Raw genomic sequence first — 115343 nt, 5'->3', positions numbered from 1 at the left:
CCCCCTTCTACCGCATCAAGCTGCAGGGCAAGATCGACAAGGGGCAACTGCAGATTGAACAGGCTGGCGCCTCCACCATCACCCATCTGCTGGCGCTGCAAGGGGGGATCGATCTGGTCAACGAGCAGTGGCAGCTCGATCTGGGGATCCTCAACGGCAACCGCTGCGCCGAGCTGCTCGGCCAGTGGCGCGGGCCGCTGACGGCCCCCACGCTGGCATGGAGCTTCCCGCAGCAGCAGGATGCCTGCGGCTGGGAGGTGGGAGTACGCTATCCGCCGCAAGGCAACAGCGCCCCGCTCTGGCGACCGGCTCCCGCGCCGAAAGCCCAGACCCAAGCCCAAGCCCAAGCCCAAGTCCAGACCCAAACCGGGCAGGCAAGCAACAGCCCGCAAGGGTAAAAACAGACAAGGCCTCATGATGAGGCCTTGTTGTTTGATGGGGAAACGGGGCGGTTACTGGCCCGAGCGGCGGGGTGGCTGCACCACGTAGTGGCCGCAGAACTCAGCTGCCAACTTGCTGCCGCTGAACAGCTGGATCTTGAGGCTGAAGGAAACCGGCTCGCCCCGCTTGAGCGGCTGCAGTACGGCGGGCATCCCCTCGCGGGCAACCCGTGCCTCCGGCTCTTCATCGACCGGGCCATGATATTTGATGGTGCTCTCGGCCAGCACCGGCTCACCTACCAGCCCCTCCTCTTTAAGTTGCAGCCAGATCAGCCCCCACCCCGCCAGCACGCACTGGCTGTAGACACTGCCGGCAAACATGCTGCCATGCACGTTGAAGTTGGCCGCCAGATTGGCCTTGAGGTGGAAGGTCTGGCCGTCGTAGTGGCTGATGTGCATCCCCATCTTCTCGCTGATGGGCACCCCGCGCGACCAGCGGGTGGTGAGATCCTGACACCACTCCGGGCGGTACTGGATGGTCTGCAACGGGCTCAGGGATTTGATCATCTGGCGATGGGGAATGCGACCAAAGGAGACGGGGCCGCCCCCCACTTCGAGAAAGCCACACTTGCGATAGAACTCCACCGCCTCCTGACGGGCGTTCATCACCAGCCGTTTCACCTTCTCGCTGCGGGCCAGCTGCTCAAGATCCTCCACCATCAGGGCCCCCAGCCCCTGGCCGCGATATTCGGGACGCAGCGCCATAAAGCGGATCTGCGCCTCGTCGCCGCCGATAAAGAGGCGGCCCACCGCTATGGGGGTACCATCGGGTGCCAGCATCAGCCGGTGAATGGCGACGGTGTCGTATTCGTCCCGCTCGGAACCGACTGGCAGATTGAAGGGCTTACGCAGAAGTTCCCAGCGCAACTGGTAGTAGGCATCCAGCTCTGCTGCAGTCTGAGGGGTGACTACCCGATACATAGTTTCATCCTTGAGTTTGCGCCGACTGACAGATTGAAGGGCTTACGCAGAAGTTCCCAGCGTAACTGGTAGTAGGCATCCAACTCGGCCGCTGTCTGAGGGGTGACTACCCGATACATAGTTTCATCCTTGAGTTTGCGCCGACTGGTAGATTGAAGGGCTTACGCAGAGATTCCCAGCGTAGCCTGCAATAAGTACCCAGCTCGGCCGCTGTCTGTGGGGTGACTACCCGATACATAGTTTCATCCTTGAGTTTGCGCCGACTGGCAGATGGAAGGGCTTACGCAGAGGTTCCCAGCGCAGCCTGCAGTAAGTACCCAGCTCCGCTGCCGTTTGGGGCGTGACTACCCGGTACATAGTTTCATCCTTGAGTTACACTGGCCGGAAACCATCTTGCCGTGCAAATTCATGGACTTCAATCTGCAAGCGTACCAAGCCGATCACTTGTTGCACCTCAGCGTCAAACCCCAGCGCCGCCTCACGGTACAGGAAAATAGCCACCACCGCTGGCTGGAGATAGACGGCGTGGTGCAATCCGCCATGTCGCTCGCCGACCCCACCGCCCTCTGCCTGCCCCATCAGCGGGTCATCGCCTGCCTGCTGCCGGAGCAGGCCACACAGATCCTCGAACTGGGGCTGGGGGGCGGCGATCTCACCCGCCATCTGCACCAGCGCTGGCCCAATGCCCGCCACGAGTGCGTTGACCTCGACGAAGAGGTGCTGACCGTTTATCAGCAGTTTTTCCAGCATCAGGAGCTCGATGAGCAAGCCGCTCCGGCACTCCATCAAGCCGATGCTCTCGCCTTTCTCGAGCAGAGCGAGCAGCAGTACGACCTCATCCTGCTCGATCTCTTCAGTCAGGATGGCAACCCGCTGCTGCTGTTTCAGGAGCGGCTCTACCGGGCGCTGGCCCCCCGCCTCTGCGGCACCCTGGTCATCAACCTGCTGCCACGCACCGAGCTTGAGCTAACCCATGCCCTGACACTGATCGAACAGTGGATTGGCCCGGCCACACCTTATCCGGTCGCGGGGCTCATCAACGTGATCGTCCACGTCATACCGCGGGATCAGGCATCCTCAGACCTGTAGCCAGAAGGTAACCGGGCCGTCGTTGACCAGCGCCACCTTCATGTCGGCGGCAAAGCGGCCAGTTGCGGTCGGGATGCCGCTGGCAGCAGCCTTGGCCACGAAATAGTCATAGAGCCGCTCGGCCTCGCTCGGGTGAGCACCGCAGGAGAAGCCGGGGCGCATCCCGCTCTTGGTGTCGGCCGCCAGGGTAAACTGGGAAACTACCAGCAGGCTGCCGCCCACCTGGCTGACATTGAGGTTCATCTTGCCATTCTCGTCACTGAACACCCGGTAGCCGCTCACCTTGTGCAGCAACTTGTCGGCTTTGGCCTCGTCATCCCCCTGCTCTACCCCGAGCAGTACCAGCAGCCCCTGACCGATGGCACCGGTCACTTCGCCCTCGACGGTCACGCTGGCCTCGCTGACCCGCTGAATCAATGCAATCACATCCCTCTCCTCTGAAAACAGAACGACCGCCCCCTCACAGGGGCGGTCGTCGATGCTACCAATAAACCGGTGACCAAGGCGATGGCTTAGCCCAGCTCTTCGCTGGCCGGTTTCTCGTATTCGCCGAGGCAGGCGGTCGTTTCTGCGCCGAACAACACCACCAGCCAGCTGAGGTAAACCCAGACAAACAGGATCGGGATGGTCGCCAACGCGCCTCAAAATTGGGAGCTCAACAGCAAAAACCAATTCACTTTGGCATGGGAGGCTAACGTGGTCAAATCGCGATTATGTGATCTAAGGTGTCATTTGGATTTGTTTTTTTGTGTACTATACCAAGTAGTGTTTGTATGGATATATTTTCTGCTAGGTGGTTGACACATATGGGTTTTTTTAATTTATCGAAAGCATTTGATGATGTTAAGGATGCTTTTGGAGCCAAAGAAACGGCGATAGCCGGAGCTAAGTTATTAGGTAAGGGAGTTGTTAACGTCGCCCAGTTTGCGGCGACAACGGGTCTTGACACCGTACTTAAATCTTCGAGTGAGAAGATTCTAAATAAAGCTGATGCTACCGAAGAACAGCGAATGAATGCCATGGAAGTCCATGAGAGGGCTTGTAATCGCATTGCCGCTCGTAAAGAAAAAGAGCGTCTCGAGCGCGAATCAGAAGGCTAATAGATTAGTCTACGTATAAATAATCAACTAGAGGTGTAGTAAATAATGACAGTTGTATATCGAGCTAAGTGTTCAGATTGTAAGTATGAGTGGACTAGCAGAGCGGGGTTCGGCACACCAGATTACTGCCCTAAATGCAGAAGTAAACATATCAGCTCATCGCCAATAAAGCAGTAACTTAGGTGCTGCTATCAGGGGGCGTTTCAGAATTCTGAATTTAAAGTACGGTAAGCGGTTGACTCGGTGGGCGCGCTCACAAACGATCGTTTGTGAGCAGTGTCAGTGAGAATCCGACCTACGCCAGTGCTGGCATGGGTCGTTACTTTATCAAAAACCACTCTCGTATCACACGACTGAAACAGCCGAGTTTCGAGAACCACGAAAATGCGGTTTCTAGGGGGCGTTATTTGCGCAAAGCAGCGCCGTTGCGGGGCCTAGAATTACTTAACGTACTTTAAATTCAGAATTCTGAGGCGAGCCAAATAAGTTCGACTGGGTAATTATTAGGAGAGATAAAATGGGCTTTTGGGATACAGCAGGCAAGCTTGCAAAGGGTGCTGCAAACGCATTAGAAGAAAAATCTAATGAGCTTCACGCCATAAAAATGCGCTTAGAAAGCAAGCGCAGTGAAGAGCTAAAACGCCTAATAAAAGACGATGGTATTTTCTCTGCGAGCAGCTCAGAAAAAAGCATTGCGATGAAAATCCTCAGGGAACGCGGAGACATTTAAGAAAGGTTAAACAATAGGCGCGATGACGTTTACTCATACGCCGTTAGTCCGCTATGCGCTTAAGGGGGCGTTACGTTAAATCGGACGCACTTTTTCTGACACTGCCATCGAGCAAGATGGCGCGGTCCTCTGAAAACAGAACGACCGCCCCCTCACAGGGGCGGTCGTCGATGCTACCAATAAACCGGTGGCCAAGGCGATGGCTTAGCCCAGCTCTTCGCTGGCCGGTTTCTCGTATTCGCCGAGGCAGGCGGTCGCTTCTGCGCCAAACAACACCACCAGCCAGCTGAGATAAACCCAGACAAACAGGATTGGAATAGTCGCCAGCGCGCCATAGATGGCCTGATAGGAGGGGAAGTTGGTGATGTAGATGGCAAAACCACGCTTGGCCAGCTCGAACAGGGTGGCCGCCAGCAACGCGCCGATAAAGGCGTGGATCAGCCGCACCTTGCAATTGGGCACCACGGTATAGACCAGCAGGAAGGTGAGTACCGAGAAGAGGAACGGCAAGCCGCGCAGCAGCAGATAACCGATGCCGAACAGGCTCTCGGCGCCAAACAGCCGCAGGGAGAAGATGTAGGAGGAGATGGCGATGCTGGCGCCAATCAATACCGGCCCCAGGGTCAGGATCATCCAGTACATGGCGAAGGCCTGCGCCAGCGGGCGACTCTGGGTCGAGCGCCAGATGTAGTTGAGGTTCTTGTCGATGGCGGAGATCAGCATCAGCGCCACCACCACCAGCGCCCCGATCCCCACCGCCGTGGTATTGGTGGCATTGGCGACGAAGCCGTCGATGTACTCCTTGAGCATGTCCCCGGCAGTCGGCACGAAGTTGTGGTAGACGAACTGCTCCATCTCCTGTTTGAGGCTCTGGAACACCGGAAAGGCGGACATCATGCCAAACACCACGGCGATCATCGGCACCAGCGAGAGCAGGGTGACATAGGCCAGATAACCGGCGGTGACCGTCAATCTGTCCTGTTGGAAACGGCCCCAGACAAACTGGGCGAAGTGGCGACCATCATGGCGCACAAAGGAGAGGGCGTGGGCCAAACGGCCGCTGATTTGCTGCTGCATCTTGATTCTCGTAAGCATCGTCATGCAGACATTGTGTCAGAGGGGAGCGCTGTTTGACCACCTTTGAACCGGGATTGCCGCCATATCCGCCCATTTGCTGCACAGGCTGCGCCTTGGGTTGTCACGGGACGCAGCAACAAAAACGGCCCCGATAAAGGGGCCGTTCGCAACGCAGATTACAGCATGTAGTCCGCTGGCAGCTCGGTGCGAGCAACGCCGGAAGCCACCGCCGCCAGCGCCACGGCACGGGCAACCCGTGGCAGCAGACGGGCATCCATCGGCTTGGGAATGACGTAATCCTTGCCGAAGGTGAGCGCACTCACCCCGGCGGCGGTCAGCACCTCGGCTGGCACCGGCTCCTTCGCCAAACCGCGGATCGCCTCGACCGCAGCGATCTTCATGGCATCATTGATGCGGCTGGCGCGGGCATCAAGGGCGCCACGGAAGATGAAGGGGAAGCAGAGCACGTTGTTGATCTGGTTCGGGTAGTCGGAGCGGCCGGTCCCCATAATGAGGTCGCTGCGTACAGCGTGGGCCAGCGCCGGTTTGATCTCCGGGTCCGGGTTGGAGCAGGCGAAGATCACCGGGTTCGGCGCCATCAGGGCCACCGCTTCGGCGGGCAGCACATCCGGGCCGGAGACGCCGACAAACACGTCCGCCCCTTCGATGACATCCATCAGGGTGCGCAGCGGGGTCTCGTTGGCGAAACGCTGCTTGTACTTGTTGAGATCGCTGCGACCGGTGTGGATAACACCCTGACGGTCCAGCATGAAGATGTTGTGCGCTCTGGCACCGCACTTGATCAGCAGATCCATGCAGGCGGTGGCAGCAGCCCCCGCTCCCATGCAGACGATGCGGCTGTCACTGATGAGCTTGCCCTGTACCTCCAGCGCGTTGAGCAGACCGGCGGCGGTGACGATGGCGGTGCCGTGCTGGTCATCGTGGAACACCGGAATGTCGCAGCGCGCGATCAGCGCCTCTTCAATCTCGAAACACTCCGGCGCCTTGATATCTTCCAGATTGATGCCACCGAAGGTATCGGCGATGGCCGCCACCGTGTCGATGAACTGCTGGCTGGTCTCGTGCTTCACCTCAATGTCGATAGCGTCGATACCGGCGAAGCGCTTGAACAACAGCGCTTTGCCTTCCATCACCGGCTTGGAGGCCAGCGGCCCCAGATTGCCCAGCCCCAGAATGGCGGTGCCGTTGGAGATGACGGCCACCAGATTGCCCTTGCCGGTATAGCGGTAGGCATCAGCCGGGTTGGCGGCGATCTCGCGCACCGGCTCGGCGACACCTGGGCTGTAGGCCAGCGCCAGATCGTGGGCGGTCTCGGCCGGTTTGGTCAGGGCGATGGCAATTTTGCCGGGTACCGGCTGGGCGTGGTAATCGAGAGCTTGTTGACGCAGATCGGACATGGGGGACCCCGATGTGGTTGGTGCAAATGAGGTGCCGACAGGGGGCACGCAGAAGGGCGGGGATCATAAAAGAAAGCGGTGGGCATGCCCAGCAGATCATGCTGCTACCAGCCAGATCAGACCAGTTATTTTAGTACCTTACCCCACCCACACCTACCACTTTAGTTATAGATGCTGCTATGCGGGGCAAAAAATGGGACAAAAAAGGGCGGCAAGTAGGCCTTGCTGCCCTTCGCTGTCAGTGCTGTAGACCTGACTCAGTTGCCCAGATAGACCGGCAGCAAGTTCGCCATCGACAGGAAGTGGAACAACGCGGTCGCCAACCCGAACAGGATCAGCAGCCATGCCATCAGCTTTCCGCCGGGGGTGACGAAGTGGGGGGTCACTTCACCCCGCTCGGCCCGCGCCCGGGTACGCAACACCAGCAGCGCCGGGATGATGCAGGTCCAGATGGTCGCGGCGGCACCGGCATAGCCGATGGCCAGCAGGAAACCGAACGGGAAGAGCAGCGAAAGCACCAGCGGCGGCAGGAAGGTGACCGCCCAGGTCTTGCTGCGACCGGCGCGGCTGCTGTCGAACTTGAACAGATCCGCCAGATAGTCGAACACCCCGAGCCCCACCCCGATAAAGGAGGAGAGAATGGCCGCCATGGAGAAGCCGTTGATGGCGCTGGCCACCTTCTCCGATTCAATCACACCGGAGAGCGCGGAAAGCAGCACGCTCACGTCACCCCCTTGGGCAATCACGGGGGCAAAATCCTGACGGGGCAGATTGCCGAAGATCCCCAGCAGCCAGAGCACGTAGAGCACCAGCGCGATCAGGGTTCCCCCCAGAATGGCCCATCGGGCCTGCTGCTCGTTCTGGTAGTAGGCGCGCAGGGAGGCAACCGAGTGGTGATAGCCAAACGAGGTGAGCGCCACCGGCAGCATCGCCATGGCATAGGGGGCGTAACCGCTCTCACTGCCTGCCAGATCGAGCAGGGTCGGCAGCTTGATATTACCGAGCAACCCGGCCACACCGAGGGCGAAGCTGAGGATCATGAAGGCGATCAGCACCACAGAGATGCGGTCAACGGCGCGGGTCGAGTGCCACACCACCAGCGAGAAGATCGCCACGAACAGCACTGAAGCGAGCTTGCTGTCGATCCCCAGAATCCCCTGCAAGATGGCACCGGAGGAGGTGATGTAGGCGTAAATCAGAATGCCGCCAACAAAGTAGACCGAGAGGTTGTTGAGGAGATTGAGCTTCTCCCCCAGCAGCTCGCGGGTCACGGTATTGAAGGAAACCCGCATATCGTAGTGCTGGAACGACTCCAGCAGCATCCAGCCAGACAGCGTCATCATCACCATGGTGACGGTCAGTGCCAGCACCGACCAGAGAGTCCAGGCCCCCGCCCCCGAACTCGGCAGACCGAGCATGCCGGCTCCCACGCAGACGCTGGCAATGATGCAGGCGCCCCCCAGAATTGACGGTTTTTTCTTCATAATTCCTTCTTTATTAATTAGTTACACACCTGAATTGCATAAATACCGGGGCATGATGCCAGTCTTTGTCGAAAGACGCACATCTATATCGGGCTGCAAAGCAGCAGGAGCGAGTCTTCTAGGCCGCAATGGCAATATCAAAGAGGCATAAGAGAAGGAGCCGAAAGGCGTTTCAGCCCCGGCTCCTGTCTAGCATGGGTAAGGTTCGGCGATAGGACGAGGGCGCAGTCCGCCCTCAATCCATCACAGGAATGCCGGCTTTCGCCTCCGCCTGTCTGGCGATGGCCTCAGTCATCCCCTGAAAGATGAAGAGGTGGAACGGCAGCATGGCCAGCCAGTAAGCCAGCCCCCAGGCCCCTTGCGGATGCCAGTGGGCCGTCACCTTGAGCCGGGTCAGGCCAGACTCCTCCGGCACAATAATGAACTCCAGCCGACCCACGCCGGGGGCTTTCATGTTGAACAGCAGATCGAGCCTGCGCCCCTCATCCACCCCAAGGATCTGCCAGGAGTCGAGCATATCCCCTTTGACAAACTGATCCGGGTTGCTGCGGCCACGGGTGCGGGCCGGACCACCGATCAGGTGATCCATCCACTCGCGCACCACCCACAGCTCATTCATGTAGAAGTAACGCTGCTCACCCCCCAGTTGCTGCAACACCTCCCACACTACCTTGGGCGAGGCGAGACAGATGGCATCGCCACTGGCGGTACGGTCGTAGAACCCATATTCGGGATGGCGCCAGCGCAGGCCGAGGGGCGTCTGCTGGCCTTGTTGTTCGGCACCGAGTCGTTGCTCCAGCGCCAGACTCTCCGCCAGCGCCTCGTCGAAGCTGAGCAGGGTTTGCGGCAGCAGGGCTCGCAGCGGGCCATCATCAGCCGGGATGTCGTGCTTGAGACCCCCCACCAGCGCCTTGGCCACCGGCTGTGGCACCGAGGTGACAAACTGCAGCCACCAGGCGGAGAGACGCGGGCTCAGAAACGGAATGGGAATGATGGGGCAACGCTTGCCGATATGGGCGGCGAACTTCTGCAACTGCTGCTGATAGCTGAGCAGCTCCGGGCCGACTGCGTTGAAGATGTGGCCATCCACCTCGTCGGCCTCCACCAGCCCGCCCAGATAGTGCAGCAGGTTGGACAGCGCAATCGGCGGCGTGCGCGAGCGCACCCACTTCGGTGTCACCATCAGCGGGAGGTTGAACACCAGATCCCGCATCACCTCGAACGCCGCCGAGCCGGGCCCGATGATGATGCCAGAGCGCAGCTCAACCGTCGGCACGCCGGATTCACGAAACAGCTCGCCACAGTGGCGACGGGAGTTGAGATGACGGCTGTTGCACTGCTCGGGCTGGATCGCCCCCAGATAGATGATGCGACGCACCCCGGCGGCACGGGCAGCGGCGGCAAAATTCTTCACTCCCTGCTGCTCCAGCCGGTGAAAATCGGCCCCCGCCCCCATGGCATGCACCAGATAGAAGACGGTATCGATGCCCGCCAGCGCAGGCAGCAGGGTGATGGGCTTGAGGCTGTCGGCGAGGCGAAACTCCACCCCCTCCGGCAGGCGGCAGGGACGGCGTGCCCCGGCAATCACCCTGTAGCCCAGGGTTTGCAGGTGGGGCACCAGATAGGAACCGATATATCCTGCCGCCCCCATCACCAGACAGTTACGCATTCACGCGCTCCTCATATTCGTTGCTTATCACCAACGCGCCATCACCGATGCCGCATGTCAGCCAGAGTACGCAGCGCAACACCCTTGAAGATGTTCAACAACAGCGCCACCATCCAGCCTCTTGCCATCCTGCCACGCCGCCACCTTGCGACATAGTACTAACCACTTCCGTGATTAGTCCGATTTAGTGTTAAGCCTTGCTCATTGACTGGTCGATAACTGACCAGATGTATAGCGCCGAGGGCGAATGTATGCGCATCGATCACTACGACCTCCAGGGGGAGGTGCAATACCGGCAACAACAGGCCCAGAGCCGCAAGGTGCGCAACCTCGGGCCCGTGCCCCCCACTATCAACCCGCCAGATAACCGCACACGCGCCACCTCATCTGACGAGCCGCGAACCAATCTCACCCTGATGCAGGCCAGCGCCCTGACGCTGCAAGCCACCAACCGCGCCGCCACCAGCCAGCAGGCTGGCGCGATGCCAGCCCCGCCCCCGCCGACCGATGTCAAACAGGATGATAACGGCATGCCCGATGACGGACTGGATAACCGCCAGCGGCTGATCAAGCTGATGATCGAAGCGATGTTGGGCCACGAAATCGAGCTGCCCAAGCCGATCAAACCCGCCGAAGAGGGGGGCGAAGGGGTAACGCAAGGAGCAGCCGCCGCTCAGGCCGCCGAGCCGGATCAACTTGTGGAGGTGACTGACACCCTGCTGCAACAGGAGCAGCTCAAGGTGGTAGCGTCAGCCAGCGTAGCGACTCAGGATGGTAAGACCCTGCAGCTCGATCTCGGCTTTGTGCTCGACTGGCGTCAGCTGGAAGTGAGCCAGCGGCGTACCACCCTCAATGCTCTCAAGGATCCGCTGGTGCTCAGTCTGGATGGCAAGATTGCCGACCTGACCGAAGCACGGGTCACTTTCGATATCGATCAGGATGGCAAGGAGGACAGCCTGCCGGGCCTGCGTGAAGGGAGCGGCTTCGTGGCGCTGGATCGCAACGGCAACGGCACCATAGACGATGGCGGCGAGCTTTTTGGCGCCCGCTCCGGCAATGGCTTCGGCGAGCTGGCCACCCTGGATGAGGATGGCAACGGGGTGCTGGATGAGGGGGATAGCCAGTTTTCAGCTCTGCAGTTCTGGCATCCCGAGCACGCCCCCATCGCGCTGGTCGAGCTGGGGATCGGCGCCATTCTGCTGCGCCCCCTCGACACCCCCTTCACCCATCTGGGGGAGAGCGGCAATCAGGGAGTGCTGCGCCAATCCGGCCTCTACCTCACCGAACAGGGCAAGGGGGGCTGGGTGCAGCAGATCGATCTGCGGGTCTGAACCTTGTAACCGAATAATCCGCTCGGTCGCCGGCGAGAACTGCCCGTGACCGGCTCCGGCACCATCAACTCAGCTCGGTGGGATCGATATCCAGACTCCAGCGCACCTTTTTGGTCTCCGGCCAGCCCTCCAGCTCCTTCACCGCCCAATCCAGCAACTGGGCCAGCGGTGCCCGGTTCGGCCCCTGCACCAGCAACTGCATGCGGAACTTGCCCGCCTTGCGCTCCATAAAGCCACTGATGGGTCCCAGCACCTGCAGATGGGGATAGCGGGCGCTGCGCAGGGTATCGGCGAGGCGGGTAAGGAACAACTGCACCTCGTCGCGACCCGTAGCCTCAGCCCGGAACAAACTTTGATAGCTAAATGGCGGCAGCCCCAGCAGACGACGCTCTTTCAGCGCCGTATCGGCAAAGTGGCCGTAACCGTTCTGGGTCAGATCCTGCAGCAGGGCATGCTCCGGATGGTGGCTCTGCAGCACCACCAACCCGGGTTTGCTGGCGCGACCGGCACGGCCCGCCACCTGGGTGTAGAGCTGGGCCAGCTTCTCGGCGGCACGAAAATCGGCGCTGAACAGGGCGCCATCCACATCCAGCAGCCCCACCAAGGTCACATCAGGAAAGTGGTGGCCCTTGGCCAGCATCTGGGTGCCGATCAGGATCTTGTACTTGCCCGCCTTGATGTCGCCGAGATGGGTCTCCAGCTCTCCCTTGCGGCGGGTGTTGTCCCGATCGATACGCACCACCGGGTATTGCGGGAAAACCGTGGTGAGCAGTTGCTCCAGCTGCTCGGTGCCCACTCCCGAGCCAATCAGCTCGTTGCTGCCGCACTCGGGGCAGCTGTGGGGCAGCGGGCGCACGCTGTCGCAGTGATGGCAGTGCAGCCGTCGCCCAGCCTGATGCCAGGTGTACCAGGCATCACAGCGCTCGCAGGCAGCGCTCCAGCCACACTGGTGGCAGATAAGCGACGGGGCATAGCCACGGCGATTGAGGAACAGCATCACCTGATTGCCCGCCGCCAGATGCGACCCCATCAACTGCTCCAGCTGGGGGGATAGCCCGGCCTGCAGCCGCACGTTCTTGATATCCAGAATCACCTGACGGGCGGTCTGGGCATTGCCGGCGCGCCGGGTCAGGCTGAGGTGGTGGTACTTGCCGGTTTTGGCATTGTGCAGAGTCTCCAGCGAGGGGGTGGCCGAGCCGAGCAGGATCGGGATGCCAGCGCGATGGGCCCGCATCACCGCCAGATCTCGGGCGTGGTAGCGAAAGCCGTCCTGCTGCTTGAAAGAGCCGTCATGTTCCTCGTCGATGATGATAATGCCGAGGTTGTGAAACGGGGTGAACACCGCAGAACGGGTGCCGATCAGGATGGCGGCGCCGCCATCGCGGCAGGCGAGCCAGGCGTCGAGCCGCTCCCGATCGTTCATGGCGGAGTTCATCGCCACCACCGGCACCTTGAAGCGGCGGCGGAAGCGGTTGATGGTCTGCGGGGTGAGGCCGATCTCCGGCACCATCACCAGCGCCTGCTTGCCAGCCCGAAGCAGCGGCTCAAGGATGCTTAAGTAGACCTCGGTTTTGCCGGAGCCGGTGATGCCATCGAGCAAGAAGGCGCCGAACTGGTCGCTCTGGCTGGTGACAGTCGCCACCGCCAACGCCTGTTCGCTGTTGAGGCGCAGCCCCTCTCCCGCGTCAAAACGGGTTGCCCAGTCACTATCGTGGCTGGGCTCCAGGCTGCGCTTCTCCAGCAACCCCTTTTTCTCCAGCGCAGTGAGGGCGGCACTCTGGATCTCCTCCTGCTTGAGTGCGGATGGCGTCTGTGGCCCCTTGCGCAGCAGGGCGAGGGCCTGCTGCTGTTTGGCCGCCCGCTTGAGCTCGTTAAGGTCGATCGTCATCCCCGCCTCGGTGGCAAACCAGAACTCCAGCTCCCGATAGGCGGCGGGCTCCCCCTTGCGTACCAGCACTGGCAGGGCATGAGGCAGCACTTCTCCCAGCGGATGCTGGTAGTAGTTGGCGCTCCAGTTCATCAGCGCGAGGATGTCGGCCCCCAACACAGGGGTCGTGTCGAGCACCCGTTTCAAGGGTTTTAATTTGGTGCGGGGCACCTGACTCTCGGTTGGGTGATCCACCACCAAACCCACAAGAGTCTGCGGACCGAAGGGGATCTCGACCCGACAACCGGGCGCCGGTAATGGCAGGGGGGAGAGATAGTCGAAGTGACGGCGTAACGGTACCGGGACAGCGACACGAACCAGATCCAGCATTTGGGAACAATTCACCAGGGGTTGCCTATTTTTTCTGCGAAGCCACTTGCCTGATCTCAGGCATTTCCTATATTATTCGCAGCCTTTGAAACTGTGTTCAACAATCGTGTGGTGTCCGACAAGAGATCGGATGGCGACACGGCCTATTAATTGAGGTTGTCCATGAAAGCTAATATTCATCCTGAGTACGTCGCCATCACCTGCAAATGCTCCTGCGGTAATGTCATCAACACTTTCTCTACCCTGGGTAAAGATCTGAACCTGGACGTGTGCTCTGCATGCCACCCGTTCTACACCGGTAAGCAGAAAGAAGTTTCTAGCGGCGGCCGCGTAGACAAGTTCAACAAGCGTTTTGGTGGCCTGACTGCCAAGAAGTAATCTTACTTCTGAAAAATTCTGAAAAAGGCGCCTATCGGCGCCTTTTTTATGCCCGCAATTTTCGTATCCCAGCCGATGGGATACCCGGTGCTAATGTCCGCGTTCGCTGCTTTTGCGTAAATAGACATAGCCTTCCCCCGGACTGCCCCAGCGAGACCCGCCCTGATTGTCATAGGCGCGATCCAGCAGTCGAATGCTATTCGGCCCAATCCAGATATGCTGCACTAGCGTGCTGGCACCGCCAAAGTCGGTAGCACAGTGCCCCACCCGGGTATGACCAGCGTATTCACCGGATGCCGTCCGGCTCAGCCAAATCTCGCAACCGTGACGCAGTGAGAGTTGTTGCGGAGTCAAACTGTCGAGCAAAGCGGGTTGACGCCAGGCACCAGCAAAGTCGATAGCCCTGGGCATGGTCAGTTCGGCCATCAGGATCCGCCCGTCAGGGGCGGGTGAGAAGCGGTAGATGCGCTGGCGGAAGGGACGGATGGAACGCAGGGTCAGGTACTGCTCGGCATAGACCCAGCGATACCCCTGATAGCCGGGCCAGATCTCCCTCAGCCGCAGTTCGGCGCTGGTAAAGCGGCTATCATAGCCAGCCTGCTCCTTGCTCGAAAAGTCACCGCTTAACCAACTGAGCAGAGGCTCCATGCCGGGCTTGAGTGGAGTAGCCTGGGGCGCCGAACCTGCCAACACCAGACAAGAACAGAGCAGCCCGAATGCAGCCACCAGCAACTTTGCCATCGAATCCTTCCGAATCATCATAATGGCGGCGATTATATGAGCGAATGCCCCCAATAACAGCCATCAGGATCAAATCATTGCCACTCAGGGACAAAAACCTCGCAAGGATACCTGTCCGATCACTAAACCCGGTATTTCGCCACTGCCTTGTTCAATAGCTGAGCTTGCTCGTTAAGGCCCTGGCTGGATCTGGCGTTCTCCTCCGCCATGGTGCTCGACTCCTGGGCTATGTCGCGGATGTTGTTGACGTTACGGTTCACCTCGTTGGCCACCAGGCTCTGCTGTTCGATGGCTGCCGCTATCTGGGTGCTCATGTCCATGATCAGGGTGACATCCTGAGTGATCTGCCCCAGCAGCGCCCCTGCGGTGCTGGCCTGCTCCGCGCTGCGGCTGCCCTGCTCACGACAAGTCGCCATTACCTCGACGATACTGCCGGTCTGTTTTTGCAAGGAGCTGATGATACCGGCAATCTCCTGAGTCGATTTCTGGGTGCGAATCGCCAGGCTGCGCACCTCGTCCGCCACCACCGCGAAACCACGCCCCTGATCCCCCGCCCGTGCGGCCTCGATGGCGGCATTGAGCGCCAGCAAGTTGGTCTGCTCGGCAATACCGCGGATCACGTCAAGCACAGAGCCGATGGTCTCGCTCTCTTTTTGTAGCTGTCCCACCTCTCGGGACGAGATCTCCAGATTGCCCGCCAGCGAGCGGATCTGACTGACTGTGCTCTCAACCGCGGTGCGTCCCTCCTGCGCCTTGTTATTGGTGGCCTGGGCATTGTTGGCCGCCTGTTCGGTGTTGCGGGCGATCTCCTCGATGGTGGATCCCATCTCGGTGGAAGCGGTTGCCACCATGTCGGTCTCCTGCAACTGGCGCGCCGCCCCCTCGCTGGTGCGTTTGACGTTGGCCGAGAGGTGGTCCGCCGCTTCGGTCAGGGTGTGCACGCTCTGTTTCACATCGCCGATCAGGTTGCGGAACCCACCCAGCATCACGTCAAGATTGCCCGCCAGTTGCGCCATCTCGTCGGTTCCCTGCAGCTCGATCTTGAGACACAAATCATTATCCTGGCGGATGCGGTTAACCGTATCGTTCACCCGGGTAATGGGGCGGTCGATGCTGCGACCCAGCAATACGCTCATGGTGCCGATCAGCACTATGATGATGCCGCCGCAGACCAGCATCAGCAGATTCAGACGCGCGGTCTGTTGCTCCAGCTGGTCGGCGATATGCCGGTCGACCGCAACAAATCCCTGTTCGGTCTGATGTACCAGTTCGCGCATCTGGTTGCGCAGCCCTTCATCGTCTTTCAGACCCAACACCTGCATCCCCTGCACCAGGGCAACAAAATCCTGCCGGTACTGCTTGCTGGCCTGCTCCAGCTTGCCGCGATCCGCCTCCGGTAGGGCTGTAAGGCTATCCTGAAAGCCCTTGTGCAACGTCTCGAAGCGATCCAGATACTGGATGTCGGAGCGCAACATGAAGTCTTTCTCCGCCCGTCTCAGCTGCAGCATGGTGATGAGCAGCCCCTGCTGATCCAGTTGCTTGAGCCCATTTTCTACCTCGTGCACTGCTGCCCGCAGCTTGCCATAGAGGCCATCTTCCGGCCCCAGCCCAATCTTTTGCTGCTGTGCCACCAAGTCGTTGAAGGCCTTGCCATAAGCCGTCATCTGCTGATCCAGCCGAACCAGCTCCACCTGCGCAGCTGCAAGGTTGTCATCGCTGCTCATGTTCTGATCCAGCTGATGAAAATCGGCCAGCCCCTGATTGAAACGTTCGGCAAAAGCTATCTCCTTGCGGATCAGGAAATCCTTCTCGGCTCGCCGCAAATTGAGCATGGCGATCTCCAACTGGTCCACATGGCGCTGGGCATCGGTCAGATGGCGACTAACCTGACTGGAGTAAAGAAACAGGCCACTCAGCACCATCATGGCGACAGCAACCAGCACGGTATTCAGGATCAACTTATGACGGATCAGCACGGTGGACCTCACACAGACAAAGGATGAACTGCATTGAGCTTAAGCAGAAAAGCAGGGGCGGGTTGCCTGTACAAGGAATATTCATTGAAATGCCCCCCCCACTCCTTATACTGGTTGCACCTGTTTCCAGCCGTGGATTTGACACTATGGAATACAATACTTCTGAACTGTGCGACATCTATCAGGACATGGTGGATGTGCTTGAACCCATGCTCTGCTCCTTCGGTGGCCGCTCCTCTTTCGGCGGCGTCATAACCACCGTCAAATGCTTCGAATCAAATGGCCTGATCCGTGAACTCGTTAAAGAGAACGGGGTCGGTCGCATATTACTGATCGACGGCGGTGGCTCCATGCGCCGCGCCCTGATCGACAGCGACATCGCCACGACGGCGGCCGAGAACGATTGGGAAGGGATCGTCTGCTACGGCTGCGTCCGCGAAGTCGATATTCTGGAAGATCTGGATATCGGCATTCAGGCACTGGCAGCCATTCCGGTCGGGGCCGACAGCAAGGATGTGGGGGAGACCGATCTGCCGGTCAACTTCGGTGGCGTGACCTTCCTGCCCGATGACCACCTCTATGCCGATACCACAGGGGTGATCCTCTCCCCCGAGGCACTCGATATCGAGTAAGCCACAGACAGAGTGACGACGGGAGCCTTGGCTCCCGTTTTTTATGCCTGCAACTTGCTGAAAAATGACAAAAAAAGAGGGCCAGATAAACTGGCCCTTAACTGGAAGCAATGTGAGCAATGTCGTGCCTTCACAAGAAGTCCATCACGTTGGAACGAATGAAGTCTTTCCCGGAAAACAAGTTAACAATAATCATTCTCATTTAAATGAGCAAGCGCTATTTGTAGAATAGTGCAAAAAAATTGACCACCGTGAAGGGTGGTCAATCTCATCAGGCTTGTCGGGTGGCCGTTTGCAGGCTGGATAATCCGGCCTCGCCCACCAATTTCCGGCTGAGGTAACGCAGCAAGACGCCGTAGAGCGGCACGAACAAACCAAGGCTGATCAGCAACTTGAATACGTAATCGACGGTTGCGATCTCGACCCAGTGCTCTGCCATGAAAGGATCTGTGGTGCGCCAGAAGGCCACGCTGAAGAAGGCGATGGTATCGACCAGATTACCGAACAGGGTGGAAGCAGCCGGGGCAACCCACCAGGCTTTCATCAGTCGCAGCCGGTTGAACACCACCACGTCCATAAACTGGCCCACCAGATAGGCCATAAAGCTGGCCAGCGCGATACGCGCCACAAACAGATTGAACTCGGCCAGATTGCCCATGCCCTGATAACTGCCCTCGAAGAACAGCACAGAGAGTCCATAGGAGACCACCAGCGCAGGCAGCATCACGGTCTGGATAATCTTGCGCGCCAGACCGGCACCGAAGATCCGCACCGTCAGGTCCGTGGCCAGGAAGATAAACGGGAAGCTGAATGCACCCCAGGTGGTATGGAAGCCAAACACGGTGATCGGCAGCTGCACCAGATAGTTGCTGCTGGCAATGATCAGGATGTGGAACAACGACAGGCGAACAAGCGCCGTTTGGTACTGCGCAGGGGTCAGATTCATCTTGTGACCTTTTTGGTTAATGGGGTTAGGGAACCCATACCGCCACCATTGGCGATAATCGAGGGGCGAGATTATACGCCCCAAAACCGATAGTTCAATCTTTATGCGATTGCGCTCGCCCGGATTGGCCAGTAGCAGAGCAGGCCTTGCGGGCGATTGTTAGCCCTTGTGTTGACTGGCGAGCCAGAGCAGCACCTCCCGATCCGCCGGGCGCACCGCCTCCAGCCAGCAACCGCTATAGTGTTCATACTCCAGCCTGAACTGACTCCCTTCAAACTCCAGCAGCCAGCTGTGGCGGTCGGCGCCCGCATCCTGTTCGAGCGGCTGTAGCTCCCACTCTCGCAGCAAGGCCTGCGCCAACACCGGAAACGTGTCCCAGTCGAGCGCCGGGCAATCCAGCGTCACCACGCCAGCTTCGCTATCTATCTGTTTGATCTGCCAACTCATTCCCTTGTCTCTCAGCTGCTGCAGGAGAGCTCACCACCGCAATACCATGCCGGAGTCGGGGTGGCGAGATCCTCATATTCGGGTTGTTCATCATAGGGACGCTGCAGGGCGGTGAACAGCCGCTCGAACGGCAGCATATCCCCTGCGTCGGCGGCGTCGATCACCTGCTGAGCCAACGCATTGCGCAGCACATACTTGGGATTGATGGCATCCATCTGCACCTTGCGCACGGCATCCTCGCTTCCTTCGCGCGCCAGCCGCGCCCGATAGCATTCCAGCCACTCCTGCCAAACGCGCGGATCAGGCAACAGGGCCAGCAGAGACGCGGGCCAGGCCCCCTCTCCCGTCACCTCGCCGAGACGGCGCAGAAACAGGTGGTAATCCACCTTGTGAGCCGCCAGCAGCCGGAACAGCTCGCGAAACAGCGCCGGGTCATCCTCCTCCCACACCGCCAACCCGAGTTTGGCGCGCATCAGTTCGGAGTAGTGCAGCATCAGTTGCTGCTCGTACTGGGCCAGCGCCGCAGCCAGCGCATCACCATCTACATGGCCAGCCAGTGCCTGCGCCAGCTTTTGCAGATTCCAGTAACCGACCGCAGGCTGCTGATCCAGCGCGTAGCGCCCCGCAGGATCCGAGTGATTGCAGACAAAATCGGGCATGTAGGCATCGATAAAGCCGTAGGGGCCGTAATCCAACGTCAGGCCGAGCAGCGACATGTTGTCGGTGTTCATCACCCCGTGACAGAAGCCCGCCGCCTGCCATTTGGCAATCAGCCGCGCGGTGCGGCGCACCACCTCGGCAAACAGCTCGGCGCCATTCTCCAGCTCGGGGAAGTGGTGGCGCAGCAGATAATCGATGAGCGGCGGGATCTTCTCCCCCTGCCCGCTCCAGGCGAAATACTCAATATGGCCGAAGCGCAGATGGCTGGGGGCGGTACGCAGCACGGTCGCCCCCATCTCGACCTGTTCGCGGTAAACAGGCTCACGGCTGCCCACCAGCACCAGCGCTCGGGTGGTAGGGATGCCGAGGGCATGGAGCGCTTCGGAGGCGAGATACTCACGAATACTGGAGCGCAATACGGCGCGACCGTCACCAAAACGGGAGAACGGTGTTTTACCCGCCCCCTTCAGATGCAGATCCCAGCGCTGGCCATCCGGCGCCAGCTGCTCCCCCAGCAGCAGTGCCCGACCATCCCCGAGCCGGGGGCTGTAGCCTCCGAACTGATGGCCGGCATAGACCTGCGCCACCGGCTGCATGCCGGGCAGTAATTCTCCCTCGCCACAGCAGGCGATCCAGTCAGCCTCACTGACGCCTCCCAGCCCCAACTCATCCAGCAAAGCCCGGTTGAGATGAAGCAACCGGGGTTGCTGCAGCGGCTGGGGGGCCACGGACTCACAGGCCCAGGGCAACTCGGTCGCAAAAGTGTTGATCAGCTTCATGGTTGTGCCATTCGTCCCTGCGTATCCTCGTGTCACTCTTTATACTGCCGTCAGCCATGCTTGCGCTAACTGGCAACCATCATTTTTCAATTCAAGGAGAAGAAGATGCAAAAATGGGTATATGCCCTGCCCTTGCTGGCACTGGCGTGGGGTCATCAGGCCAAGGCTGCGGATATTGAAGCAGGAAAAGCCAAGGCAGCGGTCTGTGCCGCCTGTCACGGCGTGGAAGGCAAGGCGATGATCCCCAACTATCCCCATCTGGCGGGTCAGAATGCCGCCTATCTGGTGAAACAGTTGAAAGCCTTCAAGGATGGCACCCGCAAAGAGCCCTTGATGGACCCCTTCATGGCGCCGCTCACCGATGCGGATATCGACAATCTGGCGGCCTTCTACGCCAGCCTGAAATAACCTCGCGTCTGACCCTCAGTTCTTCCGAGCCGCGCTTACAGGGGTCGATTAGGCTACCTAATCGACCCTAGCGCCGACAGTAGTCGATGATAAGGTCCATAAAGGCTTCGCCGAAGCGTTCCAGCTTGCGGTGACCGACGCCGTTGATGGCCAGCATCTCGTCTTCGGTCATCGGCATCAGTTGAGCCATCTCCACCAGGGTCGCATCGTTGAATACCACGTAGGGCGGCACCTCTTCATCCTCGGCAATCTGCTTGCGCAGACCGCGCAGCTCCTTGAACAGCCGTTTGTCGTAGTTGGCATTGTCGAGCAGGCCGTTGCGCTTCTCCTTGCGGCTGGAGATAGGCTGCAGGCGGGGCACCGCCAGCTCAAGTTTGGTCTCGCCGCGCAACACAGGACGCGCCGCCTCGGTCAGCTGCAGCACCAGATTGCGGGTGATGTTCTGGGTCAGTAGCCCCTTGTGGATCAACTGGCGGATCACGCTCATCCAGTATTCGTGGCTCTGATCCTTGCCGATGCCGTAAGTCGACAGCTTGTCGTGGCCGTGATCCTTGATGCGCTGGTTGAGGGAACCGCGCAGCACCTCCACCACATAGCCCACCCCGAAATTCTGCCCCACCCGCCAGACGCAGGAGAGCGCCTTCTGGGCATCTTCGGTGCCGTCATAGCTCTTGGGCGGATCGAGACAGATATCGCAGTTGCCGCACGGCTTGTCGTTGTACTCGCCAAAATAGTTGAGCAGCACCTGACGGCGGCAGGTCTGCGCCTCGGCAAAGGCCGCCATCACGTTGAGCTTGTACTGCTCCACCTGCAACTGCTGGGGATTCTCGATGTTGTCGAGCAGGCGGCGTACCCGGCCGATATCGGCGGGATCGTAGAGCAGCAGCGCCTCGGCGGGGGTGCCATCACGACCGGCACGACCGGTCTCCTGATAGTAGGATTCGATATTCTTCGGAATGTCGTAGTGCACCACAAAGCGCACGTTGGGCTTGTCGATGCCCATGCCAAACGCCACCGTCGCCACCACGATCTCGACATCATCCTTGAGGAAGGCATCCTGGGTCTGCTGGCGCTGCTCGAGCGGCAGCCCTGCATGATAGGGCGCCGCCTTGCAGCCGTGACGAGATAGCCGCTCGGCTACCTCCTCCACCCGGTTGCGGCTGGAGCAGTAGACGATGCCGCAGTTGCCCTTCTGGCTCTGCACATAGCGCAACAGCTGCTCGGCCGCCTTGAACTTCTCCACCAGGCTGTAGCGGATGTTGGGTCTGTCGAAGCTGGCGGTGTGGATGAAGGGATCGTTCAGCTCGAGGCGGTGCAGCATGTCGCTGCGGGTCGCCTCGTCGGCAGTCGCGGTGAGCGCCACCACCGGCACCTGCGGGAACCACTGTTTGAGCCGCCCCAGCGCCGCATACTCCGGCCGGAAATCGTGGCCCCACTGGGAGACACAGTGGGCCTCGTCGATGGCGAACAGCCCGAGCGGCAGCTCGGCCAGCCGGTCCATAAACTCGTGCTGCAACAGTCGTTCAGGGGAAACATAGAGCAGCTTGATCTCGCCGCGACGCATGGCGGCGAAGTTCTGGATCATCTCCTCGCGGCTCAGGGCCGAATTGATGTAGACCGCCGCCACACCGTTGGCGCGCAGGCTATCGACCTGATCCTTCATCAGGGAGATCAGCGGAGAGACCACCACCCCGAGCCCGGGCCGCAGCAGTGCCGGGATCTGGAAGCAGAGTGACTTGCCACCACCGGTGGGCTTGAGCACCATGGCATCACGCCCCGCCACTATCTGCTCGATGATCTCCAACTGGCCCGGCCGAAATTGCTGGTAGCCGAATACCGCCTGCAGCAGGGCAAGCGGGCTCTCTGGCTGAGAATCTGGCAGGATTTCGGCAATCGCGGTCATGGGCTCTCCTTTGGGGTCGCCATTCTAAAGCAGCAGCCGCCCACAATAAACCTGCCATTGCGACTGTTAAGGAACTGTTGCAGACTGGCTGGAGTTTTTACTCGGCTTTGATGACAAGGATTGGGATCAGAGAATGAAACAGATGCTCAAGAAGATGGCGCTCAGTGGCATTGCCAATCTGTTCGCAGAACGGATGCCGTTCAACAAGCTGATTGGCATGCAGGTGACCCACTACGACTTCGACAAGGTGGAACTGCGCATCAAGATGGATGACAAACTGATCGGCAACCCTTTCCACAACATCCTGCACGGCGGCGTCACCGCCACGCTGCTGGATGTGGCGGGCGGCATGATAGTCGCCGCCTCCTGCATCGACGAGCTGGAGGAGTTCTCTCCCAGTTATCTCAAGGAGCGATTCGCCCGCCTGGGCACCATAGATCTGCGAGTTGACTACCTGCGCCCGGGGCGTGGCAACGAGTTTATCGCCACCGCCCACATCATCCGGGCTGGCAGCAAGGTCGCCGTCGCCCGGATGGAGCTGCACAACGAAGAGGGCACCCACATCGCCTTTGGTACCGGCACCTATCTGGTGGGTTGATCCAAGTTAGTGCATAAAAACCACGCTGCTAATCCACTTTTAATCATTAGATTCCTTACCCCCTCTGGCCGAACAAGGTCCATACTCATAGTCGGGATTGTGTGCAGAGGGAGGATTGCAGGCGATGAGTGCGAAACTGGCGATCAAACCATCCAGAACCTTGTTGACACAGCTCGAGTACATGCTCAACGAGGTGCAGACACCCGAGTGTCGCCACTGGTTGGAACAGGAGCTTGAGGGGTATTCTCTCTCCTCACCCCTGCCTTGGTATCGCATCGTCCCCTGTCGGCAACGCGGACATTTTTTGGATCTGAAAACGGGAAAATATTTGACCTGTCATATCAACAGTCAAACGCTATGCCAACGCGATATGGCCCAAATTCAATTCATTTATGCCCGTGAACCCGCCGCCCACTATTTACTGCAACGCAATTCCGGCGTTGAACCCTGGCCAGAGCAACTGCTGGAAGATTATCAGGAGCAGTTGATCCCCGGCCATTTATGCCTGCAAGCCTGGCATGAGCCAATGAGTTCATTACGTGCACAACTGATGGAGGGAATAGAACATTTCATTAGTGAGTACCCCAAGCACGCGGCCTTGCTGCCTCAACACAGTTTCAAGGCATTGCGGCATCAGCACTGGCATATTTGAGTAAGCGCCTGGCGCGCAAGGAGGGCACCATAGACAAGACCCATAGCGAGATTGCCACAATCTAGAGTGCCGGAGTCAGGATCAGACTCCACCGATGGGCCACCGAGCGGTGGCCCTTTTAATGTCCGCAGCAGCCCCACTACCGACAACTCCATGCACAATAAGCCCCCTCTGCTTATACCCAACCTTTACCCATCCCTTCGATATCTCACTGGCTTACCGCTTCTCTACCCCGCCCTACCGAGAAAGAGTGGGTTGCCATCGCAATCTGAAACGGATAGCGGATAGCGGATAGCGGATAGCGGATAGCGGATAGCGGATAGCGGATAGCGGATAGCGGATAGCGGATAGGCAAAGTGTGGCGCCCCGCGCCATGAACCCACAACACTAACAGGCAATCATTGCTCGTAGAGTCTTGGGCTATCGGCAGGTCAGCAGGTCAGCAGGTCAGCAGGGGAAACGGTAAAAAGCAGATGCAAAAAGGCCGCTCTATTGAGCGGCCTTTTCAAATTTGGTCGGTGTGAGAGGATTCGAACCTCCGACCCCTTCGTCCCGAACGAAGTGCGCTACCAAGCTGCGCTACACACCGATGTCTGCGGGACGGGAATTTACCGAAAGGACCGTGCTGACACAAGTCTTTTCTGCATTTAGCTCAGAAAAAAGCGACCAGATGCTCACCAATCACGCGCCGGATCAGCCTGTTTACCCTGCTGTATCCTGACGGTGACATACTGGCATCCAGGACTCAACCTAACCGCATCGACTCCGGCCCCAGCAAGCGACGCTGCCAGTCCGCCACAGTGCCATGCTCCAGCCAGTCGGCTGCATGCTGGCGCCAGTTGGGGGATAGGGCTGGATTCTCCAGCAACATCAGCAGGTCGGTCTCGTTGCGCACCTGATTGAACAGGATATCCGCCGTGCGCTTCACCGTCAGTTCGGGATAGGGTCTGTCTAGCAGCTCCATGGCCGTGTCAGGCGCGATCATGCCCTCCTCCAGCACCCGCAGCAACCAGCCACAACGTCCATTTAGCTGCATCACCTGGGACATCTGGCCATAGCCAAAGCGCTGGTTGAGCTTGAAGCAGGGGGATCTCGGCTGGCTGATCTGGATCAGCGCCTCACCGAGTCGATAGACATCGCCAATGCAGGCTTGCACCTCGGTCAGCCCGACGCAGGATAGATTCTCGCCAAAGGCGGCAGGTTGCCAGGGGGTACATGGCGCAGGTAAGCCCAGCGCGGTTTGCCAAGTCTGCCACCAGAGATAGTGATCGGCAGGATAGTAGTGGAGCGCCCGATCCGGACCACCGTGGTGGCGCTGGTCACACTGTTCATCCCCTTCCAGACCGGCAAAGGTACAGCGAACTGGCGCAGAGATCGGTTGCTTGTGAATGGCGCTGGTGAGGCCGGGCACCAGCTCGGTGCCGCGACCGCTAAAAAGGGAGATCCGCATACTCATCCTCCAGGTTGACGAGAGTAGGCGGATCTTATCATGCCGTCAGACCACGGCCTGCATCTGGATAGTCATGGCAATCTCGGCGCGACGACGCTTCTCCGACCTGGCCATCAGATACCAGCTACCAAAGGTAAACAGCGATACCGAAAGCAGGATCAGACTGGCCACCGCGTTGATCTCCGGTTTCACCCCGAGCCGCACCGCCGAGAAAACCTCCATCGGCAGCGTGGTGGAGCCCGGGCCTGAGACGAAGCTCGCCAGCACCAGGTCATCCAGCGACAGGGCGAACGACATCATGCCGCCTGCCGCCAGTGAGGGGGCGATCATCGGGATGGTGATCAGGAAGAACACCTTCCACGGCTTGGCGCCAAGATCCATCGCCGCCTCCTCGATGGAGAGATCCAGCTCCCGCAACCGCGCCGACACCACGATCGCCACATAGGCGGTACAGAAGGTGGTGTGCGCGATCCAGATGGTCAGCATGCCCCGCTCGGCGGGCCAGCCCACCAGCTGGGCCATCGCCACGAACAGCAGCAGCAGCGACAGACCGGTGATCACCTCGGGCATCACCAGCGGCGCCGTCACCATACCGCCGAACAGGGTACGGCCACGGAAATGGGGGATCCGGGTCAGTACGAAGGCGGCCACCGTCCCCAGCGCCACCGCGGCGATCGCGGTGTAGAAGGCGATCTCCAGCGAGCGGAACACCGAGCCAATCAGCTGCTTATTGTCGAGCAGGCCGAAGTACCACTTGAGCGACCAACCGCCCCACACCGTCACCAGCTTGGAGGCGTTGAAGGAGTAGATCACCATGATGACCATGGGCAGGTAGATAAACAGCAGCCCCAGCCAGAGCATCAATTTGGCAAAACCGAAACGTCTCATCATGCCTTGCCCTCCAGCTCTTTGGCCTGATTACGGTTGAACAGGATGATCGGAATGATCAGCACCGCCAGCATCACCACCGCCAGCGCAGACGCCACCGGCCAGTCGCGGTTGTTGAAGAACTCCTGCCACAGCACCTTACCGATCATCAGGGTCTCCGGGCCGCCCAGCATTTCCGGGATAACGAACTCCCCCACTACCGGGATAAACACCAGCATGCAGCCGGCGATGATGCCGTTTTTGGAGAGCGGCACCGTGATCTGCCAGAACCGGGTCAGGTTGCGGGCCCCCAGATCGGAAGCAGCCTCCAGCAGGCTCTGATCGTGTTTGACCAGATTGGCGTAGAGCGGCAGCACCATGAAGGGCAGGTAGGAGTAAACGATGCCGATATAGACCGCCAGGTTGGTGTTGAGGATCTGCAGCGGCTCGTCGATCACCCCGATCCCCAGCAAGAAGCTGTTGAGCAGACCGTTGTTGCTGAGGATCCCCATCCACGCATAAACCCGGATCAGAATGGCGGTCCAGGTCGGCATCATGATCAGCAGCAGCAGCACGGTCTGGGTCTCCTTGTTGGCCCGCGCGATGGAGTAGGCCATCGGATAGCCGATCAGCAGGCAGAGCAGGGTGCTGATAAAGGCCATCTTGAGGGAGCCCAGATAGGCCGCGATGTAGAGATCATCCTCCTGCAGCAACAGATAGTTGCCCATGTTGAGCAGGATGGTGAGCTGATTGTCTGCCCAGCTCACCACGTCGGTGTAAGGGGGGATCGCCACATCCGCTTCGGCGAAACTGATCTTCACCACAATGATGAAGGGCAGCAGGAAGAAGAGGAACAGCCAGAAGAAGGGGATGCCGATCACCAGCCGGCGCCCCCCAACCCGCTTCAGTCGTTGCACGAACGTCATGATTGCAGCACCACGCCGCTGTCATCTTCCCAGTAGAGGAACACCTGGTCATCCCAGGTTGGCCGCTTGCCGTGGCGTTCGGCATTGGCGATGAAAGCCTGAACGATTTTGCCCGAAGGCAACTTGATGTGATAAACCGAGTGACCGCCCAGATAGGCGATGTCATAGACTTCACCCTTGGTCCAGTTGAAGTCCGGGTGCTCAATCTCCTCCGGCTTTTGCAGGCTCATCAGCAATTTTTCCGGCCGCAGGGCGTAGGTCACCTTCTTGTTCTCGGCGCGGGAGCTGATGCCGTGGCCCACATAGATGGGCTGATCCAGATCGGCGCAGGCGATGATGGCATGATCCTGCTCATCTTCGACCAGCAGGCCGTCGAACAGGTTGACGTTACCGATAAACTCGCACACCAGCCGACTGGCCGGAGTCTCGTAGATATCCATCGGGCTGCCGATCTGCTCGATGCAACCGAGGTGCATGATGGCGATCCGCTCCGCCATGGTCATCGCCTCTTCCTGATCGTGGGTCACCATGACGCAGGTCACGCCGACCCGCTCGATGATCTCCACCAGCTCCAGCTGCATCTTGGAGCGCAGCTTCTTGTCGAGTGCTCCCATCGGCTCATCGAGCAGCAGCAACTTGGGACGCTTGGCCAGCGAACGGGCCAACGCCACCCGCTGGCGTTGGCCACCGGAGAGCTGATGCGGCTTGCGACGGGCATATTGGGTCATCTGCACCAGCTTGAGCATCTCCTCCACCCGGGCATCGATCTCGGCTCTGGGCAGACCATCCTGCTTGAGACCAAAGGCGATGTTCTGCGCCACCGTCATATGGGGAAACAGGGCGTAGGACTGAAACATCATGTTGATGGGACGCTCGTAAGGCGGCATGTCGGTGATGTCGACCCCGTCGAGGAACAGCCGCCCCTCGGTCGGGCGCTCGAAACCGGCCAGCATCCGCAGCAGGGTCGACTTACCGGAGCCCGAACCGCCGAGCAGGGCGAAGATCTCCCCCTTGTGGATGTTGAGGGATACGTTATCGACCGCCAGCGTTTCATCGAACTGCTTGCTTACCCGATCAATTTTCACCAGCACTTCTTTGCGCTGCTGACTGCCCTCGAGGGCTTTCTTATAGGCACTGGAGGCTATCGCCATTACCAAACTCTCCAACGTGATACCGACCTCGTGGCCGATCCATAAAAGCGATTTGGCACCCCCGAACGGGCACCAAGGTTAGGTACCGGACTTGATCTTGGTCCAACTCCGGGTGATTAAACGCTGTACCGAGCGAGGATGTGCTTGCTGCACATAGAGACGCTCGAGCACGGCCTGAGGTGGATACACCCCCTCATCGTTGCGCACCGCCTCCGCCATGAACTCGCCCGCCCGGGCATTGGGATTCGCGTAGCCCACATAGTCGCTGACCTTGGCGATCACCTCTGGCTGGAGGACGTAGTTGATGAGGGCGTGCGCCTCTTTGACATTGGTGGCATCGGACGGGATCGCCATCATGTCGAACCACAGATTGCCCCCCTCTTTCGGAATGCTGTAGGCGATCTTGACTCCCTTGCCAGCTTCATCGGCGCGGGCTGCGGCTTGCAGGATGTCACCGGAAAAACCGGCCGCCACGCAGATGTCGCCATTGGCAAGATCGCCGATGTATTTGGAGGAGTGGAAGTAGGCCACATAGGGCCGCACCTTGAGCAGCAGCGCCTCGGCCTGCTTGATATCCCCCGTCGCATGACTGTTGGGATCGAGTCCGAGGTAGTTGAGTGCGGCAGGGATCATCTCGTCGGCAGAGTCGAGAAAGGCGACGCCGCAGCGAGAGAGTTTCGCCATGTTTTCCGGTTCGAAGATAGTGGCCCAGGAGTCAATCTTGTCGACCCCCAGCACCGCCTTGATTTTGTCGACGTTGTAGCCGATGCCGTTGGTCCCCCACAGATAGGGCACCGCGTACTGATGACCCGGATCCACCTTGTCGAGCTGTTTGAGCAGCACGGGATCCAGGTTGGCCATGTTGGGCAGCAGGGATTTATCCAGCTTCTGGAAAGCTCCTGCCTGGATCTGCTTGGCCAGAAAATTGTTGGAGGGCACCACCAAATCGTAACCGGTCCGCCCCGTCAGCAACTTGCCTTCCAGGGTCTCGTTGGAGTCAAACACGTCATAAACGGTCTTGATCCCGGTTGCCTGCTGGAAATCGCTGAGAGTGGTCTCGCCGATATAGTCTGACCAGTTGTAGAAGTGCAACACAGGCTCCGCCTGAGCTGCACTCACCCATCCCATGGTCAGCGCGAGGGTTATCGACTTGGTTGTGTTCACGGGGTCAGTTCTCCTGTTCAGTGGTTAACCGTCTGCGCATCCATTCGCGCGGCCCATCCAGTTGGATGGCATCACTATCCTCCCGGCCGAACCGCAGACCGGGAGGGTCACTCGTTACTTACTTGCCGGACTTGATCTTGGTCCAGCTACGGGTCATCACCCGCTGCACCTTGGCCGGCAGATCCGGGAAGGTGTAGATCTTCTGCAGGGTCGCCGCATCGGGGTAGATACCCGGGTCGGTGCGGATCGCCTCATCCACCAGCGGGGTCGCCGCCTTGTTGCCGTTCGGGAACTGCACCACGTTGGTGATACTGGCGATGACCTCCGGCTTCATCAGGTAGTTGATGAAGGTGTGGGCCGCCTCGGCGTTCTTGGCATCCGCCGGAATGGCGATCATGTCAAAGAAGCTGCCCGCCCCCTCTTTCGGAATGGTGTAGGTCAGCGTCACGCCGTTGTTGGCCTCTGCCGCCCGCGCCTTGGACTGCTGCAAGTCACCGGAGTAACCGACCGCTACGCAGAGGTTGCCGTTGGCCAGATCCGAAATGTACTTGGAGGAGTGGAAATAGGCGGTATAGGGGCGGATGGAGAGGAACAGCGCCTCGGCTTGCTTTAACTCGTCCGGTTTCTGGCTATCTGGCTTGAAACCCAGATATTGCAGGGCAGCCGGCAGCATTTCGGTCGGTGAATCGAGGAAGGAGACGCCGCACTCTTTCAGCTTGGCCATGTTCTCCGGCTTGAACACCAGATCCCAGGAGTTGATCGGGGCATCGGCACCCAGCACGGCCTTCACCTTCTCGGCGTTGTAGGCATAGCCGATGGTACCCCACAGATAGGGGATGGAGTACTGGTTACCCGGATCGCTCGGCTCGAGCGCCTTGAGCAGATTGGGGTCCATATTTTGCCAGTTGGAGAGCTTGGACTTGTCCAGTTTCTGGAACACGCCCGCCTTGATCTGCTTGGCCAGGAAGGGGTTGGACGGCACCACGATATCGTAACCCGAGCTGCCCGCCAGCAACTTGGCTTCCAGCACCTCGTTGCTGTCGAACACGTCATAGACCACCTTGATGCCCGTCTCCTTCTGGAAGTTATCCAGGGTATCCGGCGCGATATAGTCGCTCCAGTTATAGACGTGCAGCACCTTCTCTTCAGCCATTGCTCCGGTACTTGCCATGACCAGAGCCACAGAGGCAGCGATCACTCCTGTTTTGAAAGACATCATCCTTGTCTCCTAAGCAAATTGTATGCGCATGCCAACCTGCCCGACCCACCTCAACCTTTCAGCTTTGCGGCTGTCAGATCCAGACTGCGCCTGGCCAGATCGACCAATTCATCAACCTGTTCCTCGGTGATCACCAAGGGGGGCGATATGATCATGGTATCGCCTACCGCCCTCATCACCAAGCCATTGTTAAAGCAGAACTCCCGGCAAGTCATCCCCGCATTTGCCTGAGCCGGGAAACGCCGGTTGGTCTGCTTGTCCTGCACTATTTCCAGCGCGGCCACCAGCCCGCGGCCACGGGTTTCCCCCACCAGCGGATGATCGGCCAGCTCCGCCCAGCGGCGCTGCAAATAGGGGCCGATGGTATCATGCACTCGCTTAACTATGCTTTCTTTCTGCATAAGCTGGATATTGGCCACCGCCACGGCGCAGGAGACCGGATGGCCCGAGTAGGTGAAGCCGTGATTGAACTCGCCCCCCTCCTCCACCAGCCCCTTGGCAACCCGGTCACTCACCATCACAGCGCCGAGCGGCAGATAACCGGAGGTGATCCCCTTGGCCAGGCACATCAGATCCGGCTTGATGCCAAACCCTTCGCTGGCAAACCAGTGGCCGGTACGGCCAAAACCGCAGATCACCTCGTCGGCGATCAGCAGAATGCCGTACTGATCGCAGATGCGCTGGATCTCCGGCCAGTAGCTGTCAGGCGGAATGATGACGCCGCCCGCTCCCTGGATCGGCTCACCGATAAAGGCGGCCACCTTGTCCACCCCCAGCTCCAGAATTTTCTGCTCCAGCTGACGGGCCCGCTCCAACCCGAACTCGTGGGCACTCATCCCCTGCCCCTCACCGAAGTGATAGGGCTGGTCGATGTGCACTATGCCGGGAATGGGCAGGCCACCCTGGGCATGCATCCCCTTCATGCCACCGAGACTGGCACCGGCCACGGTGGAGCCGTGGTAGGCGTTGTGGCGGCTGATGATCACCTGCTTCTCTGGCTGCCCCTTGCTGGCCCAGTAGTGACGCACCATCCGTAGCACGGTGTCGTTGCACTCGGAGCCGGAGCCGGTAAAGAAAACACGGTTGAGATGAGCTGGGGTCACCTCGGCCAGCAGGGTCGCCAGCTCGATCACTGGCGGGTGAGCGGTCTGGAAGAACAGGTTGTAGTAGGGCAACTGCTGCATCTGACGAGTGGCTGCATCCACCAGCTCTTGTCGGCCATAGCCCATGTTGACGCACCACAGGCCCGCCATGCCATCGAGAATGCGGTGACCGTCGGAATCTTCGAGATAGACGCCGCTGGCTTTGGTGATGATGCGCGAGCCCTTCTTGTTCAGGGCCTGAAAGTCGGTAAAGGGGTGCAGGTGGTGGCTGGCATCCAGCTGTTGCCACTCACGGGTTGTCTGCTGCATGTATTGCTCCTCGGTTCCTTCGATTTAGCAGGATTATTTTGTCAATTCATCAGGAGGGCTGGCATATCCGCAGTCACTGCCACTCACGGGTGTCAGCTGCATTCGTTGCTCCCCTGCGCCTTCGATTTAGCAGGATTCTGGCGTCAAATAGTCAGGCGGGCTGGCACGTTCGCAGCCACTGCCACTCACAGGTGGCATATCGCCACCTGGCTCGTTTCCGGTGTCTTGGATACAGGGACCGGAGAGGCCGACTCTGGCCTCCCCGTTACAGGGGCTGGCCGCCCCCGGGGTCAGACGTTGAGCAGCAGGAACTCCCGCTCCCAGCGACTGATCACCCCGAAGTAGGTTTCATACTCTTTGCGTTTTACCGCAACGAAGGCACGGATAAAGCGCTCACCCAGCATCTCCTTGATGGGCTCGCACTGCTCGAGATGACTGAGCGCCTCCTCCAGCGAACGGGGCAGGCTATAGGGCAGCTCGTAAGCGCTCGACTTCATCTCCGGCAGCGGCTCCAGCTTCTCCATCATGCCGAGGTAGCCACAGGCCAGAGTGGCGGCTAGCGCCAGATAGGGGTTGGCATCGGCACCGGCAAAGCGGTTCTCTACCCGACGGGCGCTCGGATCGGAGAAGGGCACCCGCAGGCCGCAGGTACGGTTCTCTACGCCCCACTGGACGTTGCGCGGCGCGCTCTCACCGAAAGTCAGGCGGCGGTAAGAGTTGACGTTGGGGGCCAGCAGCGCGGTCACCGCCGGCGTGTATTTCTGCAGACCGGCGATAAAGTGCATGAACATCGCCGAATTGCCCCCTTCCTCGGTACCAAACAGGTTGCGACCATTCGCATCTTCCAGGCTCTGGTGGATGTGCATGGCGGAGCCCGGCTCATCGCTCATCGGCTTGGCCATGAAGGTGGCATAGATACCGTGCTTGTGGGCCGCTTCACGCATGGTGCGCTTGAACAGGAATACCTGATCCGCCAGATCGATGGCATCACCATGCAGGAAGTTGATCTCCATCTGGGCAGCACCCGACTCGTGGATCAGGGTGTCAACCTCCAGCTCCTGCGCCTCGCAGTAGTCATACATATCTTCAAAAATCGGGTCGAACTCGTTGACCGCATCGATACTGAACGACTGGCGGGCGGTCTCCGGGCGGCCGTTGCGACCGATCGGTGGCACCAATGGATAATCGGGGTCTTCGTTGCGCTTGACCAGATAGAATTCCAGCTCGGGGGCCACCACCGGCTTCCAGCCCTGCTTCTCGTAAAATGACAGAACCCGACGCAGCACTGAGCGTGGCGCTATGTCGATCAGCTTGCCGTTGATGTCAAAACAGTCGTGGATAACCTGCGCAGTGGGCTCCAGCGCCCAGGGGACAAAACGGATGGTGTTGGGGTCAGGATAGAGCTGCATGTCCCGCTCCAGCGGGTCGATCATGCTGTCATCATCCGGATATTCGCCGGTCACCGTCTGGGTGAAAATCACCTCGGGCAGCCGCATGCCCCCCTCACGCAAAAACTTGTTGGCTGGGATGATCTTGCCCCGGGCATTGCCGGTGAAATCCGGGAACAGGCACTCCACTTCCGTGATGCGATTGCTCTCCATCCAGCCTTTGATACTGTCCATGTTAAACCCCGACTTTACGGTTGCCATTGGCAAGGGTGTCTAATATATGGAACACCCTTGTTATAAAATTGTAATCAACATCACCATAAAAGCCCGCCATCAAGGGCAATGTCAAGCGGGCGTGTTTAAAAAACTATAAATAACGGCGCATATAATGACCAAGTCGGCACCAAATACTAAACACATACTGTCCGACCGAGCAGGTGTTAAACCACCACTCCATTAACTGCAAAGCGGATGCCAACACCCGGGGTGCCGGATGGCAAAACCTGCTCAATTCCCCGCCAGAATGGGCCATTTTTTTGCAAGGGCGCACAATCCTTATGCTATTTGCTTTGCTTGGCTGCATTTTTTTGGTACAAGGCCCGCCCTGATTTGCACTCTCTTGCATTAAACAGGTGCAAATCGGGATACAAGGGCTTGGTCTGTAGGCAGACAGCCCCCATAAACAGGGATTATTGGGTTAGCAAACTGACTGGTAGTTAATCGTATGTGTGATTTCATGACTGAAGACCAACTGGCCTTTTACAAGGGGCAGATCGAGCGACAGATCGTCGAGCTCGAAGAACGCCTCAGCTCTCAGGCTAGCCAGGCCATCGCCACCGACACCAACGAGATGGCTGATGAAATTGACCGTGCCAGTATCGAGGAAGCCCGCCGTCTGGAGCTGAACCGCATCGAGCACGACAAGCTGCACCTGCGCAAGTTACGGGGCGCGTTAAAGCGTATGAACGAAGGGGACTTCGGTTACTGCGAATCTTGCGGTGACGAGATCTCCCTCAAGCGGCTGCATGCCCGTCCGGAATCCCGTTTCTGTGTCGAATGCCAGAGCACCAAGGAATTTAACGATACCCACGTGTTCCGTCGCGTCGCCTGATCCCGCCAGGCACTGTCACTGGTCTCTGGCGAACCCTCGTCAGCAAGATAGTGGCAAGTTCTGTTAGACTCCGGGCACGTCCCGGAATCGACAGGAGAACTGCGCGTGAAATGGCTCATCAAACTGTGTTTGTGTCTGCCGCTGCTGGCACAAGCACAGGTTTTGACGGTGAAAGTCCCCAGCCGTCCCATCAACAATCTCGATCAAGAGTACCAGCTCAAACTGCTGGAACTGGCGCTGACCCGTGCCGGGCAACCCTTTCGCATCCAGCCTGTCGACCTCGATCTCAACCAGTTCACCCTCCAGCAGCAGCTGAGCAAGGGCAAGACCATCAACGTCTTCTGGATGGGTACCTCCAGCGCACTCGAATCCTCCCTGATTGCCGTCCCCATTCCGCTGTTTCGCGGCCTGGAAGGATTGCGGTTGTCGTTCATCCACGCCGATGCGCAAGAGAAGTTCAACCAGATCAATACCCTGGCCGACCTCAAGCAGCTAAAGGCGGGGCAAGGGGTGGGCTGGGCCGATAACAAAATTCTGGAAAATGCCGGCATTCCCACCTACGCCGGCCGTTACAGCAATCTGTTTCGGCTGATCAACGACGGCGACAAGCTCGACTTCTTCCCGCGCTCGCTGGTGGAGATTTACGCCGAGCGCAGCGAACTGGTGGCGCAGTATCCCAACCTCGCCATTGATCAGCACCTGCTGATCCGCTACCCCTTTGCCCAGTTCTTCTTCGTCAGCCCCGAATACCCAAAGCTGGCCAAGGCGATCCAGACCGGGTTGGAGCGGGCCTACGCCGATGGCAGCTTTATGCAGTTCTTCCATGAAAATCCGAAGATCCGCGAAGCACTGGCCAGCGCCAACCTCGACCAACGGGTCACCATAGCACTGCCCAATCCGGACATGACCCCATTGCTAAAAAGCATTCCGGCCCAATATTGGGACTATCCACCTCAGTGATGGCGCAGGATGATGATTATCACGCCCATGCAACTCGTTACTGAGGCCCGCAACCTGCTGGCGAGGAACAACATGAACAGATTACAAGGGTCGCTGCTGCTGGCGAGCTGTTTACTGGCGATGCCCGCCATAGCTGACAAGGCTGACCCCATCGGTGAGGTGAGCACCTCTTTCAAGCTGTTAGGCCCCAACCACAAAATTTTGGTAGAAGCCTTTGATGACCCGCGTATCGACGGGGTCGCCTGCTATCTGGCGCGCCCCAAGACCGGTGGCGTAAAAGGCGGACTGGGGCTGGCGGAAGATCCCTCCCACGCCTCCCTGTCGTGCCACCAGATTGGCCCCATCACCCTGCCCGAGAAGTTGAAAGCGGGGGAAGAGGTGTTCGACGTCAGCACCTCGCTGGTGTTCAAGGAGCAGAAAGTGGTGCGTTTTTACGACAAAAAACGCAATGCACTGGTTTACCTGACTTACAGCACCAAACTGGTGGATGGTTCGTACAAGAGTGCAGTCAGCGCGGTCCCCATCATGCCGTGGGGACAATGACCTGCCGGTTTGTCCGGTGATAGCTGATCCATTTTGTTGTAATTTAACGACACACACGCTGCGGAGCACACACCATGAAGGTCGCCGTATTCAGTACCAAGAGCTATGACAAAGAGCATTTCAATCAGGCCAACAGCCAGTACGGCTTCGATCTGGAGTTTTTCGATGTGCGGCTGGAGGCCAAAACGGCCCGACTGGCTCACGGCTTCCCGGTGGTGTGCCTGTTCGTCAATGACGATGCAGACCGCGAGGTATTGACCGAACTGGCCGCCAACGGCACCAAGGTCATCGCCCTGCGCTGCGCCGGTTACAACAACGTGGATCTGGCCGCCGCCAAGGAGCTGGGGCTGAAAGTGGTGCGGGTGCCCGCCTACTCCCCCGAAGCGGTGGCCGAGCACGCGGTCGGTCTGATGATGACCCTCAACCGCCGCATCCATAAGGCTTATCAACGCACCCGCGATGCCAACTTCTCGCTGGAGGGGCTGGTCGGATTCAACATGTTCGGCCGCACCGCCGGCATTATCGGTACCGGCAAGATCGGCATCGCTACCCTGCGCATTCTCAAGGGCTTTGGCATGCGCCTGCTGGTGAGCGACCCCTACCCCAATCAGGCGGCCATCGAGCTGGGGGCCGAGTATGTGGATCTCGATACCCTGTTCCGTCAATCCGATGTCATCAGCCTGCACTGCCCGCTGTTCAGTGAGAATTACCATCTGCTGAACAAGGAGGCGTTCGCCAAGATGAAGGACGGGGTGATGATCATCAACACCAGCCGTGGCGGCCTGCTCGACTCCAACGCCGCCATCGAGGCACTCAAGACTTCCCGCATCGGCGCGCTGGGGCTGGATGTCTACGAGGAGGAGGAAGATCTGTTCTTCGCCGACAAGTCCAACGAGGTGATCACCGATGACGTGTTCCGCCGTCTGTCGGCCTGCCACAACGTGCTGTTCACCGGTCATCAGGCGTTCCTGACTCGCGAGGCGCTGCACGCCATCGCCGATACCACCCTCGGCAATATCCGCGCCATCGAAAGCCAGGGCCACTCCGACAACGAAGTGGAGTAATCCTCTCGCCCCCGTAGCCATGAACGACAGAGGGAGCCATTCCCTCTGTTTTCCACACCGACATACTCCCCCCCCTGTGTATTTTCCCCTGCTCCCTCAATATCCCGGGTGCCGGGTTGTGAGACCCGGCGCCTTCGGGTAGGCTAGCCCCCCTTTTTTATTCAGGAGTCTGGCGCCCATGTTTATCGGATTTGATTACGGCACCTCCAACTGTGCCGTGGCCGTGATGGAACAAGGTAGCCCCAGGCTGCTCAATCTCGGTGCATCCCGCTACCTCCCCTCCACCCTGCATGCCCCCCACCGGGATGCTATCGCCGGTCTGCTGGCCGAAGGGCTGGCACCCGCTCAGCAGGCGGAGTACCTCAAGCTGCGTGGCCCCGTGGTCACCCGCGCCCAGATGGTTCGTCGCCAGATGCGTGAAGAGGGGCTGATCGACGAGCTCTGCTTTGGTGGCGCTGCGCTGGAGCGCTATCTGGAAGAGCCGGATGACGGCTACTACATCAAATCGCCGAAATCCTTCCTCGGTGCCTATGGCCTCAAGGCCCCCCAGATCGCCCTGTTTGAAGACATCGTCTGCGCCATGATGCTCCACGTCCGCCAGCAGGCGGAGCAGCAGCTGGGTGCCCCGATCCGCCAGGCGGTGATTGGCCGTCCGGTCAACTTCCAGGGTCTGGCAGGGGAAGAGAGCAACAGCCAAGCCATCGCCATCCTGACCGAAGCAGCCCGTCTGGCCGGTTTCGAGCAGGTGGAGTTCCTCTATGAGCCGGTGGCTGCCGGTTTTGAATTCGAGGCGCGCCTCAGCGAAGACGCCGTGGTGCTGGTGGTGGATATCGGCGGCGGTACCACCGACTGCTCCATGCTGCGAATGGGCCCCAGCTACCGCGATCAGCTGGATCGCAGCGGCGACCTGCTCGGCCACAGCGGCCAGCGGATCGGCGGCAACGACTTCGACATCCGCCTGACGGTGGAAGGGATGATGCCGCTGCTCGGCATGCACGAGACCCTCAAGACCGGCAAGCCGCTGCCCCACCCGCTGTTCTGGGACGCCGCCGCCATCAACGATGTCAGCGCCCAGAGCCGTTTCTACAGCCTCGACACCGCTCGCCAGTTGCAGGATCTGCAGCTCGACAGCCAGCCCGGCAGCAAGCTAAAGCGCTTGGCCAACCTGCGGGCCCACAAGCTCAGCCACCAGCTGGTATGGCGCGCCGAGCAGGGCAAGATCGCCCTCTCGGAGCAGCCGCTGAATCGCCAGTCGCTGGCCGAGCTGGAAAAAGGACTGGAAGCGGAGCTGACCCGCGAGCAACTGGCCAACGCCTCTGCCCTGTTGCTGGAGAAAATTGGCGAGCTGATGGATGAAGCCATTGCCAATGCCGGTGTGCAACCGGATCGCATCTTCGTCACCGGCGGTAGCGCCCGCTCGCCGCTGATCGCCAGCTTTATCCGCCAGAAGCTCCCGGCTATCCCGCTCGAGGGTGGTGATGACTTCGGTTCGGTTGCTTCGGGTCTTGCCCGTTATGCCGAGCGGTTGTTCGCCAACTGATCCCTGAGATACCGCAAGCAGCTCCATCACTCCCCGCTCGAGGGGAGTGATGACTTCGGTTCGGTCGCTTCGGGTCCTGCCCGTTATGTCGAGCGGTTGTTCGCCAACTGATCCCTGAGAGACAGCAAGCAGCTCCATCACTCCCCGCTCGAGGGGAGTGATGACTTCGGTTCCATTGCCGCTGGCCTCGCCCGTTGTGCCGAGCGGTTGTTCGCACAATAAGCAAACCGATGGCAACATCCACCCGGGTGTTGCCATTTCGCGACAGTGGTACAGGACAAGGGACGACAGAAGCAGTCGGGCATCCCCTCTCGCCCCCTGCGCCACAGCCAGTAAACAGGGTATTCTGGGCACTCCACCAACCGGAGCCCCCTCATGCCCAGATTGCTATCCCTGCTGCTCTCCCTGCTGCTGCTCGCAGGCTGCAGTTCAACCGCCTTTATCCGGCAGGATCTGCAACATCACCACTGGGTACTGAGCAAGCTGGATGGCGAACCGGTCGCCGCCTTGCGCGACAATCCCCCCGATTTCGAGATAGGTGAACACTTCACCGTCAACGGCATCGCCGGTTGCAATCGCTACTTCGGTCAGGGCCATCTGAAAAATGACCGGCTGTGGGTCACCAGCATGGGCAGCACCGAGATGGCCTGCATGCCGCCGCTGAATACCATAGAGCAGGCAGTGCTGACCACGCTTACCGAGGGCGCCACCGTTAGCGGCTCCAGCCAGACCCTGATCCTGCAGGGCAAACAGCACCGTTTGGAATACACCTTGCGCGACTGGGTGCTCTAGCGCCCACAATCCCCATCACAAAGCCGCATCACAAACAGGAACATGTTGTCCGGCTGTGGCACACTATGAGGCAGAGTTCGCAATGGAGGCTGCCTCAGCCATGTCGATGGATCGCCTGTTTGACAAGATCAAACAACTCCCCACCATTCCCCAGCTACTGCATGAATTGATGCAGAGCTTCAATGATGAAAATGCCCGCATCGACGAGATTGCGGCCAAAATCGCCATGGATCAGGTGATCAGCGTCAAGGTGCTGCGGATGGCCAACTCGGCTGCCCTGCGCCGGGGCAACGAAGTGACCTCCATCGAACAGGCGGTGATCCGGCTTGGCTTCAACCGGTTGCGCTCGGTGGTGGTTGCCTCCGGCATCATCGGCAGCTTCAAAGCCCCTCCCAGCTTCAACAAGAACAAGTTCTGGACCGAGACCTTTCAGGTCGCCACCATTGCCAAGACCCTGGCGCAAGAGACCAAGGCACTGGATCCCGAGACGGCCTTTACCTGCGCTCTGATCCACAACATCGGCGAGCTGCTAATCCAGAGCACCCTGCCGGAAGAGGCAGAACTGATCAATATGTCGATCCAGAACGGCAGTAGCCGGGTGGAGGCCCAGCGGGAGATGCTCGGCTACGACTATTCCCAGCTTGGCGCCGAACTGGCGCGACGCTGGAACCTCTCCGAGGCCTTTGTTGATGCCATTTCCCAGCAGCTTGACCCGCTCTCCCACGATCCGGTCAGCAAGGAGGCGGTGCTGATCCGCCTCGCCGTGTTTATCTCCTTCGCCTGGAATGCCGGGGTGCCTGCCCAGGCCATCATTGCCCGCTTCCCCAAACCGCTCGCCGACCAGTTGGGACTGGATCCCAAGTCACTGGCAGGCCAGCTCGAAACGCTTCACGAACAGGGTAATGCCCTCGCCGATCTTCTGACTCAATAAGCATCATGACCCATCCGTTTCTGTTTCATCCCCAGGTGGCGCCCTGGTTCAAAGAGAGCGCCGACGCACTGCAACTCACCCTCTTTAGCGAACTGGACGCCCCGATCCGCCAGGTGTGGCTACGCCATGAGCCGGACAACGAGGAGTACCTGATCCCGATGACAGCGGTCTCGACCCGCGACCGGCTGCAGGTGTGGCAGGTCGAGCTGCCACTGGCCAAGGGGCAGGATACCCACCTCTACAGCTTCAAGTGCCTCACCGACGAAGGGCAGTGGTGGTTGCACGGCGCCGGCGTCAGCCCCGCCATGCCGCCACGGGAGCAGCATTTTCGCTTCAACAGCCTGCACCAGCCACCGGCCTGGGTGCAGGATCAGGTGTTCTACCAAATCTTCCCCGACCGCTTCTGCAATGGCGACCCGTCGCTGAGCGTCAAGCATCACGAATATGAGTACCGCGGCAAGGCGGTGGTCAGCAAAGGGTGGGGGGAGCCGGTCAGCCGCCACGAAGAGGGGCACGGCGCCTGCGAATTCTATGGTGGCGATCTGGCTGGCATTGATGCCAAGCTGCACTATCTGCAATCCCTCGGGGTGACGGCGCTCTACCTCAACCCCATCTTCGATTCGCCGAGCAACCACAAGTACGACACTCAGGACTACTTCAAGGTCGATACTCACCTCGGCAGCAACGAGCAGTTCGCCGAGCTGACCCGCAACCTGCATCAGCGCGGCATGAAGATCATTCTCGATGCGGTGGTCAACCACACCTCGACCGAGCATCCCTGGTTCTGCCCGCCGCTAGGGGCCAACAGCAACCCGGATTCCCCGTGGCGCAGCTTCTACACCTTTGACAGCGAAGGGGATTACGTCAGCTGGAAGGGTATTCGCAGCCTGCCCAAACTCGACTTTGCCAGCGAACAGGTGCAGGACGCCATCTATCGAGCTGATGACGCCATTCTGCGCTACTGGATGCGGCCGCCCTACCATATCGACGGCTGGCGCTTTGACGTCATCCACATGCTGGGGGAGCGCGGCACCGCCGAGGGCAACCGCAGCCATGTGCGCGCCATTCGCGGTGCGGTGAAGCAGGAGAACCCGGACGCCTACGTGCTCGGCGAACATTTCTTCGAGGCGAGCCAGTGGCTGCAAGGGGATCAGGAGGACGGTGCCATGAACTACTATGGCTTCGCCCACCCGATCCGCGCCTTCCTGGCAGGGCAGGATATCGCCTACCACCCTATCAAGATCAGCGCCGAAGAGCTGGACCGCTGGCTTAAGCTGGCGCGGGCTCACATCCCGTTCAAGAACCAGCTGGCCCAGTTCAACCTGCTGGACAGCCACGACACCGCCCGCTTCCTCCACCTGCTGGGAGAAGACAAACAGCGGATGCGGCTGGCGGCGACGCTGTTGCTCACCTATATCGGTACACCCTCCATCTACTACGGCGACGAAGTGGGGCTCTCCGGCGGCAACGACCCGGACTGCCGCCGCTGCTTCCCGTGGAATACCACAGACTGGGATCATGTGCTGCACGATTACTACCGCCGCCTGATCCAGATCCGCCGCCAGCGCCCCTCCCTGCGCCGTGGCGATATCCAGACCCTCTATGCCGGGCCCCACAGCTATGTGTTTGCCCGCACCCTGCAAAGCGATCAGGTGGTGGTTGCCTGCAACCGTCACCCCAGCGAGCCACGCACCATCAGCCTGCCCCTGTGGCAAACCGCCAGCCCGGCCAGCCGCTTCACCGACGCCTTCAACGGCGACAAGTTCGAAGTGGTGCAGGGCGAGGTGCAGCTCACCATCCCGGCCAACTCGGCCAGGGTGTTGATCTCCAGCTGAGTGGGTGACTGACGCGCTGAAAAACAAAACCGGAGCCCAAGGCTCCGGTTTTTTATTCCGCTCAATCCACGATGGCCTCTGGCCCCTTGCCTGCCGCAATCAGTAGTTGATGCTGACGTAGGGCACTTCCGGCACCTGCCAGCGCTGCTTGAGGTAGACGGTGAGCACGAAGAAGAAGTTGGCCAGCAGGTTGGCGAAGCGATAGAGAATGGGATCGAAGGCCACCTCGCTCTCTTCCAGCCTAACCAGCAGCCGCACCACCTTCTTGCTGCCGCAGCGGCACAGATGGAGGGTGGGAATGGGCTGGGGCCCCTGTGGCAGCACGAAACCGGTGACGCTCCCCCGACTTGCCTCGTTGTAATGGTCGTAACGAGCCTTGAGCCACTCAAGGTCTGCGTCGAAGATCCCCAACTTACCGCGCACCGAGCCGTTGAGGTTGTAGATAAGCCGCTGCAACACCGCGAGATCCGCCAGCATGGGCTCGGTGTCAGCATCCGGTGCAAGGTGTGACAGCACAGCCCCGACCTGACAGCAGAGTTCGTCGGTGGCGATTTCAAAATCACATTTGAGCGAGGTTTCGAAGATAAAGGGGTAGCAAAGCTCGCGCTTGTCTCTTGGCTTCTTGGGGTTCATGGGGCAACCGGATTGGAGAAAAGGCCAGTTTGCCAGCCCCAGGAAGGGCTGGCAAACGGCAGGTCATTACTTGCGTTACGCGCTGTGGCTCAGGCGTTCTTACTGGCGGGCTCTGTTGATGGCTGGAACTGGCTGATCATCCGCAGCGCCTCCAGCATCCGCTGGTTGAAGCTGGTGAAGCGATCGACCTGCAGCGGGTCCTCTTCCCCTCTCGCAGCCAGCACGGCCGGGGTCAGCGCCTGTTGCTGGGATGCTGGCAGCAGGGTATCCGCCTGTTTCTGCACCTGATCCAGCTTGGGCAGGTAGTCGGCAAACGGCTTGATCAGATCCTGCAGGGAGTGCGCCCCCTGATAGGTCTGGCTCAGCTTGACGCTCTGCTTGAGCTTGAGGGAATAAGAAGCCAGCTGGCTGTCATCCAGTTTCAGCTCGCTCGCCTTATCCAGCAGATCCTCGAAGTTGCCGGAGAAGAAATTCCCCGCCAGCTCGTCGATCCCCTTGACCAGCTTGCCGATGGACTCCATCTCATCGCTGCTGAGATCCCCCTCCAGCGAGAAGCTGAAGCTTTGGCTCGACTTGAGGCTGAACTGGCTGCCACTCTCACTGCTCTGGGACTTGCTCTGCCAGCTGTCGTTGAAGCGCAGCACCACCTTGTCCCCATCCTTGGTCTGGATCTCCAGATAGCCCTGCTGGCGGCTGGCCATCTCGGCCGCCCCCATGTCGGTGGGGGAGACCTTGCCGAAGAACTCCTTCTCGAACTCGTCGAGCCCCTTCTGGATCAGCTTGTAGCTCTGATCGATACCAGTCTTGATATCCTCATTGTCGGTTGCCCAGTCGCCGAGCTGCTTGCGGGCATCACCGAACCCCTTGTCCACCCCTTTGCGCGCCTGCTCCATCATGCCGGTCAGATCCTCATCGGATTTGCCATCGGCTCGCGCAGCGCCAAGTCGGCCAGTGACAAACTGCAGCACGTTGTCCGCCACCGACTGGAAGTCGAACAGGGTCTCCGGCGTGATCACCTCCGGCTCCTGTACCTTGGGCGCTTTATAACCCTGGCCATTGATCTCCAGCGAGAACTGCAGCGCCTGCTGGATAAGCACCTGCGCCCATTTTGGCGGCTTGTGTAAAGAGACCTCCTCCTCGCTCTTGACCTGTTTCGACTCCGCCTGTTGCGGCGATTTGGGAGAGACACCCACTCCCTTGGGTTGGGCTGCGCCCATGCCTTCGATCTGCATAATGTGTCCTCCCACCATGCTTGTAGATCTACTATCGGCCTGACTGAACACTTCTTGACCACAAAATACTGGACAATCTACTGCGGCCTTTTAAAATCCACACCCTTTGGGTGGCCTGTTGCCTTCCCCCGATTTCGATCCGGCCTGGCCGGTGTGCACGTGAGGTATATCATGACCCAATCCCAACGGGCTGACGCAGATTCTGTGGCGCCAAGAACCCCTGCCGACTATCAGGCCCAGCTCGACGAAAAGAGCGCTCGCCTCACCGATCTGTTTGCCGGATTCACCCTCCCGGCGCTGGAGGTTCATGCCTCACCGGCAGAGTACTACCGGATGCGGGCCGAATTTCGCATCTGGCATGAGGGGGATGATCTCTTCCACTGCATGTATGCCCCGGCAACCAAAGAGATTATTCGGGTTGAGCACTTCCCGACCGCCAGCCGCCTGATCAATCAGCTGATGCCGGTACTGCTGGAGGGGCTGCGCCCCCATCCGGTGCTGCGCCGCAAGCTGTTCCAGATCGACTACCTGTCGACCCAATCCGGCCAGCTCATCGTCAGCCTGCTCTATCACCGCAAGCTGGAGGCCGAGTGGCAGCAGGTCGCCGACACCCTGCAAGCCGACCTGCGCGCCCAAGGGTTTGATCTGCGGCTGATTGGCCGGGCTCACAAACAGAAAATCGCTCTGGGCGATGACTTTGTCATCGAGCAGCTCAACGTGGCGGGTCGCCAGCTCACCTACAAGCAGGTGGAGAACAGCTTCACCCAGCCCAACGCCGTCATCAATGAGCAGATGCTGGCCTGGGCGCTGGCTGTGACCAAGGGGAGCGAAGGGGACCTGCTGGAGCTCTATTGCGGCAACGGCAACTTCTCCATCGCGCTGGCGCAGAACTTCCGCAAAGTATTGGCCACCGAGATCGCCAAGCCGAGCGTCGACTCCGCCCAGTTCAACATCGCCGCCAATGGCATCGACAACCTGATTATCCTGCGCATGTCAGCCGAGGAGTTCACCATGGCGATGCGTGGCGAGCGGGAGTTCAACCGCCTCAAGGGGGTCGATCTCCAAAGCTACCAGTGCAACACCATCTTCGTTGACCCGCCCCGCGCCGGTCTCGACGATGCCACCGTCAAGCTGGTGCAGGAGTACGACAATATCCTCTACATCTCCTGCAACCCCGAGACCCTGCAGGCCAACATGGCGGTATTGGGTGAAACCCACGAGATCGCCCGTTTCGCCCTGTTCGATCAGTTCCCCTGGACCCACCACATGGAAGCCGGAGTCTATCTGCGCCGCAAAGCCGGTTGATTCAAGCTGACGGAAAACAAAAACAGGGCCGCATGGCCCTGTTTTGCTATCTGGTCGCTCGCCGCCAAAAAGGGGCGCCCGCTTTGTTGTTATCTGGATGGTGCAGCTTGCAACACCCGTTGCCGAATGATCTGGGTAACCCCTTGTTCATCATTACCGGGCGCGATAAAACGAGCTAATTTTTTAATTTCAGGGTGGGCATTGGCCATGGCATAACTGTGATAGGTCTCTTTTAGCATTTCGACATCATTAAAAAAATCACCAAAGCTCATGCTCTGCTCGTAGTTGAAATCAAAAACAGTTTGCAGCTTTTTAATGGCCGCCCCTTTCGAGGCATCTTTGTGCATAAAATCGAGCCAAATTTCGCCGCTCACCACCACCTGATGGCTCTCGCCAAAATGCGGGAATACCACCGGGTAAACATGCTGTTCGGCGCCATTGAAATTAAGCACGGCGACCTTGATAAATTCATCGTCAATTGCCAATAAATCATCCACTTGCACCAGCGAGTGATAATAGTTGTTTATTTCATCAAGGGCAGTCTGACAGGTTGTTTCGGTATAGGCGGTATGCTTGCCACACAACACCAGATGAGAGCCCGTGATTTGACGCACTGCGGTAATCATCTGATAGGCATCTTGCTGGTCAATCAGGCTGCTATGCAACTCGTTACCCTGATAGACCACATAAGTACCATTTTCAGCAATAAATACCATCTGGTCTTTGATTGGTGAAAAAATATCCAGCAAGCTGTGATATTGCCGACCCGAAGCCGCCGCAAACAGTACCCCCTGCTGTTGCAGCAGGGCGAATACTTCAAAAAAATCCACTGGCAACGCTTTCTGGCTATTTAATAAGGTGCCATCCATATCGACGGCAATAAATTTAATCTGCGTACTCACAAGCGCTCCTGTCGTCATTATTCATAAAAACATCGCAATAAAAATCAACGCCACCACATCCATGACGGCGCCCCTAAATGGCGGCCTCAAGTCTACTGCTGTTAGCTGCCAATGCAGGAGGGGGCAAATCTTGAGTGACCACCGAACCAGTGGCAACCGGCGTAATAGTCACCATCGAGGTGGGTGAAGATAAACTCGGCGGGTATTCTTGTCACTTGAGTCGCGATTTTTATCAATAACGGCGGGGGGCTGGTGAAGTCTTGCGGGGCGTGCCATTGAGACGATTGGTGGGGAAAATGGGTGGCTCACCCTGACGGTGAGCCACGGCCATTATTTCTTCTTGGCGTACTTCATGGAGTCCAGCGCCACCGCCAGAATGATGATGCCGCCCTTGATGATGAACTGCCAGTAAGGGCTAACCCCGATATAGGTCAAACCGTAGTTGATCAGGGTGAAGATAAGCACGCCGGTGATCACACCCGCGACCGTCCCTACCCCGCCGGCAAACGACACGCCACCCACCACGCAGGCCGCGATGGCATCAAGCTCATACATAAAGCCGAGGTTGTTGGTGGCGCTGCCGACCCGCCCCGCTTCCAGCATGCCGCCGAAGGCGTAGAAGACCCCTGCCAGCGCGTAGATCATCACCAGATTGACTGCCACGTTGACGCCGGAGACCTTGGCCGCCTCGGGGTTGCCACCGATGGCGAAGATGTTTTTGCCAAAGCGGGTCTTGTTCCACAGCACCCAGACAAAGACGCTGGCGATGGCCGCATAGAAGGTCAAGTACGAGAGCTTGAATCCTCCTATCCGGATAAACCCTTGGGCAAAGCTGGAGAAGCGGGGGTCAAACCCGGCCACCGGCGAAGCCCCTACCGAGTCAAAGTAGAGGGAGTTGATGCCGTAGACGATGATCATGGTGCCCAGGGTGGTAATGAACGGGGTGACGTTCAGGTAAGCCACGATGAGGCCGTTGACCAGACCGATCAGCGCCCCTACCGCACACACCAGCAGGATCACCACCGGAATGGGCACCTCCCCCAGAGTGGGGAACACCTTGTTGACGTTGGTCAGCGCCTGCAGCATGGTCGCCGCGATGAGCGCCGCCAGACCGACCTGACGACCGGCCGAGAGATCCGTCCCCTGAGTGATGATGATGCCCGCCACCCCCAGCGCTATGATGACCCGCACCGAGGACTGGGTCAGGATGTTGCTGAAGTTGGTGAGGCTCAGGAAGGAGGGCTCCTGGATCACGATGACCATGAGCAGCACCAGCAGCACCAGATAGATGGCGTTTTCCTTGAGCGCCTGCATCAGATTGAAATTTTTAGCCGACTCCATAAATGTCTTCCTGTCTCTAGAGGTACAGAGATGCCAGGCGCAGTATCTCGCTCTGGTCAGTTTCTTTGGTATTGACGATCCCGGCGACCCGGCCATTGCTCATCACCATGATACGGTCAGTGATCCCCAGCAATTCCGGCATCTCTGACGAGATGATGATGATCCCCTTCTCCTTCTTCGCCAGCTCCAGGATCAGCTGATAGATCTCGAACTTGGCCCCCACGTCGATGCCGCGGGTGGGCTCGTCGAGCATCAGGATCTCCGGCTGGGTCAGCAGCCAGCGACCGATGATCACCTTCTGCTGGTTGCCCCCGGAGAGAGAACCGATCTGGGTCTGCTGGGTCGGCGTCTTGACCCGCATGGAGTCGATCACCCACTGGGTATCGCTCTTCATCTTGGTGTCACTGAGCAGCCCCATGGAGCCTTTGTAGCTGTCCATGTTGGCGATCAGGGAGTTGAAGGCGATATCGAGCCGGGAGTAGATACCGGTGGAGCGGCGCTCTTCCGTCACCAGCGCAAAGCCGTTGTGAATCGCTTCGTGGGCGTTGTGGTTGGCCACCTCTTTGCCGTGCAGCTTGATGCTGCCCTGACTGCGATCACGAATACCGAACAGGGTCTCGACGATGTCGGTGCGCTTGGCCCCCACCAGTCCGGCGATGCCGAGGATTTCCCCCTTGTGCAGATTGAAGGTCACATCCTTGATGGAGGGCTGGTTCTTCGCCGTCAGGTGTTCGATCTCGAGGATCACCTCTTGCGGCTGGTTGGTTTTTTCCGGGAAGCGCTGGGTCAGTTCACGGCCGACCATCATGCCGATGATCTGATCCATGGTCATGCCCTTGAGCGGCCGGGTTGCCACCCACTGGCCATCCCGCAATATGGTGATCTCGTCACAGAGCTGGAAGATCTCCTCCATCTTGTGAGAGATGTAGACGATGCCGCACCCCTTATCCTTCAACTTGTTGATGATCTTGAAGAGGTGGTTCACCTCTTTCTCGGTCAGGGAGGAGGTGGGCTCGTCCATGATGACGATCTTGGCATCGTAGGAGAACGCCTTGGCGATCTCGATCATCTGCATCTGGGAGACCGACAGGGTCGCGACCTTCACCTTGGGGTCGATGTCGATGTCGAGCTCGTCGAAGATGCGCTTGGTGTCGTCATACATCTTGCCGTGGTCGATAAACCACCCCTTGGTGGGGTAGCGGCCGAGCCACATGTTGTCCATCACGGTACGCTGCAACACCAGGTTGAGCTCCTGATGCACCATGGAGACGCCATTTTCCAGCGCCTGCTTGGAGGAGCTGAAGTTGATCTCCTGTCCCTTGAAGAAGATCTTGCCCTCATCCTTCTCGTAAATGCCGAACAGGCACTTGAGCAGGGTGGATTTTCCCGCACCATTCTCGCCCATCAACGCATGCACAGAATGAGGACGGACCCGTAAATTGACATTATCGAGTGCCTTGACGCCGGGAAAGCTCTTACTGACGTCAATCATCTCCAACAGCCATTCTGATTGTTGCTGTGTTGTCATATCAGCCATCACATCTGGTTGAAAAAAGGGCAAGGGGATCGCCCTTGCCCTGGAGGGGGGAATTACTCGAATTGGGACAGGTTGTCTTTATCCACACCAACGTAGGCAACGCGCACCACCTTGTTGTCGATCTTCCAGTTGGTGCCTTCACCGGCCGCTTTGCCTTCAGCCAGGTTCTTGGTCAGCTCGAAGGTGGCTTTGGCCTGGTTGGCCGCGTCATTCAGCACGGTCCCCGCCATGGCGCCGCTCTTGACCATGGCCAGCGCTTCCGGCAGCGCATCGACGCCGAACACAGGAATGGCGCTCTTGCCCTGGGCTTTCAGTGACTCGACTGCGCCCATTGCCATACCGTCGTTGTTGGCGATGACCACTTCGATCTTGTTGGCGTTGGGGCCTGAGATCCAGGCATCCATCTTGTCTTTGGCCATGGCGGTATCCCACATACCGGTATCCATGTGCAGTTGCTCCGTCTTGAAGCCGCCATCATTCAGGGTCTTGATGACATAGGAGGTACGGGCTTCTGCATCCGGGTGGCCCGGCTCGCCCTTGAGCAGCACGAACTGGATCACGCCATCCTTGTTCAGATCCCACTCCGGATGGGCTTTCCAGTGCTTGGCAATCAGCTGACCCTGGATGATCCCTGACTCCTTGGAGTCGGTGCCCACGTAGTAGGCCTTGTCATAGCTGGCCAGATCGGTAGCACTCGGCTCCTTGTTGTAGAACACCACCGGGATATCTTCACCGCGGGCTTTCTCGATCACCACAGGGGCCGCAGCCGGGTCAACCAGGTTGATGGCCAGCGCCTTCACCCCTTTGGCCAGTAGCACGTCGATCTGGTCGTTCTGCTTGGACTGGTCGTTCTGGGAGTCGTTCATCAGCAGCTCAACCCCGGGGTTGGCCGCCGCTTCCTTCTCGATCGCCTTGCGCACGACCGCCATGAAGTTGTCATCGTATTTGTAGACAGTTACCCCGATGCGGGTGTCAGCCTGAGCATTGGCACCAGCCATCATGCCCATCAGCAGGGCGGCAACTGTGGTCAGTTTTTTCATTATGTGTGCTCCGATGTGTCTATCTGTGTTGTAGGGTGGCGAGCAATTGAACAATCGCCCATCAATGTAATCAGTTTGTTGTCATTTCTTCTGTGATCGTGACGACAAAATGAAAACGATTACACTCTGTTACACTGCGTCTTTTTATTTATTTTTCAAATGCATACAAACAAAAACAAGAGTTGAGACTCAATCAACCCCTTTTCATAATGGGCCAGTCGTTACCGGCCTGTTGTCAAAACGGTTCAACGAAAGGTGCAAAACCAGCGGTAACAACGTTCAAGCAACTGATACTCAGGCCGCACGCTCTGACTCCAGGAGTCATCTCCGCCCACCCCCATGTGGGCGCCATCGAGGCAGACCCACAACCCCTCTTCAGCCACCAGATCGCTCTGGTGACGGGCGGCCGCCAGCTGCTGTTGGCTGAAGCGGCTGGCACTGAAATGAAACGCCCCGCTCACCGTCATGCTGCCCAATTGCAGCTGGCGGGTATCGCAGCGCAAGCCGTTGTCGCTCGGGAAAACATAAGGAGTGTGCATGGCCTCCAGCGGCAGGCTCCAGCGACCGAAATCGGCGCCAAGCAGGCGATCCGGATAGTTCTCGTGCGGGCCGCGCCCCAGCCATTCGGCCCGCGCCGGCACCTCGGCCAGATGGATCAGCAGACCGATCCGCGGCAGCGAGGGCAACGCCTGCGCCAGCTCGGTCTCGATCTCCAGATTCATGGCGCCGTCGTCGGCAAAGCGGTGATGCCAGTGACTCACCAGCAGCAGTTCATCGTGGTGGAAGTAGCCGTGGCTGACCCGGATATCCCCTCCGGCGGCCGTGATCCCCAAACAGCGGTGCTGCCACTGCTCGAGGCCGCAACCCTGCCAGCGGGCAAGCCAGGAGTTGGGGTCGGCGTGATCCGCTTCGCTGGTGCCGATATCGTTGTCCAGCGGCGCACGGTAGAAGTGATCCATGATCGGTGCCAGCAACTGCTCCTGCCCCGACTTTTGCCAACTGGTGATGCGGCCACTCTGCTTGTCGAGCCACCACTGACTGTTTGCCACGCTGACTAGCCAGCACTCCGGTTGCTCGGTCAGGGTGGCGGCAGCGGCGGGAGCTGGCAGGGAAAGAGGGGTCGGCAGGGTGAACTGCTGACGGGCGACCTTGTGATCCGCCTGCGACCAGAGGGTGGCCTGTGGCTGAGCGATGGCCAGATCGAGCCAGGCCAGTGAGCCTGCCGCAAAGGCGGGCAGCGTCTCGCTCAGGGTCAACTCGAGCCCCCCTTGCGGCATCAGCGTGAGGGAGAGCTCCCCCTGCTGCTGCACATGGCCGTTCTCGCACAGCTGCCAGCAAAGCCGCTCGTTATCGGTTTCCCGGAACAGGTATTCGCTCTCGATCCGCACTCGCAGCGGGGTGTGGCCGAGCAGAGTGAAGCGGAACGGCTGCTGGGCGCGCTTTGCCTCAAACAGCGCGGGATGGGGGGTGCGATCCGGGAACAACAGGCCGTTGCAGCAAAACTGGCGATCGTTTTGCAGATCGCCAAAGTCGCCGCCATAGCCCCAGTAGTGGCGGCCATCGCTTGTGTATTTGTCGAGCCCCTGATCGACCCAATCCCAGACAAACCCGCCTTGCAGGCGTGGATGATCGCGAAACGCCTGCCAGTAGTGGGCGTAGCCCCCGAGGCTGTTGCCCATGGCGTGGGCATATTCGCAGAGGATCAGCGGCCGGCTCTCGCCGGGCAGGCCGATCCACTTGGCCAGCGCCCACTTGGGCACCGCCGGGAAGGGTTGATCCTGATGGGTTCTGGCATACATGGGGCAGATGATGTCGGTGGCCGGGGTATCGGCTCCGCCCCCCTCGTACTGCACCGGACGGCTCGGGTCGCTGCGCTTGATCCAGCCATACATGGCATCGTGAGCTGGGCCGTAACCCGACTCGTTGCCCAGCGACCAGATGATGATGGAGGGGTGGTTGAAATCCCGCGCCACCATGCGGGTGGCCCGCTCCAGAAAGGCATTGCTCCAGGCGGGATCCCGCGCCAGCCGCCCCATCGGGGTCATGCCGTGGGTCTCCAGATTCGCCTCATCCACCACATAGAGGCCGAGCCGATCGCAGAGGCGATAAAAATCGGGGTGGTTGGGATAGTGGGAACAGCGCACCGCATTGAAGTTGTGCCGCTTCATCAGCAGCAGATCCCGCTCCATGGTAGCGCGATCAATGGCATAGCCCCTGGCGGGGTGGTGTTCATGGCGGTTGGCACCGCGAATGAGCAGCGGCTGACCGTTGACCCGCAGCAGGCCGCCACGGATCTCCACCGCCCGAAAGCCCACATCGCACGCCTCGCTCTCGATAGCGTGGCCCTGCTCATCCAACAAGGTCAGGGTCAGGCGATAGAGATGGGGTGTCTCGGCGCTCCACTTCCGCGGCGCAGCCACGTCGAGCCACAGCTCGGCACGATCGTCGTAAGCCCCTTTTTCATCAATGGCTTGGGTACCGATCGGCTGGCGCAGGGTCGCAACCCGCTCGCTGCCGTCATAGAGATTGGCCTCCACAGACAGACCGGCCCCATTGGCCACTTGCAGTGCAATCTTGAGACGGCCATCCCGATAGCAGGCATCCAGCTCAGGCGTCACCCGGATATCCATCAGATGGCGGGTCGGTTTGTGCAGCAGGCTGACGGAGCGGAAGATCCCCGACAGCCACCACATATCCTGATCTTCCAGATAGGAGCCATCGGACCAGCGCAGCACCAGCACTGCCAGCCGGTTGCGACCGACGTGCAGGCAAGGGGTCAAATCGAACTCGGCGGGCAGACGGCTGTCTTGGGAGTAACCGACCCAGCGACCGTTGCAGAAGAGATAGAAGGCACTGCTCACCCCATCGAAAATGATCCGGCTCTGGCCACTGGCCAGCCAGTCGGCAGGCAGCTCAAACTCGCGGGAGTAGCAACCGGTGGGGTTCTCTGTCGGTACCCGAGGCGGATCGCAGGGAAAGGGGTATTTGATATTGGTGTAGATGGGGCCATCGGTGAGCGGCCGCGCAGCCGGATAGGCGGCATCCAGCTGCCAGTTACCCGGCACGGTAATGGGGCTGGCATCCGCCAGATCCTGCTCCAGCCAGCTATCGGGCACCCGCTCGGGGGCAGCAAAGAAGGAGAAGCGCCACTCCCCATCGAGCAAGAGACGGGAGGAAGAAGCCAGATCATCTCTGGCGTCCGCTGCGCTGCGCCAGCTGAACATGGGGGTATGGGCAGCCAGCCGGTTTACCGACGTAATCGCTTGGGTCTGCCAATCCTGACGCGCCACTATCTCCCTCAACATTCACTCTCTCCCCGCAGATTAGAAAACGTATGCAGTCTAGAGAAGTATGGCGCAGGGAACGGCGATCTCGCTCACACGGATGTAAACGATTACACTCATTTTGTTAAGTAAAACGGAGTAAAAATGATTAAAAACCAGTAAAACAATAAACAGGCAGGAAATGGCCCCGAACAGGGCCACAACAGGGGGCTATCCGGCCCGAGCCGGTGCCACCGAGTGACGATTGATCAGGGTCGGGGTATAGATCCGGCTCTGGGTCGCCTCGCTCTCCCCTGCCGCCAGCTGAATAGCCAGCTTGGCCGCCTGGGCCGCCATCAATTCGATGGGGTAACGCATGGTTGAGAGCTTGGGTCGCAGGTATCTGGCATAGATGATGTCATCGAAGCCCACTACCGAGACCTCTTCCGGCACCCGCAGACCATTATCTGCCAACACCGAGATAACACCGGCTGCCATGGCATCGTTATAGGCCACCACGGCGGTCACCTTGAGCCCCTTGGCCAGCAGGTTGAGCATGGCGCGCTCGCCCCCCTCCTCGTTGGGCGTGCCGCTCTCGATAAGCTCCGCATCGGCAGCCAGGCCCGCCGCCATCAGCCCGTCCTGATAGCCTTGCAGGCGCAAGGTGGCATCCTCGATGGCGTGATCCGAGCTGATAAAGGCGATATGGCGGTGGCCCAAGTCAATCAGATGACGGGTCGCCGTGGCCGCCCCCAGCCGGTTATTGAGGGAGATACAGCGCCCCTTGAGGGCCGGAATATCGCGGTTAATCAGCACCATACCCGGCACCCGATTGGCGTAGTCGCAAAGTACCTCGTCACTGAGGGCCTTGCTGTGCACCACCAGCGCCTCGCAGCGCTTGCCGATCAATAGCTCGATCGCTTCGCGCTCCTGACGTGCCTTGTGAAAACCGTTACCCATCAGCAGGTGAAGGTTCTGCTCTACCGCAACCGCAGAGACCCCCTTCACCAGTGCACCAAAGAAGGGATCCGCCACGTCTCCGACCACCACTCCCATGGTGTCGCAAGTCTGGCTCACCAGTGCCCGCGCGTTGGCGTTGGGGGTGTAGCCCAGCTCGGCCATGGCTTTCTGTACCACCTCGCGAGACGCGGCGCTGGCCTTGGGTGAGTTGTTCATCACCCGTGAAACCGTTGCCACTGACACATTGGCCAAACGGGCGACATCCTTGATGGTACTCATGCTGTTTTCACTCATTTCACAGTGCAATAGAGCTGCATTATAACTAGCAAACCCTTTAAAAACAGTGATGAAGAACATATGTGCAGCCATGGCCATTTCGAAACGAGTGTAATCGTTTACACGATTTTGCAAGCAAGTTCACAGTTTGGTCGCTCCCCCCTCGCTAGACTCCTTTCAGACACTTTTCAGTGGAGAGCAAAATGAACGTTCTGGTCACCGGCGGCTGCGGATATATCGGCAGCCACACCTGTCTGGCCCTGCAAGCGGCAGGCATGAACCCCGTGGTGGTCGATAACCTCGGCAACAGCAAGCGCAGTGTACTGACGCGGATCGCCGCCATCAGCGGTCAGGAGCCCGCATTCTATCAGGGGGATATTCGCGATCCCGCCCTGCTGGATCGGATCTTCGCCGAGCAGCAGATCGACGCAGTGATCCACTTTGCCGCCCTGAAAGCGGTCGGCGAGTCGACCCGCATTCCACTGGATTACTACGAGAATAACCTCGGCGGCACCCTCACCCTGCTGCAGGCGATGAAACGGGCCGGGGTGCACAATCTGGTGTTCAGCTCCTCGGCCACCGTCTATGGCGATCCCGCCAGCCTGCCAATCCGCGAGGATTTCCCCCGCAGCGCCACCAACCCCTACGGACGATCCAAGCTGATCATCGAGGAGATCCTCGAAGATCTGCAGCTGGCCGAGCCCCACTGGAGCATGACCCTGCTGCGTTACTTCAATCCGGTCGGCGCCCATGAATCGGGCACCATGGGGGAAGACCCGCAGGGCATCCCCAACAACCTGATGCCTTATATCACTCAGGTGGCCATTGGCCGTCGCGACTGCCTCTCGGTCTTTGGAAACGATTACCCCACCCCGGACGGCACCGGTGTGCGCGACTACATCCACGTAATGGATCTCGCCGAAGGTCACGTCAAGGCACTGCAACACTGCGCCAACAAGGGTGGCGTGCACACCTACAACCTGGGCACAGGTCAGGGCCAGAGCGTGTTGCAGCTGGTCGCCGCCTTCTCCAATGCCTGCGGCAAGCCGCTGCCGTTTCGCATCGAACCGCGCCGCCCGGGCGACATCGCCGCCTGCTGGGCCGATCCGGCCAAGGCAGAGCGCGAGCTGGGCTGGCAGGCGACCCGAGATATCGACGCCATGTGCGCCGACAGCTGGCGCTGGCAATCGGCCAACCCGAATGGTTACGAGGAGTAGGCACTCCTGCTCCCCGTTAATAAACGACTATTTTTTCAATATCTTATTCAGGAGAGATGATGTTCAACCCCGTCGATCATCCCCATCGCCGCTTCAACCCGCTGACCGGTCAGTATGTGCTGGTCTCCCCCCACCGGGCCAAACGCCCCTGGCAGGGACAGGTGGAGAAGGTGAGTCAGGCCCCCAAACAGGCCCACGATCCCGACTGCTTCCTCTGCGCCGGCAACACCCGGGTCACCGGTGACATCAACCCCGACTACAAGGGCACCTTCGTTTTTACCAACGACTTCGCCGCCCTGATGCAGGATACCCCAGCCGCCGACAACGCAGGGGACCCCCTGCTGAAGCTGGAAGCCGCCCGCGGCACCAGCCGGGTCATCTGCTTCTCGCCAAATCACGGCAAGACCCTGCCCGAGCTGCCGCTGCCCGCCATCGAAGGGGTGATCACCACCTGGATCGATCAGGTCACCGAGCTGTCGGCCCAGTGGCAGTGGGTGCAGGTATTTGAAAACAAAGGGGCCGTCATGGGCTGCTCCAACCCGCACCCCCACGGCCAGATCTGGGGCAGCGACTTCCTGCCCAACGAGATCGCCCGTGAAGAGCAGCACCAGCGCGACTGGCTGGTCGAGCATGGCCGCCCCATGCTGCTCGACTATGTGGAGCGGGAGCTGGCGGATCGCTCGCGCATCGTGGTGGAGACCGAACACTGGCTCGCGGTAGTGCCCTTCTGGGCCGCCTGGCCCTTTGAAACTCTGTTGCTGCCCAAGGCGCACGTCCCCTCCATGCTCAACCTGACCAAGGCCCAGCAACAGGATCTGGCAGTGGCGCTCAAGGAGCTCACCAGCCGCTACGACAACCTGTTCGAGTGCAGCTTCCCCTACTCCATGGGCTGGCACTTTGCGCCGCCCAAATCGGATTGCCCCGAGGCGTGGCAGTTGCATGCCCACTTCTATCCGCCCCTGCTACGCTCCGCCACCGTGCGCAAATTTATGGTGGGCTTCGAGATGCTGGCCGAAACCCAGCGCGACCTGACTCCGGAGCAGGCCGCCGAGCGGCTGCGCGCGCTGAGCCCCATTCACTACAACCAGACCCATCAAGCCAATGAGGAGGCCCTATGACCCCCAGCCAACGCGTCAGCACCGTTTTTGCCGAGCAATTTGCCAAAGCGCCCGATCTGCTGGTGCGCGCCCCCGGCCGCGTCAACCTCATCGGTGAACATACCGACTACAACGACGGCTTCGTGCTGCCCTGCGCCATCGACTACGAGACCTGCGTCGCCATCGGTCTGCGAGATGACCGGCAAGTACAGGTGATCGCCGCCGACTACGACAACCAGCGCGACCAGTTCGACCTCGACCAGCCCATCGAGCACCACCCCAGCCAGCGCTGGAGCGACTACATCCGCGGCGTGGTGAAATATCTGCAGGAGCGCGGTTATGCCCTGCGCGGCCTCGATCTGGTGGTTTCCGGCAACGTGCCGCAGGGGGCTGGGCTCTCCTCCTCCGCCTCACTGGAAGTGGCCATCGGTCAGGCCTTCAAGGAGGCGCTGGGGCTCGATATCAGCCAGGCGGAGATCGCCCTCAACGGTCAGCAGGCGGAGAACAAGTTCGTCGGCTGCAACTGCGGCATCATGGATCAGATGATCTCCGCCAGCGGCAAAACGGATCATGCCCTGCTGCTCGACTGCCGCTCGCTGGAGACCCGCCTCATCCCCATGCCAGCGGATCTGGCGGTGCTGATCGTCAACTCCAACGTGCGCCGTGGTCTGGTGGACAGCGAATACAACACCCGTCGCCAGCAGTGCGAAACCGCCGCCCGTCACTACGAGGTCAAGGCACTGCGCGACCTCGATCTGGCCGGTCTGGAAGCGGGCAAAGCCGGGCTGGATGAGGCCTGCTACCGCCGCGCCCGCCATGTTGTCGGCGAAAACGCCCGCACCCTGGCGGCGGCCGATGCGCTGGCGAGCCACGATCTGACCCGCCTCGGCGAGCTGATGGCCGAGTCGCACGCCGCCATGCGCGACGACTTCGAGATCACAGTGCCCGCCATCGACGGTCTGGTGGAGATCATCAAGGCCAACATCGGCACCGATGGCGGCGTACGGATGACCGGCGGCGGCTTCGGCGGCTGCGTGGTCGCCCTGCTGCGCCCGGAGAAAGTGGCCGAGGTGATCGCTGCCGTCGAGGCACACTATCCGGCCATCTCAGGCCGCAAGGCCGACTGCTACGTCTGCCGCGCCAGCGCGGGGGCGGGAACACTATGAGCCCATTTATGATGCAGGCCGACGGCTACGTCTGCCGGATCGGCAACACCGGTGCAGGCAAGTTATGAGCAGCGCCATGACCCCATTCGAGCTGGAAAATGAGGAGGGGCTGCGCCTGCGCGGCCTCGATTTTGGCGCCACCCTCACCTCCCTCACTCTGCCGGTAGCTGGTCAGCGCCGTGAGGTGCTACTGGGTTGTGCCGACGACGCCTATCCCACCCAGCAGGTGTGGCTGGGGGCGGTGGCTGGCCGCTTTGCCAACCGCATTGGCGGCGCCGAGCTGGTGCGCGATGGCGAGCGCTGGCCGCTGGATGCCAATCAGGCACCCAACTGCCTGCATGGCGGGCAGGCAGGCTTTCATCGCCAACGCTGGCAGATCAAGGAGCTGGAGGCGGATCGGGTCAAGCTGATGTTGCTCTCCCGAGCGGGGGATCAGGGCTTTCCCGGCAATCTGCGGGTGACCCTGGAGTACCGGCTGGAGCAGAGCGATCTGGTGGTCGATTTTATGGCCAGCACGGATGCCACAACTCCGGTCAGCCTCACCAGCCACGCTTACTTCAATCTCGATGGGCAAGCCGATGGCGGCGATGTGCGTGACCACCTCATCAGCATCAATGCCGACCATTTCCTGCCCAGCGACCCGAGCGGTTTGCCGATCGCCATCACTCCGGTGGAGGGGCCATTCGATCTGCGCCGCGAGCGCCTTGTCGGGCAGGATTGGTTGAGCCATTCCCAGCAGCAACAGGCCAAGGGGTACGATCACGCGTTTCTACTCAACGGCCCGACATCAGCATGGGCCGCTCGGGTAGTCTCGGGCGACAAGCAGCTGGCGATGGAGGTCTACACCAACCAGCCCTCGCTGCAGTTCTATACCGGCAACTGGCTGACCAATACCCCGAACCGCAGCGGCCAATCGCACCGGGATCACGACGGCTTCTGTCTTGAGGCGCAACTGCTGCCGGACAGCCCCAATCGACCCGAGCTGGGCAACCCCTGGCTGCTGCCGGGCGGGCGTTATCACCACCAGACCCGCTACCGTTTTATCCGCGACTGACTTAAAGGTTTCACGATTTTTACATAGCCTCATCAGTCACAATCGAGCAAGATAAGCCGCCCCGAATTCTCTGTCGGGGCTTTTTTTGCATCAACGTAGCAAGGATTCTGTTCGATGACTGACACTTATAGCCTGCTGGTCGCCTTTATTCTGGGCGTCGTCGAGGGGCTGACCGAGTTTCTCCCCGTCTCCTCCACCGGCCACATGATTATCGTCGGCCATCTGCTGGGCTTTGAAGGCCCCAAGGCTGCCACCTTCGAAGTGGTGATCCAGCTTGGCTCCATTCTCGCCGTGGTCGCTGTCTTCTGGCGCCGCCTGTTCGGCCTGATTGGCATCCACTTTGGCCAGAAGCCGTCCCAGGATCACGCCACCCTGTCGCTGGTGCATATCATCCTCGGCATGCTGCCCGCCATCGTCATCGGCCTCGCCGTACACAGCTGGATCAAAGCCAACCTGTTTGGCCCGGAGACAGTGATGTACGCGCTGGTGGCCGGCGGCATCCTGCTGATCATCGCCGAGAAGTGCCGCCCTGCCGTCACCGCCGAAACCCTGGATGACATCAGCTACAAACAGGCATTCGGTATCGGCCTGTTCCAGTGTCTGGCCCTGTGGCCCGGTTTCTCCCGCTCCGGCGCCACCATCAGTGGTGGCATGCTGATGGGGATCAGCCGTCACGCAGCCGCCGAGTTCTCCTTCCTCATGGCGGTGCCCATGATGGTGGCGGCCAGCGGGCTGGATCTCTACAAGAGCCGCGACTTTCTCTCGATGGCCGACTTCCCGATGTTTGCAGTGGGCTTTATCACTGCCTTCGTGGTGGCGATGTTTGCGATCAAGACCTTCCTGGCCTTGATCCGCCGGATCGACTTTATCCCGTTCGCCATCTACCGCTTTATCGTGGCGTTCGCCGTCTATCTGGTGTTTGTCGCCTGACCGGCAGCCAGCAATGGAATGAAAAAAGGGACCAATTTGGTCCCTTTTTCTATGGCTTCATTGTGATCAGTAGAGGTGCTGGCTGATACCGTTAAGCAGCCGCGACAACCCCTTGGTGAACTGCACCGGCGCATCCTGCACCGTATAGCAGAGGCAGCCGTCCGGCGTGTGCGGACTGTGGGAGTGGCTGGCATCGCGCCAGATGAAATCTCCCGCCTTGTAACGGGTATCCCCATCCTCGATAGTGCCCGCCAGCAGCAGGGTCAGCTCATAACCCTGATGGGTGTGCTCGGGGATGCGACCACCGGCCTCGATATGGAGCAGGCTGGCGCGGGCACCCATCTCGTCCAGCGGCAGGCTCTGCTGACGAATGGCCCCGATATGGCGCCACTTGGGCGAACGGTAGCGGGCCAGCACCCGGGGCAAACGGTAGGCGTGACCGGCCACCTCCAGTTCGGTGGGCTGGGCAAAGGGCAGCTCGATAACGGGTGCGGCAACCGGTTCGGGCTGCGCCAGAATACCCGCCAGCATGGCGTCTAATCCGGCGTCCAGCGCCACTTCATCGCGGGAGGCCAGCTCGGGCTCTGCTGGCGAGGCAAGATATTGCTGCGCCAACTCCTCTTCAAATGTCTTCAATCGGGCTGCGCAATCCGGGCAGAGTTCACAGTGGGCGGAGAGCCCCACCGCCAGCGGCAGAGGAAGCTCGTCGGCGGCAAAGGCGCGCAGCATAGGGTCGGTCGGATGGGCTTTAATCATGGCCTTGCTCCACTTGCTCTTTCAGTTTCTGTAACGCCAGTCTGAGGCGCGACTTGATGGTACCGAGCGGCACGCCGAGTCGCTCCGCCAGCTCCTGCTGGGAGAACTCCTGCAGATAGATGCCGCGCACCACCTGCTGTTGCGGCTCCGGCAAGGTGCCCAGATAGTGGGCCATCTGGCGGGTCAGTACCGCATCCTCACCGCCGCTCAGGTGTTCCTCTTCGGCCTGAAACTCCAGCACCGGCCACAGCTCCTCGGCACAGAGATCCTCCTTGCTGGCGCGACGACGGCGCAGCATGTCGAAGCACTGGTTGCGCATCACGGTGTAGATCCAGGTGGTCGGCGCCCCCTTCTCGGGGTGGTAGAGGCGCGCCTTCTGCCACACCAGCAGCAGGGTCTCTTGTACCAGCTCCATGGCGTTGGCCTCGCTGCCGAGATGGCGCAAGCCGTAGCTGCGAATGCGCGGCGCGAAGTGCTGGAACAGGTGGGCAAAGGCCGCCTTGTCGGCGTGCTCTGCCACCCGGATCAACAGGGCTTTCAGGTCGCCATTAGGGTTATCCATCACGGGTGATGTCCTGCGTATGGTCGAGTGTGGTTGGCCAGTATATGCCATTGCGCCATCCCTTTGATGTGCTGTCGAGCGTGCTGTGGTGATGACTATTACGACCTTGCAGCGCTGGCGGATCAGCGGGTCAGAAAAAATCAGTGGCTGGCCACCAGCACCCCCTTGAGCAGGGCCATGGCCGGTTGATTGTCGGCAGCCACCAGCAACAACTGCTTCTGCTCGGGGGGGATCGGCAGCACCTCCAGCCAGCGCTGCGCCACCCAGTTGCCATCATCCCAGCGCGGCTCGGTATAAAGAGCGGCATAGTCGGGGTAGTCGGCAAACACCTCCTGCAGCGCCTCCACCAGCGGTTGCTGATCGGGATGAAGCCGCTGTGATGGCCACGCCGTCAGCGGCGTCACCTCGCCGATGCGCAGGCCGTCTGGCTCCTGCCACAGATCATCTATCTGCACCCGCTCCATCCCCTGCACCGTGATCCCCAGCATGCCGTCCGGCAGCTGGTCGAAGTCGATGATGGTGACCCGGGTGGCGATGGGCAACATGTTGCGCAGGGCATCGGGTTGGCGAGGGTCCACCATGCAGAGGGCAAAGCCGGACTCCCCCGCCTCGGCGATCATCCGCTGGTATCTCGGTTCGAAGATCCGCAGCGGCATGATGCCGCCGGGCAGCAGGTGGGCAGAAAGGGGAAACAGCGCCAGTCGCATCGCAAACTCCTCGGTTGGTAACCTCTGTTGATACGCCGGGCCAGAGGGAGGAGATCATTCCCGTCATCGGGAAAGGAAAAACCCTTAACAATCAGGGGAAAATAGCCTGGACAAGGCGCTTCGATATGCAGTAGAAATGGATAAGCACCATATTACGGTCAATCTTCCGGATATTGGCGCCAAAAGCAGTGAAATATCCGCCCGACAGCGAGCGGCGGGTCATCCCTATAGTTTTCTCGGGCCGATGCGGGTAAAATTCACGCCCTTATATATCAGTCATTTTTCGACGCGCAACCTTGGTGGTCAGTTATGAAAGAGCATATTCATCATCTACTTGAACAAACGGTAGCCAATCTCAAGTCAGCAGGCATCCTGCCGGCGGACCTGGAAGCCCGCGTGCAAGTAGACCGATGCAAGGAAAAAGCTCACGGCGACCTGGCTACCAACCTGGCCATGCTGCTGGCCAAACCGGCCCGCAAGAACCCGCGTGAGCTGGCCGCTGCCATCATCGAGCATCTGCCTGCCTCCGACCTGATCGCCAAGGTCGAGATCGCCGGCCCCGGCTTTATCAACTTCTTCTTCGACCAGCGCTGGCTGGCCGGTCAGGTCGAGGCCATGGTGACCTCTGCCAACGCCAACGTGAAGTTGCCGACCCCGCAGACCGTGGTGGTGGACTACTCCGCCCCCAACGTGGCCAAAGAGATGGCGGTGCACCACATCCGCTCTACCGTACTCGGTGACGTAGCCGCTCGTGCGCTGGAGTTCCTCGGCCACAAAGTAGTGCGTGCCAACCACATCGGCGACTGGGGTACCCAGTTTGGCATGCTGATCGCCTATCTGGAGAAGATGGCCAACGAGCACGCCAGCGACATGGCGCTCAAGGATCTGGAAGCCTTCTATACCCAGGCCAAGCGTTGCTACGACGAAGACGAAGCCTTCGCCGAGCGTGCCCGTAACTACGTGGTCAAGCTGCAGGGTGGCGATGAGTATTGCCGCACCATGTGGAAGAAGCTGGTCGACATGACCATGGAACAGAACCAGATCAACTACGACCGCCTGAATGTCTCCCTGACCAACAAGGACATCATGGGCGAGTCCATGTACAACGACATGCTGGCGCAAATCGTTGCCGACCTGAAAGCCAAGGGGCTGGCGGTCGAGAGCGAAGGGGCCACCGTGGTCTTCCTGGACGAGTTCAAGAACAAGGATGGCGAGGCCATGGGCGTCATCATCCAGAAGAGCGATGGCGGTTTCCTCTACACCACCACCGATATCGCCTGTGCCAAATACCGTTATGAAACTCTGGGCGCCGACCGTGTCATGTACTTCATCGACTCCCGTCAGCACCAGCACCTGATGCAGGCCTGGACCATCACCCGCAAAGCGGGCTATGTGCCGGAATCCGTACCGCTCGAGCACCACGCCTTCGGCATGATGCTGGGCAAGGATGGTCGTCCCTACAAGACCCGCTCCGGTGGCACCGTCAAGCTGGTTGATCTGCTGAACGAGGCCGAAGAGCGCGCCGCCGCCCTGCTGGAGAGCCGCAACAGCGACCTCTCCGCCGAAGAGAAGGCCAACGTGGTCAACGCCATCGCCATGGGCGCGGTGAAGTATGCGGATCTCTCCAAGAACCGTACCACCGACTACATCTTCGACTGGGACATGATGCTGTCGTTCGAAGGCAACACTGCCCCTTACCTGCAGTATGCCTACACCCGTATCCAGTCCATCTTCCGCAAGGCCAACATCGATGCCAGCACGCTGACCGGCAACGTGACCCTGAACGAGGAGGCCGAAGAGGTGCTGGCCCAGAAGCTGATCCAGTTCTCCGATGCGGTCAACGGCGTGGCAGACAAAGGCATGCCGCACCTGCTCTGTACCTACCTGTACGAGTTGTCCGGCAACTTCATGACCTTCTATGAAGCCTGCCCGATCAACAAGGATGGCGTGGACGAAGCAAGCCGTCAGAGCCGTCTGCTGCTGTGCGCCGCCACCGCCAAAGTGCTCAAGCTGGGCCTCGGTGTACTGGGTATCCATACCCTGGAGCGCATGTAATAGATGGCAACCCGGGATTATGTCGGCAGCCGCCCGCGACGTCGGGCGGGTGGCCGCAATACCAAGAAAGCGGCCCCTCGCCGCTTTCCTGTTATTCCAATCCTGCTGGTCGCAGCACTGCTGGCAGGTTTTGGCGGCTTCCTTTACATGATCAACGGCAAGGGCAACGACGCCCCCACCATTGAAGAGCAGGTAAAGGCCAACAAGCCAAAAACGCAGAATAACGGGCTGCCACAGGAGAAGTGGAGCTATATCGAGCGGCTGGAAAACAAGCAGGTCGATATCATAGAGCCGCCCACCCAGCCGGGTGTGCTGCCACCACCACCGGCAGAGACCCTGACCCTGCAGCCGAGCAAACTGCCGCAACCGGTGCCGACCGACATCCCCCAGCCGGGTACCCCGATTGGCCAACCCAAGCCTTATCTGCCCAATCCGGCGACCACCCCCTCCACCTCGGGTGCACCGGTTGCCAGCGCGCAAGAGCAGGCGATCGACCGCAAAGCCGAACGGGAGCGGATGGAGCGGGAGATCCGCGCCGAGCTGGAACGGGAGCGCGCCGCTGCCGCCAAAGCCCAGCCCGCCAGTGCCCCGGCACAACCGGCCGCGACCGACAATGGCCGCTATATGATGCAGTGCGCCGCCTTGCGCTCGCAGGATTCTGCAGAGTCGCTCAAGGCACGCATCGCCTTTGGCGCTGGTCTTTCCTCCAGCCTGCAGGTGATCAATGGCGCCAACGGCACCGTCTACAAGGTGATGGTAGGCCCCTTCAACGGCAAGGCTGCCGTCGATGCGGCCAACCGCAAGCTGCAGAGCTCCGGCATCAGCGGCTGTATTCCCAAGAAAGGGTAATCCGCTTACCGATGACGCAGGGCCGAGTGGCAACATCCGGCCCTGTTCTTTTGGGGCCGCTCACCACCCCGGCATCCCGTCACAACGTTTATCCCGATAAAAGGCAGGGTTGAAAAGCCGCTTTGCCATCCCCATCTTTCTCGCCATGCACAGTCAGGCCGTCATTCGGCTCAAGCGAGGTAAGTAAAGTGACTACCATAGTTTCAGTTCGCCGCAACGGTCAGGTCGTCATCGGTGGCGATGGCCAAGTCTCTCTTGGCAACACCGTCATGAAGGGCAACGCCCGCAAGGTTCATCGTCTCTATAACGGCAAGGTGCTGGCCGGTTTCGCTGGCGGTACCGCCGACGCCTTCACCCTGCTTGAGCGTTTCGAAGCAAAACTGCAGGCCCATCAGGGTAATCTGGAGCGCGCCGCCGTGGCGCTGGCCAAAGATTGGCGCACCGATCGCGCCCTGCGCCGCCTCGAGGCGCTGTTGGCCGTGGCCGACGAACACAAATCTTTCATCATCACCGGCAACGGTGACGTGGTGCAGCCGGAGCACGATCTTATCGCCATCGGCAGCGGCGGCAACTTCGCCCAATCCGCCGCCATCGCCCTGCTGGAAAACACCGAGCTGGATGCCAGGACCATTGTCGAGAAGTCGCTCAAGATCGCCGGTGATATCTGCGTCTTTACCAATGGCAACCACACCATTGAAGTGCTGGACTACGCGGCCAAATAACGGCGCGAGCCAACGACCACATTCTTCAAGGGGTGGGCGCTGCCCGCCCCGGATACAGGAACCCTATCATGTCCGAGATGACTCCAAGAGAAATCGTCCACGAGCTGGATCGTCACATCATTGGCCAGGCCGATGCCAAGCGTGCCGTCGCCGTTGCCCTGCGTAACCGCTGGCGCCGGATGCAACTCGATGAAGAGATGCGCCATGAAGTGACCCCGAAAAACATCCTGATGATAGGCCCGACCGGGGTCGGCAAGACCGAGATCGCCCGCCGTCTGGCCAAGCTGGCCAACGCCCCCTTCATCAAGGTCGAAGCGACCAAGTTCACCGAAGTGGGCTATGTCGGCAAGGAAGTGGACAGCATCATCCGCGATCTGACCGATGTCGCCATCAAGCTGGTGCGCGAGACCGAGATGGAGAAGATGAAATTCCGTGCCGAGGAAGCCGCCGAAGAGCGCATCCTCGACGCCCTGCTGCCCAACCCGCGCAATACCTGGGGTGAGGAGGAGAAAGCCGACAACTCCAACACTCGCCAGATCTTCCGCAAGAAACTGCGGGAAGGTCAGCTGGCTGACAAAGAGATTGAGCTGGAGCTCTCCGCCAGCCCGATGGGGGTCGAAATCATGACCCCACCGGGGATGGAAGAGATGGCCAATCAGCTGCAGGGGCTGTTCCAGAACCTCGGCCAGAGCCAGAAAAAAAAGCAGAAGATCAAGGTCAAAGAGGCCATGAAGGCGCTGATCGAAGAGGAAGCGGCCAAGCTGGTTAACCCGGAAGAGCTGAAGCAAAAAGCGATCGCCGCCGTCGAGAACAACGGCATCGTGTTCCTCGACGAGATCGACAAGGTCTGCAAGCGTGGCGAAAGTTCAGGCCCTGACGTTTCCCGTGAAGGGGTTCAGCGCGACCTGCTGCCGCTGGTCGAGGGTTGCACCGTCAACACCAAGCACGGCATGGTCAAAACCGACCACATTCTGTTTATCGCCTCCGGCGCCTTCCAGATCGCCAAGCCGTCAGATTTGATCCCCGAACTGCAGGGTCGTCTGCCGATCCGGGTCGAGCTGACCGCGCTCACCACCAATGATTTCGAGCGGATCCTGACCGAGCCGAACGCCTCCCTGACCGCCCAGAGCAAGGCGTTGATGGGCACCGAAGGGGTCAATATCGAGTTCACCAAAGAGGGCATCCGCCGACTGGCTGAAGCCGCCTGGCAGGTCAACGAGCGCACCGAAAACATCGGTGCCCGCCGCCTGCATACCGTGATGGAGCGGCTGATGGAAGACATATCTTATGATGCCTCCGAGCAATCTGGTGCGACCTTCGTCATCGACACCGACTACGTCAACGCCCACCTCGGCGCCTTGATCGAAGACGAAGACCTGAGCCGCTACATCCTGTAAGCCTGCTCAACACCCCGCTGGTCGAACGCCTCCCTGTATGGAGGCGTTTTTTTTCATCTCCCCCCATCCCACTCCCTTCTTTAACTAGCCAGACAACCTGCCAGATCCACTGCACCACTGGTCTACCTACTTAGATATAACTATTAATCTCAAGGGATTACCTCTGACGAGATATATAAATAGACACTTGATTTGCATCAATTGCCCGCCCCGACCGACTGGGTAGCCTAGCCCCAGAATGATGTTTTATTACTCCAAACTAGAGGCAATCATGAGCAAAGTCAGACTGGTCGTTGTGGGCAACGGCATGGTGGGGCACCGCTTCATCGAAGAGCTGATCGAGCGGGCCGACCCGGGCCGCTACGAGATCACCGTCTTCGGTGCAGAACCCCGTCCCGCCTACGATCGCGTCCATCTCTCCTCCTACTTCTCCCATCACACCAGTGAAGATCTCTCCCTCGTCAAACCCGGCTTCTACGACAAGCACGGCATCCGCCTGCTGCTCGGCGAAGCGGTGAAAACAATCGACAGGGCCAACCGCGAAGTGCACTCCAACAAGGGCACTGTGGTCGGTTACGACAAGCTGGTGCTGGCCACCGGCTCCTACCCCTGGGTGCCCTCCATTGCGGGCAGCCAGCACCACGAGTGCTTCGTCTATCGCACCATCGAGGATCTGAAAGCCATCCGCAACGCCGCCAAAAGCGGCAAGAACGGGGTGGTGATCGGTGGCGGCCTGCTTGGCCTCGAAGCCGCCGGTGCCCTCAAGGCATTGGGCCTCGAGACCCACGTGGTGGAGTTTGCTCCGGTGCTGATGGCCGAACAGCTCGACGGTCAAGGCGGCCAGCTGCTGCGCCGCAAGATTGAATCCATGGGCGTGCAGGTACACACCAGCAAGAGCACCAGCGAGATCCTGATGAATGGCGGTGAGCAGGCGAAACACCGCCTCGCCTTTGCCGATGGCAGCCAGCTGGAAGTGGACGTGGTGGTCTTCTCCACCGGCATCCGCCCGCAAGACACCCTGGGCCGCTACGGCGATCTCGCCATCGCCGAGCGCGGCGGCATCGTCATCGACGATCACTGCCTCACCTCCGATCCCGATATCTACGCCATCGGCGAGTGCGCCGCCTGGCAGGGCCGCTTCTTCGGGCTGGTGGCACCGGGCTACAAGATGGCCCAGATCACCGTCGACCATCTGCTCGGCGGCGACAGCCGCTTCGAAGGGGCGGACATGAGCGCCAAGCTCAAGCTGCTCGGCGTCTCCGTCGGCTCCATCGGTGATGCCCATGGCCGCACCCCGGGCAGCCACAGCTATGTGTTTCAGGATGACCAGGCTGGCGTCTACAAGAAGATCGTGGTGAGCGAAGACAACAGCCGCCTGCTCGGCGCCGTGCTGGTGGGGGATGTGGAAGATTACGGCAACCTGCTGCAGATGATGCTCAACGCCCTGCCGCTGCCGAGCCACCCGGACACCCTGATCCTGCCCGCCTACGCCGGTGCCAAACCGACGCTGGGGGTGGATGCCCTGCCGGAGAGCGCCCAGATCTGCTCCTGCTTCGACGTCTCCAAGGGCGACATCGCCAAGGCCGTGGCCGAAGGTCACACCACCCTGGCTGCCATCAAGCAGCACACCAAGGCCGGTACCGGCTGTGGCGGCTGTGTGCCGCTCATCAGCCAGGTGCTCAACGCCGAGCTGGTGAAGCAGGGCATCGAGGTCAACAACCACCTCTGCGCCCACTTCCCCCACTCCCGTCAGGAGCTGTTCCATCTGGTCAAGGTGGAGGGGATCAAGAGCTTCGACGAACTGCTGGCCAAGCACGGTCAGGGCTATGGCTGCGAAGTGTGCAAACCGACCGTCGGCTCCATCCTCGCCTCCTGCTGGAACGAGCATGTGCTGAGCCCGCGCAACACCCCGCTGCAGGACACCAACGACATCTTCCTCGGCAACATGCAGAAGGACGGCAGCTACTCCGTCATCCCGCGCATGGCCGGTGGCGAAGTGACCCCGGAAGGGCTGCTGGCGGTGGCCGAAGTGGCCCGCGACTACCAGCTCTACACCAAGATCACCGGTGCCCAGCGCATCGGCCTGTTCGGGGCCCAGAAGGATGATCTGCCGGCCATCTGGCGCAAACTGCTGGCGGCCGGTTTCGAGACCGGTCAGGCCTACGCCAAGGCGCTGCGCATGGCCAAGACCTGTGTCGGCAGCACCTGGTGCCGCTTCGGCGTGCAGGACAGCGTCGGCCTCGGGGTCTTCCTCGAAAACCGCTACAAGGGCATTCGCACCCCGCACAAGATGAAGTTCGGTGTCTCCGGCTGTACTCGCGAGTGTGCGGAAGCCCAGGGCAAGGACGTCGGCATCATCGCCACCGACGCGGGCTGGAACCTCTATGTGGGCGGCAACGGCGGCATGAAGCCGCGCCACGCCGATCTGCTGGCTTCTGACCTTGACCGCGAGACCCTCATCAAGCTGATCGACCGCTTTATGATGTTCTACGTCACCAGCGCCGACAAACTGCAGCGCACCTCGGTCTGGCTCGGCAATCTGGAAGGGGGCGTCGACTACCTGCGCGAGGTGATCGTCGACGACAAGCTGGGACTGGCCGACACGCTGGAGCGCGATATCCAGACTCTCATCGACAGCTACGAGTGCGAGTGGTCGCGCACCCTCAACGAAGAGGAAGCGCTCAAGCGATTCAGCCACTTCATCAACAGCGACAAGCGCGACCCGGACGTCCAGTTCGTCAGCGAGCGCGACCAGCACCGACCGGCCACCCCGGCCGAACGCATCCCCGTCTACCAGATCGAGGTGGAAACCAAATGATGAAACTTGCCTGCCAACTCAACGACATCCTGCCGGGAACCGGCGTCTGTGCACTCATTGAAGGTCGCCAGATCGCCCTGTTCCGCCCGAGCGCGGCCGCCGAGGTGTTCGCCATCGACAACCGGGATCCCTTCTTCGCCGCCAACGTGCTGTCGCGGGGCCTGATCTGCGAACACGACGGTGAACTCTGGGTCGCCAGCCCGCTCAAGAAGCAGCGCTTTCGCCTGAGCGATGGCCACTGTTTCGACAACCCTGCGATGTCGGTTCAAAGCTACCCCGTTGAAGTACGCGACCAGCAGGTCTGGGTCGCCGTCTAAAGCCGATTTCACTCTCTTTCGGGCTGCCAGAGGGCAGCCCTTTCAAGGACTCACAAGATGTACACGGAAACCATTAACAAGTGCGCCGCCAATGCGGCCCGCATCAACCGCTTCGAGCGCAGCGACAAGCTCGGCTTCTGGCTCAGCTCCACCATGGCGGGGGCCTATGTGGGCCTCGGCATCATCCTCATCTTCACCCTCGGCAATCTGGTTGATCCCGCCATCCGGCCGCTGGTGATGGGGGCCACCTTTGGTATCGCCCTGACCCTGGTGATCATCGCCGGCTCCGAGCTCTACACCGGCCACACCATGTTCCTCACCTTCGGGGTGAAAAGCGGCAAGATAACCATGGCCGACCTGCTGCGCATCCTGCCGCAGACCTGGGCGGGCAACCTGATTGGCTCCATCGTGGTGGCGCTCATCTACTCCTACGGTGGCAGCCTGCTGCCGGACGCGGGCAGCCTGGCCCACAAGGTGGCGCTGGCCAAGACCCAGGCTCCGGCCCTGACCCTGTTTATGAAGGGGATCCTCTGCAACTGGCTGGTCTGCCTCGCCATCTGGATGGCGCTGCGCACCGAAGGGGCCGCCCGTTTCATCGCCATCTGGTGGTGCCTGCTGGCCTTTATCGCCTCCGGCTACGAGCACTCCATCGCCAACATGACCCTGTTTGCCCTCTCCTGGTTTGGTGCCCACTCGGATGCCTACACCCTGGGGGGCATAGGCCACAACCTGCTGTGGGTGACCCTGGGCAACACCGTCTCCGGCGTCCTCTTTATGGGCCTCGGTTACTGGTATGCCACCCCGAAAGCTGAGCGCCCGGTCGCGGTAAGCGAGACCACCAGCACCGCCAACCAGACCCAAACCGCCTGATCCGGAGGCCCCATGGACTACTTGCCCATCTTTTGCCGACTCGACAACAAACCCGTGCTGCTGGTCGGCGGCGGCGAGGTAGCGGAGCGCAAGGCGCGCCTGCTGCTGGATGCCGGTGCCCGCCTCACCGTAGTGGCGCCCGAGCTCGACCCCGAGCTAGCTGAACTGGCTGCCAACGGGAGCATCGAGTGGCTGGCCGGTGAATTCGCGCCGCAGCAACTGGCGGGCAAGTGGCTGGTGGTGGCCGCCACCGATCGGCGCGAGGTGAACGCGCTGGTTTACCAGAGCGCCAATCAGGCGCGGATCTTTGCCAACGTGGTGGATGACCCGAAACGCTCCAGCTTCATCATGCCGTCGATCATCGACCGCTCGCCGCTAATGGTGGCCATCTCCTCCGGCGGTAAGGCGCCGGTGCTGGCACGGCTGCTGCGGGAGAAACTCGAAGCCCTACTGCCGCAACATCTGGGGGCCGTGGCGACCTTTGCTGGCAGCCTGCGGGATCGGGTCAAGGCCCGCTTTGTCACCATGGGCGAGCGGCGCCGCTTCTGGGAGCGGCTGCTCGGGGCCGACCGGCTCGGGCAGGCGCTGGCACGGGGGGATCACGCCTCGGCCAATCAGCTGGCCGACAGCCTGTTTGCCGACGAGAGCCACACCGGTGGCGAAGTGGTGCTGGTGGGAGCGGGCCCCGGCGATCCGGGTCTGCTCACCCTGCACGCCCTGCGCCAGATGCAGCAGGCGGACGTGGTGGTCTATGACCGGTTAGTCTCCGATGAGGTGATGGCGCTGGTGCGCCGCGACGCCAAACGCATCTTCGTCGGCAAGCAGGCGGGCAACCACTGCGTGCCGCAGGAGGGGATCAACCAGCTCTTGCTGGAGGAGGCGAAGAAGGGACAGCGGGTGGTACGGCTGAAGGGGGGCGACCCCTTTATCTTCGGCCGTGGCGGCGAGGAGCTGGAGACGCTGGTTGGTACTGGCATCGGCTTTCAGGTGGTGCCGGGGATCACCGCGGCCAGCGGCTGCGCCGCCTACGCCGGTATTCCGCTGACCCACCGCGACCACGCCCAGAGCGTGCGCTTCGTCACCGCCCACGGCAAGGGGGGCGCCCGGGATCTCGACTGGCCGCTGCTGGCCAAGGACAAGCAGACGCTGGTGTTCTATATGGGGCTCTCATCCTGCGCCACCATCCGCGAGCAGCTGCTGGCCCACGGCAAGGCAGGCAATACCCCGGTGGCGCTGATCGAGCGTGGTACCCAACCCTGTCAGCGGGTCATTCGCGGCACCCTCGATGAGCTGCCCGCGCTAGCGGTGGGGGTCGAAAGCCCCGCGCTGATCATGGTGGGCTCGGTGGTCACTTTGGCCGACCAGCTCGCCTGGTTTGGCGAGGCGCCACAGCTTCAGCGAGCCCTCGCCTGAGGGATTCTCGGCAAACGATCATGAGGCCACCAGCAGGTGGCCTCAATTTTACCTCCCTCTTCTCCTATCACGGTCATAACCTGCTGTTTTAAGTCTGGTATCCTATGGGCATTGCGCCCTTGGCCACTCTTTCAGGAATTCATCCATGTCTCTTCCCATCAAGAACAGCGCCCGGCAGCGCGCGGAAGACAGATCCCGCATCCTTAGCCTGCTACTGACTGACGACGCCCTCACCGATAGCTTGCTCGACCCGCAGGTCGAACAAGATGCCGAGCAGCGGGACCAGACCAGCGAATTGAGCGGGCTGGCCAACAACTTGCCGGCAGCCGACGTCGCCGATGCGCTGGAGTCACTGCCGCCCGATGAGCGCCATGCTCTGTGGGCACTGGTGGATGAGGCACGCCGTGGCCAGATATTGGTAGAAGCATCCGAAACCGTCTGGGACAGCCTGATCAGCGGCATGAGCGACAAGGAGCTGCTGCACGCCCTGCGCACTCTGGATATCGACGACCAGATCTATCTCGGCCAATACCTGCCGCGCAACCTGATGGGACGGCTGCTCACCTACATGGCCCCCGCAGAACGGGATCAGGTACGGGAGGTGATCCGCTACGGTAAACATACCGTTGGCGCCATGATGGACTTCGAGATCATCACCATCCGCCCCGAGGTGAGTCTGGCCACGGTGCAGCGCTATCTGCGACTGCGTCGCAAGATCCCCGCCAACACTGACAAGCTGTTCGTCATCGACCGGCGCAACCACCTGCTGGGGGAGCTACCCCTGACCACTGTGCTGCTCAACAAGCCCGCCACTCTGGTCAAGGAGGTCATGACGCAAGATCCTGTCACCTTTGATCCGGAAGACAACGACGAAGCTGCGGCCCGTACCTTCGAGCGGGATGACCTGCTCTCCGCCGCCGTGGTCGATGGCAAGGGCAAGCTGATGGGCCGTATCACGGTCGAAGAGGTGGTCGATCTGGTTTATGAAGAGAGCGATACCGACCTGCGCCGGATGGGCGGGATCAGCGAAGATGAAGATGTGTTCGCCCCGGTTGGCAAGGCGGTCAAGACCCGCTGGGCCTGGCTGGCGCTGAACCTCTGCACCGCCTTTGTTGCCTCCCGGGTGATCGGCATGTTCGAGCACACCATTTCGCAGCTGGTGGCATTGGCGGCCCTGATGCCCATCGTCGCCGGGATCGGTGGCAACACCGGCAACCAGACCATCACCATGATAGTGCGAGCGCTGGCGCTGCAACACATTCAGGCGGGTAACCTCTCTTTCCTGTTAGTGCGCGAGCTGGGGGTGGCTCTGATTAACGGTCTGGTGTGGGGTGGCATTATGGGACTCGTGACTTTCTTGCTGTATCAGGACCCTGCGCTCGGGGGTGTCATGACCCTGGCCATGGTACTCAACCTGCTGGTGGCGGCCCTGATGGGAGTCATCATCCCCATGACCATGACCCGCCTCGGCCGCGACCCGGCGGTAGGGGCCAGCGTGATGATCACCGCCATCACCGACACCGGCGGCTTCTTTATCTTTCTGGGGCTGGCGACCCTGTTCCTGCTGTAACAAGCCACCTCTCCATCATCAAAAAACAGGCCCACCGAAGTGGGCCTGCTGTTATCTGTGTGATCGGGAGTATGGCGATAAAGGGCGCTATTCCCGCTCCTTCACATAAGGGGTGCCGAGCGCCTTGGGTGCCACTGCGCGGCCGATAAAGCCCGCCAGCAGGAACACCGTCAGGATGTAAGGCAGCGCCTCGATGGCCTGTACCGGAATAGCGAAGTCACCGATAGTCACCCCCTGCAGCCGGATGGCGACGGCATCAAGGAAACCAAACAGCAGACAGGCAGCCAAGGCACTCCAGGGGCGCCACTTGCCAAACACCAGTGCCGCCAGCGCCATAAAGCCCTTACCCGCACTCATGTTGGGGATGAACTGCGCCGTCTGGGCCACCGCCAGATAGGTGCCGCCGATACCGGCCAGCAAGCCGCCGATGATCAGCGCTGTGTAGCGCATCCGCACCACCGAGATACCGGCGGTATCGACCGCTGCCGGTGCCTCGCCCACTGCCCGCAGCCGCAACCCGAAGCGGGTGCGGAACATCACCCACCAGGCCAGCGGTACGCAGGCAAATGCCACGTACTCCAGCAGGGAGTGGCCACTGAGCAGCTCGCTGTAGAGCTGGCCGATCACCGGCACATCATAGAGCTCCTTGGCATAGGGGAACTCGATGGGGGCGAACCGGGCATCACCGGACAGTGCCGGGGTCTGGCCACCCTGATCGAACCAGTAACGGCCCAGAGTAACGGTCAGACCGGCCGCCAGAATGTTGATGGCCATGCCGCTCACCACCTGATCACCACGGTGGGTGATGGTGGCAAAGCCGTGCATCAGAGCGAACAGGATGGAGACGCCCACCCCGGCCCCCAGACCCACCCAGGCAGAACCGGAGACCGCAGCCGCCGCACCACTGGCGAACGCCGCCGCCAGCAGTTTGCCTTCCAGCGCGATGTTGACCACCCCGGAGCGCTCGCAGAACATGCCAGCCATAGCGGCGAGAATGAGCGGCGGCGCGGTACGAATGGTGGCATCCAGCATCAGGATCAGAATTTCAAACATGATCAGACTCCCTTGGCTTGCGCGGCTGAACGGTTGGCAAACGCCAGATAGAGCTGCTCGATGCGCGGACGCATCATGTGCTCAAGGGCGCCACAGAACAGGATCACCAGACCCTGCAATACCACCACTATGTTGCGGTCGACCCCGAACTCGAAGCTGAGCTCGGCGCCCCCCTGATAGAGGAAACCGAACAGCAGGCTGGCGATGATGACGCCGACCGGATGGTTGCGCCCCATCAGCGCCACCGCAATACCGGTAAAGCCAAACCCTTCCACGAAGTTAAGTTTGATCTGGTGCAGCTCACCCTGCAGCACGTTGAGGGCGAAGAAGCCCGACAGCATGCCGGAGATCACCATGGCCAGGATCACCACCTTGGGATAGGAGATACCGGCATAGGCGGAGGCGCTTTGGCTGGCCCCGACCGAGCGGATCTCGTAACCCCAGCGGGTGTGCCAGATAAAGACCCACACCAGAGCCGCGCAAATCAGCGCCCAGATAAAGCTGATGTTGAGCGGGCTATTGGGCATCTCCATGCCGAAGGTGCTCGCCAGCGCACTCATCTTGGGCAGCCAGCTAGCCTCTGCAAACACCTTGCTCTCGGTCGCCATGGAGCCGGGCGGCTTGAACACCTCCACCAGCAGATAAGCCATCAGCGAGGCGGCGATGAAGTTGAACATGATGGTGGTGATCACGATGTGGCTGCCGCGTTTGGCTTGCAGCCAGGCCGGAATAAAGGCCCAGGCCGCACCGAACAGACCACCGGCAATGATGGAGAGCGGCAACAACAACGCAAACGGCAGCACATCGCCGAGGGTCAGACAGACCAGACCAACCCCGAGGCCGCCGATATAGGCCTGACCTTCACCACCGATGTTGAACAGACCGGCGTGGAAGGCGACCGCCACCGACAAACCGGTAAAGATAAAGCCGGTTGCGTAGTAGAGGGTGAAACCGACCCCTTCACCCGTGCCGAACGCGCCGTACCACATGATCTTGGCGGCATCGATCGGGTTGATGTCGAGGTAGTAGAACAAAATGGCCGACACTAGGAAGGCCAGCAGGATGTTGACCGCAGACAAGACGCCCACGGAGACCCAGGCAGGAATACGAACTTGGCTCATCAGTGGGCCTCCTTGGCTACGCCAGACAAACCAGCAACTTCGTCCGGCACTATGTTCGCCATCATCAAACCAATGGTGCGCTCATCAGCCTTGGCACCATCCAGCTCGCCGACGATGCGACCATCGGCAATCACCAGGATCCGGTCAGAGAGGCTCATGATCTCGTCCAGCTCCACCGAGACCAGCAGCACGGCCTTGCCCTTGTCGCGCATGGCGATGATCTGCTGGTGGATATACTCGATGGCACCGATGTCGACCCCGCGGGTCGGCTGGCCGATCAACAGCACATCCGGGTTCTGCTCCACTTCACGGGCGATCACCAGCTTCTGCTGGTTACCACCGGAGAAGTTGGCGGTCTTGTGATCGGGATGGGGCGGGCGCACGTCCCACTTCTCCATCTTGGCCTGGCAATCCTGCTGGATCGCCTCCTTGTTCTGCAGCCACCCCCGGTTGTATTGCGGGCGACGGTGATAACCGAGGATAAAGGCCTCTTTCGCCTCGAAGCGGTTGATCAGCCCCATCTTGTGGCGATCTTCCGGCACATGGCCAAGGCCGTAATTGCGCACCTGCTCGGGATCAGCCGGATGCTCTGCGCTCACCTTGTTGATCCCGCTCTGGCTGCTGATGGTGAAGCTACCCTTGCTCGGCTTGATGATGCCGCCAAGCAGGCTGAGCAACTCGGACTGGCCGTTGCCAGACACGCCAGCGATGCCGACCACTTCACCGGCCCGCACCTCGAAGCTGACCGATTTGACCCGCTCCACCTTGCTGGCGTCGAAGTAACTGAGCCCCTCGACCTTGAGCTTGGCTTCCCCCGGTTGGGTTGGCCCTTTATCGACCTTGAGGCGCACCTTGCGACCCACCATCAGCTCGGCAAGTTGTTCCTTGTCGGTATCCTTGGTGGCAACGTGGGCCACCATCTCGCCCCGGCGCATGATAGAAACCTGATCGGTAATGGCCAGGATCTCCCGCAGCTTGTGGGTGATGAGGATAATGGTCGCCCCCTGGTCCCGCAGTTTTTTCAGCACCTCGAACAGGTGATCCGCCTCTTGCGGGGTCAGTACCCCGGTTGGCTCGTCGAGGATCAGGATGCGGGCACCACGATAGAGCGCCTTGAGAATTTCGACCCGCTGTTGCAAGCCAACCGGCAGATCTTCGACCTTCTCGTGCAGCGGCACGTCGAGGCCATAATCCCGCGCCAGTTCGCCCAGCAATTTTTCGGCCGACGCCACGCTCTGCTGAAGGTGCCAGCCGTTCTCAGCGCCGAGGATGACGTTTTCCAAAACAGTAAAGTTGTTCACCAGCATAAAGTGCTGGTGCACCATGCCCACGCCTGCGGCAATCGCATCTTGTGAGCCATGGGGTTTGAACGGTTTCCCGTCGATCAGCATCTCGCCTTTGTCGGCATGGTAGAAACCATAAATGATGCTCATCAGGGTGGATTTACCGGCGCCATTTTCGCCGACAATGCCGTGGATACTGCCTTTGCGAACCTTAAGGTCGATCAGCTTGTTGGCGTACACTTCGCCGAACCGCTTATCGATACCTCTTAATTCGATGGCATAGCGATCTGTCTGGTCCATGATGCAGCCCTGCGTTTCATGAAAGAAGACTAAAAACCGGCCCGTGCGGGCCGGTCGTGCGTTGAGAGTCGTAGCAACTATCTAATTAGTATTTGCAGGTGTTATCGCTCATGTAGTCATGAACTTTGATCTTGCCTGAAATGATGTCGGCCTTGATGGCATCCACCTTGGCTTTCATTTCCGGGGTGATCAGCTTCTCGTTGTACTGATCCAGTGCCCAATCCACACCGCCCTCAGCCAGACCCAGGTTCTGGATACCCGGCTTCCACTGGCCTTTGGCAGCGTCATCCCAGGTTTTGTATGCGGCCAGACCGACCGACTTGACCATGGAGGTCAGCATGGTGCCCGGTTGCAGGTGGTTCTGGTTGGAGTCTACGCCGATGGCCAGTTTGCCTTCGTCTTTGGCAGCCTGGTAAACACCGATGCCGGTACCGCCAGCAGAGGCATAGACCACATCAACACCCTTGGCGAACTGGGACTTGGCCAGCTCGGCACCCTTGGCCGGGTCAGCAAACGCCGCCGGGGTAGAACCGGTCATGTTTTGCAGCACGTCGATCTTCGGATTGACGTATTTGGCACCCTGCTCGTAACCGCACTGGAATTTGCGGATCAACGGGATATCCATACCGCCCACGAAGCCAACCTTGCCACTCTTGGAGGCGATGGCAGCCAGCGCACCCACCAGGAAGGAACCTTCATGCTCCTTGAAGATCAGTGACTGCACGTTCGGCTTGTCGACCACCATGTCGATGATGGCGAACTGGATGTTCGGGAACTCGCCAGCCACTTTCTCTACCGCAGAACCCATGTTGAAACCGACCGCCACGATCGGCGTGTTGCCACGGCTGGCCAGACGACGCAGACCCTGCTCGCGCTGGGCTTCGTTCTGGGGTTCAAACTCTTTGATCTTGACCCCTTTGTCCTTGTTGAAGAGCTCGACGCCGTTACGGAACACGGCTTCGTTGAATGACTTGTCATACTTGCCCGCGGTGTCATAAATCACGGCTGGCTCGGCAGCAGCCTGAACAGAGAGGGCAGTCAGAGTGAGGGCGGCCACAGTGGCCAGCTTGAGCACTTTAGTCACGATCGTATCCTTGATTGTTATTAAGTGAGGGAACTTGCTTGCCTGTTAAAACAGGCTATCTAGCACGCAGGGTTACTCTAAGTCAGCCCCGATGCGGGTCAAGCAAATGATAAGGGAAAAACGTTTGCGTTAACGGTTTGAATTATAAGCAAATAACCTTATAATGAGTTGTTTTTTAGCTACTTTTCAGTTTTTTATGCTGACAATTAAAAGACCCAAACGACATTTTGCTTATTGTTCAGCAAGTTACTGTAAACCGTTTTCCCCACTTATTCACCTCTCCCCCCGATCAGCCCGTGATCAGGCTCGCAAAATCCCCATAAACAGCGCGAGCAAGGGTTGGAAACAACCAAAGCTCACAGACCCTTTCTCCAATACTCTCCAGTCAACATTTCCTAACCAACAATGAGCCCCTGGCTCCACTTTGTTGAGCAAGCTCACAATTCCTTTGAACTCGAGATCCAGATCAAGTTGAAAACCACATGAACCCCTGTATGATTCCCGCCGCATAGATCTCAAATGAAACTAACAAAGATATCAATTGGGCTCCTTTTGCATCACTTCATGCCACCCATTCTGACTTCCTCAGCCAGGTGCCGGTGACATATGCATCGTTGTTTCAGGACAATAAAAATGAAAAAAAATATTCTGGCTTTATCGGTTGTGACGGCGTTATCCAGCCTGGCGCTGGCAGGTTGTGGCGGTGGTGGCGATGGCTCCAGCACTGACAATGGCAATAACGGTGGCAATGGTGGAAACGCCACCAAACCTGCATTGACCGCCACGTTTATTGATAGTGCAGTAGCAGGCCTTAATTACACCTGTGGCAGTTACACAGCCATCACCAATAAAGATGGTGAATTCCGCTTCAACGATGGTGACAAGTGCGAGTTCAAACTGGGTAATATCACACTGGGCGACGCGCTGATCAAAAAAGGCCAGAGCATTGTTACTCCATACACCATTGTCGCAAATGGCGACAAAAATCGTGCGATCCGTATTGCAGCCTTGTTGCAAACCATGCACACAGATGGTGATATCCGCAATGGCATTATCCTGAACCCGGAAGATACCAAAAAGCTCGGCAACCTGAACTTTGATAAAGACACTGCTTTTGAAACCAGTCTGAAAGAGGCGCTGAAACAGGCGCAGCTGGACCAGAAACAAAAGTTTGTTGATATCAACAACGCCAAGCAGCACCTGCATGAATCACTGGCAAAAGTGAATGGTCAATCCGTTGCGGTAGACAAGGTTCTGCGTAGCCTCGTCGAGGAAAGCCAGGATTGGCAAAAAACCGACTTTGAAAACAAACTGCGTGAATACAAGGATATCTTGAACGCAGAAACCGGCGATCAGGGCAAAGCCGATCGCGAGGTGGTCAAAGCTGTCATTACCTTGATGGAAATCACCAATGATCCCATCGTCAGCAACCGCTTTGATATCCAGCCATCTTCGGCTCTTGGTCAGGGATACCAGACATCACTGGCTAAAGTACTAGATATTATCGTCAATCCCATCACTATGATGAACTTTAATATCAAAGAGCAGCCTGACAGCACTGCCGATATCGCCAAGCTAATGGGAAAATATGCGGCAGAACTGGAAGTGCTCAGCAATACTTTGGCGGATATTTTCAAACCCGACTATATCGCAACATATGGTGATGATGACAAGCTGACCCTGAATTTTGCTCAGGTGCAGGAGTTACGCGCAACAGCTCTGGCAATGTCATCGGCAATGAATGTGATCTCTGCATATCAATATGGTTCTGCCAGCCAAATCAAAGTTGCCCAAGAAAAAATCACCTTTGACAAGTTCAGCACAACATTTAGCTCAGCTACAGGTAACACTCGTAAAATTACTTTAGGTACTGAGACCGTTGATGCAGAATACCTGAACGCCAATATTCGCCCGGCCGAACTACTTAAAGACAACAATTTCTTCAAATTCAATCAAAACTATGGTGCACTGCTAGCAAAAGCCAAGAAGCAGTTGCAACAAGCAATCCAGCTGACACTTGCTACCTCACTGCCGGAATCAGATTCTGATTTGAACCGGGATATGCTGAAGGACCTGCAAAAACACCTCGCAGGCGAAAAGAGCACAGTGGAACTCAACGACTATGTGTTGATCGATGATGAAGGTGAGTGGCTGGGCCAACATGTCGAGACGAAATACACTGTCGACCTGAACAGCTACTTCTCGTCCGGTATCGACCGCGATGCAGTAGACATTGGCGTAACTGAATATTGCAAATACAGAGGGGAGACGATTGGCGAATATGACGTTAATCTATCCAAAGCACTAGACACCGCAATGTGTCACCTGAGTGAGTCAGAGGTTAAATCTATCTATCAACAAATAGATGCCTATCACTCGAACTACCCATTTTATAGTCTTGGGGATCCAGATACTGGTGAAACGTATTGGACACAAAATTATGCCCAAGGTATCCCAATGCGCTGGTTTGCAGATATCCGAGCAAAACAGGGTGGGAATTTCGGCAAGGTATTCGTCTCTTGTCAAGCTCGTCTACCTGCAGCAGGCCAAGAGTGGCAAGAGAAACCATGTGATTGGCTGCTCTCCAATAGCCTGTCTGAAGAATGATAAAAGTCGTTCTATTGATAGGTCTGTTCACCCCGATGGCTCACGCCATCGGGGTTATTTCGCAATATTCAGATTTGCAGCAGACATATTATGATACTGACGGAAAATTCAAATACCGCATTGCTGTCGACAAATATCAAGAAGACTTTTCTACGATAAAATCCGCAAATTGGTTAAGTTTGATGTCTATTAGCCGTTTGCAGAGCCAGAGCGTCTCTCTTGGCCAAGGAACATTTGAAACCTTATCAACCAATATTAGATTCACACATGGCACCTATAGTCGCGGTGACATAGTGTTATTCAATGCCTATGGTTGTAACCCGTCGAACTGTTTCTCCAGCCAGGAAGTCCGCATTCGCCCAAGCGATCTTCAATTACAGGCCGGACGAACCATGCTGTTTGATACCAATGGCCACGCGTTTGCACACAAACGCAGCTATCAACTCTCTCTCCGCTAACGCAACAGGTTAGCCATTCCATTCACATGGCCGTATAATCCCCGCCTGTATAAATAAACAGGAGTGGTGATGGACGTTTCAACCCTGCTCGACGGGCTCAACGACAAACAAAGAGATGCCGTTGCGGCCCCTCGTAGCAATCTGCTGGTGCTGGCCGGTGCCGGTTCGGGCAAGACCCGGGTGCTGGTGCACCGCATTGCCTGGCTGATGCAGGTGGAACGCTGTTCACCCTTCTCCATCATCGCGGTCACCTTTACCAACAAGGCGGCCGCCGAGATGCGCGGTCGGGTCGAGAAAGTGATTGGCGACGGCGTGCGCGGCATGTGGATTGGCACCTTCCACGGCATCGCCCACCGTTTGCTGCGGGCCCACCATCTGGATGCGGGACTGCCGCAGGATTTCCAGATCCTCGACTCCGACGACCAGTACCGGCTGATCCGCCGCGTCATCAAGGCGCTCAACCTCGATGAAAAGCACTGGGCCCCGCGCGCCGTGATGAGCTACATCAACGGCAAGAAGGACGAGGGGTTGCGCCCCGGCGACATCGATCTTTACGGCGACCCCGTCACCCGCACCTATCAAAAGATTTACCAGACCTATCAGGAGACCTGCGATCGCTCCGGTCTGGTGGATTTCGCCGAGCTGCTGCTGCGCGCCCACGAGCTGTGGCTCAACCGGCCGCACATCCTCGAGCACTACCGCGACCGCTTCCAGAACATCCTGGTGGACGAGTTTCAGGATACCAACGGCATCCAGTACGCCTGGCTGCGGATGCTGGCGGGCAACAGCGGCAAGGTGATGATCGTCGGTGACGATGACCAGTCCATCTACGGCTGGCGCGGTGCCAAGATCGAGAACATCCAGCGCTTCCTGACCGACTATCAGGGGGCCGAGACCATCCGCCTCGAGCAGAACTACCGCTCCACCGCCAATATCCTCAAAGCCGCCAACAGCGTCATCGCCAACAACTCGGACCGGCTTGGCAAGGAGCTGTGGACCGAGGGGGCCGAGGGCGACCCGATTTCCCTCTACGCCGCCTTTAACGAGGTGGACGAAGCGCGCTTCGCGGTCGGCCGCCTCAAGGATTGGAAGGAAAAGGGCGGCCTGCTCGCCGACTGCGCCATCCTCTATCGCTCCAACGCCCAGTCACGGGTGCTGGAAGAGGCGCTGATGCAGGACGCCATGCCCTACCGCATCTACGGCGGCCTGCGCTTCTTCGAACGGCAAGAGATTAAAGACGCCATGGCCTACCTGCGGTTGATCAACAACCGTGGCGACGACGCCAGCTTCGAGCGGGTGGTCAACACCCCGACCCGTGGCATCGGCGATCGCACCCTCGAGATCCTGCGCGGCAACGCCCGGGATCAGGGGCTCAACCTGTGGCAATCGGCCAAGGGGCTGCTCAACGACAAGGTACTGACCGGTCGCGCCGGTAATGCGGTGCGCGGCTTTGTCGATCTTATTGATGCGCTGGAAGAGCTGGTCGGCATGCTGCCGCTGCACCAGCAGGCGGATATCGCCATCCAGAACTCCGGCCTCAAGGCGATGTATCTGGCGGAAAAAGGCGAGAAATCCCAGGCGCGGGTAGAGAACCTGGACGAACTGGTCACCGCCTGCCGTCAATACAAGCGCCCGGACGAGCTGGAGGATATGAGCGATCTCTCCGCCTTCCTCGCCCATGCGGCGCTGGAATCCGGCGAGAGTCAGGCGGACGAATATGCCGACGCGGTGCAGCTGATGACCTTGCACAGCGCCAAGGGGCTGGAGTTCCCGCTGGTGCTGCTGGTCGGCGTCGAGGAAGGGATGTTCCCCAGCCCGCAATCCACCGAGGAGTCGGGCCGCCTGGAAGAGGAGCGCCGTCTCTGTTACGTCGGCATGACCCGCGCCATGGAGAAGCTCTACATCTGTTATGCCGAGAGCCGCCGCATCTATGGCCGCGAAATGCAGCACAGCGTGAGCCGCTTTATCCGCGAGATCCCCGCCGAGTGTCTGGAAGAGATCCGGCTGCGCACCCAGGTCAGCCGCCCCACCCAGTACGGCCGCTTTAGCCAGAACGAGGTGCAGCAGAGCTTTGACGCCAGCGGCATCAAGCTCGGCCAGCGGGTGCTCCATCCGAAATTCGGCGAAGGCATAGTGCTGAACTTCGAAGGGGTCGGCCAGCAGAGCCGGGTGCAGATCCAGTTCGACGAGGTCGGCGCCAAGTGGCTGGTGACGGCCTATGCCAGATTGGAAGCGCTCTGATTTTTTCCCGCCTTTTGAAATCACCAACCCGGCTTAGGCCGGGTTAGTTCAAGTCTATATCTACAGATGTGCAATAGGGCACAATTCAACGGTATGTTCGAAGTGGTTGCTCGAATGCTAAGTTGCGCGATCGACGTCAGAATGATATTTCAGATAAATGAACCGCTCGGGAACGCACCTAGAGACGACTAATCCTCTCCTTCCAGCGATAATGCGAAGCGCCTAAAATCACAAATAAATAGCCCCACTCACATTAGCTCAAACCAAGTGGGTAAAAACGTCAGAACCAGCACAAAAGGAACAGCAAATGCTGACCCGTTTTGAAATCGATAACTTCAAATCCTTGGTAGGGTTTAGCCTGCCCCTCTCTCGCTTTAACTGCGTGATTGGTCTCAACGGGGCAGGTAAAACCACATTGCTGCAGGCGCTCGACTTCGCCTCTCATGTGATGAGTGGTGAAGTGAGATCGTGGCTGGATGCCCGTGGCTGGTCTGCAGCAGACCTGACTAGCCGATTTGGCAACAAATCCAATATCGATCTTGCTATCGAGCTGGAAATTGGAGGTAGGAAATTGCGATGGGAGGCCACCTTCAATCGCACTCGCCTCGCTTGTACCCGTGAGACAACCAAAGTCACTAATCTGCTAAACGATGGCTCTTGGTCATACGACGGCAGCTTTCGTCTAGACGGTACTTTTTTTGAGCTAAAAAGTGGGAAATACTGGCATCGCTCCCAGACATCTAGCCCAGAGCAATGGAACGAAATCCCATTTATCTACGAAGGGTCACTCCTTTCCCAGCTAAGAATTAACCAACTTTCACCATTGTTGAGAGATCTGCGTGAAAGTATTATTTCTATTCGCTCTTTGGATTTGCTTTCCCCAGAACAACTGAGAAGAAAGACAAAGCTGACTAACTATGCCAATGACATAGGTAATGGCGGCCAGCAATTAGGTGCTTTTATTCACCAGTTGGCCATGCCAGAACGTGAACAATTGCTACAAAATTTGCAGTGCTATTACCCCCAAGTAACTAAGCTCCACACCAGCGTACTGCGCGGTGGTGCTATCAAACTAGAGTTACATGAACGTTACCAAGCTACGGACATAGATAGACAGGCGAGTCTATTTGAGACAGACATGGTCACCGAAGCTCGGCATATCAACGATGGAATGCTGCGGCTATTGGCCATTCTAGCCCAACAATTTAGCCCCTATGAATTTGTACTATTCGATGAAATCGAGAACGGTGTTAACCCTGAGATCACCGAAGCCTTGGTCGATGCATTAGTCAGTTCACCCAAGCAATTGCTAGTGACAACCCACAGCCCAATGGTGCTCAACTATTTAGAAGATGAGATTGCCAAAAAAAGTGTCGTGCTGATCTACAAGCGCCCCGACGGGCTCAGCCGAGCCGTACGTTTTTTCGATGTTCCCATGGTAGCAGGACGACTCGAGTGCCTTGCACCAGGCGAATCCATGCTGGACGTCTCACTCCCCAAAGTGGCCGAAGCAGCGGAGCAAATGGCAGCACTCTCTAACAAGGGGGATTGACCATGCTGCAAACTTTATTGGTGTTTGGCGAAGGTTCAACCGATCTGGGTCGTAGTCGCAATGCTCAACCCTATGCGCTGGGAGATGACCTTGAGGTCGGACCCATATTGCGCTTGGCTCACCGCTTGCTATTGCGTCATCTGCCAGATTGGAATGGCGATCAGTTTAATGACAACCAAGAGCACACGATACCCTCGGTATTGGTCGCCAAAGCGTACATGGCGCAAAAAACAAAAATGAGTCGAATTAAACTTCCCAGTAAAAATACCAAAACGGGCTACCTAATTCACAGCAAGCGAGCGGCTGTTCTTGGTGAATTAGCTCAGCAGATAGGAACGCCAACCCAAGCAGAACTGGCTATCTATTTTCACGATACCGATGGCACGCAGAGCGAACAACATCATCCCCAAGATCTAGTACAAGCAGTCAATGAAGGCTTTCGCGCCGCAGGTTTTTCTGGGCGAGGCGTGGCTATGGTGCCTCAGCCGACCTCAGAGGCTTGGCTGATCTGCTCGTGTAAACCTGATGCCTATCAGTATTGTGAACTGCTTGAGTCCCAGCTATCAGGCAATGATCGTTCACCAGAACGAGCGCCTAAACGAGTCCTTGGTCGGTTGCTCGAGAACCCAGATTATCATCGTGGCGATCTCTGGCCGATAGTAGAGGCGATTGAGCTGGATCGGCTGGATATGCCGACGTTTAACAAATTTCGAACCGATCTCTGCCAAGCAATTGAACTCCTTTGCAGCGACCATAGGTAACCACCACTTTGACAACAGCGTAGCCCGCGAGGCTACGCTGCATTTTTAGGTGAAGATATCTGGTCACTTAACCAACTTGCTCTCCATCACCCCTTCCTTGCCCTCCTCTTCACTGACCTGACTCAGCTTGGAGCGGGCCATCAGCAGGCCCATCTTGACCTCCTGCCAGACGTAATAGTTTTTACCCGCCTCGGTACTGAGGGCCAGGGTGGCATCGTTCTCCGACTTGGAGGTGATGGTGTGGCTGCCCGGCGTCACCTGCTTGAGGATATAGCTGTGGGCCACGGTATCGCCGACCGCTACGCCATCCACCAGCACCGGCATTTTGACAGCCGTGCCGAAGGTCTCGTTGCGATAGATATAGAGATTGGCCACATCCTTGGGCGCCACAAACTGCTTGGCCTGCGCATCAGCGGTGGCATCGGCCATGGGTACGGAAGCACAACCGGAGAGCAGCGCCGCCGACAACAGGGCGGCACTCATCATTATTTGCCTGAACATAGTCGTTATTTTTTAGTGGGGTAACGGGGTGTAAAGGTTCGCATGAGGCTTTGCTGGCTGACAATCGCTCAAATCGCAAAGGGTGTGACTCGGCTCAATTTTTCAGCATTTGGCTGCCTCTTCCTGCCACTGCATCCCTTTCGCCAAATCGACCACTACCCTCAAACCTGACAGGAAGCAAAAGCAGAACACATTGATTTATCTTGTCTTTCAGCCGTATCCATCCGGCGGGTTGGACTGGTTTTTAATGACGCGATCATCCGAATATGTTTCGATATTCGCCCCAGCACCTCTCTGTAAGCAGAGCAATATCTTCACATCGACGACATCGCCAAGGATTATCAGTGCCTACTGGATTTATGAATCACACCCACGCCAGCCGACTGGCGATAAGAACCCACGCATCTCTAAGCAGGATCAATTGGCCTCTCTACTTGGCGCTTTTGATCACAGCCGCTTTGCCGACCATCTATACCACCACGCGGATCTACTACCTTGGCGATCTCCCTACAGAGTGGGGAGTCAACATTGCAAGCCAGCTTGCTTGGGTCAATCTGGGGCTGGAAGTGGTGCAGGAAGCGCTCATTCTGCCGTTGTTCTATCTCTTGGGAAAAACACTCCATGAGCGTGACGCCACACTGAACAAGCTCAAAACAGGCCTCATTGTCACCGTCGGGATCTACTCCCTCTTTACGGGTCTCATTGCACTCTTCGCCATGCCACTGGTGCAAGCTATGGCTCAAAGTCCGGAACAAGTTGCGGCCACCGTTGACTATATCCGTCTCGAAATGATTGCCACGACTCTCTTCAATGCAGTTCGATTCCTGACCATATTTTTCGTCCTGCAAGACTGGCGCCGTGTCATATATACCGTTCTTGCCATCCAGATTCTGGTCAGTGTCACCCTTGATACACTCCTGCTCAGCCAGCTGGAATTTAGCTTGCGGCTAGGGGTCAACGGCATCGCGTACAGCAACATAGTGGCAAGCATCTGCACCCTCGTTTATGCACTCGTAGTGGTCCGGCAGAGATACCGGCTCACCTCTGCTGACTTGCATGTCCAAGCCAACTTCGGATGGATACGGGAATGGTTCCGAGTTGGCAAATGGAGCGGCGTGGACTCATTGATACGGAATGCTTTCTTCCTTATTTTCATCATCAGAATGGTCAATGTTGTCGAAGAACAAGGGACATTCTGGGTTGCCAACAGCTTTATATGGGGATGGTTGCTGCTTCCGTTTTTACCGATGGCAGACCTCATCAAGCAAGATGTGTCACAAGGAGACAAGCTCCCGCATTGGGACAAAATGCTTGGCTACTTCACCACCTGCGTCCTCATTGCAATTGCATGGATTCTCCTCTCACCGGGTTATGAATGGTTCATCAGAAACATCCTCAACACAGCGCTCACCCAGCATCTTCACCTGATCCTGCTTTCGCTGCCGTTTTACATGCTGTTCATGTTCAACACCTGCATGGATAGCGTCCTGTATGGCCGGGGACAAACCCGTTATTTGGCCATTCAATCTATTATCACCAACGTCACCGTCTATGGCACCGCCTATGTGTGCTACCTGCAAGGCTGGTTGACACCATCACTCGATGGCATAGCGATTCTCTTTGGGTGCGGTATTGCGGTGGACACGCTGGTGACCGGATGGCTCTACAACCGGCACCTCCGACAAGAAAATCACGCAGTCTAGGCCATGTATGTTGCTAAAGCAGACGGCATCTCCCAGACGACTCAAACCGGCTTGAAGCGATGCGTTAGAAGAGTGGGCAAAACAGATAGGGGGAAATCAGAAACCCGGCCGCCAGATGGGGCGCGGCGGCCGGGTGAATTGTAAAGAGTAGGGTGACAGGTAAAGGGATCAGCCTAGTCTAATCAACTCGATGGGCGCGTAACGCTCTTGAGTGTTGGCCAGCAGCACGCACTTCTCATGCTCCGCCTGATAGGGGGTCATGTGGTCGGTGTGGGCCTCTTTCAGAAAATCGACTGCGCCAGTGGCGGCAATCATCACGCGCTGACCCAGGTTCAGCACATTGCGGTTACGGTCATAGATCTTCATTTCATTCTCCTTTTCTAGGGTCCTGGCGGATGCGCAGGCGTGTGTCCAGGACAACGGCATTCAGCCTACGCCCCTGAAAAAAGGTGATTTATGTCACAGATCAACAAAGGGGCGATAAGGGACTCGCAGGTTCAAAAAGCGAGCATGGCCGGTTGGCCAGCAGTTGTCGCGCGCAGTACGCCTCCCCTGCCCTTTTCGTCGTGACGGGCTCGAACCTGACAGGGGATGGGGTATATTGGTGGCCGATTAGCCAGTCTCATTCACTGTGGCCGCGCAAGCAGGCCGTTGTTTCAACAAGATGGAGAGTGCTTATGAATCGCGACATTACCGCCCAGTTTATCAAGATGCTGACCAACCTCGACTACTGTCTGGCCAAGGCCGAAGCCCACGCTGCGGCGAAGCAGTTCAACGTGGAGAACTTCTTCGGCGAGCGGCTGATCGTCGATATGCTGCCCCTTAGCAAGCAGGTGCTGATCTGCTGCGATTCGGCCCGATCCGTGGTCGCCACCGCCAGCCACAGCGAGCTGCCGGTGCTGGGGGATGACCCCAAGACCATGGCGGATCTGCGCGCCCATATCGGCAAGACCATCACCTATCTGCAAAGCAAGCTGGAGGCGGACTACAGCCAGTATGCCAGCGCCCGCTACGTGCCCCACTGGGCGGGCGGCAAGGGGATGGATGGTCATACCTGCGTCCATGAGTACGGCATCCCCAACTTCTACTTCCACCTCACCATGACCTATGCCCTGCTGCGTCAGGCGGGGGTCGATCTCGGCAAGCGCGACTATCTGGGCGGGCTCAACCTGCAATAAGCGCCGCCCACTCGGGGCGAACAGATAGCAAAAGCCTGCCACGCGGCAGGCTTTTTTATATCGGGTGGTGCAGTGCTGGTGCGCAGAAAGGCTGCGCCCTAGAAGGGGCCGTTGCTCTCGCGCAGCTTGTCGGGCAGGCCGTCGTGATCCCCCAGCTCGCGCTCGGGAACGTCGTCCCAGTGCAGCTTGCCGAGGGTGATATTGCGCTCGGGGTGCACGGCGTAGTGGATGCGGTTGTCCTCCCGATCGGTATCACCGATGCAGAGCAGCCGAACAGTCTCTTCGGTGTTGTTGATAAAGGCGTGGGCCAGCCCGTCACCGGCCTTGAAGCCCACCGAGTCACCCGGTTGCAGCCGATAGAGCACGCCATCGAGCCAGACATCCGGCGTCCCTTCCAGCACGTGAACGAACTCGTCCTCGGTCTTTTCGGCGTGGGGCCAGCTGGTGCGGTGGCCGGGTTCGACGATCTCGTGGTGGATGCCGATGCGGCTAAAGCCGAAGTGCTTGCCGAGGGCGCAGCCGCGAGAAAGGGGCTCCTGACTGCCGGAGTAGTAGCGCGGCGTCTGCTCTTGCAGCTCGCTCCAGTGTTTGATGCAGGGGTGGCGGGTCATCATGATTCCTTATGCTGTGAGGGGTGCTCAGAACGGGCCGTTGCTATCGCGCAGTCGGTCGGGCAGACCATCGTGATCGCCCATGTCGCGCCGGGGCACATCGCCCCAATGGCGCTTGCCGATCTGGCGGTTGTATTCGGGGTGCAGGGCATAGTGGATGCGGTTGTCGGCGCGATCCCTATCCCCCACGCAGAGCAACCGGACCGGTTCATCCGTGTTGTTGATAAAGGTGTGGGCCAGCCCGTCACCGGCCTTGAAGCCCACCGAATCCCCCGGTTGCAGCCGATAGAGCACGCCATCGAGCCAGACATCCGGCGTCCCTTCCAGTACGTGGACGAACTCGTCTTCGGTTTCTTCGGCGTGAGGCCAGCTGGTGCGGTGGCCGGGCTCCACCAGCTCGTGGTGAATGCCGATGCGGCTAAAACCGAAGTGCCTGCCCAGCGCGCTGCCGAGGGACATCCGCTCCTCGCTGCCGGGGTATGATTCCGGCTCCGGTTCTTGCAGCTCGCGCCAGTGTTTGATGTTGGGGTGACGATTCATAGTGATTCCTTTTCTATGAGGATGCGGTCACGGGAGGGGTCATCCTAACTGCCAGAATGCGGGGGAGAAAAGCAGAAATCGGCGGCCGGTTTCCCCGCTGACGGCGAGACGGCGGACTCGGCTGCGGGTCAATTCCCCATTCGGCAAGGGCTGAGCGGCCATGCGACCAGCAGTTGCGCAGGCAAAAATGCAGACAACAAAGAGGGAGCCGCTGGCTCCCTCTCTCGATCTTGTCGGCACCTGTTTGCCGCTGTTATTTTCCACTCTTATTTACCGCTCTTATTTTCCGATATTGTCCGCTAGCTGTTTGGCACGATTGGCCGCCCACTGGTCGATCATCTTCTCCATCTCCTCGGCGGTGATGGGCGAATCCTTGTGGGTGGTATCCGGACTTTCGCGGGCATCCATCACCCGTACCAGCAGCTTGCCGCTCCGGGAGTCGAGCAGCTGGGCCATGCTGCCCACCTTGAGCAGGTAAGGCTCCTTGCCGATCACTTCGCGGGTGACGTTGATGGCGATCTTGGCCGGCAGCAGGTCACGCAGCTTGGGGTCGGGACGGGTCAGGTCGAAGTTGGTGACGGCTGCCTGGATCCGCATCACTTTCGGGCCGGGGGCGGTGGCGATCTTGACGCCCTGCTTAATCAGCTCGCTCTGAAACTTGTCGTGGTAATAGCGGCCAATCTGGTTCTGTTCATTGGCGGTCAGCAGATACCACTGACCGTTCTCCTGACGAATAAACTGCAGCGGATCAAGCAGCACCTCATTGTATTGGCGCAGGTCAACACCCGGCTCCTTGTAGACACGCTGATTGGGGTTGCTCTCGCTCTGCTGGAAGGCTGTCAGCGGGATCGCCTGCAAGCTGTGGGATACCTGATTCTTGACGGCGCAGCCACCCAGAAGGGCTGCAGCCACGGCAACCATCACGACCTTTTTCATATTTGCTCCTGCATTTTACTGTTTGTTTTTGCTGTGGATTTCGCACCACATGGCTGGAGAACCCGTGCCGGATGCCGCCAATGTCACAGAGAAATAACCTATTCATCACCTTCCCACAAGGGACAGATCAGGATTGTTCAGCTCACATCCAAGTTGTCACAATTGCGGTGCTTTTATACAGGGTCAGCCAGGGAATGGACGGCAATCTGGCGAGGGTTCGATTGTTTAATCCGGCTCAATGGGACTGCGGGAAGCACACAGTTTTTTCAAACGATGCAGGCCAGCGAGCGGCGTGAATTGACCGGGGGAATGCCCTGAAACGCGCGATGACCGATCATCAGCCACCTTGCGTAAATAGGCCTGCCGCCGGAGAAGCGGCAGGCTCATTCATCAGTTATCGAGATCCCAGGGACACTGCTTGACCAGCCCCTCTTTGTCGCTGGCGACGATCGCCTGCTGCACCATCCGTTTGTAGCGATTCTTGATATGGGCGGGCAGCGCGGGCACCAGCAGCCGCTCGTCAAACTCCGGCAGCGGGCGATCCGGCAGCACCGCCTGCTCCTGCGGGCTGAGGGGCGGCCGGGAGGCAATATTGCTGGCCGAAATAGTGGGCGTACCCACCAGCATCTGGCGTTGCAGCGGCGCGCTCAGCAGAAAATCCACCAGCAGGTAGGCGGCCTTGAGCCGAGCGGGATCATCCCCGGCATGGCGGGCGATGGAGATCGCATCGAGGGCATAGATGGCCCCCTCCTGCACCATGGCGATCCGCCACTGCTGCTCGTTCTGCTTGTTGCACTCCACCAGCTCCAGCCCCCAGGTGGTGGCAAAGGTCTGCTGGCGCAGATCCTCGCAGCGGTTGGTCTGATTGAACCAGAAGCCGCGACTGGCTCGCAGCCGCTGCGAGAGTTGCTGCTCCACCTCTTGCTGCAAGGTCTTGTCGGCCAGCATCTCGCCGCTGGCAAACAGGGCGGGCGACTTGCCCAGCGAGAGCAGCACCGAAAAGAGCAGCGGCTCGAACTGGTCGCAGAACTCGGCAAACTGACCCGGCGGCGAGCTGTTGGCGAGCACCTGCCAACTGGTGGGCGCTTGCGGCACCTGCTTGCTGTCGTAGGCGAGGCTGAACATGGCGTAGGAGAAGGGCACCGAGTAGTTGCGCTCCCCCTGCTTGTCATACTCGGTGTTCTTGAGGGCGGGCTTCACCTCGGCGTAGTGCTGCAGGCGACTGAAATCGATGGGGAGCAGCAGCTTGAACAGCGGCTGGTGATGGGCCTTGTAGAAGTAGCTGGTCGGCAGCACCACATCGGCGCTGCGGGTGCGCAGGGAGCGGTAGACGCTGTCGAAATCAGTCAGCAGCGGCTCGATCCGGCTGACCGTCGCCTCCACCCCATGGGCTTTGGCGTAGTCGGCAAACTGTTGTTCATAACCCGCTGGCAGATAGCCCCACTCCAGCAACTTGAGCTGAACCGGGGCCGCCAGCGCCGGGGTCATCCCCAACAACCAGCAAAGAGGCAGTAGACGCATGGCCGGGTACTCCTGACAGGTAAACCTTGTTGGAGTATAGGCCCATGCGCCGACTCGTCAGGCCACCAGCTCGGCGCCCATGCTCGCCAGAATGGAGAGGCTGACCACCGCAAACAGCACGCCGGTCACCAGATTGAGTGGTCGCTGCACCCGCAGCAACAGGCGCTGGGCGCGATCGGTAGAGAGGCTCCACGCCAGCAGCCCGAACCAGCAGAGGGAGATGATGAAGAGCTCGCCCACCAGCAGGCTGCGGGTCACCCCATCCACCTCTGGCGTCACCATGGCCGCCAGCAGTCCAATAAAGAACACCAGCGCCTTGGGATTGAGCAGGTTGGTGGCGAGGCCAGTGCGCACACCCCTGCCCCAGCCGTGCAGCTCATTGGCGGCGCTGGCCATCACGGTGCTGCTCTGTTGGCGAGCCGCCATCAAGGCGCCCCACCCCAACCAGCCCAGATAGAGGGCGCCGCAGCACTTGATCACCATAAACAGCAGCGGGTGGCTGGCGATCAGCATGCTGATCCCGGTCAGGCTCAGGGTGGCGTGCACCATGATCGCCAGCGAGATGCCCAGCGCCGCGCCAAGGGCGGTCGGACGGTGCAGGCTGGTGCGCAGGATCAGGGCGAAATCGGGGCCGGGGCTGGCCAGTGCAATCAGGTGCATCAGGCCGAGGGTAACGAACAGACTGGTCAGCATAACAACTCTCGTTTTAACGACGGAGAACCAGCATGGCGGATCAGCGGGGGGCGCGGCTTGTAAAAAATTGCATCTGGGCACGAAATTCGGCGGGCGTCAGACCGAATGCCTGGCGAAAGCCGTGGTGGAAGTGACTCTGATCGAAGAAGCCGACCTCCAGCGCTACTTCGCTCACCGCCATCCCGCTCGCCAGCAGCCGCTTGCCCTGCTCCAGCCGCAGCCGTTTCAGCCAAGCGTAGGGGGTCATGCCGCTGCGTTTCTTGAACTGGCGCAAAAAGGCGAAACGGTCGAGCCCGAGCAAGCCCGCCAGCTCCTCCAGCGAGTGGGGCTCATCGAGAGCGGCCATCAGGTAGTCGCGCAGGAATCGCAGCTGGGGATCCGCCAGCTGGTGCACTTCGGGGGCCAGATGCAGCAGCTCCCCCAGCAGGGCGAGCAGCTGGCTCTCGATCAGCAGGCCATCGGCATGGGGGTTATCGAGATAGCCGTGTAGTTGGGCAAAGCCCTGATAGAGGTCGGGGCGGCTCTGCAATCCCTTGTCGAAGAAGGGTTCCGGCTGCTCCGGCAGCCAGAGAGCCAGCTGCTGCGGATCGATGGCGAAGACCCGCACCTCATACCCTTCCGGCAGCAGGCTGAGGCCATCGTGCACCTCATCCGGGTTGACGGTAGAGAGCACCCCGCGCACCAGATGGTGACTGTTCCCCTTGTGGATAAACTTCTGGCCACCCCGCTGTACCAGCCCGATATGGTAGTCGAGATGGACATGGCGACCGTAGCTGAACGCCCTGTGGTGGGAGTGCGACAGCTCGACCCCCGACAGGTGCGGGGATTGCCAGTAGCGGATGAGGGAATCGGTGGTATTCATGGCTTATAGATACACCAGCAGCGGGCCTTGGGCTTGTAGATTATTGCACGCAACCCCCTCTCAACGCCCCCACAGCCGCGGGGTCGACTCCACCAGCGAGGCGAGCGGCACCCGCTCCACCATCTGACGCATACGCTGCACCAGTTCGGGATTGCCATCCCCCAGCGACTTGTTCAGCACGATATGCACCTGCAGCGGGGTGACCGGCAGGTAGATGAGGCGGGTCGCCGCAGGGAGCTTGGCACGAAAATGGTTGGCGGAAATATCGTTGGAGAAGAGCGCGGCATCGATGCGCCCACGCAGCAACTTCTGCATGTTGCCATGCTCCCAGCTGAGCTGGGAGAGGGTGTCGATATGGATCTGCGGATGCTGCAACAGCGGCGGCACGATCGCCTGACTCGACCAGCCGATGGTGGTGCCGTAGAGATCTTCTTGCCGTTCGACCGAGTGAAGCCGCGATGGCACCAGTACCACCAGCACCGGCCGCAGCAGCAACAGGTGGGGGTCGATATAGCGAAAGTGACGAGCACGCTCGGGACTGTAGCTCAGCAGCGGGGTCAGATCGCACTCGCCGCTCTCGAGGTTGCTAAGCAGCCGCGCCACATTGAGCCCCTGCCACTCGATGGTGCGCCCGATTACGGGTTCGATATGACGGCGAAAGTAGTCGATCACCGGCCCGGAGACCTTGCCCTGCTGATCGATGGTAACCAGCGGCGCCAGCTGGAAGACACATCCCCGCAGTGGCGCGTTGATCGCCACGGCCTGGCTGATGGTCATAAGAGGGAGAAGAAGTGCCGATAGCAGTAATACCAAACGCGTGCCCGAACGAGAGATGCCCATAGGTGCCGACCCGATGCCCTGATAGCCATCAGCATGGCACAAGGCAAATGAGCGGGCTATCCGCTCCCGCCGCGCTTTGACCTCTTCCGCCCCCGACTCCCATGACCAATGGGCCCCGTTTTATTGAAGTGAAAATCAATACTTCCGCTGCTTTGATGGATTTTGGTCTCTTGAGATATAGTGCGGCCCCATTCATTAAACCGGCGGATGAGCGCCCTGCCGGACAGGTAGATTCATGAGACTGTTTTTGCTGTTGTTGTCGTTGTTTGCTGCGACCGTAAGTTCTGATGAAAAGCCGCGCCTGCCCTATTACGACTGGGGTCGCTGCCCGTTTGAAGGTTGTACCTATCAGTCGTGGACCACCAAGCAAGAGGTGATCGTCAGAGCCGAACCATCCCTGACGGCCAAAGCACTGTTCCGGCTACCCCGCGGCCAGCAGGTGGAAGGACTGACCGGGGTCGTCATTACCGAACAACCGGGGATCATCGAGATACTCAGATCGGTCAAGCTGGGCTACAACGAGGAGGGAAAAGGGCCACTGTTGAATATGAAGGCAGGGGAAACGCTTTATATCCTCGGCGGACTGGGCGAAGGCAATAGCCTGTTCTGGTACAAGGGCAAAACCTACATTCTCGATTATGACTATGCGCGCAAAGAGATCAGATACGGCCGGTCACCGCAAAACCAGTGGTGGGTAAAAATTCGGGACAAGCAAGGGCGTGAGGGTTGGGTTGCCGAAGCCAAAAACTTTGCCCATATGGACCGTTTCGAATAGTGATAGCCAGCCCCCCGAGATAGGGGAGCTGGCCTTGGATGACTCACTGCTTGGGTTGCAGCTTCATCTCTTGCAGATACTCCAGCACCTGGGTTTTGTAGTCCGCCTGATAGGAGAACTTGGTGCTGTCGCACGCCGCGATCAGGTTCACCGCGGTGCAGAACAGGGTTGCCGCCAGCAGCCCCTTGCCAACCCACTGCGGATAACGACGGCTCCAACGCACCAGTAACAGCAGGATTGGGAACAGGGCGTAGGGGAAGATCAGCATCAGGTGCCAGTAGTTGAAGATGATGGGCGAGAGCGCCGCACTCACCAGCACCGCCAGCACCGCCGCCAACGCATAGAGACCGAGCCAGCTCTCGCCATCCACAGGCGCGCGGTCGCTGCGTAGCAGACGCGGCTTGAGTTCACGCCACAGCTGCCAGTTGGCCTTTGCCGCCAGCAGCACAGTCGCCGAGCCTACCCCGTAGATCACCACCCGCCACAGCCAGACTGCCGCCATCTGCAGGTATTCGTGCCCCGCCAGCCAGATGAACTGGGTGTCATTGACCAGCTTGCTGGCAAACAGCCAGGAGCCGTAGCGCAGCCAATAGAGCACTGATTTCAGCACCGGATAGACATGCACCAGCCCCCAGCCGATATAGCGCTGACGCGCCTCGGGATCGCCTTGCTGAGTGATCGCGGTGTTACTCATAGCCTCCAGTACGTAAGGGATAAGAGAGGCACCGATCAACAGGGCAGCCACCACCACCCCGCTCCAGCTCACCTTGAGAATGCGGCGCCAGAAGAGATAAGTAGACATCACCGCCAGCAGCGGCCAGGAGTAGTGCAACTGCATCGCCATGCCGATGGCCAGCAGGTGCACGATCATGTGCCAGAAGGAGGCCCGCTCGCGCATATGCCAGGCCGACCAGCAGTGCATGGCGGAGAAGAGGAACAGATAAGAGGGGTTGTAGAGCAGACTTTCGTACTGAAACCAGGGGTTGAGCCAACAAAGCACCAGAAACAGCAGCCGCGCTCTGTCATCAAACACCTGCCGGATCACCGCATCAAACAGCAGGAAACCGACCAACCGCATCGCCAGCAGCAACAGCATGGGTGCATAGGGAGAGTCCCACAGCAGCAGCGGCCCACCGATCAGCCAAGCCGACAAGCTGCCCGGCACATTGCCCACCGCACTCGCCGCATTGCCATAGCTGAGCCAGACCCCCTCATAAGCGCCAAGGTAACCCTTGTAGAGCATCTGGGTCTGATCGCCATAAATAATTTGATTAGTGAAGTAAAATATTGAAATTATTAATCCACAAAACCACAGAATAAAATATGCGTTTGACTTTATTTTAGCCTCACCCCCCATTACCTTCTCCATTAATATCAACACCGGCAAGATAGAGTAACTCCACACAGTGCTCTTTTACATCATTATATGTATAAAAAGAATCGGCATCAGATAGATCTAATTTGTCGCGTTCCGCCAAAAAGCGGTTAATTTCATTTGTGAGACTCTCAGTGTTAAGATCAAAGAGATATGCGAATTCTTTTTTTACAACTTCTGTTGCACCAACGACCTTAGACATAATCACGGGAGTGCCACACATAATTGACTCAGTAACTACCAATCCGAATGGCTCATATGACGATGCTAAAATAGTGGCATCGACCATAGAATACAAGGATGGCATATCATCAACAAAACCAAGGTTAATAACCCGAGGATGTTCTATTTTTTTATTTCCAGCAATAACTAATTTCACTGAGTCTGGAATAGATTTGCTCTCTAATGATTGTAAAATTAGATCAATACCTTTCCTTTTATGATTGCTAGAAGGAAATAATAACAACACATCATCCTCAGAAATACCATACTTTTCACGTTGCTTACTTCTGACATCAACACGAGAATTTTTATGATGAGTTGAGAATAAATTATCGTCAGTCGGTGGATAAACAACCTTTATTTTCTCGCTTGGTAAATCAAATAAATCTATTATTTCTTTTTTTACTATTTCAGAGTGAGCAATGACAATTTTAGCTAACTTGTAAGCCATCCCCTCTTCGTAAATTGTAAGTATATCTTCTGGCTTATATATTTTTTTACCGAGGGCTAACTTATTCCCTTTATGCGTTCCCGCTGAAATAGCCAGTTCAGCATTACGCACAATACTTCTGCTACAGTTGAAAATCACACCTTTTCTATCAATAAATTTACCTACGAATAAATTAAATATTTTCTCGTTTAGCATTTTGAACGGCGTGAAAACGGGAAACTCAATAACATTTACACCATCAGGAACCAGAGTTCTATCTACACGCCCCTTGATTGATACAAGTTCAACTTTTAGATTAAACTCTACAAGTTTTTGTAAGATATTTACAATATAAGTTTCCATACCGCCAGATTTTTTAAGATATGGATATATGACGCTTACTTTCATATGGATATAGCCTTACAAACGAGTCAAATAAAACTTAATGTTAAATATAAACTGCAGAATAAATATCTTATACCGGAACCACTCCTTTCTAATTCTTGATGTAAGCGTCCGTTTTCCTTTTTGCTGTCTATTCGAAAATCCAATTTCAGACTGGATGTCAGTATATCGAACAATCGGTGGTTCTATACCGACATTGTATACACCATGAATATACTCACAGTCCATGTAGTCATCTACTGGCATCCAGAAACTAACGGATGAATCAACAAATCTTTTTGCTGCTTCAGGATAAATTATATATCCATACGCACCACTAGGACCTCGATTGTATTTTACTAGCTTTGCATCATCCTTGATTCCATCAAGAGTTGATATTTTAGGCAAGATAAACGTATTTTTAATCGGAGCACGTCCCAACCTAACATACTTATAATCAGAAAAGTTGATGGATGCATACTCAACAAAATAATAAAATTCTTCCACCAAATCTACATCGTCTTCAATCACAACGATAGGTATATTTAAGTCTATACATTTAAGCCATAACGCTCTGTGGCTTAAAAAACAGGCCTGCTCTCCAAGAGTAAGAGGATGACCTTTTTCTTTAATTCTCCTTGGAGAATTATAACCTTCAATTTTTGCAATACGTCCATCAATAGCGGGGAAAAACTCATGCTCGATACCAGCAGAACTTAACAAGTCGGACATTCTAATCTTACGCTCAATCGAACGTTCAAGATTAATAACATATACTTTCATAATAATACCTCAGCATCCTTAAATGTTGCTGAAAATCCGAAAACCATGGAGAAGATAAAGAACGTTATCCCCGAGTTATGTGCAAAATATGATTGACTAATATGATAGTCAGCCGTTGTCAGACATGTCACAATCACAATCACACTAGCCCCATAAGCAGCTGATTGCTCTCTCATACATGACATTTTTGACTTAACCAACACCACTGGTAATGACAACATTGCCAACAAAACGAAGAGTCCCATAACCCCTCTTTTTGCCATTTCCTCAAGATATTGGTTATGGGCATGATAATTGAAGTTATATATAAAATTTGTAATTTCATTTTTTTGTAACTGCTGCTTTTGTGACTCCCTCAAACCATCTTGTCCCCACCCGAAAAATGGCCTCTCCTTAAATGAATCCCAAGCGCTTCCCCACAATTGAAAACGAATGCCAAGCGATGTATCCAAGTTAGTACCATCGATGTACTGTTCTATATCAGTTTTCGCAGCATCAAATCTTTTCAACATACCGGTTTGAGGTGTAAGCACCATCGCTATAACAATTGCAAACAAAAACAGCAATCCCTTTTTTTCATTATTTGTAATAATTTTCCTATACAGCATTAATATCGAAATAATCACGACTGGAAGCAACACCCAACCACCTCTGGCCCCAGATAAGAAGCTCCCAGTAAAACCAGAAATTGCACCTAGCATATAAAGATAAGAAAAATACTTAGCGTTTTTAGCTCGATACCAAAAATAGCCACATAGACAAAAAAGGCCAAGTGACATGCTAATATTTCCGGACTGTATAGGCATTGAATAAAACTCGAATGCTCGCTCATATCCGAGATAAAATTTATCGTAAATTGCGATACCGGCTGCTATTAACGCACCACAAGCGAACCCACAAAGCAAAACTTCCAACTTGACTTTATGTTTAGCAAGTGTAGGGATCACTAGAGCAGCCATTAATGCCCGACTTGGTCTATCTAATTGGCTAAATGAACTACCATCGACAATAACAGATATTACAAAAAGAACGAAATATGATAAAAGCAATGATGCAATTATTTTATGTTCTTTCTCCATAGCAGAGAGGTACTCTTTACGCCAAAAGACAAAAAGACTCACTATTGCCAGCAACGCCGGGCCATATGAGTATCCACTTGGAACAGCAAGAGCAAGCGCGCCAAACAAAAAAGCCGAGGTTTGCACCACAAGAGGTACAAACCTCTCTTTATTCACTAAGACCATCATTCTTTTTCTTTTCTCACTTTCTAAAAACATAATTCCCACGGATTTTACGCCACAACCCGAACACATCTGTGCGAGGGAAAATAGCGATCCGGCGGATCTGGAAAGGGTCCTGGTGCATCGCTTTGGGGCCACTGTTGGTAGCGACGGCAAAACGATACCCGGCGGCGATAGCCTGCTCCTTGGCACTCTCGTTCATATCTCCGTAAGGGTAGGCGAACGAGAGCAGCGGATGGCCAAGCAGGGCCTCCAGTTGGCGTTTATTCTCCTGAATTTCATGGGCTTGTTGCTCGAGTGAGAGCTGACTCAAGCGGGGATGGGTCAGGGTATGACCACCGATCTCCACATGACCGCTGGCGGCCAGCGCTTTGACCTGATCACCACTCATTAGCGAAACTTTGGTATCCGGATTGGTCGGATGTTCCACATCCCAACGGTTATAACCTTCACCGGTGACCACGTATACCACTGCTTTGTAACCATATTTTTCCAGCAACGGCAGCATGCGAGTCAGGTTGTCCTGATAACCGTCATCGGCGGTGATCATCAGGTACTTCTTGCCGTATTGCATACGGTGGATAAAGCCTGTGTCCGCCAGATCACGGAACGTCAGGGTTTCGTAGCCGAGCCACTTCATCAGTCGCAGATGCTTCTCGAACATGGCGATCGGCATCCAGGTGCCATGCACCCCTTTCTCGCTATCCTGCTCGATAAAGCGGTGGTACATGATGACCGGCATCTCGCGGCGCAGGGTTTCTACTACGGCATCCTGATAGATGGTTTCGAGGCTGGATACGACCCCCTGCAAGCCATACTCATCCTGAATGCGTTGGCGAATGACTTCCGGCACCGTCTTGCTGGCCAAGGCGGATACAATCTCTCCCTTCAGTGCCGCGAAATCGATGGCCAGATCCTTGGGACCAATATCACCGAAGTTGCTGGCCAACGCCTCATCCAGATTCTGTGCAGTCACCAGACCGATGGCCTTGGCTTCACCGATAGCAAAGGCCGGCCGACCGCAGAGCAGTGCTTCCATCGCAACCCGACCTGCGCCGATCACCAGATCGCTACCCGCCAGCAGAGCAGGCACATCATCGATATAACCAACAAACTCGGCACGGCCTTCGAAACGGGCAAAGCGCTCCGGCACCTTGGTACCGCTGACAATCCGCACCCGACAGGCATCAAGATCAAGCACTTCATCGAGCAGACGGTAACAGAGCTCACCTTTGGGGCCGCTCAAACGGCCAATGATGGCGATCACCGGCTTGGGGTTTTCCGGCGCTGGCACAGGCTGGAATTTGTCGGTTTCGATACCGTTGCGCAGCACCTGCACGATGGCGGGATCAACCCCCAGATTGTCGACAATCTGATGGGCAATATCTTCACAAACAGCAACTGCCCGATAGCCGAGGGCATGGAACGCTTTGCGCGAAGCGTGCACCGGCTGGCGACCATGCACAGTCGTGATCATCGGGGTGCCAGTCAGCTTGCAGGCCACATAACTGCTCCAGCCGGAAGCGCGAGAGTGAGCATGTACCAACTGGATATGGTGCTTCTTGATAAGATAGATGAGGTAAAAGACGTGCCAGAAGCGGCGCAGGATGCTGCGCTTGTTGAAGCGAAGCTTGAAGACGGGACCAAGAGTCGGCTTGGTCAGGGTATCTGACACATAAAAGACGTTGTGACCACGCTGGGTCAGTTCGTTACCGACCGTGGTGGCATAGACCTCAGCGCCCGTTACCTCGAGCTGGGAGAGTGCCATCAATATATTCATCGCGCGGTTACCCGGTAGAGAAAAGAGGAACGGCAAGCAGCCACAGACACCAGAAACCGGAAGCAGGCGAGTACCCACTTCCGGTTTTGCGCTCAAACTGCCGCGTTGTGCTCACCCGTTAGCGGTTGAGCCAAGCCATGTAATCCGCTACCCCTTCGGCAACGGTTTTAAACTCCGCGTCATAACCCACGCTGCGCAGCTTGGTCATGTCGGCCTGGGTGAAGCTCTGGTAGCGACCCTTGAGGTGATCCGGGAAGGGGATGTACTCGATGGCACCCTTCTGATGATGCTTGATCACCGCTTCGGCCACGTTCTGGAACGGCTCGGCGCGACCGGTACCACAGTTGAAGATGCCGGAGTGCTGCGGGTTCTGCCAGAACCAGAGGTTTACCTTGCAGACGTCGTCAATATAGATGAAGTCACGCATCTGGCCACCGTTCGGGAAGCCATCGCAACCTTCGAACAGCTTGGGATTCTCACCCTTCTTCACCTGGGTATTGAGGTGGAAGGCGACAGAAGCCATGGAGCCTTTGTGCTGCTCGCGCGGGCCGTAGACGTTGAAGTACTTCAGACCGACCACCTGAGAGTTGATCTCCGGCATCCAGCGGCGCACGTACTGGTCAAACAGCTGCTTGGAGTAGCCATAGACGTTGAGCGGCTGTTCGAACTTGGGATCTTCGATGAAGTTGTCGTTGCGGCCACCGTAGGTCGCTGCAGAAGAGGCGTAGATGAAGGGAATTTCACGCTCGATGCAGTAGTGGAACAGGTCCTTGGAGTACTCGTAGTTGACCTCCATGATGAACTTGCCGTTCCACTCTGTGGTGGCAGAGCAGGCGCCTTCATGGAAGATCACCTCGATGCCATCCCACTCTTCGAAATCGTCACCAGACACTATACGGTGCTGAAACTCTTCCTTATCCATGTAGTCAGCGATGGTCAGATCGACCAGGTTGACGAACTTGGTGCCGTCGGTCAGGTCATCGATGACCACGATATCGGTCCGTCCTTGAGCGTTCAGCTGCTTGACCAGATTGCTGCCGATAAAGCCAGCACCGCCAGTTACTACGATCATGGAGTTTGCCTCTCGTACGTTGATGGCTACATGTGACTGCTTGTTAAAGCTGTGTATAGTGAGCCAATTTGAAATTGCCGAAAAGTTTATCACGGGCGGTCTGGGGATTCGACCTTGTTAAAATCGCCCCCAGACGAAACCCGCTGGAGGAATGAGTGATGAAAACCAGAGACAGGATCATTCACAGCGCGACCGAGCTGTTCAACGATCAGGGTGAGCGCAACATCACCACCAACCATATTGCGGCGCACATGGGCATCAGCCCGGGCAACCTCTATTACCACTTCCGCAATAAAGAAGACATCATCCACTCCATCTTCGACCAGTATGCCCGCCACCTGAGCGAGAGCTTCGTCCCGACCCGCAACCGTGAAATCACCCTGCAGGATCTGATGGGCTATCTGGATGCCATCTTCTATCTGATGTGGCAGTTCCGCTTCTTCTACGCCAACCTGCCGGACATCCTGAGCCGTGACGAACCGTTGCAACAGAAGTACCTCAAGGCCCAGGAGCAGATGCGAGCATCAGTGGTCGCCCTGCTCAAGAGCCTGCGCGAAGGGGGCATTATCGATGTCAGTGACGAAGACCTGCCGGATCTGGGCCAGACCATCAAGATGGTGGTGACCTGCTGGATCCCGTTCCAGATTGCCCAGGCGCCCAACACCCGCATCACCAAACCCCTGCTCTATCAGGGGGTGTTGAAGGTGCTATTCCTGCTGCGCCCCTATGTGCAACCTCAGGTGGCCGGACAAATCCAGCAGCTGGAACAGCATTACCGTCAACTGGCCCAACCAGTTGGGTGAGATCTGTTTCACATTTGTTGAATATCAGCACAATCATTTGAATTAGCCGCAACAGATTGCAGTAAAATGTTGCCCTCTGTTGATACGCAGCTGAAATAGCCAATAAGGATCGAGGATGTCTAACGGATTCTATCGTCACCTGACCGAGCAACTGAACCAGGTACAAGCTGAAGGGTTGTACAAGCAGGAGCGCATCATCACCTCCGCCCAGCAGGCCAGCATCGCCGTCGGCGGTGAGCAGGTACTGAACTTCTGTGCCAACAACTATCTGGGGCTGGCCAACCACCCGGATCTGATCGCCGCCGCCCATCAGGGGCTCGACAGCCACGGCTTCGGCATGGCGTCGGTACGCTTCATCTGCGGCACCCAGGACCAGCACAAAGCGCTGGAGCAGAAGATGTCGGCCTTCCTCGGCACCGAGGACACCATCCTCTACTCCTCCTGCTTTGATGCCAATGGCGGTCTGTTCGAGACCCTGTTCGGCGCCGAAGATGCCATCATCTCCGATGCCCTCAACCACGCCTCCATCATCGACGGCGTGCGGCTGTGCAAGGCCAAGCGCTATCGCTACGCCAACAACGACATGGCCGAGCTGGAAGCCCAACTCAAACAGGCGGATGCCGACGGTGCCCGCTTCAAGCTGATCGCCACCGACGGCGTCTTCTCCATGGATGGGGTCATCGCCGATCTCAAATCCATCTGCGATCTGGCGGACAAATACGATGCGCTGGTAATGGTGGATGACTCCCACGCCGTCGGCTTTATCGGCGAAAACGGCCGTGGCACCCACGAATATTGCGGCGTGCTGGATCGGGTCGACATCATCACCGGCACCCTGGGCAAGGCGCTCGGCGGCGCGTCCGGTGGCTATACCTCCGGCAAGAAAGAGGTGATCGACTGGCTGCGTCAGCGCTCCCGCCCCTACCTCTTCTCCAACTCGCTGGCCCCCTCCATAGTCTCTGCCACCATCAAGGTGATCGACATGCTGGCTGAAGGTCACGACCTGCGCGCCCGCCTGAAAGAGAACAGCCGTTACTTCCGCGAGCGGATGAGCGCAGCTGGCTTCACTCTGGCGGGTGCCGATCACGCCATCATTCCGGTGATGCTGGGGGATGCCAAACTGGCCTCCGAGATGGCGAGCCGCATGCTGGCTGCCGGTATCTATGTGGTGGGCTTCTCCTTCCCGGTGGTGCCCAAGGGTCAGGCTCGCATTCGCACCCAGATGTCTGCCGCTCACACCCGCGAGCAGCTGGACAAGGCGATCGACGCCTTCATCCGCATCGGCCGTGAACTCGGCGTTATCTGATTTGAATCAAGGGGCTGCAGCCCCTTTTTTCTGCATTCATATTGAAGGAACAACCATGAAAGCACTCTCCAAACTCAAAAAAGAGGTCGGCATCTGGATGACGGACGTGCCGGCCCCCGAGCTCGGTCACAACGACCTGCTGATCAAGATCCGCAAAACCGCCATCTGCGGCACCGATATCCATATCTACAACTGGGACGAGTGGTCCCAGAAGACCATTCCGGTGCCCATGGTGGTCGGCCATGAATATGTCGGCGAAGTGGTCGCCATCGGTCAGGAGGTGCGCGGCTTCGCCATAGGCGATCGGGTCTCCGGCGAAGGCCATATCACCTGCGGCCACTGCCGCAACTGCCGCGCCGGTCGCACCCATCTGTGCCGCAACACCATTGGCGTTGGCGTCAACCGCCCGGGCGCCTTTGCCGAATATCTGGTGATCCCCGCCTTCAACGCCTTCAAGCTGCCGGACAACATCCCGGACGAGCTGGCAGCCATCTTCGACCCGTTCGGCAATGCGGTGCACACAGCCCTCTCCTTCGACCTGGTAGGTGAGGATGTGCTCATCACTGGGGCGGGCCCCATCGGCATCATGGCTGCCGCGGTCTGCCGCCATGTGGGTGCGCGCCACGTGGTGATCACTGACGTCAACGAATATCGGCTGGAGCTGGCCCGCAAGATGGGCGCCACCCGCGCGGTCAATGTCAGCAAAGAGAAGCTCGCCGACGTGATGAGCGAACTGGGCATGACCGAAGGGTTCGACGTGGGGCTGGAGATGTCCGGCGTGCCAAGCGCCTTCCAGGAGATGCTCGACAAGATGAACCACGGCGGCAAGATCGCCATGCTCGGCATTCCCCCCTCCACCATGGCCATCGACTGGAACAAGGTGATCTTCAAGGGGCTGTTTATCAAAGGGATCTATGGCCGCGAGATGTTCGAGACCTGGTACAAGATGGCCAGCCTGATCCAGTCCGGGCTGGATCTCTCCCCCATCATTACCCACAGATTCCACATCGACGAATTCCAGCAGGGGTTCGATGCGATGCGCTCCGGCCACTCCGGCAAGGTGATCCTGAGCTGGGACAAATAGCCCATTTCACCCTTTGGTTACCCGAAACCCGGCGAATGCCGGGTTTCTTTTTATCTCCACCGCCCGAATTGCCGTGATATCGGACAAGACTTTGTACGCAGAGTGTTTAACACTTCACACACAAGCGTTTAAAAGGCCGTAACTATTCGGTTATAATCCCGTCGTTTACAGGGATAATAAAAGACTGCTGGGAGTATATGAGCGTGTTGAAAAAACTGAGCTATTTGCTGGCTATCGGGATGACGGCCGCCAGCCTGTCTGGAGCCGTGCTTGCGTCCGCTGAGATGTCGCCGGAAGCCATTGCCGAGCGGGTCAAACCCATCGGTCAGGTCTATACCGCCAAGGATCTGGAAGGTATTGTCGGGGCAAGTGCGACTGCTGTTGCCGCCACACCTTCCGGCCCCCGCGACGGCGAAGCTGTATATAATGGAGCCTGTTTTGCCTGTCATGCCACCGGTGCCGCTGGTGCCCCCAAACGGGGTGACAAGGCAGCCTGGGAACCTCGCATCGCCCAGGGTATTGCGACACTCAAAAAACATGCCATTGAAGGCTTCACCGGCAAGTCCGGCATGATGCCGCCACGCGGCACCTGCGCGACCTGTAGTGATGAAGAGATAGAAAACGCCATTCACTACATGATCGATAAGCTGTAAGTATTTGAAAGGGCCGCAATTGCGGCCCTTTCAATCTATCGGCTTCCGACTACTCTTGTAAGGTAGACATATCGGGAGTTGCACATGTCGTCCCAATCCATCGAACCCCACTACTCAACTCCTCTATTGGCGTTGGTCTCTGCCATTATGGACTTCCCGGCGCAGCAAACGGCCACGGCCGGGGATTACGACGCACTTATCCAGCAAATTGATCAACTCTGCCCGCTGCAACATTTCGGCATGCTGGGCCTCTCCGATACTGGCTTGAACTGGATCTACGCCCACAAGGTGAGCGACACCTTCAAACAGCAACTGGGCAGGGAGCAATCTCGCATCGCCGATCAGCTCACCCAGCTGGATGAGGCTGAGGGGTGGTGTGTCTTCCCCATCGAGCATGGCCAGATACAGTGGCTACTGGCGCGCGGCGCACCAACAGATCTACCAACCCTGCGTCTGCTGCTGGAGTGTCTGGCCAAACGGCTGACCGAAACCCAAGCGGACTATCATCTCGCAGAACTCCCTTCTCCCTTGTTCCGTAAAGATCCTAACTGGAAAAAGAAGATTGAGAGCATCAGCCGCATCATACGGTTAGCCAACACCCTGCCAGGTCAGGCGCTGTTTTCCCAGCTAGAGGCTGTTCTGCGCCAGATGCTGACCATCGAGGACATGCTGCTGGTCAGGCTCAATAGCCAGAAGCTGGAGAAAATTTATCCGGCACACCCTTACCAGAGTGATGAACTCATCAGTGGTTTATGTCACAGCACCAGCAATATCGAGGTAAACAGGGAATCACGACACTGGCACAGCATGCCGCTACGACTGCAGCAGCAGTATTTCGGCCACTTCATCATCAGCACGGCTCAACCGCTGGAGACCGATGACAAGCTGTTCCTCGATTTCTTGCGCGGCCAGCTCACCCTGTTGCTGGAGCTGAGACGGATCCGCCAGCAGCTCAACGACATCAATACCGAGGACTCGATCAACCAGCGGCTGCAACAGCTGCGCCAGACCAACCTCCGATTGCAAAAGCAGCTCAAGCAGCATCAAGAGCTGGAGCGACGGCTGCAATTCGATGCACTCCACGATCCCTTGACCCAGCTACCCAACCGGGCGCTGTTGATGAACCATCTCAATCAAGCCATGACCCACTACAATCGCTACAAATCACCAGGGTTTACGGTGATTTTTATCGATGTAGACCACTTCAAGCAGATCAATGACACCCTGGGCCACAGTGCAGGCGATCAGCTACTGAAAGAGGTCAGCCGCCGGCTGCAGACCTGTATCCGGCAAAATGATCTGGTGGCTAGACTGGGTGGGGATGAATTCGTGATTTATCTGGATAGCAGCAAACACGAGGATGACATCAGCCCGGTGCTCAACCGCATCATCAGCCGCCTCTCCTATCCGTTCAGGCTGTTAGGTAACGAGCTGAATATTACCGTCAGTCTCGGGGTATCGAGCGTATCCGAGCAAACCACGGATATCAGCCAACTGCTCCATCAAGCCGATCTGGCCATGTATCAGGCCAAGCGCAATGGCCGCAGCCGGATCGTCAACTACTCGGAAGATTGTATTAACCAGAACTGGAACTCACCGGAGGAGATGCTGGCCAGAGCGTTGCGAGAGGGGCGAATCGTCCCCTACTACCAACCGGTGATCAGGCTGCAAGACAGTCACCTGACCGGGCTGGAGGTAATGGCGCGCTGGTTGACCGAGGAGGGCGTGCTGAAAGATGCCTTTGATTTTATTCCGCTGGCGGAGCAGTGTGGTCTCATTCTCGAGCTGGATTACCAGATCCTGCGGCGAACCTGCCAACAGTTAAAAAACTGGTTACCGTTCTCGGGACAAAGCAAGTTCAAGGTCGCCATCAACCTCTCGGGCAAGCACCTCGCCAACCACGACCATATCATGCGGCTGATGGCCATCATCGAGGAAGTGGGGGTTGCCCCCAACTATCTGATTTTTGAATTCAACGAGCGGGAATTGTCACGACAGGATTCCGATGCGCTCGCGTCCTTGCATGACTTGCGAGCCAAGGGTATCCAGATCAGCCTGGATGATTTTGGCACCGGCTTCTCATCCCTCAATGCCCTGTTTCACTTTCCGGTGGATTACATCAAGGTAGATGACAGTTTTACCCAACGCATGCTGCAGTCACCCAAAGATTTGGCGTTGATCCGCGCCATGCGGGATATCTGTCAGGATCTTAATTACACCCTGGTGGTCGAGGGGATCGAGAACCAGCAACAGTTGCAGAAGCTGATCGACATCGGCTGCCAGATGGGACAAGGGCGATACATCTCCCCCCCTATGCCCGGAGCCGACATTGTGCCGCTGCTTGCCCCGGCCAGCCCATCGCTTTAGTCCTTCTTGAACATCGCCCGCAGATTGGCAATGCCCACTTGTCCTTTCTGCTGGCGCTCCTCGGCCGTCACCTTCTTCTGATTTTCCCACTCCAGATCATCCTGCGGTAGTTCCAGCAAAAAGCGGCTCGGCTCTGGCCGTACCGACTCGCCAAACTGGCGCCGCTCCTTGCAGAGGGTGAAGGTCAGCTCGGTCTGGGCCCGGGTGATGCCCACGTAGGCGAGACGGCGCTCCTCCTCCACATTGTCTTCATCGATGCTGGTCTGGTGGGGCAACAAGCCCTCCTCCATCCCCACCATATAGACATAGGGGAACTCCAGCCCCTTGGAGGCATGCAGGGTCATCAACTGCACCTGATCCGCATCGTCCTCCCCCTCGTTGCGCTCCATCATGTCGCGCAGGGTGAGGCGAGTGACCACCTGAGCCAGTGTCATCGACTCTTCCAGCTCATCCCCTTCCAGCATCTCGGTGATCCAGCGATAGAGGGTGGAGACGTTCTGCATCCGCATCTCGGCTGCCTTCGGGCTGGGGGATGTCTCGTAGAGCCACTCTTCGTAGTGGATCTCCTTGATCATGTCCCGCACCGCCTCCACCGGATTGCCACGCAGCGCCTGATCGCCAAGGCGAACCAGCCAGTTGGTGAATGCCTGCAGGGCCACGAGGCCACGGCCGGAGAGGTGCTGCTCCAGCCCCAGCTCGAAACTGGCGGCAAACAGACTCTTGCCGCGCTGGTTGGCATACTGACCAAGCTTCTCAAGGGTAGTGGGGCCAATCTCGCGGCGCGGCAGATTGACCACCCGCAGGAAGGCGGTGTCCTCGTCCGCGTTCACCAGCAGCTTGAGGTAGGCCATGATGTCCTTGATCTCGGTGCGGGAGAAAAACGAGGTGCCGCCCGAGATGCGGTAGGGAATGCGGTTGGTCATCAGCGCCTTCTCGAAGATGCGCGACTGATGGTTGCCCCGATAGAGGATGGCGTAATCCTTGAACCGGGTGCGGTTCATAAACTTGTGGCCCATCATCTCGGCGGCGATCCGCTCCGCCTCGTGCTCTTCGTTCTTGGCGAACAGCACCTTGAGCTTCACCCCCTCATCCAGCTCGGAGAAGAGCGCCTTGTCATAGACGTGAGGGTTGTTGGCGATCAGGATGTTGGCGCACTTGAGGATACGTCGCTTGGAACGGTAGTTCTGCTCCAGCTTGATCAGCTTGAGGCTGGGGAAATCTTCGCTCAGCAGCACCAGATTCTGCGGCTTGGCACCACGCCAGGAGTAGATGGACTGGTCATCATCACCCACCACGGTAAAGCGGGAGCGCTCACCGACGATCTGCTTCACCAGCTCGTACTGGCTGGTGTTGGTGTCCTGATATTCGTCGACCAGCAGATAGCGGATCTTGTTTTGCCAGCGCTCACGCACCTCCTGATTGCTCTTGAGCAGCAGGGTCGGCATCACGATGAGATCGTCAAAATCCAGCGCGTTATAGGCCACCATCTGACGGTGATAACGCTCGTAAAGCTGCGCCATCAGCACCTCTTCCGGCCCACGAGCGATGCGCATGGCACGGGCAGGCAGGATAAGGTCGTTCTTCCAGTTGGAGATCTGGCTGATAAGGGCCGAGAGCTTGTCCTTGTCGTTATCGAGCTCGTCTTCAGTCAATTCTTTCAGCAGCGCTAGCTGGTCGGTGTCATCGAACAGAGAGAAGTTCGCCTTGAGATTCAGACTCTTGTGCTCACGGCGAATGATATCGAGACCCAGGGTATGGAAGGTGGAGACCATCAACCCCCGCGCTTCCTTGCGGCCCAACGTCTGGCCGACCCGCTCCTTCATCTCCCGCGCCGCCTTGTTGGTAAAGGTGACCGCAGCGATATTGCGCGCGTTGTAGCCGCACTGCTGCACCAGATAGGCAATCTTGTTGGTGATGACGCGGGTCTTGCCCGATCCGGCACCCGCTAGCACCAGGCAAGGGCCGGAGACATACTTGACCGCTTCGTTCTGATTGGGGTTGAGCTTCATGGGCCGGATCTCTTGGCTTATGATGAGGGGCGGCATTGTACCAGAAATCACCCGACGAGCCGTACCTGCTGCACGGCAGACAACCGCCAATCGGGCTCATCGCGCCTTGTGTTCGGGCGCTATTTTCAGGATCATGGCCGACCTTTCGAGATGATGACTTTTTCCAGATGATGAGGGGAGCATGAATCAGCAACAGCATGACCGACTGCGCAGCCAGTTTCCGGCCTTGGCGCAGGAGGTAAACGGCCACCCTCTGGTCTATCTGGACAACGCCGCTACCACCCAGAAGCCGCAAGCGGTACTGGATGCCATCGCTCACTACTACCGGGCCGACAACGCCAACGTGCACCGCGCCGCCCACGCCCTGAGTGGCCGTGCTACCCGCGCCTTCGAGGCAGCCCGCGAGACGGTCGCCCGCTTTATCAATGCGCCCCGCAGCCACGAAGTGATCTGGACCCGCGGCACCACAGAAGCGATCAATCTGGTGGCCCAGAGCTGGGGGATGAACGAGCTCAGGGCGGGGGACGAAATCATCCTCAGCACCCTGGAGCACCACGCCAATATCGTCCCGTGGCAACTGGTCGCCCAGCGCACCGGCGCGGTGATCAGGGTTATCCCCCTCGATGAGCGGGGCGATCTCGATCTGGCCGCCTATCACGCCATGCTGGGGCCACGCACCCGGCTGGTGAGCGTGGCTCACGTCTCCAATGCCCTCGGTACCGTCAATCCAGTCGCTCGGATGGTGGTGGCCGCCAAAGCGGTTGGCGCCGTGACGCTGATCGACGGCGCCCAGGCGGTGGCTCATCTCGAGGTGGATGTGCAGGCCATCGGTTGCGACTTCTATGCTTTCTCCGGTCACAAGCTCTATGGCCCGACCGGCATCGGCGTGTTGTGGGGCCGCACCGAGCTGCTGGATCGAATGCCACCCTGGCAAGCAGGTGGCGAGATGATTGATAGGGTCAGTTTCAGCGGTACCACCTTCAATACCCTGCCCTTCAAATTCGAGGCGGGCACTCCCCATATCGCTGGCGCTATCGGCCTCGCCGCTGCCATCGACTTTGTGATGGCGCAAGACCTGCAATGGCTAGCCAGCCATGAGCAGGCCCTGACCGACTATCTGGTCACCAATCTGCAACAGGTACCGGGACTGCGTCTGGTCGGCGAACCCGGCCAACGCGCCGGAGCCGCCTCTTTCCTGCTGGAGGATATCCACCCGCAAGATGCCGCCACCCTGCTCGATATGCAGGGGATCGCCCTGCGAGTCGGCCATCACTGCGCCATGCCACTGATGGAATCGCTCGGGATCGGCGGCACCATGCGCGCCTCATTGGCCTGCTACAACAATCGGGATGATATCGACGCCCTGCTGGCCGCCCTGCACAAACTCAGTGACTTCTTCTAAGGCAGACAACCGAATGAGTGATCTCGCAAGCTATACCCAGATCGGCCTTGAGCCCAACGCCGACACCATCCGCCAGCAGTTTGCCGCCGCTCACGGCTGGGAGAACCAGTATCGGCTCATCATCCAGCTCGGCAAGCAGCTGCCAGCGCTACCCGGCGCATGGCAGCAGGAAGAATTCCGCCTCAAAGGATGTGAAAGCCAGGCCTGGCTGAAGGGAGCAAAAAGTGAGGATGGCTGCTGGCACTTTACCTGTGATTCCGATGCCCGCATCGTACGCGGGCTGATCGTCATCGTGCTGGCGGCGCTCAACCACCAATCCGCAGCGGCGATCCAGGCTTTTGATATGGAAGGGTATTTCACCGAATTGGGCCTTGAAAAACACTTGAGCCCGTCACGGGGTAACGGGCTCAGAGCGATCGTGCTGGCGATCCGGGAGCAGGCTGTCTAACCCGCCTTGTTCAGTGGTCGATTAGGCTTCGCTAATCGACCCTGCCGCTTCATTCCCGGCCTCTTTCTCGGCACGGGCGCCCCGCTCGGCAATCTTCTTCAATACCCGGGACGCGGCAACCAGTCCAAAAGTGGCCGTCACCGGCGTCACGGCGCCAAAACCGGAGGCGCAATCCATCTTCATGGTGCCATCGCTGGCCGCCTTGGCCTGACAGGTGCCACCATTGCCATCCGGATAGCTCAGTTGCTCGGTTGAGAAGACACACTCCACCGCAAACCTGCGCGCCGGATTCTTGCTGAAGTTGTGCAACCGGCGCAGATCAGAGCGTACCTTGGCGGCCAGCGGATCCTGAATGGTCTTGGCCAGATCGGCCACGGTGATCTGGGTCGGATCCATCTGCCCGCCGGCACCACCCGCGACGATCACCGGGATCTTGTTGCGCTTGCAGAAGGCAATCAGCGCCACCTTGGCCTTGACCGAATCGATGGCATCCACCACATAGTCAAACTCCCGCTTGATATGCTCAGCCAGGTTATCGGCGGTAACGAAATCATCTACCTCGATCACTTCGCAATCCGGGTTGATGGCGCGAATGCGCTCGGCCATTACCTCGGTCTTGAGGCGACCGACCGTCCCCTGCATGGCGTGGATCTGGCGATTGGTGTTGGTGATGCAGATATCATCCATGTCGATCAGGGTCATCTGGTTGATACCGGCGCGGGCCAGCGCCTCGGCCGCCCAGGAGCCTACGCCACCGATCCCCACCACACAGACTTTCGCCTGGCTAAAGGAACGCAGGGCATTCTGACCATAAAGACGGGCAATGCCCCCGAATCGCTGTAGATATTCTGCTTTCATACCACCACCTTGCTTGAGGGCGGCCATTATAGCGACAACCACCGCCAGCGGCGATGACAGATCCGGAGAAAATTGAGGAGGAAAAACAGAGAAAAAGGCAGGGAAGAGGGAATAAAAGGTCAATTATCAGGCGATTTACTGAATTTCAGCCAATAAAAAACCCCGCTCATCGAGCGGGGTTTCTTGGATTGGGTGCCTGGCAGTGTCCTACTCTCGCATGGCGAATGCCACACTACCATCGGCGCTACCGCGTTTCACTTCTGAGTTCGGCATGGGATCAGGTGGTTCCACGGCGCTATGGCCGCCAGGCAAATTAATTCAATCTGAGAAAGCTGATGTGAATAACGACTGGGTCATTATCACTGAATTAGTTAAGTAGTTCGTTCACTTGCTACAAGGCCCAGAACACTTCTTGGGTGTTGTATGGTTAAGCCTCACGGGTAATTAGTATGGGTTAGCTCAACACGTCGCCGCGCTTACACACCCCACCTATCAACGTTGTGGTCTCCAACGGCCCTTTAGGACCCT

General features: G+C 58.4%; 102 protein-coding genes, 1 tRNA gene, 2 rRNA genes and 4 pseudogenes (1 of these 109 running past the window's edge). 49 read left to right on the top strand and 60 right to left on the bottom strand.

What is annotated here, in order from left to right:
* Positions 1 to 398, top strand: the final stretch of a protein-coding gene (locus BN4575_RS10755) for an AsmA-like C-terminal region-containing protein (RefSeq protein WP_068978184.1). Its footprint begins 1720 nt before the window's first position; only the last 398 of its 2118 coding nucleotides appear in the window; its start codon lies off the left edge, out of view; the stop codon is at positions 396 to 398.
* A 54-nt stretch (positions 399 to 452) separates the two neighbouring features.
* Here the strand turns inward: BN4575_RS10755 and BN4575_RS10750 are convergent, their stop codons facing one another.
* From BN4575_RS10750 to BN4575_RS22605, 4 genes and pseudogenes are all read right to left on the bottom strand, one after another.
* Positions 453 to 1361 carry a bifunctional GNAT family N-acetyltransferase/hotdog fold thioesterase gene (locus BN4575_RS10750; protein ID WP_068978183.1) on the bottom strand — a complete coding sequence of 303 codons (909 nt, stop codon included), beginning with the start codon at positions 1359 to 1361 and terminating at the stop codon, positions 453 to 455.
* 17 nt (positions 1362 to 1378) lie between these two features.
* Positions 1379 to 1480, bottom strand: a pseudogene (locus BN4575_RS22440) (GNAT family N-acetyltransferase); the annotation flags it as partial.
* Between the two features lie 17 nt (positions 1481 to 1497).
* Positions 1498 to 1599: pseudogene (locus BN4575_RS22435) on the bottom strand (GNAT family N-acetyltransferase); the annotation flags it as partial.
* A gap of 17 nt (positions 1600 to 1616) precedes the next feature.
* Positions 1617 to 1718, bottom strand: a pseudogene (locus BN4575_RS22605) (GNAT family N-acetyltransferase); the annotation flags it as partial.
* A gap of 51 nt (positions 1719 to 1769) precedes the next feature.
* Here BN4575_RS22605 and BN4575_RS10745 point away from each other — a divergent pair.
* Positions 1770 to 2450 carry a spermidine synthase gene (locus tag BN4575_RS10745; RefSeq protein ID WP_068978216.1) on the top strand — a complete coding sequence of 227 codons (681 nt, stop codon included), beginning with the start codon at positions 1770 to 1772 and terminating at the stop codon, positions 2448 to 2450.
* On the opposite strand, the gene dtd is transcribed toward BN4575_RS10745, so the two are convergent.
* Together dtd and BN4575_RS10735 are read right to left on the bottom strand one after the other, a co-directional pair.
* Positions 2439 to 2876 (bottom strand): D-aminoacyl-tRNA deacylase, encoded by a 438-nt coding sequence (gene dtd / locus BN4575_RS10740; protein ID WP_068978182.1) that lies wholly within the window; start codon positions 2874 to 2876, stop codon positions 2439 to 2441. The two genes, BN4575_RS10745 and dtd, sit on opposite strands and share 12 nt — an antisense overlap.
* 86 nt (positions 2877 to 2962) lie before the next feature.
* A pseudogene (locus tag BN4575_RS10735) lies at positions 2963 to 3091 on the bottom strand (YhjD/YihY/BrkB family envelope integrity protein); the annotation flags it as partial.
* 132 nt (positions 3092 to 3223) lie between these two features.
* Between BN4575_RS10735 and BN4575_RS10730 the strand changes: the two are divergent.
* Both BN4575_RS10730 and BN4575_RS10725 read left to right on the top strand, forming a co-directional pair.
* Positions 3224 to 3550, top strand: coding sequence for a hypothetical protein (locus tag BN4575_RS10730; protein ID WP_141689769.1), 327 nt, complete (start codon positions 3224 to 3226; stop codon positions 3548 to 3550).
* Between the two features lie 517 nt (positions 3551 to 4067).
* Positions 4068 to 4280 carry a hypothetical protein gene (locus tag BN4575_RS10725; RefSeq protein WP_040099369.1) on the top strand — a complete coding sequence of 71 codons (213 nt, stop codon included), beginning with the start codon at positions 4068 to 4070 and terminating at the stop codon, positions 4278 to 4280.
* Positions 4281 to 4484: 204 nt separating this feature from the next.
* Here BN4575_RS10725 and BN4575_RS10720 read toward each other — a convergent pair whose 3' ends face one another.
* From BN4575_RS10720 to BN4575_RS10705, 4 genes are all read right to left on the bottom strand, one after another.
* Positions 4485 to 5357, bottom strand: coding sequence for a virulence factor BrkB family protein (locus BN4575_RS10720; RefSeq protein ID WP_042018299.1), 873 nt, complete (start codon positions 5355 to 5357; stop codon positions 4485 to 4487).
* A 176-nt stretch (positions 5358 to 5533) separates the two neighbouring features.
* Positions 5534 to 6775, bottom strand: a complete 1242-nt coding sequence (locus tag BN4575_RS10715; RefSeq protein ID WP_068978179.1) for a malic enzyme-like NAD(P)-binding protein — start codon at positions 6773 to 6775, stop codon at positions 5534 to 5536.
* A 257-nt stretch (positions 6776 to 7032) separates the two neighbouring features.
* The gene (locus BN4575_RS10710; protein ID WP_068978178.1) at positions 7033 to 8259 is read right to left on the bottom strand and encodes an aromatic amino acid transporter; all 1227 of its coding nucleotides are present in this window, start codon (positions 8257 to 8259) and stop codon (positions 7033 to 7035) included.
* 235 nt (positions 8260 to 8494) lie between these two features.
* Positions 8495 to 9928 (bottom strand): DUF2867 domain-containing protein, encoded by a 1434-nt coding sequence (locus tag BN4575_RS10705; RefSeq protein ID WP_068978177.1) that lies wholly within the window; start codon positions 9926 to 9928, stop codon positions 8495 to 8497.
* Between the two features lie 227 nt (positions 9929 to 10155).
* Here BN4575_RS10705 and BN4575_RS10700 point away from each other — a divergent pair, with 227 nt between their 5' ends.
* A complete protein-coding gene (locus BN4575_RS10700) occupies positions 10156 to 11259 on the top strand; it encodes a hypothetical protein (protein WP_068978176.1) in 1104 nt (367 codons plus the stop codon).
* A 64-nt stretch (positions 11260 to 11323) separates the two neighbouring features.
* On the opposite strand, the gene priA is transcribed toward BN4575_RS10700, so the two are convergent.
* Positions 11324 to 13531: a primosomal protein N' gene (priA, locus tag BN4575_RS10695; protein ID WP_141689767.1), complete on the bottom strand. Its 2208-nt coding sequence runs from the start codon at positions 13529 to 13531 to the stop codon at positions 11324 to 11326.
* A gap of 147 nt (positions 13532 to 13678) precedes the next feature.
* Here priA and rpmE point away from each other — a divergent pair, with 147 nt between their 5' ends.
* Positions 13679 to 13894 (top strand): 50S ribosomal protein L31, encoded by a 216-nt coding sequence (rpmE, locus tag BN4575_RS10690; RefSeq protein ID WP_033129027.1) that lies wholly within the window; start codon positions 13679 to 13681, stop codon positions 13892 to 13894.
* A 90-nt stretch (positions 13895 to 13984) separates the two neighbouring features.
* Here the strand turns inward: rpmE and BN4575_RS10685 are convergent, their stop codons facing one another.
* Entirely contained in the window at positions 13985 to 14635 is a 651-nt protein-coding gene (locus BN4575_RS10685; protein WP_068978174.1) for a chromophore lyase CpcT/CpeT, read from the bottom strand.
* 122 nt (positions 14636 to 14757) lie between these two features.
* Positions 14758 to 16611 (bottom strand): methyl-accepting chemotaxis protein, encoded by a 1854-nt coding sequence (locus BN4575_RS10680; RefSeq protein WP_068978173.1) that lies wholly within the window; start codon positions 16609 to 16611, stop codon positions 14758 to 14760.
* A gap of 146 nt (positions 16612 to 16757) precedes the next feature.
* On the opposite strand from BN4575_RS10680, the gene rraA reads away from it, so the two are divergent.
* Positions 16758 to 17243, top strand: coding sequence for a ribonuclease E activity regulator RraA (rraA, locus tag BN4575_RS10675; protein WP_042018316.1), 486 nt, complete (start codon positions 16758 to 16760; stop codon positions 17241 to 17243).
* Between the two features lie 271 nt (positions 17244 to 17514).
* On the opposite strand, the gene BN4575_RS10670 is transcribed toward rraA, so the two are convergent.
* From BN4575_RS10670 to BN4575_RS10660, 3 genes are all read right to left on the bottom strand, one after another.
* Positions 17515 to 18189: a 7-cyano-7-deazaguanine/7-aminomethyl-7-deazaguanine transporter gene (locus BN4575_RS10670; RefSeq protein ID WP_042018319.1), complete on the bottom strand. Its 675-nt coding sequence runs from the start codon at positions 18187 to 18189 to the stop codon at positions 17515 to 17517.
* Between the two features lie 159 nt (positions 18190 to 18348).
* A complete protein-coding gene (locus BN4575_RS10665) occupies positions 18349 to 18636 on the bottom strand; it encodes a DUF3630 family protein (RefSeq protein WP_068978172.1) in 288 nt (95 codons plus the stop codon).
* 11 nt (positions 18637 to 18647) lie between these two features.
* Entirely contained in the window at positions 18648 to 20075 is a 1428-nt protein-coding gene (locus BN4575_RS10660) for a protein adenylyltransferase SelO (RefSeq protein WP_068978171.1), read from the bottom strand.
* Positions 20076 to 20180: 105 nt separating this feature from the next.
* On the opposite strand from BN4575_RS10660, the gene BN4575_RS10655 reads away from it, so the two are divergent.
* A complete protein-coding gene (locus tag BN4575_RS10655; RefSeq protein WP_005340687.1) occupies positions 20181 to 20483 on the top strand; it encodes a c-type cytochrome in 303 nt (100 codons plus the stop codon).
* A gap of 67 nt (positions 20484 to 20550) precedes the next feature.
* On the opposite strand, the gene recQ is transcribed toward BN4575_RS10655, so the two are convergent.
* Positions 20551 to 22386 (bottom strand): ATP-dependent DNA helicase RecQ, encoded by a 1836-nt coding sequence (gene recQ, locus BN4575_RS10650; RefSeq protein ID WP_068978170.1) that lies wholly within the window; start codon positions 22384 to 22386, stop codon positions 20551 to 20553.
* 133 nt (positions 22387 to 22519) lie between these two features.
* Between recQ and BN4575_RS10645 the strand changes: the two genes are divergently transcribed.
* Both BN4575_RS10645 and BN4575_RS10640 read left to right on the top strand, forming a co-directional pair.
* A complete protein-coding gene (locus BN4575_RS10645) occupies positions 22520 to 22984 on the top strand; it encodes a thioesterase family protein (RefSeq protein ID WP_042018325.1) in 465 nt (154 codons plus the stop codon).
* A gap of 124 nt (positions 22985 to 23108) precedes the next feature.
* Positions 23109 to 23636, top strand: a complete 528-nt coding sequence (locus BN4575_RS10640) for an AbiTii domain-containing protein (RefSeq protein WP_068978169.1) — start codon at positions 23109 to 23111, stop codon at positions 23634 to 23636.
* 512 nt (positions 23637 to 24148) lie between these two features.
* Here the strand turns inward: BN4575_RS10640 and BN4575_RS10635 are convergent.
* The 9 genes from BN4575_RS10635 to BN4575_RS10595 form a co-directional block, all read right to left on the bottom strand.
* Positions 24149 to 24225, bottom strand: a tRNA-Pro gene (locus BN4575_RS10635).
* Between the two features lie 156 nt (positions 24226 to 24381).
* On the bottom strand, positions 24382 to 25086 hold the full coding sequence (locus BN4575_RS10630) for an MOSC domain-containing protein (protein ID WP_068978168.1): 705 nt from the start codon (positions 25084 to 25086) through the stop codon (positions 24382 to 24384).
* A gap of 45 nt (positions 25087 to 25131) precedes the next feature.
* A complete protein-coding gene (locus BN4575_RS10625; RefSeq protein WP_042018465.1) occupies positions 25132 to 25974 on the bottom strand; it encodes an ABC transporter permease subunit in 843 nt (280 codons plus the stop codon).
* Entirely contained in the window at positions 25974 to 26879 is a 906-nt protein-coding gene (locus tag BN4575_RS10620; RefSeq protein ID WP_068978167.1) for an ABC transporter permease subunit, read from the bottom strand. The genes BN4575_RS10625 and BN4575_RS10620 overlap by 1 nt, the downstream gene beginning before the upstream one ends.
* Positions 26876 to 28030, bottom strand: a complete 1155-nt coding sequence (potA, locus tag BN4575_RS10615; protein WP_068978166.1) for a polyamine ABC transporter ATP-binding protein — start codon at positions 28028 to 28030, stop codon at positions 26876 to 26878. The genes BN4575_RS10620 and potA overlap by 4 nt, the downstream gene beginning before the upstream one ends.
* 78 nt (positions 28031 to 28108) lie before the next feature.
* Complete coding sequence (locus BN4575_RS10610) at positions 28109 to 29194, bottom strand: polyamine ABC transporter substrate-binding protein (protein WP_068978165.1); 1086 nt, start codon at positions 29192 to 29194, stop codon at positions 28109 to 28111.
* Between the two features lie 118 nt (positions 29195 to 29312).
* Positions 29313 to 30410, bottom strand: a complete 1098-nt coding sequence (locus BN4575_RS10605) for a polyamine ABC transporter substrate-binding protein (RefSeq protein ID WP_083221027.1) — start codon at positions 30408 to 30410, stop codon at positions 29313 to 29315.
* Positions 30411 to 30463: 53 nt separating this feature from the next.
* Positions 30464 to 31825, bottom strand: a complete 1362-nt coding sequence (locus tag BN4575_RS10600) for an aspartate aminotransferase family protein (protein ID WP_068978163.1) — start codon at positions 31823 to 31825, stop codon at positions 30464 to 30466.
* A gap of 290 nt (positions 31826 to 32115) precedes the next feature.
* Positions 32116 to 33447, bottom strand: coding sequence for a glutamine synthetase family protein (locus BN4575_RS10595; RefSeq protein WP_068978162.1), 1332 nt, complete (start codon positions 33445 to 33447; stop codon positions 32116 to 32118).
* A gap of 490 nt (positions 33448 to 33937) precedes the next feature.
* On the opposite strand from BN4575_RS10595, the gene BN4575_RS10590 reads away from it, so the two are divergent.
* From BN4575_RS10590 to malZ, 8 genes are all read left to right on the top strand, one after another.
* Positions 33938 to 34324 carry a TraR/DksA family transcriptional regulator gene (locus tag BN4575_RS10590; RefSeq protein WP_042018339.1) on the top strand — a complete coding sequence of 129 codons (387 nt, stop codon included), beginning with the start codon at positions 33938 to 33940 and terminating at the stop codon, positions 34322 to 34324.
* A gap of 105 nt (positions 34325 to 34429) precedes the next feature.
* Positions 34430 to 35284 carry a hypothetical protein gene (locus BN4575_RS10585; RefSeq protein ID WP_068978161.1) on the top strand — a complete coding sequence of 285 codons (855 nt, stop codon included), beginning with the start codon at positions 34430 to 34432 and terminating at the stop codon, positions 35282 to 35284.
* Positions 35285 to 35356: 72 nt separating this feature from the next.
* Complete coding sequence (locus tag BN4575_RS10580; protein ID WP_068978215.1) at positions 35357 to 35827, top strand: CreA family protein; 471 nt, start codon at positions 35357 to 35359, stop codon at positions 35825 to 35827.
* Between the two features lie 74 nt (positions 35828 to 35901).
* Positions 35902 to 36891, top strand: coding sequence for a 2-hydroxyacid dehydrogenase (locus BN4575_RS10575; RefSeq protein ID WP_042018342.1), 990 nt, complete (start codon positions 35902 to 35904; stop codon positions 36889 to 36891).
* A gap of 178 nt (positions 36892 to 37069) precedes the next feature.
* Positions 37070 to 38431, top strand: a complete 1362-nt coding sequence (yegD, locus tag BN4575_RS10570; RefSeq protein ID WP_068978160.1) for a molecular chaperone — start codon at positions 37070 to 37072, stop codon at positions 38429 to 38431.
* Positions 38432 to 38806: 375 nt separating this feature from the next.
* The gene (locus BN4575_RS10565) at positions 38807 to 39223 is read left to right on the top strand and encodes an META domain-containing protein (protein ID WP_068978159.1); all 417 of its coding nucleotides are present in this window, start codon (positions 38807 to 38809) and stop codon (positions 39221 to 39223) included.
* Between the two features lie 82 nt (positions 39224 to 39305).
* The gene (locus tag BN4575_RS10560) at positions 39306 to 40154 is read left to right on the top strand and encodes an HDOD domain-containing protein (RefSeq protein ID WP_042018348.1); all 849 of its coding nucleotides are present in this window, start codon (positions 39306 to 39308) and stop codon (positions 40152 to 40154) included.
* A gap of 5 nt (positions 40155 to 40159) precedes the next feature.
* Positions 40160 to 41989 (top strand): maltodextrin glucosidase, encoded by a 1830-nt coding sequence (malZ, locus tag BN4575_RS10555; RefSeq protein ID WP_068978158.1) that lies wholly within the window; start codon positions 40160 to 40162, stop codon positions 41987 to 41989.
* Positions 41990 to 42088: 99 nt separating this feature from the next.
* Here the strand turns inward: malZ and BN4575_RS10550 are convergent, their stop codons facing one another.
* Entirely contained in the window at positions 42089 to 42622 is a 534-nt protein-coding gene (locus tag BN4575_RS10550) for an ATP--cob(I)alamin adenosyltransferase (RefSeq protein WP_042018352.1), read from the bottom strand.
* An 89-nt stretch (positions 42623 to 42711) separates the two neighbouring features.
* Positions 42712 to 43854: a DUF5610 domain-containing protein gene (locus BN4575_RS10545; RefSeq protein WP_068978157.1), complete on the bottom strand. Its 1143-nt coding sequence runs from the start codon at positions 43852 to 43854 to the stop codon at positions 42712 to 42714.
* A 171-nt stretch (positions 43855 to 44025) separates the two neighbouring features.
* Between BN4575_RS10545 and trmA the strand changes: the two genes are divergently transcribed.
* Positions 44026 to 45159, top strand: a complete 1134-nt coding sequence (gene trmA, locus BN4575_RS10540) for a tRNA (uridine(54)-C5)-methyltransferase TrmA (RefSeq protein ID WP_068978156.1) — start codon at positions 44026 to 44028, stop codon at positions 45157 to 45159.
* 89 nt (positions 45160 to 45248) lie between these two features.
* Here the strand turns inward: trmA and BN4575_RS10535 are convergent, their stop codons facing one another.
* From BN4575_RS10535 to BN4575_RS10510, 6 genes are all read right to left on the bottom strand, one after another.
* Positions 45249 to 46061 carry a Cof-type HAD-IIB family hydrolase gene (locus BN4575_RS10535; RefSeq protein WP_218060769.1) on the bottom strand — a complete coding sequence of 271 codons (813 nt, stop codon included), beginning with the start codon at positions 46059 to 46061 and terminating at the stop codon, positions 45249 to 45251.
* Between the two features lie 330 nt (positions 46062 to 46391).
* Positions 46392 to 47402, bottom strand: coding sequence for a galactose/methyl galactoside ABC transporter permease MglC (gene mglC, locus BN4575_RS10530; protein WP_042012355.1), 1011 nt, complete (start codon positions 47400 to 47402; stop codon positions 46392 to 46394).
* A gap of 16 nt (positions 47403 to 47418) precedes the next feature.
* The gene (gene mglA / locus BN4575_RS10525; RefSeq protein WP_068978214.1) at positions 47419 to 48939 is read right to left on the bottom strand and encodes a galactose/methyl galactoside ABC transporter ATP-binding protein MglA; all 1521 of its coding nucleotides are present in this window, start codon (positions 48937 to 48939) and stop codon (positions 47419 to 47421) included.
* Between the two features lie 53 nt (positions 48940 to 48992).
* Positions 48993 to 49979 (bottom strand): galactose/glucose ABC transporter substrate-binding protein MglB, encoded by a 987-nt coding sequence (gene mglB / locus BN4575_RS10520; protein WP_042018362.1) that lies wholly within the window; start codon positions 49977 to 49979, stop codon positions 48993 to 48995.
* Between the two features lie 245 nt (positions 49980 to 50224).
* The gene (locus BN4575_RS10515; protein ID WP_068978154.1) at positions 50225 to 53284 is read right to left on the bottom strand and encodes a beta-galactosidase; all 3060 of its coding nucleotides are present in this window, start codon (positions 53282 to 53284) and stop codon (positions 50225 to 50227) included.
* Between the two features lie 189 nt (positions 53285 to 53473).
* On the bottom strand, positions 53474 to 54481 hold the full coding sequence (locus BN4575_RS10510) for a substrate-binding domain-containing protein (protein ID WP_068978153.1): 1008 nt from the start codon (positions 54479 to 54481) through the stop codon (positions 53474 to 53476).
* A 200-nt stretch (positions 54482 to 54681) separates the two neighbouring features.
* Between BN4575_RS10510 and galE the strand changes: the two genes are divergently transcribed.
* The 5 genes from galE (at position 54682) to bacA (ending at position 59942) form a co-directional block, all read left to right on the top strand.
* Complete coding sequence (gene galE / locus BN4575_RS10505; protein WP_068978152.1) at positions 54682 to 55695, top strand: UDP-glucose 4-epimerase GalE; 1014 nt, start codon at positions 54682 to 54684, stop codon at positions 55693 to 55695.
* 59 nt (positions 55696 to 55754) lie between these two features.
* Positions 55755 to 56813, top strand: coding sequence for a UDP-glucose--hexose-1-phosphate uridylyltransferase (locus BN4575_RS10500; protein WP_068978151.1), 1059 nt, complete (start codon positions 55755 to 55757; stop codon positions 56811 to 56813).
* Complete coding sequence (gene galK, locus BN4575_RS10495) at positions 56810 to 57958, top strand: galactokinase (RefSeq protein ID WP_068978150.1); 1149 nt, start codon at positions 56810 to 56812, stop codon at positions 57956 to 57958. The genes BN4575_RS10500 and galK overlap by 4 nt, the downstream gene beginning before the upstream one ends.
* Positions 57959 to 58022: 64 nt before the next feature.
* Entirely contained in the window at positions 58023 to 59012 is a 990-nt protein-coding gene (gene galM / locus BN4575_RS10490; protein WP_068978149.1) for a galactose-1-epimerase, read from the top strand.
* Between the two features lie 114 nt (positions 59013 to 59126).
* On the top strand, positions 59127 to 59942 hold the full coding sequence (gene bacA, locus BN4575_RS10485) for an undecaprenyl-diphosphate phosphatase (protein WP_068978148.1): 816 nt from the start codon (positions 59127 to 59129) through the stop codon (positions 59940 to 59942).
* A gap of 66 nt (positions 59943 to 60008) precedes the next feature.
* On the opposite strand, the gene BN4575_RS10480 is transcribed toward bacA, so the two are convergent.
* From BN4575_RS10480 to BN4575_RS10470, 3 genes are all read right to left on the bottom strand, one after another.
* Positions 60009 to 60698 (bottom strand): ChrR family anti-sigma-E factor, encoded by a 690-nt coding sequence (locus BN4575_RS10480; RefSeq protein ID WP_068978147.1) that lies wholly within the window; start codon positions 60696 to 60698, stop codon positions 60009 to 60011.
* Entirely contained in the window at positions 60691 to 61260 is a 570-nt protein-coding gene (locus BN4575_RS10475; RefSeq protein WP_068978146.1) for a sigma-70 family RNA polymerase sigma factor, read from the bottom strand. The genes BN4575_RS10480 and BN4575_RS10475 overlap by 8 nt, the downstream gene beginning before the upstream one ends.
* 140 nt (positions 61261 to 61400) lie before the next feature.
* Positions 61401 to 61967, bottom strand: coding sequence for an LON peptidase substrate-binding domain-containing protein (locus BN4575_RS10470; protein ID WP_068978145.1), 567 nt, complete (start codon positions 61965 to 61967; stop codon positions 61401 to 61403).
* A 136-nt stretch (positions 61968 to 62103) separates the two neighbouring features.
* On the opposite strand from BN4575_RS10470, the gene BN4575_RS22295 reads away from it, so the two are divergent.
* The 10 genes from BN4575_RS22295 (at position 62104) to mgtE (ending at position 73978) form a co-directional block, all read left to right on the top strand.
* The gene (locus tag BN4575_RS22295) at positions 62104 to 62280 is read left to right on the top strand and encodes a hypothetical protein (RefSeq protein WP_157830680.1); all 177 of its coding nucleotides are present in this window, start codon (positions 62104 to 62106) and stop codon (positions 62278 to 62280) included.
* Entirely contained in the window at positions 62277 to 64022 is a 1746-nt protein-coding gene (gene argS, locus BN4575_RS10465) for an arginine--tRNA ligase (RefSeq protein WP_068978144.1), read from the top strand. Before BN4575_RS22295 ends, argS begins: the two co-directional genes overlap by 4 nt.
* A 3-nt stretch (positions 64023 to 64025) precedes the next feature.
* Entirely contained in the window at positions 64026 to 64871 is an 846-nt protein-coding gene (locus BN4575_RS10460; RefSeq protein ID WP_068978143.1) for an SPOR domain-containing protein, read from the top strand.
* A 188-nt stretch (positions 64872 to 65059) separates the two neighbouring features.
* Positions 65060 to 65593 (top strand): ATP-dependent protease subunit HslV, encoded by a 534-nt coding sequence (gene hslV / locus BN4575_RS10455; RefSeq protein WP_005342555.1) that lies wholly within the window; start codon positions 65060 to 65062, stop codon positions 65591 to 65593.
* 68 nt (positions 65594 to 65661) lie between these two features.
* A complete protein-coding gene (hslU, locus tag BN4575_RS10450) occupies positions 65662 to 66990 on the top strand; it encodes an HslU--HslV peptidase ATPase subunit (RefSeq protein ID WP_042018389.1) in 1329 nt (442 codons plus the stop codon).
* A 271-nt stretch (positions 66991 to 67261) separates the two neighbouring features.
* On the top strand, positions 67262 to 69808 hold the full coding sequence (gene nirB / locus BN4575_RS10445) for a nitrite reductase large subunit NirB (RefSeq protein ID WP_068978142.1): 2547 nt from the start codon (positions 67262 to 67264) through the stop codon (positions 69806 to 69808).
* The gene (gene nirD / locus BN4575_RS10440) at positions 69808 to 70125 is read left to right on the top strand and encodes a nitrite reductase small subunit NirD (protein ID WP_041202829.1); all 318 of its coding nucleotides are present in this window, start codon (positions 69808 to 69810) and stop codon (positions 70123 to 70125) included. The genes nirB and nirD overlap by 1 nt, the downstream gene beginning before the upstream one ends.
* 57 nt (positions 70126 to 70182) lie before the next feature.
* Positions 70183 to 70995: a nitrite transporter NirC gene (nirC, locus tag BN4575_RS10435; protein WP_068978141.1), complete on the top strand. Its 813-nt coding sequence runs from the start codon at positions 70183 to 70185 to the stop codon at positions 70993 to 70995.
* A gap of 12 nt (positions 70996 to 71007) precedes the next feature.
* On the top strand, positions 71008 to 72408 hold the full coding sequence (gene cysG, locus BN4575_RS10430; protein ID WP_068978140.1) for a siroheme synthase CysG: 1401 nt from the start codon (positions 71008 to 71010) through the stop codon (positions 72406 to 72408).
* Between the two features lie 145 nt (positions 72409 to 72553).
* Positions 72554 to 73978 carry a magnesium transporter gene (gene mgtE / locus BN4575_RS10425; protein WP_042018400.1) on the top strand — a complete coding sequence of 475 codons (1425 nt, stop codon included), beginning with the start codon at positions 72554 to 72556 and terminating at the stop codon, positions 73976 to 73978.
* Positions 73979 to 74065: 87 nt separating this feature from the next.
* On the opposite strand, the gene BN4575_RS10420 is transcribed toward mgtE, so the two are convergent.
* From BN4575_RS10420 to BN4575_RS10405, 4 genes are all read right to left on the bottom strand, one after another.
* Positions 74066 to 75031 carry an ABC transporter permease gene (locus BN4575_RS10420; protein WP_042018403.1) on the bottom strand — a complete coding sequence of 322 codons (966 nt, stop codon included), beginning with the start codon at positions 75029 to 75031 and terminating at the stop codon, positions 74066 to 74068.
* 2 nt (positions 75032 to 75033) lie between these two features.
* On the bottom strand, positions 75034 to 76152 hold the full coding sequence (locus BN4575_RS10415; protein ID WP_068978139.1) for an ABC transporter permease: 1119 nt from the start codon (positions 76150 to 76152) through the stop codon (positions 75034 to 75036).
* On the bottom strand, positions 76152 to 77735 hold the full coding sequence (locus tag BN4575_RS10410) for an ABC transporter ATP-binding protein (RefSeq protein ID WP_068978138.1): 1584 nt from the start codon (positions 77733 to 77735) through the stop codon (positions 76152 to 76154). Before BN4575_RS10410 ends, BN4575_RS10415 begins: the two co-directional genes overlap by 1 nt.
* A gap of 85 nt (positions 77736 to 77820) precedes the next feature.
* Complete coding sequence (locus BN4575_RS10405) at positions 77821 to 78819, bottom strand: BMP family lipoprotein (RefSeq protein ID WP_042018409.1); 999 nt, start codon at positions 78817 to 78819, stop codon at positions 77821 to 77823.
* 633 nt (positions 78820 to 79452) lie between these two features.
* Between BN4575_RS10405 and BN4575_RS10400 the strand changes: the two genes are divergently transcribed.
* The 5 genes from BN4575_RS10400 (at position 79453) to BN4575_RS10380 (ending at position 86438) form a co-directional block, all read left to right on the top strand.
* The gene (locus BN4575_RS10400) at positions 79453 to 81426 is read left to right on the top strand and encodes a hypothetical protein (RefSeq protein ID WP_068978137.1); all 1974 of its coding nucleotides are present in this window, start codon (positions 79453 to 79455) and stop codon (positions 81424 to 81426) included.
* The gene (locus BN4575_RS10395; protein ID WP_068978136.1) at positions 81423 to 81884 is read left to right on the top strand and encodes a hypothetical protein; all 462 of its coding nucleotides are present in this window, start codon (positions 81423 to 81425) and stop codon (positions 81882 to 81884) included. Before BN4575_RS10400 ends, BN4575_RS10395 begins: the two co-directional genes overlap by 4 nt.
* A 69-nt stretch (positions 81885 to 81953) precedes the next feature.
* Positions 81954 to 84125: a DNA helicase II gene (uvrD, locus tag BN4575_RS10390; RefSeq protein ID WP_068978135.1), complete on the top strand. Its 2172-nt coding sequence runs from the start codon at positions 81954 to 81956 to the stop codon at positions 84123 to 84125.
* Between the two features lie 307 nt (positions 84126 to 84432).
* Entirely contained in the window at positions 84433 to 85677 is a 1245-nt protein-coding gene (locus tag BN4575_RS10385; protein WP_068978134.1) for an AAA family ATPase, read from the top strand.
* A gap of 2 nt (positions 85678 to 85679) precedes the next feature.
* Entirely contained in the window at positions 85680 to 86438 is a 759-nt protein-coding gene (locus tag BN4575_RS10380) for a hypothetical protein (RefSeq protein ID WP_068978133.1), read from the top strand.
* Positions 86439 to 86501: 63 nt separating this feature from the next.
* Here BN4575_RS10380 and BN4575_RS10375 read toward each other — a convergent pair whose 3' ends face one another.
* Positions 86502 to 86939: a DUF2846 domain-containing protein gene (locus BN4575_RS10375; protein WP_068978132.1), complete on the bottom strand. Its 438-nt coding sequence runs from the start codon at positions 86937 to 86939 to the stop codon at positions 86502 to 86504.
* Between the two features lie 359 nt (positions 86940 to 87298).
* Here BN4575_RS10375 and BN4575_RS10370 point away from each other — a divergent pair, with 359 nt between their 5' ends.
* The gene (locus BN4575_RS10370) at positions 87299 to 88642 is read left to right on the top strand and encodes an MATE family Na+-driven efflux transporter (protein ID WP_068978131.1); all 1344 of its coding nucleotides are present in this window, start codon (positions 87299 to 87301) and stop codon (positions 88640 to 88642) included.
* Between the two features lie 168 nt (positions 88643 to 88810).
* On the opposite strand, the gene ydfZ is transcribed toward BN4575_RS10370, so the two are convergent.
* Complete coding sequence (ydfZ, locus tag BN4575_RS10365; RefSeq protein ID WP_042018422.1) at positions 88811 to 89008, bottom strand: putative selenium delivery protein YdfZ; 198 nt, start codon at positions 89006 to 89008, stop codon at positions 88811 to 88813.
* A gap of 311 nt (positions 89009 to 89319) precedes the next feature.
* Between ydfZ and BN4575_RS10360 the strand changes: the two genes are divergently transcribed.
* A complete protein-coding gene (locus BN4575_RS10360) occupies positions 89320 to 89820 on the top strand; it encodes a DUF1993 domain-containing protein (protein WP_068978130.1) in 501 nt (166 codons plus the stop codon).
* Between the two features lie 98 nt (positions 89821 to 89918).
* Here BN4575_RS10360 and BN4575_RS10355 read toward each other — a convergent pair whose 3' ends face one another.
* The 7 genes from BN4575_RS10355 to BN4575_RS10325 all read right to left on the bottom strand — a co-directional run bounded on the left by BN4575_RS10355 (position 89919) and on the right by BN4575_RS10325 (position 95760).
* Positions 89919 to 90431 (bottom strand): cupin domain-containing protein, encoded by a 513-nt coding sequence (locus BN4575_RS10355; protein WP_042056998.1) that lies wholly within the window; start codon positions 90429 to 90431, stop codon positions 89919 to 89921.
* Between the two features lie 27 nt (positions 90432 to 90458).
* Positions 90459 to 90971, bottom strand: a complete 513-nt coding sequence (locus tag BN4575_RS10350; protein WP_068978129.1) for a cupin domain-containing protein — start codon at positions 90969 to 90971, stop codon at positions 90459 to 90461.
* A 279-nt stretch (positions 90972 to 91250) separates the two neighbouring features.
* Positions 91251 to 91907, bottom strand: a complete 657-nt coding sequence (locus tag BN4575_RS10345) for a DUF3313 domain-containing protein (RefSeq protein WP_068978128.1) — start codon at positions 91905 to 91907, stop codon at positions 91251 to 91253.
* A gap of 390 nt (positions 91908 to 92297) precedes the next feature.
* Positions 92298 to 93428, bottom strand: a complete 1131-nt coding sequence (locus BN4575_RS10340; protein WP_068978127.1) for an ABC transporter substrate-binding protein — start codon at positions 93426 to 93428, stop codon at positions 92298 to 92300.
* 57 nt (positions 93429 to 93485) lie between these two features.
* Positions 93486 to 94121, bottom strand: coding sequence for a LysE family translocator (locus BN4575_RS10335; protein WP_068978126.1), 636 nt, complete (start codon positions 94119 to 94121; stop codon positions 93486 to 93488).
* Between the two features lie 40 nt (positions 94122 to 94161).
* Positions 94162 to 94983, bottom strand: a complete 822-nt coding sequence (locus BN4575_RS10330) for a helix-turn-helix transcriptional regulator (protein ID WP_068978125.1) — start codon at positions 94981 to 94983, stop codon at positions 94162 to 94164.
* 60 nt (positions 94984 to 95043) lie between these two features.
* Positions 95044 to 95760: a substrate-binding periplasmic protein gene (locus tag BN4575_RS10325; RefSeq protein WP_068978124.1), complete on the bottom strand. Its 717-nt coding sequence runs from the start codon at positions 95758 to 95760 to the stop codon at positions 95044 to 95046.
* 298 nt (positions 95761 to 96058) lie between these two features.
* Between BN4575_RS10325 and BN4575_RS10320 the strand changes: the two genes are divergently transcribed.
* On the top strand, positions 96059 to 96598 hold the full coding sequence (locus BN4575_RS10320; RefSeq protein WP_068978123.1) for a hypothetical protein: 540 nt from the start codon (positions 96059 to 96061) through the stop codon (positions 96596 to 96598).
* A gap of 43 nt (positions 96599 to 96641) precedes the next feature.
* Here the strand turns inward: BN4575_RS10320 and BN4575_RS10315 are convergent, their stop codons facing one another.
* From BN4575_RS10315 to rfaD, 6 genes are all read right to left on the bottom strand, one after another.
* On the bottom strand, positions 96642 to 97841 hold the full coding sequence (locus BN4575_RS10315; protein WP_083221025.1) for a 3-deoxy-D-manno-octulosonic acid transferase: 1200 nt from the start codon (positions 97839 to 97841) through the stop codon (positions 96642 to 96644).
* 103 nt (positions 97842 to 97944) lie between these two features.
* Positions 97945 to 99033 (bottom strand): glycosyltransferase family 4 protein, encoded by a 1089-nt coding sequence (locus BN4575_RS10310; protein WP_068978121.1) that lies wholly within the window; start codon positions 99031 to 99033, stop codon positions 97945 to 97947.
* Positions 99034 to 99045: 12 nt separating this feature from the next.
* A complete protein-coding gene (locus tag BN4575_RS10305) occupies positions 99046 to 99792 on the bottom strand; it encodes a glycosyltransferase family 25 protein (RefSeq protein WP_068978120.1) in 747 nt (248 codons plus the stop codon).
* The gene (locus tag BN4575_RS10300; protein ID WP_256028941.1) at positions 99789 to 101069 is read right to left on the bottom strand and encodes an O-antigen ligase family protein; all 1281 of its coding nucleotides are present in this window, start codon (positions 101067 to 101069) and stop codon (positions 99789 to 99791) included. Before BN4575_RS10300 ends, BN4575_RS10305 begins: the two co-directional genes overlap by 4 nt.
* Positions 101053 to 102813, bottom strand: coding sequence for a polysaccharide deacetylase family protein (locus BN4575_RS10295; protein WP_068978119.1), 1761 nt, complete (start codon positions 102811 to 102813; stop codon positions 101053 to 101055). The genes BN4575_RS10300 and BN4575_RS10295 overlap by 17 nt, the downstream gene beginning before the upstream one ends.
* A gap of 118 nt (positions 102814 to 102931) precedes the next feature.
* Positions 102932 to 103885, bottom strand: coding sequence for an ADP-glyceromanno-heptose 6-epimerase (gene rfaD / locus BN4575_RS10290; protein ID WP_042018450.1), 954 nt, complete (start codon positions 103883 to 103885; stop codon positions 102932 to 102934).
* 158 nt (positions 103886 to 104043) lie between these two features.
* On the opposite strand from rfaD, the gene BN4575_RS10285 reads away from it, so the two are divergent.
* The 5 genes from BN4575_RS10285 to BN4575_RS10265 all read left to right on the top strand — a co-directional run bounded on the left by BN4575_RS10285 (position 104044) and on the right by BN4575_RS10265 (position 110098).
* Entirely contained in the window at positions 104044 to 104688 is a 645-nt protein-coding gene (locus tag BN4575_RS10285; protein ID WP_068978118.1) for a TetR/AcrR family transcriptional regulator, read from the top strand.
* Positions 104689 to 104803: 115 nt separating this feature from the next.
* On the top strand, positions 104804 to 105994 hold the full coding sequence (locus BN4575_RS10280) for a glycine C-acetyltransferase (protein ID WP_068978117.1): 1191 nt from the start codon (positions 104804 to 104806) through the stop codon (positions 105992 to 105994).
* A gap of 55 nt (positions 105995 to 106049) precedes the next feature.
* Entirely contained in the window at positions 106050 to 107078 is a 1029-nt protein-coding gene (tdh, locus tag BN4575_RS10275; protein WP_068978116.1) for an L-threonine 3-dehydrogenase, read from the top strand.
* Between the two features lie 197 nt (positions 107079 to 107275).
* Positions 107276 to 107731: a c-type cytochrome gene (locus BN4575_RS10270; protein ID WP_068978115.1), complete on the top strand. Its 456-nt coding sequence runs from the start codon at positions 107276 to 107278 to the stop codon at positions 107729 to 107731.
* An 84-nt stretch (positions 107732 to 107815) separates the two neighbouring features.
* The gene (locus BN4575_RS10265; RefSeq protein ID WP_068978114.1) at positions 107816 to 110098 is read left to right on the top strand and encodes a putative bifunctional diguanylate cyclase/phosphodiesterase; all 2283 of its coding nucleotides are present in this window, start codon (positions 107816 to 107818) and stop codon (positions 110096 to 110098) included.
* Here the strand turns inward: BN4575_RS10265 and rep are convergent.
* Positions 110095 to 112107: a DNA helicase Rep gene (gene rep / locus BN4575_RS10260; RefSeq protein ID WP_068978113.1), complete on the bottom strand. Its 2013-nt coding sequence runs from the start codon at positions 112105 to 112107 to the stop codon at positions 110095 to 110097. The two genes, BN4575_RS10265 and rep, sit on opposite strands and share 4 nt — an antisense overlap.
* Positions 112108 to 112288: 181 nt before the next feature.
* Between rep and BN4575_RS10255 the strand changes: the two genes are divergently transcribed.
* Both BN4575_RS10255 and BN4575_RS10250 read left to right on the top strand, forming a co-directional pair.
* Positions 112289 to 113509 (top strand): SufS family cysteine desulfurase, encoded by a 1221-nt coding sequence (locus tag BN4575_RS10255; RefSeq protein WP_068978112.1) that lies wholly within the window; start codon positions 112289 to 112291, stop codon positions 113507 to 113509.
* Between the two features lie 13 nt (positions 113510 to 113522).
* Positions 113523 to 113957 (top strand): SufE family protein, encoded by a 435-nt coding sequence (locus tag BN4575_RS10250; protein ID WP_068978111.1) that lies wholly within the window; start codon positions 113523 to 113525, stop codon positions 113955 to 113957.
* A gap of 21 nt (positions 113958 to 113978) precedes the next feature.
* Here the strand turns inward: BN4575_RS10250 and tcdA are convergent, their stop codons facing one another.
* The 3 genes from tcdA to BN4575_RS10235 form a co-directional block, all read right to left on the bottom strand.
* Complete coding sequence (tcdA, locus tag BN4575_RS10245) at positions 113979 to 114815, bottom strand: tRNA cyclic N6-threonylcarbamoyladenosine(37) synthase TcdA (RefSeq protein ID WP_068978212.1); 837 nt, start codon at positions 114813 to 114815, stop codon at positions 113979 to 113981.
* Between the two features lie 194 nt (positions 114816 to 115009).
* Positions 115010 to 115124, bottom strand: a 5S ribosomal RNA gene (gene rrf / locus BN4575_RS10240).
* A gap of 114 nt (positions 115125 to 115238) precedes the next feature.
* Positions 115239 to 115343 (bottom strand): 23S ribosomal RNA (locus tag BN4575_RS10235); the annotation flags it as partial.

The sequence above is a fragment of the Aeromonas sp. EERV15 genome (genome assembly GCF_900079845.1).
In the GTDB taxonomy this organism is placed as follows: domain Bacteria; phylum Pseudomonadota; class Gammaproteobacteria; order Enterobacterales; family Aeromonadaceae; genus Aeromonas; species Aeromonas sobria.
The sequence above is the reverse complement of the archived record's forward strand: the minus strand, read 5'-3'. Positions and strand labels throughout refer to the sequence as shown.

What these genes read in the sequence shown, in the direction of transcription:
- BN4575_RS10630 (WP_068978168.1), bottom strand. Translation starts at nt 25,086, where the DNA reads ATGCGGATCTCCCTTTTTAGCGGTCGCGGCACCGAGCTGGTGCCCGGC.
- BN4575_RS10750 (WP_068978183.1), bottom strand. Translation starts at nt 1,361, where the DNA reads ATGTATCGGGTAGTCACCCCTCAGACTGCAGCAGAGCTGGATGCCTAC.
- tcdA (WP_068978212.1), bottom strand. Translation starts at nt 114,815, where the DNA reads ATGAAAGCAGAATATCTACAGCGATTCGGGGGCATTGCCCGTCTTTAT.
- BN4575_RS10720 (WP_042018299.1), bottom strand. Translation starts at nt 5,357, where the DNA reads ATGCAGCAGCAAATCAGCGGCCGTTTGGCCCACGCCCTCTCCTTTGTG.
- BN4575_RS10415 (WP_068978139.1), bottom strand. Translation starts at nt 76,152, where the DNA reads ATGAGCCAAGTTCGTATTCCTGCCTGGGTCTCCGTGGGCGTCTTGTCT.
- hslU (WP_042018389.1), top strand. Translation starts at nt 65,662, where the DNA reads ATGTCCGAGATGACTCCAAGAGAAATCGTCCACGAGCTGGATCGTCAC.
- BN4575_RS10590 (WP_042018339.1), top strand. Translation starts at nt 33,938, where the DNA reads ATGTGTGATTTCATGACTGAAGACCAACTGGCCTTTTACAAGGGGCAG.
- mglC (WP_042012355.1), bottom strand. Translation starts at nt 47,402, where the DNA reads ATGGAGTCGGCTAAAAATTTCAATCTGATGCAGGCGCTCAAGGAAAAC.
- BN4575_RS10560 (WP_042018348.1), top strand. Translation starts at nt 39,306, where the DNA reads ATGGAGGCTGCCTCAGCCATGTCGATGGATCGCCTGTTTGACAAGATC.
- cysG (WP_068978140.1), top strand. Translation starts at nt 71,008, where the DNA reads ATGGACTACTTGCCCATCTTTTGCCGACTCGACAACAAACCCGTGCTG.
- rep (WP_068978113.1), bottom strand. Translation starts at nt 112,107, where the DNA reads ATGAAGCTCAACCCCAATCAGAACGAAGCGGTCAAGTATGTCTCCGGC.
- mgtE (WP_042018400.1), top strand. Translation starts at nt 72,554, where the DNA reads ATGTCTCTTCCCATCAAGAACAGCGCCCGGCAGCGCGCGGAAGACAGA.
- BN4575_RS10730 (WP_141689769.1), top strand. Translation starts at nt 3,224, where the DNA reads ATGGATATATTTTCTGCTAGGTGGTTGACACATATGGGTTTTTTTAAT.
- BN4575_RS10285 (WP_068978118.1), top strand. Translation starts at nt 104,044, where the DNA reads ATGAAAACCAGAGACAGGATCATTCACAGCGCGACCGAGCTGTTCAAC.
- galK (WP_068978150.1), top strand. Translation starts at nt 56,810, where the DNA reads ATGACCCCCAGCCAACGCGTCAGCACCGTTTTTGCCGAGCAATTTGCC.
- BN4575_RS10355 (WP_042056998.1), bottom strand. Translation starts at nt 90,431, where the DNA reads ATGACCCGCCACCCCTGCATCAAACACTGGAGCGAGCTGCAAGAGCAG.
- BN4575_RS10375 (WP_068978132.1), bottom strand. Translation starts at nt 86,939, where the DNA reads ATGTTCAGGCAAATAATGATGAGTGCCGCCCTGTTGTCGGCGGCGCTG.
- BN4575_RS10725 (WP_040099369.1), top strand. Translation starts at nt 4,068, where the DNA reads ATGGGCTTTTGGGATACAGCAGGCAAGCTTGCAAAGGGTGCTGCAAAC.
- BN4575_RS10325 (WP_068978124.1), bottom strand. Translation starts at nt 95,760, where the DNA reads ATGACCATCAGCCAGGCCGTGGCGATCAACGCGCCACTGCGGGGATGT.
- BN4575_RS10715 (WP_068978179.1), bottom strand. Translation starts at nt 6,775, where the DNA reads ATGTCCGATCTGCGTCAACAAGCTCTCGATTACCACGCCCAGCCGGTA.
- BN4575_RS10420 (WP_042018403.1), bottom strand. Translation starts at nt 75,031, where the DNA reads ATGTTTGAAATTCTGATCCTGATGCTGGATGCCACCATTCGTACCGCG.
- BN4575_RS10410 (WP_068978138.1), bottom strand. Translation starts at nt 77,735, where the DNA reads ATGGACCAGACAGATCGCTATGCCATCGAATTAAGAGGTATCGATAAG.
- BN4575_RS10330 (WP_068978125.1), bottom strand. Translation starts at nt 94,983, where the DNA reads ATGAATACCACCGATTCCCTCATCCGCTACTGGCAATCCCCGCACCTG.
- mglB (WP_042018362.1), bottom strand. Translation starts at nt 49,979, where the DNA reads ATGAAAAAACTGACCACAGTTGCCGCCCTGCTGATGGGCATGATGGCT.
- BN4575_RS10385 (WP_068978134.1), top strand. Translation starts at nt 84,433, where the DNA reads ATGCTGACCCGTTTTGAAATCGATAACTTCAAATCCTTGGTAGGGTTT.
- BN4575_RS10655 (WP_005340687.1), top strand. Translation starts at nt 20,181, where the DNA reads ATGCAAAAATGGGTATATGCCCTGCCCTTGCTGGCACTGGCGTGGGGT.
- tdh (WP_068978116.1), top strand. Translation starts at nt 106,050, where the DNA reads ATGAAAGCACTCTCCAAACTCAAAAAAGAGGTCGGCATCTGGATGACG.
- BN4575_RS10480 (WP_068978147.1), bottom strand. Translation starts at nt 60,698, where the DNA reads ATGATTAAAGCCCATCCGACCGACCCTATGCTGCGCGCCTTTGCCGCC.
- nirB (WP_068978142.1), top strand. Translation starts at nt 67,262, where the DNA reads ATGAGCAAAGTCAGACTGGTCGTTGTGGGCAACGGCATGGTGGGGCAC.
- BN4575_RS10710 (WP_068978178.1), bottom strand. Translation starts at nt 8,259, where the DNA reads ATGAAGAAAAAACCGTCAATTCTGGGGGGCGCCTGCATCATTGCCAGC.
- BN4575_RS10315 (WP_083221025.1), bottom strand. Translation starts at nt 97,841, where the DNA reads ATGCTCTACAAGGGTTACCTTGGCGCTTATGAGGGGGTCTGGCTCAGC.
- BN4575_RS10565 (WP_068978159.1), top strand. Translation starts at nt 38,807, where the DNA reads ATGCCCAGATTGCTATCCCTGCTGCTCTCCCTGCTGCTGCTCGCAGGC.
- BN4575_RS10395 (WP_068978136.1), top strand. Translation starts at nt 81,423, where the DNA reads ATGATAAAAGTCGTTCTATTGATAGGTCTGTTCACCCCGATGGCTCAC.
- BN4575_RS10600 (WP_068978163.1), bottom strand. Translation starts at nt 31,825, where the DNA reads ATGCAGCAGACAACCCGTGAGTGGCAACAGCTGGATGCCAGCCACCAC.
- BN4575_RS10500 (WP_068978151.1), top strand. Translation starts at nt 55,755, where the DNA reads ATGTTCAACCCCGTCGATCATCCCCATCGCCGCTTCAACCCGCTGACC.
- rfaD (WP_042018450.1), bottom strand. Translation starts at nt 103,885, where the DNA reads ATGATCGTAGTAACTGGCGGTGCTGGCTTTATCGGCAGCAATCTGGTC.
- BN4575_RS10620 (WP_068978167.1), bottom strand. Translation starts at nt 26,879, where the DNA reads ATGACGTTCGTGCAACGACTGAAGCGGGTTGGGGGGCGCCGGCTGGTG.
- nirC (WP_068978141.1), top strand. Translation starts at nt 70,183, where the DNA reads ATGTACACGGAAACCATTAACAAGTGCGCCGCCAATGCGGCCCGCATC.
- mglA (WP_068978214.1), bottom strand. Translation starts at nt 48,939, where the DNA reads ATGGCTGATATGACAACACAGCAACAATCAGAATGGCTGTTGGAGATG.
- BN4575_RS10270 (WP_068978115.1), top strand. Translation starts at nt 107,276, where the DNA reads ATGAGCGTGTTGAAAAAACTGAGCTATTTGCTGGCTATCGGGATGACG.
- BN4575_RS10335 (WP_068978126.1), bottom strand. Translation starts at nt 94,121, where the DNA reads ATGCTGACCAGTCTGTTCGTTACCCTCGGCCTGATGCACCTGATTGCA.
- trmA (WP_068978156.1), top strand. Translation starts at nt 44,026, where the DNA reads ATGACCCAATCCCAACGGGCTGACGCAGATTCTGTGGCGCCAAGAACC.
- argS (WP_068978144.1), top strand. Translation starts at nt 62,277, where the DNA reads ATGAAAGAGCATATTCATCATCTACTTGAACAAACGGTAGCCAATCTC.
- BN4575_RS10645 (WP_042018325.1), top strand. Translation starts at nt 22,520, where the DNA reads ATGAAACAGATGCTCAAGAAGATGGCGCTCAGTGGCATTGCCAATCTG.
- BN4575_RS10745 (WP_068978216.1), top strand. Translation starts at nt 1,770, where the DNA reads ATGGACTTCAATCTGCAAGCGTACCAAGCCGATCACTTGTTGCACCTC.
- rraA (WP_042018316.1), top strand. Translation starts at nt 16,758, where the DNA reads ATGGAATACAATACTTCTGAACTGTGCGACATCTATCAGGACATGGTG.
- BN4575_RS10340 (WP_068978127.1), bottom strand. Translation starts at nt 93,428, where the DNA reads ATGCGTCTACTGCCTCTTTGCTGGTTGTTGGGGATGACCCCGGCGCTG.
- BN4575_RS10370 (WP_068978131.1), top strand. Translation starts at nt 87,299, where the DNA reads ATGAATCACACCCACGCCAGCCGACTGGCGATAAGAACCCACGCATCT.
- BN4575_RS10255 (WP_068978112.1), top strand. Translation starts at nt 112,289, where the DNA reads ATGAATCAGCAACAGCATGACCGACTGCGCAGCCAGTTTCCGGCCTTG.
- BN4575_RS10350 (WP_068978129.1), bottom strand. Translation starts at nt 90,971, where the DNA reads ATGAATCGTCACCCCAACATCAAACACTGGCGCGAGCTGCAAGAACCG.
- BN4575_RS10280 (WP_068978117.1), top strand. Translation starts at nt 104,804, where the DNA reads ATGTCTAACGGATTCTATCGTCACCTGACCGAGCAACTGAACCAGGTA.
- ydfZ (WP_042018422.1), bottom strand. Translation starts at nt 89,008, where the DNA reads ATGAAGATCTATGACCGTAACCGCAATGTGCTGAACCTGGGTCAGCGC.
- malZ (WP_068978158.1), top strand. Translation starts at nt 40,160, where the DNA reads ATGACCCATCCGTTTCTGTTTCATCCCCAGGTGGCGCCCTGGTTCAAA.
- BN4575_RS10670 (WP_042018319.1), bottom strand. Translation starts at nt 18,189, where the DNA reads ATGAATCTGACCCCTGCGCAGTACCAAACGGCGCTTGTTCGCCTGTCG.
- BN4575_RS10460 (WP_068978143.1), top strand. Translation starts at nt 64,026, where the DNA reads ATGGCAACCCGGGATTATGTCGGCAGCCGCCCGCGACGTCGGGCGGGT.
- galM (WP_068978149.1), top strand. Translation starts at nt 58,023, where the DNA reads ATGAGCAGCGCCATGACCCCATTCGAGCTGGAAAATGAGGAGGGGCTG.
- BN4575_RS10545 (WP_068978157.1), bottom strand. Translation starts at nt 43,854, where the DNA reads ATGCAGATCGAAGGCATGGGCGCAGCCCAACCCAAGGGAGTGGGTGTC.
- bacA (WP_068978148.1), top strand. Translation starts at nt 59,127, where the DNA reads ATGACTGACACTTATAGCCTGCTGGTCGCCTTTATTCTGGGCGTCGTC.
- BN4575_RS10475 (WP_068978146.1), bottom strand. Translation starts at nt 61,260, where the DNA reads ATGGATAACCCTAATGGCGACCTGAAAGCCCTGTTGATCCGGGTGGCA.
- BN4575_RS10345 (WP_068978128.1), bottom strand. Translation starts at nt 91,907, where the DNA reads ATGAAAAAGGTCGTGATGGTTGCCGTGGCTGCAGCCCTTCTGGGTGGC.
- BN4575_RS10310 (WP_068978121.1), bottom strand. Translation starts at nt 99,033, where the DNA reads ATGAAAGTAAGCGTCATATATCCATATCTTAAAAAATCTGGCGGTATG.
- BN4575_RS10360 (WP_068978130.1), top strand. Translation starts at nt 89,320, where the DNA reads ATGAATCGCGACATTACCGCCCAGTTTATCAAGATGCTGACCAACCTC.
- BN4575_RS10470 (WP_068978145.1), bottom strand. Translation starts at nt 61,967, where the DNA reads ATGCGACTGGCGCTGTTTCCCCTTTCTGCCCACCTGCTGCCCGGCGGC.
- BN4575_RS10640 (WP_068978169.1), top strand. Translation starts at nt 23,109, where the DNA reads ATGAGTGCGAAACTGGCGATCAAACCATCCAGAACCTTGTTGACACAG.
- BN4575_RS10295 (WP_068978119.1), bottom strand. Translation starts at nt 102,813, where the DNA reads ATGAATATATTGATGGCACTCTCCCAGCTCGAGGTAACGGGCGCTGAG.
- recQ (WP_068978170.1), bottom strand. Translation starts at nt 22,386, where the DNA reads ATGACCGCGATTGCCGAAATCCTGCCAGATTCTCAGCCAGAGAGCCCG.
- BN4575_RS10400 (WP_068978137.1), top strand. Translation starts at nt 79,453, where the DNA reads ATGAAAAAAAATATTCTGGCTTTATCGGTTGTGACGGCGTTATCCAGC.
- uvrD (WP_068978135.1), top strand. Translation starts at nt 81,954, where the DNA reads ATGGACGTTTCAACCCTGCTCGACGGGCTCAACGACAAACAAAGAGAT.
- BN4575_RS10515 (WP_068978154.1), bottom strand. Translation starts at nt 53,284, where the DNA reads ATGTTGAGGGAGATAGTGGCGCGTCAGGATTGGCAGACCCAAGCGATT.
- BN4575_RS10320 (WP_068978123.1), top strand. Translation starts at nt 96,059, where the DNA reads ATGAGACTGTTTTTGCTGTTGTTGTCGTTGTTTGCTGCGACCGTAAGT.
- BN4575_RS10510 (WP_068978153.1), bottom strand. Translation starts at nt 54,481, where the DNA reads ATGAGTACCATCAAGGATGTCGCCCGTTTGGCCAATGTGTCAGTGGCA.
- BN4575_RS22295 (WP_157830680.1), top strand. Translation starts at nt 62,104, where the DNA reads ATGGATAAGCACCATATTACGGTCAATCTTCCGGATATTGGCGCCAAA.
- BN4575_RS10595 (WP_068978162.1), bottom strand. Translation starts at nt 33,447, where the DNA reads ATGGACAGTATCAAAGGCTGGATGGAGAGCAATCGCATCACGGAAGTG.
- BN4575_RS10575 (WP_042018342.1), top strand. Translation starts at nt 35,902, where the DNA reads ATGAAGGTCGCCGTATTCAGTACCAAGAGCTATGACAAAGAGCATTTC.
- BN4575_RS10700 (WP_068978176.1), top strand. Translation starts at nt 10,156, where the DNA reads ATGTATAGCGCCGAGGGCGAATGTATGCGCATCGATCACTACGACCTC.
- BN4575_RS10550 (WP_042018352.1), bottom strand. Translation starts at nt 42,622, where the DNA reads ATGAACCCCAAGAAGCCAAGAGACAAGCGCGAGCTTTGCTACCCCTTT.
- galE (WP_068978152.1), top strand. Translation starts at nt 54,682, where the DNA reads ATGAACGTTCTGGTCACCGGCGGCTGCGGATATATCGGCAGCCACACC.
- BN4575_RS10705 (WP_068978177.1), bottom strand. Translation starts at nt 9,928, where the DNA reads ATGCGTAACTGTCTGGTGATGGGGGCGGCAGGATATATCGGTTCCTAT.
- BN4575_RS10605 (WP_083221027.1), bottom strand. Translation starts at nt 30,410, where the DNA reads ATGTCTTTCAAAACAGGAGTGATCGCTGCCTCTGTGGCTCTGGTCATG.
- BN4575_RS10250 (WP_068978111.1), top strand. Translation starts at nt 113,523, where the DNA reads ATGAGTGATCTCGCAAGCTATACCCAGATCGGCCTTGAGCCCAACGCC.
- yegD (WP_068978160.1), top strand. Translation starts at nt 37,070, where the DNA reads ATGTTTATCGGATTTGATTACGGCACCTCCAACTGTGCCGTGGCCGTG.
- BN4575_RS10580 (WP_068978215.1), top strand. Translation starts at nt 35,357, where the DNA reads ATGAACAGATTACAAGGGTCGCTGCTGCTGGCGAGCTGTTTACTGGCG.
- BN4575_RS10265 (WP_068978114.1), top strand. Translation starts at nt 107,816, where the DNA reads ATGTCGTCCCAATCCATCGAACCCCACTACTCAACTCCTCTATTGGCG.
- BN4575_RS10660 (WP_068978171.1), bottom strand. Translation starts at nt 20,075, where the DNA reads ATGAAGCTGATCAACACTTTTGCGACCGAGTTGCCCTGGGCCTGTGAG.
- BN4575_RS10665 (WP_068978172.1), bottom strand. Translation starts at nt 18,636, where the DNA reads ATGAGTTGGCAGATCAAACAGATAGATAGCGAAGCTGGCGTGGTGACG.
- BN4575_RS10380 (WP_068978133.1), top strand. Translation starts at nt 85,680, where the DNA reads ATGCTGCAAACTTTATTGGTGTTTGGCGAAGGTTCAACCGATCTGGGT.
- BN4575_RS10625 (WP_042018465.1), bottom strand. Translation starts at nt 25,974, where the DNA reads ATGAGACGTTTCGGTTTTGCCAAATTGATGCTCTGGCTGGGGCTGCTG.
- BN4575_RS10305 (WP_068978120.1), bottom strand. Translation starts at nt 99,792, where the DNA reads ATGAAAGTATATGTTATTAATCTTGAACGTTCGATTGAGCGTAAGATT.
- potA (WP_068978166.1), bottom strand. Translation starts at nt 28,030, where the DNA reads ATGGCGATAGCCTCCAGTGCCTATAAGAAAGCCCTCGAGGGCAGTCAG.
- nirD (WP_041202829.1), top strand. Translation starts at nt 69,808, where the DNA reads ATGAAACTTGCCTGCCAACTCAACGACATCCTGCCGGGAACCGGCGTC.
- BN4575_RS10685 (WP_068978174.1), bottom strand. Translation starts at nt 14,635, where the DNA reads ATGGCAAAGTTGCTGGTGGCTGCATTCGGGCTGCTCTGTTCTTGTCTG.
- BN4575_RS10300 (WP_256028941.1), bottom strand. Translation starts at nt 101,069, where the DNA reads ATGTTTTTAGAAAGTGAGAAAAGAAAAAGAATGATGGTCTTAGTGAAT.
- rpmE (WP_033129027.1), top strand. Translation starts at nt 13,679, where the DNA reads ATGAAAGCTAATATTCATCCTGAGTACGTCGCCATCACCTGCAAATGC.